We start from the raw sequence: 108,228 nt of genomic DNA, 5'->3' as shown, positions 1-108,228 counted from the left end.
GCACCAGCGCCTTGCGGTTGCCGAAGCTGAGCATGGCCGCCTTGAGCACGCCGGAGCTGCCGGAGGTGTAGTGCAGCACGGCCAGGTCGTCGTCATGCGGATCGCAATGCACCGGCGCTTCGCTGCCCTGCGCCAGCACGGCGGAGTAATGGCTGTCGCCGGCCTCGTCGTCGAGAGAGATGATATGGCGCAGGCGCGGCACCTCGCCGCGCCTTGCGGCCAGCGCCGCGGCGAAGCGGCCATCGGCGATCACCGCCTGACTGTGCGAGTCGCTCAGCACCTGGATGATTTCTTCCAGGGACAGGCGCGCGTTGATCGGCACCTTGACCATGGCGGACTTGTAGAAGGCGATCTCCGCTTCCACCAGTTCGACGCGGTTGAGGGCGAGGATCGCCACGTGGGCGCCCGTTGCCAGACCAAGGGCCTGCAGGCCAGAGGCCAGGCGGTTGGTGCGCCGCTCGAGTTGAGCGAAGGTAATGCGTTGCCGGGCGTCGACCAGGGCCTCATTTTCGGGCCAGTACAGAGCACTGCGGCTGATGATCTTTCCTAGGTTCACCTTATTGTTCTCATCGGCAGGACAAGTGCGCCGATGCTATCCGCGGCCATTCGGGCGGAACTAATACAACAGTACGATGCGGGCCATGCCGATATGGAATAGGGGCGATCGGCAGCCGTCTCGATTTGATCCAGGTCAGTAGTGTGTGAGCGCAGGCTCTCTAGAATCGCGGCCGCGTTCTTTCTACGAGGTCTCCATGCGCCGCGAGCCAATCGTGCTGTTCGATAACGGCACCCATCAATGCCTGATGTTCGATGACCTGGTCAGCGGCGAGGGTGTGCAGTCCAACCAGTTCCTGATCACCGACCACGAGCAGTACCTGCTGCTCGATCCGGGCGGCGACCTGACCTACACCCCGCTGTCGCTGGAGCTGTCCAAGCACATCCCGGTGCAGGCGCTGACCTACATCTTCGCCTCGCATCAGGACCCGGACATCATCGCCTCCCTGGACAAGTGGCTGCTGCACACCCGTGCGCGGGTGATCTGCTCCAAGCTATGGGCGCGCTTCCTGCCGCACCTGACCGCCAACTACCTGGCCCTGAGCCACGGCATCTGCACCTACGACCGCATCATCGCCCTGCCGGACCGCGGCCAGGCGATTCCGCTGGGCCAGTGCAACCTCAAGGCGGTGCCCGCGCACTTCCTGCATTCGGTGGGCAACTTCCAGCTGTACGACCCGGTGAGCAAGATCCTCTTCTCCGGCGACATGGGCGCCTCCATGGTCGACGACGCCAGCCCGGTGCACGACTTCGCCGCGCACATCCCCCACATGGCCGGCTTCCACCGTCGCTATATGGCCAGCAACAAGGCCTGCCGCTTCTGGGCGCAGATGGTGCGCGAGATGGATGTGGCGATGATCGTGCCGCAGCACGGCCGGCCCTTCGTCGGGGCGCAGATGATCGGCGCCTTCCTCGACTGGATCGAACATCTGGAGTGCGGCCTCGACCTGATGACCCAGCAGGACTATCGCCTGCCGGACTGATCCGTCCCGTGCTCTGGTGCGATTGGCGCTGTTTTCCTTCACCTTCGCCGTGCTAGCGTCGGCTCCTCCCAAATTTGCGAGCGAGCCCGATGCCCCTTGCCCTGTTGCGTCGCACCGCCCTGGCCGGCTGCCTGCTGGTCGCCGGCCCCCTGGCGGCGGAAACCTGGCCGGCCGATGACTGGAGCAGCCAGCCGGCTGCCGCCACACCGGCCATCCAGGCCCTCAACGACTATGCCTTCCCCAGCCGCGATGAAGCCGCCCGCACGGGTGTGCGCAGCGATGCGCTGCTGGTGATCAAGGACGGCGTGATCGTCTACGAACGCTACGCCGCGCCGACCAGCGCGCAGACTCCGCACCTGACCTGGTCGATCAGCAAGAGCCTGTTCGCCAGCGTGCTCGGCACCGCCTACGGCGAGGGGCGCTTCAAGCTCGACGATGCGGTGGCCAAGCACTACCCGCCGTTCACCGCGCACCCCGACGTGAAGATGGGCCACCTGCTCAACTGGGCCTCCGGTCTGGCCTGGCAGGAGGACTACGAGTACGCGCCGCTGAAGTCCTCGGTGGTGGCCATGCTCTACACCCGCGGCCGCGGCGACATGGCCGCGTTCACCGCCGCGCACGGCCTGGGCGCCGTGCCGGGCACGCGCTTCCGCTACTCCAGCGGCGACAGCAACGTGCTGGGCGCCAGCCTCAAGTCGATGGTCGGCGAGCAGGCCTACGCCGACTATCCCTGGACCGCGCTGTTCGAGCCGCTGGGCATCCGCTCGGCCGTGTGGGAGCGCGATGCCAGTGGCACCTTCGTCGCCTCGTCCTATGCCTACATGACCGCCCGCGACCTGGCCCGCGTCGGCCTGCTGATGCAGCGCGACGGCCGCTGGGGCGAGCGCCAGCTGCTGCCGCAGAGCTGGGTGGCGTTCAACCGCACGCCCTTCGCCAACTACCAGCCCAACCCGGAGAAACCGCGCGACGCGGTGCCCGGTGGCCAGTGGTGGCTGAACGTGGCGCTGGAGGGCAAGGCCAAGCCCTGGCCGGACGTGCCGGAAGCCACCTTCGCCGCCCTCGGCCACTGGGGCCAGGGGCTCTACGTGCTGCCGGCGCAGAAGCTGGTGGTGGTGCGCTACGCCGACGACCGTGACGGCAGCTACAGCCATAACGAACTGCTCAAGCGGGTGCAGGCCGCCTTCGGAGAACAGCCATGATCCGCCGCCGTCCCTTCCTCTCCGTATTCCTCCTGCTGCTGGTCGGCCTGGGCCTGCTGGCCTGGGTCAACCGCGTGCACCTGGCGTCCTTCCCCGGCATAGTCGGTGCCTACTCGGCCAAGGAGTACTGCTCCTGCCGCTACGTCAGCGGCAACCCGGCCGATTACTGCGTCAGCTACGTCAAGCTGTACATGCCCCTGAGCGAGCTGCGCGACGACGCCGAGCGCAAGCGGGTGACCGCTCGCGGCCTGGGCAGCACGCAGACCGCCGCCTGGCTGGATCAGCGCCAGGGCTGCCAGCTGCAGGTCGAGGCCGATCCGCTCTGAGCACGCCGGCCGCTGTCGGCTGCTCGGCGCTCTGCCACAGCTTGCAACGGCCCGGCGTTTGGCAAGGCCGCCCCGGGCCGCTATCGTTGCGCTCAAACCGCAACACAAGTGAGCCCATGGCCAAGCCCCTTCGCATTCTGACCGGCGCTGTTCTCGCCACTTGCCTGGCCCTGCCGGCGCAGGCCGCCTGGTACCTGGACAACGAGTCCTCGCGCCTGTCGTTCATCTCCACCAAGGCCGGCAACCTCTCCGAGGTGCATCGCTTCCTCACCCTGCACGGCAAGATCGACAACAAGGGCGCGGCCCGTCTGCGCGTCGAGATGGATTCGGTGAGCACCGGCATCCCGGTCCGCGACGAGCGCCTGCGCAGCCTGCTGTTCGCCACCGAGGAATTCCCCGATGCGCACATCATGGCCCAGCTCAACCTGGCGCCGATCACCGACCTGGCCTCCGGCGCCCAGCTTGAGCTGAGCCTGCCGGTGCAGGTGGAAATCCGCGGGCGCAAGCACGCCTACATGGCCGAGCTGCTGGCCACGCGCCTGGACGACCAGCGCTTCCAGGTGGTGACCCTGGCGCCGCTGGTGCTGCATGCCGAGCACTTCGGCCTGGAGGAGGGCGTCGAGGCCCTGGCCAAGGTGGCCCGGTTGTCCAACATCAGCCTGTCGGTACCGGTCGGCGCGGTGATGATTTTCACCTCGCGATGACAGGCGCCATTTTCCCCTGGAAATCCGGCAACCGCTTCGAGCTGATGATCGACGGACCAGCCTTCATGCCGGCCATGCTCGCCGACATCGCCTCGGCCCGGGAGCTGGTGCTGCTGGAGCTCTATCTGGTGGAAGACGGCCACTGCAGCGCGGCGCTGGTGGAGGCGCTGTGCGCCGCCGCCGGGCGTGGCGCGCGGGTGTACTGCCTGTTCGACGGCTTCGGCTGCCTGGGCTTCGGCCAGGCCTCGCGCGAGCGCCTCACCAGTGCCGGCATCCAACTGCGCCAGTACAACCCGCTGCGCTGGCGCCGCGGCCTGCGCAACCTGTACCGCGACCACCGCAAGATGCTGGTGGTGGACGAGCGCTGCGTCTACGTCGGCGGTACCGGCGCCACCGACGAGTTCTGGAGCACCCAGGCCCAGGACGACTACTGGCACGAGGTCATGGTGCGCATCGAGGGGCCGCTGGTGGCGCACTGGCGGTCGCTGTTCGAGTACCAGTGGCTGGCATGCGAGGGCCGCAGTCCCTGGCGCCCGGGCCAGGCGCCGGGGCTGGCGCACCTGCCACCCTGTCCACCGGCCGGGCGCGGCATGGGCCGGGTGGCCTACGCCGACTCCAACCAGCACCTGGATATCGTCCAGTCGCTGCTGCGCAGCATCGGCCATGCCAAGCGCCGGGTATGGCTGGCCACGCCGTATTTCCTGCCCAGCCGCAAGGTACGCCGCTTCCTGATGCGCGCCGCCGACCGCGGGGTGGACGTGCGCCTGCTGCTGACCAGCCGCAACACCGACCATCCGCCGGTGCGCTTCGCCGGCCAGCGCTACTACCCGCGGCTGCTCAAGGCCGGCGTGCGTATCTTCGAGTACCAGCCGCGCTTCCTGCACCTGAAGCTGGTGCTGGTGGACGATTGGGTCAGCGTCGGCTCGTGCAACTTCGACCACTGGAACCTGCGCTTCAACCTGGAGGCCAACCTGGAGGCCCTCGATCCGCAGCTGACCGCGGCGGCCGCCAACAGCTTCCTTAGCGACTTCGAGCACAGTCGCGAGATCACCCTGGAAGACTGGCATCGCCGCCCGCTGCTCAAGCGCATTCAGCAGCGCCTGTGGGGCTGGCTGGATCGGCTGGCGGTCAACCTGCTGGACCGTCGCCGCTAGCCAGCGGCCATACCCCGCCATCACCGACCGCATACAGCCGCCGCCCCGGCTGCGGGTCGACCAGCATGCCGCCGGTAAAGGCGCCAAAGGCCGGCAGCAGGCACACGCCGTCATCCAGGCTGAAGCAGGGCAAACGCAGGCGCTGCCGAGCGCGGCCGCGCAACACGCACACCGGATGCACGTGGCCGGCCAGCACCTGGTGGCTGGGGTGCGGATCGGGTTCGTGCTGCAGGGCGAACGGGCCGAGCAGATAAGGCTCGGCGACCACCCGGATATCCAGCGTCGCCGGCGGGTCGCCGGCGCTGCGGTCGTGGTTGCCGCGGATCAGCAGGATCGCCAGTTCACTGTTGCGCTCACGCCAGGCATGCAGCGCCGCCAGGGTGGCCGGTGCGTGGGATCCGCGCGCGTGCAGGAAGTCCCCGAGGAAGATCAGCTGGCGGCACGGGTGCTGCGCCAGCAGCGCATCCAGGCGCTGCAGGTTGTTGCTCGTGGTGCCCTGCGGCACCGGCTGGCCGAGGGCGCGGTAGGCCGCGGCCTTGCCGAAGTGGATATCGGCGATCAGCAGGGCCTCGCCGGCCGGCCAGTACAGCGCCTTGTCGGCCAGCAGCCAGACTTCCTCGCCGGCGAGCTGCACTGCCAGGGCAGGCGTGGGCGTGTGGGTCGGGTCGATAGTGGCGCTCCTCGTTTTCGCTCAGCCGGTGCGCTTCTTCACCCGCGGCAGCCCGTTCTTGCTCTGCCGCGGTGTGCGCGCCCGCGGTCGTTCGCGTTCCACCTCGGGCGCGCGCTCGGCCTGGTAGGCGCCGGGACCTGCGGCCTTCTCCAGGTCGGCGAGCAGGCGGGCGATGCGGTCGGCGAGCTTCTCCGAGCTGAGGCTCTCGCGAAAGCGTTCCACCAGCAAGGGGAAGGCCAGCGGCGGCGGGCGCTGTACTTCGCGCAGGTCCAGGCGCAACCCGCGCAGGCGTTGCAGGGTGTGCTGCAGGTGCTGCACGTCCAGCTCCTGGCGCAGCACTTCCTCCTGGGCCTGGGTCAGCAGCAGGTTGCCCGGGTCGTATTGCTGAAACACGTCGAAGAACAGCCCGCTGGACGCCTGCAACTGGCGCGCGCTTTTCGCCGCCCCGGGATAGCCGCCGAACACCAGCCCGGCGATGCGCGCGATCTCGCGAAAGCGCCGCCGGGCCAGCTCGCCGGCATTCAGGCTGGCGAGCACGTCATGCAGCAGGTCGTCGCTGCGCAGCAGTGCGTTGTTCAGCCAGCGCGGCCAATCCACCGGGCTGGCGCAGAGCAGCTCCAGGCCATAGTCGTTGACGGCGATGGAGAAGGTCGCCGGCTGCAACTGACCGAGGCGCCAGGCCAGCAGGCTGGCCAGCCCCAGGTGCACGCTGCGCCCGGCGAAGGGGTAGAGAAACAGGTGCCAGCCCTCGCGCGAATGCAGGGTTTCCGCCAGCAGCGACTGGGAGGTGGGCAGCGCCGACCAGGCCTGCTGCACCTCCAGCAGCGGCCGCAGCAGCTGCATCTCCGGGCCGCGAAACTGGCCCTGCGCCGCTTCGCCGAAACGCGCCACCACGGCGTCGGCCAGCTCGCTGGAGAGCGGCATGCGCCCGCCATTCCAGCGCGGCACCGCGGCCTTGCGCGACGTGGCGCGGTTGACGTAGGCGGTCATGTTTTCCACCCGCACCAGTTCCAGCAGGCGCCCGGCGAAGAGAAAGCAGTCGCCGGGGCGCAGACGGGCGATGAAGCCTTCCTCGACGCTGCCCAGCGAGCGGCCGCTGCCGCCCTTGGCCCAGAACTTCACGGCGATGCTGGCATCGCTGACGATGGTGCCCACGCTCATGCGGTGGCGCCTGGCGAGTGCCGCATTGGGCACGCGCCAGATGCCCTGTTCGTCTGGCTCCACGCGCTGGTAGTCGGGATAGGCGGTCAGCGAGTTGCCGCCGTGGCGGACGAAGGCCAGCGCCCATTGCCACTCCTCGTCGCTCAGCTTGCGATAGGCCCAGGCGCTGCGCACTTCCTCGCGCAGCTCGTCGGGGCGAAAGCCGCCACCGAGGGCCATGCTGACCAGGTGCTGGACCAGCACGTCGAGGGGCTTCTGCGGCGATTGCCGCGCCTCGATGCGCCCGGCGGCGACGGCGTCCTGCACAGCGGCGGCTTCGATCAGTTCCAGCGCGTGGGTCGGTACCAGGCTGATCCGCGAGGCGCGCCCCGGTGCGTGGCCGGAGCGCCCGGCCCGTTGCAGCAGGCGCGCCACGCCCTTGGCCGAACCGATCTGCAGCACCCGTTCCACCGGCAGGAAGTCCACGCCCAGATCCAGGCTTGAGGTGCACACCACGGCCTTCAGCCGGCCTTCCTTGAGGCCCAGCTCGACCCAGTCGCGCACCTCGCGCGACAGCGAGCCGTGGTGCAGGGCGATCAGCCCGGCCCAGTCCGGCCGGGCGTCGAGCAGCGCCTGGTACCAGATCTCCGCCTGCGAGCGGGTGTTGGTGAACAGCAGGCTGGTGCCGCTGGCTTCGACCTCCTCGACCACCTGCGGCAGCATGCGCAGGCCCAGGTGGCCGGCCCAGGGAAAACGCTCGATGCCCGGCGGCAGCAGGGTATCGATGCGCAGGCTCTTGTCCTGCTTGCCCTGCACCAGGCGCCCCGGCGTGTCGCCGAGCAGCACCTGCAGTGCATGTTTCTGGTTGCCCAGGGTCGCCGACAGGCCCCAGACGATCAGTCCCGGATTCCACCGGCGCAGCCGCGCCAGGGCCAGTTGCAGCTGCACGCCGCGCTTGTTGCCGAGCAGCTCGTGCCACTCGTCCACCACCAGCATGCGCAGGCCGGCGAACTGCGCCTCGGCATCGCTGCGGGTCAGCAGCAGGGTCAGGCTCTCCGGGGTGGTGATCAGCGCGCTGGGCAGCTTGCGGCCCTGGCGCGCGCGCTCGCTGCTGCCGGTGTCGCCGGTGCGCAGACCGACGCTCCAGGCGATGTTCAGGTCGTCCAGCGGTGCCTGCAGGGCGCGCTGGGTATCGGCGGCCAGGGCGCGCATCGGGGTGATCCACAGCACGCTGAGCGGCGCGGCGGCGGGCTGGCGCTTGCGTGGCTGGCCGCTGGCGGTAGTGGCCGGAATGGCCTTGGCGAAGCGGTTCAGCGCGGCCAGCCACACCGCATAGGTCTTGCCCGAGCCGGTGGTGGCGTACAGCATGCCGGACTCGCCCTTGGCCACGGCCTGCCAGACTTCCCTCTGGAACGGGAAGGCCTTCCACCCGCGCTGGACGAACCAGGCGCCGGCCAGGCTCATTGCAGCAGGTCCTGGAGGATGGCCAGCGTGTCAGCGTCCTCCACGCGCTTGTCCTGGCGCCAGCGCAGCATGCGCGGGAAGCGCACGGCGATGCCGCTCTTGTGGCGCTTGGACAGGGCGATGCCCTCGAAGCCCAGCTCGAAGACCAGGGTCGGGGTGACGCTGCGCACCGGGCCGAACTTTTCCACGGTGGTCTTGCGCACGATGGCGTCGACCTTGCGCATCTCCTCGTCGGTCAGCCCGGAATAGGCCTTGGCGAATGGCACCAGGCTGCGCTCGCTGGCCCCCGGCGGGCCGTCCCACACGGCGAAGGTGTAGTCGCTGTAGAGACTGGCGCGGCGGCCGTGGCCACGCTGGGCGTAGATCAGCACGGCGTCGACGCTGAACGGGTCGACCTTCCACTTCCACCACACGCCCATGTCTTTGGTCCGGCCCACGCCGTACAGGGCGTCGCGGGCCTTGAGCATCATCCCCTCGACGCCGAGGCGGCGCGACGCTTCGCGCTGCTCGGCCAGCGCCTGCCAGCTGTCGCCGTGCAGCAATGGCGAGGGCATCAGCCTGGGGCTGGCGCAGGCGGCGATCACCCGCTCCAGCTGCGCGCGCCGCTCGTGTTGCGGGCGGCTGCGCCAGTCGAGGCCCTGCCATTCCAGCAGGTCGTAGCCGAGCACGGCCACCGGCACCTCTTCGAGGATCTTCTTGCCCAGGGTCTTGCGGCCGATGCGCTGCTGCAGCAGGGCGAAGGGCTGGATGCCGTAGCGCTCGACTGCATCCTCCACGTCCACTTCCAGCGTGGCGCTGTCTACGTCCATCAGACTGGCCTGTTCGGCGTTGGCCGGCGGATGGCGCCAGACCACCAGCTCGCCGTCGATCACCGTGCCGTCGGGCAGGCGCGCCGTAAGTTCGTCCAGCTCGGGAAAGCGTTCGCTGATCAGCTCCTCGCCGCGCGACCACAGCCATAGGCGGCCGTCGCGCTTGACCAGCTGGGCGCGGATACCGTCCCACTTCCACTCCACCTGCCAGGCGTCCACCGGGCCGAGGTTCTCCTCGAATTTCTCCACCGGCAGTTGCAGGGCGTGGGCGAGGAAGAACGGGTAGGGCTGGCCGCCGCGCTGGGCGTGCTCGTCGTCCGATTCGGCGGCGATCAGCCGGCGGTAGCTCTCCGCGCTGGGCCGGTGCGACAGGTCGGTGTAGCCCACCAGGCGCTGGGCCACGCGCTTGGCATCGAGGTCGGCGAGGCTGGCCAGGGCGCGGGTCACCAGCAGCTTGGACACGCCGACGCGGAAGGCGCCGGTGATCAGCTTGATACACACCATCAGCGCCTGGCGGTCGAGCTGCGCCCAGAACGGCGGCAGGCGCGCGGCCAGTTCTTCCGGGGGCAGGCCGCGCAGGGGCAGGAGTTTGTCCTCGACCCACAGGGCCAGGCCGTCGGCCGATTCGTGGCTGGATTCGGGCAGCAGCAGGGCGATGGTCTCGGCCAGGTCGCCGACCGCCGAATAGCTTTCCTCGAACAGCCACTCCGGCAGATTGGCGGCCTGCATCGCCAGCTCGCGCAGCTGCCTGGCCGGCACCAGCTGGCGCGGGCGGCCGCCGGCGAGGAAGTACACCGCCCAGGCGGCATCCTCGGCGCTGGCCGTGCGGAAGTAATCCTGCAGGGCGGCGAGCTTGGCGTTGCTCGAGGTGGTGGCGTCGAGGCGCCCGTAGAGATCGGAGAAGGCCTTCATGAGCTCGGCTCCGCTTCCGCCGTGGGCGCCGCTTCGTCCTCGTCGCCGTACTCGGTATCGAAGCCCTGGGCGTCCAGGCCCTGTTCGCGCAGGTAGCGCACCAGCACGCTGACCGAGCCGTGGGTGACGAACACCCGCTCGGCGCCGGTCTGCTCGATGGCCCACAGCAGGCCCGGCCAGTCGGCATGATCGGAGAGCACGAAACCGCGGTCGACGCCGCGGCGCCGGCGCGTGCCGCGCAGCATCATCCAGCCGCTGGCGAAGGCGTCGCTGTAATCGCCGAAGCGGCGCATCCAGGTGCTGCCGCCGGCCGAGGGCGGGGCGAGGATCAGCGCCTGGCGCAGCAGCGGGTCGCTCTTCTTGAAGTCGCCGGCATACAGGGTGGGCGGCAGGTGCACGCCGGCGTCGCGGTAGACCTGGTTGAGCGGCTCCATCGAGCCGTGGCCGAGGATCGGCCCGATGCTCGCGTCGATGCCGTGGAGGATGCGCTGCGCCTTGCCGAAGGCGTAGCAGAACAGCACGCTGGCGCGGCCGGCGGCCTGGTTCTGCCGCCACCAGGCGTCGATGCCGGCGAAGATCTGCGCCTGCGGCTGCCAGCGGTAGATCGGCAGGCCGAAGGTCGATTCGGTGATGAAGGTGTGGCAGCGCACCGGCTCGAACGGCGTGCAGGTGCCGTCCGGTTCGACCTTGTAGTCGCCGGACGCGACCCACACCTCGCCGCGATGTTCCAGGCGCACCTGGGCCGAGCCGAGCACATGGCCGGCGGGGTGCAGGCTCAGGGTCACGCCGTGATGATCGAGGCGCTCGCCGTAGTCCAGGGTCTGCAGGTTGATGTCGCCGCCCAGGCGCGTGCGCAGGATGCCGGCGCCGGGCGCGGCGGCCAGGTAGTGGCGACTGCCGCCGCGGGCATGGTCGCCGTGGCCGTGGGTGATCACGGCGCGCTCGACCGGGCGCCAGGGGTCGATATAGAAGTCGCCGGGCGGGCAGTAGAGCCCCTCGGGGCGGGCGATGACCAGGTCCATGAGTGTCGATAGTCCTGCTGCGGGCGCGAGTCGCGTTGTCGGTTAAGACCGATGGGCAGGATAAAAGGTTAGGGTGGAATACGCCGCTGCGCAGGGCGCGCTGAAGCGCCGCGCCCTCCATGGCCCGGATGGCCAGGGAGGGCCGCAGCCAGGGTCAGAAGTGGCCGCTCAGGCGATTGGCCGATGCGGGATCGACGGCATAGCTGCCGCCGGGAATCTGCTCGGTATCGAAGGCCTCGGCGGGGCGCGTGGGGCTGCGCAGACCGGTGCCGCTGTGCTCGGCGGAGGCGTGGGCGAGGGTCGCGCTGAGCTGGCGTATGCGTGCGCGGAGGTGGCGGATCTCGGCTTGCGGGTCTTCCAGCAGGCCCTTGAGATTGCAGTGCCCGGTGCCGCCGCGGGCCAGCAGCAGGCCGCCGATGGTGAGCCCGGCCAGGCCGAGGATGCCGCCGCGATGCAGGCCTGCGCCGGTGAGGACGATGCCGGCGGCGGTAGACAATGCCCGCTCCCGGTGGGAGATGTTGTGCCGCTGATAGGTGTGCTGAGCCGCGTGGCGCGACTGGGGATCGAATGCAACCATGGCGTTTCTCCAGGGACAGTGTTCAGTAACCGACTGGGGGCACGCGGTGGTGTTCAGTTGCGACGATGAGTGGCGCTCAGATCACATAGCGCAGGATGGCGATGAAGTGCAGCAGGCTGCCGGCCATGACGAACAGGTGCCAGATGCCGTGCCAGTGGCGAAAGCGGCTGTCGTAGGCGAAAAACAGGATGCCCACCGTGTACAGCACGCCGCCGGCGGCCAGCCAGGTGAAGCCGGCGCGACCCAGGGCGGCGAGCAGCGGCTCGATGGCGATCAGCACGATCCAGCCCATCACCGCGTAGATGACCAGCGACAGCACGCGGGCTTCGGAGCGCGGCTTGATCTCCTGCAGCATGCCGATGATGCCCAGGGTCCAGACGATGCCGAACAGCGTCCAGCCCCAGGCGCCCTCGAGCGTAACCAGGCAGAACGGCGTGTAGCTGCCGGCGATCAGCAGGTAGATCGACAGGTGATCGAGCTTGCGCATGATCCGCTTCGCCCGCCCGCGCAGGCTGTGGTAGAGCGTGGAGATGCTGTACAGCACGACCAGGGCGACGCCGTAGACGGCCACGCTGACGATCTTCAGCGGCTCGCCCGTGAGGCTGGCCAGGACCAGCAGCCAGATCGCGCCGATGCAGGCCAGCACCGCGCCGATCAGGTGGGTCCAGGCGTTGAATTTTTCCCCGTGGTACATGCGTAGCGTCTCGTGGTGGCGACGGGCGCCACTATACCCGGCCGGGTGTGGGCGGGCCGAGATGCGCGGCGGCTGCGCCTCTCTTCAGACCATGAAAAAGGCCCGCGATGGCGGGCCTTTCGGGGCGGCAAGCGGGCGTCCGTCTACTTGCAGAGCACGATCATGCTGCGGCTGGAAAAGCCGGCGGGGTTGATGCCGAACACGAAGTCGGCCGGATCGTCTTCGCTACCCTGGTCGGCGCCGGCCTTGGCCACCACCTTGTAACCCTTGGGGCCGCAGGCGCGGGTCGCTTTCTGTTCGCATTGCTCCCAGCTGGAAGTGAGCCCGGAGCAATTGATGTTGAGGCCTTTGCGGCCCTTCTTTTCATATGTCTTGGCGGTTGCGGAGCAGCCGGCGACCAGCGCCAGCGTGACAAGCAGCAGTACAAGCCTTCTCATTTCTTTCCCCAGCGGGCTTGTCTGTATCTGGCGGCACAGCCGCCACCCTTGCAATGGCCCCGGCGGCGACGCAGCTCTTGGTGTCGAGTTGCTGCTTGCGCCCTGTCTGGCAGTGAAGCCGGAGCGGGTCGAGAAATAGCACAAAGAATGGGTCGCAGGCGAGACAAAAAAGTTGCAGTTTCGCTGCAGGTTTTTCACTTCTCGTACGTCTTAATGATTAGGAGCTGTTCATCTCGACAGTTTTTCCCCCAGACTAACAAGACGTGGATCACACACGCACAGGGAGAGTGCCATGACCGCCAACGATGAACGTCAGCAATTGAAGGCGATGCTGCAGGGAGCCGGACTGAAGGTCAGTCTGGTTCGGCTGAAAATCCTCGAAGTGTTGCAACGCAACGACAAGGGCCTGCGCTCGCGGGAGCTGCATGGCTTCCTCCTGCTGGCCGACGAGCAGATTTCCGTGCTCAGCGTGCGCCAGGTGCTCAGCCGCCTCTGCGCCTGTGGCCTGGTGGAGCGTGACGAGCAGGGCCTGTATCGCCTGCTGCTGGTCCGCCCGCAGACCGGCTCGGTGGCGCTGGCCGGCTGAGCCCGCTGCATTTAAATAGCTCGAACCCTCAAGCCCTGCTCGCCTCCAATCGGCATGGGCCAGCCCCTGCCTGGCCGAGGAGACGAGCATGTCCATCGATCCGTACCACCCCACCGAGGATCAGAATCCTCATTCGCCCCTGCCGGGGAAGCCCGACCCGCTCAGCCCGGGACAGGTGGACCTGAACCCGGAAAACCAGCCCGCCCCAAGTAACGACCAGCGGCGCCCGCCCGAGCGCGAGCATCGGGGAGCCGAGCGCGCCGTCGGCACTGCCGAGCATGCGGAGCGCAGCGCCCAGCCCAGCCAGCGCGGCGGCTGATCGGTTACCGGTTGTCGATTCTTGCGGAACATTGGGGCTTTCTGGCGTCAAAAAGCCGAGACCAATGTTCACGCCAGGAGAAGAACTCTATGGACCACGCCCGCATCACCCGGGAAGAGAGCCGGTTGGCCCGGCTGTCTGCCGAGGCCCACCAGGCGCTGATCCAATTCATGAACGAGACGGCGCTGCCCTACACCGCAGAGCAGAAGGCCGAGTGCGAATACCTGAGTCGCTGCGCCGCCAATGCCCGCGCGGCCTATCTCAAGCTGCGCCGGGCATCGTCCAGCAGTGCCTCGCGGGCCATCCGCAATATCTGTTCGGCCTAGGTCAGCGGCTGTTGAGCAACGAACGATCGAAGCCGGAGACCATGGTGTCCGCCCCCAGGGGCGGTTCGATCGCCGGGTCCTGCGGGCCCAGCCGGGCCAGGGCCTCGCGCAGGCGCAGCAGTTCACCCTTGAGGTAGTGGATCTCATGATGCGGATCCTGCAGATAGCCTTTCATCACGCAGTGGCCGGTCAGGCCGCGTAGCAGGCCGAGACCGCCCGCGGTGGCCAGGCCGATGCCACCTATGCCGCCGCGATGCAGACCGCAGGCGAGGCCGGCCAGACCGAAACCGATGGACAGTGCGCGTTCGTAACCTTGGACGTTGTGCATGACGTTTCTCCTGATGGGTTAGTGTGCGACCGACCCTGCTCCGGCCCGTTCCATCGCCGTGATGAGTGGCGCAGGCTTCCGGGCTTGGCCAGAATGGCGACTCTTGGTCTGGGAGTGCCCGACATGCTTGCTGCGATAGTTCAAGCCCTGCGCGACAGTCGCCACCTGCTGGTGTTCACCGGCGCCGGGGTGTCGGCGGAGAGCGGCATTCCCACCTTTCGCGATGCCCTGACCGGCCTGTGGGCACGCTTCGATCCGGCGCGGCTGGCCACGCCCGAGGCCTTCGCGGCTGACCCGGAACTGGTCTGGGGCTGGTACGAGTGGCGCCGCCAGCGGGTGCTGCGCGCCATGCCCAATCCGGCGCACCGGGCCATCGCCGAACTGGCGGGCCGGGTGCCGCGCCTGACCCTGGTGACGCAGAACGTCGACGACCTGCACGAGCGTGCCGGCAGCCGGGAGGTGATCCATCTGCACGGCAGCCTGCAGGCGCCGCGCTGTTTCGATTGCGCCGCGCCCTACAGCGGTCTTGCCCGCGAGCTGGACGAGCCGGAGGAGGGCAGGCGTCTGCCGCCGCCACGCTGCGAGCGTTGTGGCGGGCCGGTGCGCCCGGGGGTGGTGTGGTTCGGCGAATCGATGCCGGAGGCCGCTCTGCAGCAGGCCTTCGCGGCGGCCGCCGAGTGCGACCTGCTGCTGTCGATCGGCACCTCGGGGCTGGTCTATCCGGCGGCTCAGGTGCCGCAGATCGCCGCGCGCCATGGCGCCTGCGTGGTGCACATCAACCCGCAGCCGGTGGCTCCTGGCGGGCCGCGTGAATACGGCCTGCCGGGCGCCGCCGGGGTGGTGCTGCCGCAGCTGCTGCAGGCGGCCTTCGCCGACTGATCAGGTCTCGATCATGTCCTGTTGCGGCTGTTGTTCGGCCTCTTGCTCCGGTGTGTCCTGCTCGGCTTTCGGCTGCGCCTGGTCCAGCCATTCGCGGGTGCCTTCCTGGGCCTGATCGACCTTGTCGTTGAGCTGCTCCACCTGCTCATCGAGGCCCTTGAGGGTTTCGCCCAGGCTCTCTTTCACCTGATCGACGGCGGCCTGTTCGACCTTCTCGGCGAAGCTTTCGGCGGCCTGCTCGGCGGTGTCGCAGCCGGCCAGGGCGATCAGGCCCAGGCCGAGCAGCAGCGGTTTGATGGGGGACATGATGAAACTCCTCTGCAATTAGGATTCGAGCTTGTGGGCGGGCTGGTTACGAGTCTTGTACAGCGAAAGCAGCACGCCGCCGGCCAGCAGGCCCACGGTCACGCTGAGCGAGATCACCGCCGGTACCTTGCCGATGATGCCGTGCAGGAAGATCTTGCCGCCGATGAACACCAGCACCAGGGCCAGGGCGTATTTCAGGTAGGCGAAGCGGTGGATCATCGCGGCCAGGGCGAAGTACAGGGCGCGCAGGCCGAGGATGGCGAAGATGTTCGAGGTGTAGACGATGAACGGATCCTGGGTGATGGCGAAGATCGCCGGCACGCTGTCCACGGCGAACACCAGGTCGGCCAGCTCGATCAGGATCAGGGCCAGGAACAGCGGGGTGATCCACAGCTTGAGCTTGCCGCTGGCGTCCTCCTGGCGCACGAAGAATTTCTGCTCGTGCAGGCGGTCGGTCACCGGCAGGTGATTGCGCAGCCAGTTGACGAAGCGGTTCTTCGACAGGTCCGGCTCGTCGTCGACTCTGGAGAACAGCATCTTCACGCCGGTCAGCAGCAGGAAGGCGCCGAACACGTAGAGGATCCAGTCGAACTCGCTGATCAGCGCGGCGCCCAGGCCGATCATGATGGCGCGCAGCACGATCACGCCCATGATCCCCCAGAACAGCACCTTGTGCTGGTACTGCCGCGGGATGGCCAGGAAGCTGAAGATCAGCGCCATGACGAACACGTTGTCCATCGACAACGACTTCTCGATGAGGAAGCCGGTGAGGTAATCCATGCTGGCGTCGCCGCCCTTCTGGAAGAACACCCAGACGGCGAACAACAGGCCCATGGAGATGTAGCCGGCGGACAGCAGCAGGCTTTCCTTGACGCCGATGTCGCGGTTGTCGCGATGCAGGATGCCGAGGTCGAAGGCCAGCAGGGCGGCTACCAGAGCGAAGAAGGTCAGCCACAGCCAGGTGGCGGTGCCGAGCAGGTCGGCGAAGAGAAACGAATCTAGGGCAGTCATGAGCCCCTCCTTTAAGTCGTAGTTGTACCAACTATGACTCCGACATGGCGGCGGCTAGCCGTCAGAGGGGCCCGGTGTCACGGCTGCGGAGGATAAGGAAATTCCGCTGAGCCTCAAGCGCCGGGTGTTTGCAAAGTGTGTACGGCCCCTAGGGATCGACCGGTTCCAGGCTCGCCTGGTAGCGGCTGCGCTCGACCTGCCACCAGCTGGGCAGCAGCTGGCGCACTTCGCCACGGGTGAAACGGTCGTCCAGCAGGTAGACCACGCCATGGTCTTCGGTGGTGCGGATCACCCGACCGGCGGCCTGCACCACCTTCTGCAGACCGGGGTAGAGATAGGCGTAGTCATAGCCGTTGCCGAACATCTGCTGCATGCGCGCCTTCACTTCCTCGTTGACCGGATTGACCTGCGGCAGGCCGAGGGTGGCGATAAACGCGCCGATCAGGCGCTTGCCGGGCAGGTCGATGCCTTCGCCGAAGGCGCCGCCGAGCACGGCGAAGCCGATGCCTCGGGAGCCTTCACTGAAGCGCTCGAGAAAGGCCTGGCGTTCCGCCTCGTTCATGCTGCGCGACTGCGCCCACACCGGAATGTCCGGGTGCGCGCGGCGGAAGTTCTCCAGGGCCTGTTCCAGGTAGGCGTAGCTGCTGAAGAACGCCAGGTAGTTGCCCGGCTGTTCGCGGAACTGGCGGGCCACCAGGTCGGTGATGGGCGCCAGGCTGGTCTCGCGATGCTGGTAGCGGGTCGACAGGTTGGCTAGCGCCTGGACCCTGAGCTGCTCGGCGCTGAACGGCGACTGCACCTCCAGCCACTGCCAGTCGCGCGGCAGGCCGAGCAGGTCGGCGTGATAGTGGCCGGGGCTGAGGGTGGCGGAAAACAGCGTGGCGCTGTGGGCGTTGGCGAAGCGCTCGGCGAGGAAGCGCGCCGGCACTATGTTGCGCAGGCACAGGGTCGACAGGCTGCGGCTGCTGCGGGAGTCGTGGCGGGTGATGTCGAACAGCGAGTGCGGGCCGAAGGCCTCGGCCAGGCGGCAGAACAGCATGGCGTCGAGGTAGAAGCGCAGCAGCGCGGCCTGGTTGCCCTCGGGCTGGTCGGTGAGATGGTCGGTGATGGCGCTCACCGCCTTGTGCAGGGCGACGATGAACAGGTCGGAGATGGCCGGGTAGATCTGGTAGGGCACTTCCTGGTCGCGATGCAGCTGGTTCCAGTGTCGGCCGACGCGCTCCAGCACGCCCTTGAGGCCGGCCGGGGCGACCTTGTGCAGGGCGTTGAACTCGGCCTGGTCCAGCTCGGCGCTGTACATGCCGCGGGCGCGGTCGATCAGGTTGTGCGCCTCGTCCACCAGCAGGGTGACCTTCCAGCCATTGAGCACGGTCAGACCGTGGAGCAGGGCGGTCATGTCGAAGTAGTAGTTGTAGTCGCCGACCACCACGTCGCTCCAGCGACATAGCTCCTGGGACAGGTAGTAGGGGCAGACCTGGTGCGCCAGGGCGATCTCGCGCACGGCCTCCTGGGTCAGCCAGCGGCGCTCGAGGGCGGCGGCGCGGGCGGCCGGCAGGCGGTCGTAGAAGCCCTTGGCCAGCGGGCAGGAGTCGCCGTGGCAGGCCTTGTCCGGGTGTTCGCAGGCCTTGTCACGGGCCACGTGCTCCAGCACCCGCAGCGGCATGTTTTCCTCCTGCTCACGCAGGCTGGCCAGGGCGTCCAGGGCCAGGCGCCGGCCCGGGGTCTTGGCGGTGAGGAAGAACAGGCGGTCCAGCTCCTGGCCGGGAAACGCCTTGAGCTGCGGGAACAGGGTGGCCAGGGTCTTGCCGATGCCGGTGGTGGCCTGGGCCAGCAGGAAGTCGCCATCGCGGGCGGCGCGGTACACGGATTCGGCGAGCTGGCGCTGGCCGCGGCGGAAGCTCGGGTAGGGGAAACGCAGCATCTCCAGGCTGGCGTCGCGCGCCTCGCGGTGAGCCGTTTCCTGCTCGGCCCAGGCGACGAAGCGCGCGCACTGCAGCTCGAAGAAGGTTCTCAGATCGGCGGCGTCGAAGCGCTCGCGAAACACCGTTTCCTTCTGCGACAGCACGTTGAAATACACCACCGCCAGGTCGATGTGCGGCAGCTCCAGCGCGTCGCACAGCAGCCAGCCGTAGACCTTGACCTGGGCCCAGTGCAGCACCCGGTGGTTGTCCGGGATGCGCGCCACGTCGCCGCGGTGGGTCTTGATCTCCTCCAGCAGGTTCTGCGCCGGGTCGTAGCCGTCGGCGCGACCGCTGACCCGCAGGCCCGGGTACTCGCCGGCCAGCGGCAGTTCGGCGAGGTAGCCGGCGCCGCGCCGACCGACCACCGTGCTGTGCCCGGCCATGCCCTCGGCGGCGGTGGGCGCGGGAGTGAAGCGCAGGTCGAGGTCGCCCTGCTTGGCGGTGAACTCGCACAGCGCGCGCACGGCCACGGCATAGCTCACGCTGGCGCGCTCCAGCGCACGTAGCAGACGTCCACAGGCATGCCATGCTGGGCGCAAAAGGCCAGCCAGCGCTTCTGGTTGTCCTGCAGGCGGTCGCCGGGGCCCTTCACCTCGATCATCCGGTAGCGCCGTTCGGCCGGCCAGAACTGGATCAGGTCCGGCATGCCGGCGCGGTTGGCGCGGATATCGCCGAGCAGGCGCTCGAACCAGGCGCGCAGGTGCGCCGGCGGCAGGCAGTGCAGGGCGGTCTCCAGCAGCTCGGGCGTAAGCACTGCCCAGTGCACGAAGGGCGAGACGATGCCGTGCTTGGCCGCGTAGGTGGCACGAATCGCCTCGGCATGGCTGCCGTCGCCCAGCCTTGCCAGGCAGCGTTCGAACAGCCCATGGCGGCGGCTGCGGAAGTCGCCGTCGTGCAGGTCCACCGGCCCGGCGTGGAAGGGGTGGAAGAAGGCACCGGGCAGCGGGGCGAAGATCGCCTCCCAGCACAGCAGGCCGAACAGGCTGCAGACCAGGGTGTTTTCCACGTAGAAGGCCGGCGCCTGCTCGTCGTGCAGGTGCTGCTGCACCGCCCATTCCACGCTCAGTTCCAGCGGCTGCGGCAGCTCCAGTTCGAGCAGCCCGGCCTCGGCTGGGGGCCTGCGTGGCCGCTTGGGCAGGCCGAGCTGGCGCTGCAGGCGTGGCAGGGCGCGCTCCAGCGCCTGGGTTTCGGCATCGTTGTGCGGGGCGAGCAGGGCGGTGCTGGCCAGGTCGTGGGCCTGCTGGAATTCGCCGAGCTTTTCCAGCACGCGCACCCGGCGCTGGCGCGCCTCGCCATGGCTGCTGGCGGCGTACAGGGCGGCGGCCTCGGCCAGCTCGCCCTCGCGCTCCAGCTGCTGGCCGAGGTGGAACAGCAGCTTGGCGTGGCGCCGCGCCAGGTGGGGGTTGTCACTGGCGAAGTCGCCCAGTTCGAGCAGAACCTCGGCAACCGGCAGGCCCGCCTCGAACAGCTCGCGGCAGCGCTGCAGGTGCAGGTAGCGGTCGACATCGAGCCGGCTGCGGAAGCCGCGCGAGTCGTTGCCGATGGGCACGCTCTCGTAGCGGTAGACGCCCAGCTCGGCCAGTACGAACTCGGACCAGTCCTGCGCCAGGTTGCCGAAGAACAGCAGGCGCAGGCGATCGCACAGCGGGCCGACGGTCAGGCTGTAGAGCAGGTCCAGCCCGCCACTCCACTGGGCGAAGGTGCGCGCCGTCGGATGCGATTCACACAGCGCCTCCAGCAGCTCGCTCTTTTTCAGGCTACGCAGCGCCCGGGCCTCGGCGAAGGTAACCAGCAGCTCGTCCTTGCGCAGCAGGGCGAACAGCGTGTCCAGCTCCAGCTCGGCATCCTCGATCAGCCAGCCCAGGCTCAGCAGCGGGGCGGCCGCCGCAGCGATATCGCCGATCTCCGCATAGGCCAGCTTGCTCGCGCGGAAATGCGGGCCCTTGCGCATGACCAGGCGCACCAGTAGCGCCTGGGAGGCCTCCGGCAGCGCGCGGAAATGCACCAGAAAGGCCTGCTCGTCCGCGTCCAGCAGGTCGGCATAACGCTGCTCGATCCAGGCCAGCGCCGTGCGGAAGTTGCTGAGGTAGTAGAGGGGGAAATCGAGCGGCGCGAGCATGGTGCTGTACTGGCTTTATATACAGGTAAGAGTGCGCGACGCGCTCTGTTCATGCAACCCCGGCCCGACCGTCTGCACTGCCGCTTGGCTTATTAGCTGAACCCTTGTTCCCGCTGGCCACTCGAATTCTGTACGCAAGCGTCTGGCCCGGCGGTCAGGCACTCATCACGCAGGAGATCACCATGGCGCAATGGACCATCACTTACAGCAAGGACAACAACACCAATACGCTGGACATGCAGGCCGATCACAAGCCGGAGATGGAGGACGCCGTGGAGCATCTGCTGGCCTGGGCCAGAGAGAACCTGGAGAAGGGCGAGTTCGGCGATGGCCAGGACAAACAAAGCAGCGAACCGGCGGTGCTGCTGCTGCGTCACTACGGCATCACCATCACCGGCATCGCCGCCAGCTGAAGCGCAGCGGGGCACGCGGCCATTCGTCCGCAGCGGCCGAAAAAACATGAAACCGCGCGGCGGCCTGCCCACTCAGTCACTCTGAGGCGCCATCGAAACCGTATGAAAGATGTGTGTCTCACATCCAACGACTGAAGAGATGGAGGTCATCATGACCGGAGACAAGAGCAGATCGGGCTCTGGCAACAACCAGCAGTCCCGCCAGGAAAGTGGCCGCCAAGGTGGTCAGAGTGGCGGAGGCAACTTCGCCAACGATCGCCAGAAGGCGTCCGAAGCCGGCCGCAAAGGCGGCCAAAACAGCGGCGGAGGCGGTCGCGACCGCTGATGCAAACGAGCGGAAGCTTCGGCTTCCGCTCATCGTTTGTCTTGGAGAGCGGGCATGCGCAGCCATGTGATTCATTTCACCGCACCGATCAACTCGACCACCTGCGGCCAACTGATCGACAAGTGTTCACAGGCCATCCAGCAGGGCGCCGACGAGCTGGTCATCAAGATCGCGACCATGGGCGGCGAGTGCAGCTACGGCTTCTCCCTTTACAACTTCCTAATTTCCCTGCCGGTGCCGGTGAAGACCCACAACCTCGGCACGGTCGAGTCCATGGGCAACATCATCTTCCTGGCTGGCGAGCAGCGCACGGCCTGCCATCACAGCAAGTTCCTCTTTCATCCCTTTCACTGGACGCTGAATGGCGCGGTCGACCATGCGCGCATGTCGGAATATGCGATGAGTCTGGATTATGACCTGCAGCTGTATGCCAGCATCGTCGAGGAGCGTACCCGGGGTGCCCAGGTACCGCTGGATGTGCTGGATTGCCTGACGGCGGCACCGCGCATCATCAACTCGCAGGATGCCTTGGCCTCAGGCCTGATCCACGCGGTGGATTGCCTGGGCATGCCACCCGAGTCGGTAAGCTGGTGCGTGCATTCCTGACTGGCGTCAGGCGGCTGCCGAGTTACCGATCAACATGCCGTGCTGCACGCGGAACAGGTGTCCGCTGATGCGCAGGGTGAAAGGTACACGGCTGACGATCTGCGCTCCGTCCTGGAGCAGGCTTTCGATATGAGCACGCAACGCGAGGTACTTCCGTTGTTCCTTCATCGGAAAACTCCTGTGTGGGGTTCGCCGAGAGCCTACCAAGCTTTGTGACGTTGTCGACATTTCGCGGCAGGTGAAATTGTGCTGCGTATCACATTTTGTGATGGCTCAATGCCTGCGCACCCGGAAAGGGCGGAATAACGGATAATGCCGGCCACATATCGTTTGGCTCGCTAGTCTGGTAATCCCGCATGGAAATCAAGGTCAACTTTCTCGATAACCTCCGTCTCGAAGCCAAATTCGATGACTTCACGGTGATCGCCGACCAGCCCATTCGCTACAAGGGCGACGGCTCGGCGCCGGGACCGTTCGACTACTTCCTGGCGTCCTCGGCGCTGTGCGCGGCCTACTTCGTCAAGCTGTACTGCCAGACGCGCAACATCCCCACGGAAAATATTCGCCTGTCGCAGAACAACATCGTCGACCCGGAAGACCGCTACAAGCAGATCTTCAAGATCCAGGTCGAGCTGCCGGCGGACATCTCCGAGAAGGATCGCGTCGGCATCCTGCGCTCCATCGACCGCTGCACGGTGAAGAAGGTGGTGCAGACCGGCCCCGACTTCATCATCGAGGAAGTCGACAACCTCGACGCCGACGCCCAGGCCCTGCTGATCCCGGCGCTGACCGAGGGCGAGGGCACGCGCATCCTCGGCAAGGACCTGCCGCTGGAGCAGACCATCGCCAATATGTCGGCCATCCTCGCGGGCCTGGGCATGAAGATCGAGATCGCCTCCTGGCGCAACATCGTGCCCAACGTCTGGTCGCTGCATATCCGCGACGCGCAATCGCCGCTGTGCTTCACCAACGGCAAGGGCGCCACCAAGGAAAGCGCGCTGGCCTCGGCGCTGGGCGAGTTCATCGAGCGGCTGAACTGCAACTTCTTCTACAACGACCAGTTCTGGGGCGAGGAGATCGCCAACGCGCCCTTCGTCCACTACCCGAACGAGCAGTGGTTCAAGCCCGGTCCGAAAGATGCGCTGCCGGAAGAGATCCTCGACGAGTACTGCCTGGAGATCTACAACCCCGACGGCGAGCTGCGCGGCTCGCACCTGTACGACACCAACTCCGGCAACAAGGCGCGCGGCATCTGCTCGCTGCCCTTCGTGCGCCAGTCGGACGGTGAGGTGGTTTATTTCCCCAGCAACCTGATCGAAAACCTCTACCTCAGCAACGGCATGAGCGCCGGCAACACCCTGGCCGAGGCGCAGGTGCAGTGCCTGTCGGAAATCTTCGAGCGTGCGGTCAAGCGCGAAATCCTCGAAGACGAACTGGCCCTGCCGGACGTGCCGCAGGAGGTGCTGGCCAGGTACCCGGGCATAGTCGCCGGCATCAAGTGCCTGGAGGAGCAGGGCTTCCCGGTACTGGTCAAGGATGCCTCGCTGGGCGGCGAATTCCCGGTGATGTGCGTGACCCTGATGAATCCGCGCACCGGCGGCGTGTTCGCCTCCTTCGGCGCCCACCCGAGCTTCGAGGTGGCGCTGGAGCGCAGCCTCACCGAACTGCTCCAGGGCCGCAGCTTCGAAGGCCTCAACGACCTGCCGCAGCCGACTTTCGAGAGCCAGGCGCTGACCGAGCCGAACAACTTCGTCGAGCACTTCATCGACTCCAGCGGCGTGGTGTCCTGGCGCTTCTTCAGCGCCAAGGCCGACTACGAGTTCGTCGAGTGGGACTTCTCTGGCGAAGGCGAGGACTCGAATGCCCAGGAAGCCGCGACTCTGTTCGGCATCCTCGAGGACCTGGGCAAGGAGGTGTACATGGCCGTGTACGACGACCTCGGCGCCAACGCCTGCCGCATCCTGGTGCCGGGCTACTCGGAAATCTATCCGGTGGAAGACCTGATCTGGGACAACACCAACAAGGCGCTGATCTTCCGCTCCGACATCCTCAACCTGCACAGCCTCAGCGACCTGCGTCTCAAGTCCCTGCTCAAGAGCCTGGAGAACTGCGAGGTCGACGACTACACCGACATCAGCACGCTGATCGGCATCGAGTTCGACGACAACACCGTGTGGGGCCAGCTGACCATCCTCGAGCTGAAGCTGCTGATCTACGTGGCGCTGAAGAAGTTCGAGCAGGCCAAGGGGCTGGTCGAGGCCTTCCTGCAGTACAACGACAACACTGTCGAGCGCGGCCTGTTCTACCAGGCGCTGAACGTGGTGCTGGAAGTGCAGCTGGACGACGACCTGGACATGGCCGACTACGAAGCCAACTTCCGCCGCATGTTCGGCAACGAACGCATGAATGCGGCGCTGGGCTCGGTGGACGGCAGCGTGCGCTTCTACGGCCTGACGCCGACCAGCCTGCAGCTGGAGGGCCTCGACAAGCACCTGCGCCTGGTCGAGAGCTACAAGAAACTGCACGCGGCGCGGGCCAGGGCGGCGGGTTTACCCAGCTGACTGGGCCAACAAGAAAGCACCTTCGGGTGCTTTTTTTCTTTCTAGCGGCGGAGCCTCTACTTCACGCGATTCGGTTGGGGCGATGGTCGTTCAATCAGCGAGCATGATTACATTCGCCCCACTACAGAAACGATGGTGCTGCCTAGGGCGGAATCGTTGGTAATGAGCCAAGCCTTCTTTTGCCAGGTTAATCGTTCGGTCGAAGCCTGTTGCAGTAGATCAAACTCCTCTCTGGTTGCGCAGTAATCCCTGCGTACCGGGCTGCGTACGCTGACAACAAACTTGCACGAAGGGAAGAAAGCCAATCGCCCCCTTGCGTTGCCGGACATATGACGAGTTACCAGAGCCTCTGTTTTTGTGGGTCGAGCCACTAGCTCGTGACCACCGCGAGTAATGATGTAAGCGGAAAAGGTGAAGTAGAAGAAAAAGCAGAGAATAGCTATTGCAGCTGTTTGCTTGCCCCGGCGGTCGTGTGTGGATGCCTTTACCTTGACATCCAACCTGTAGAGCAAGACCGCCACCGGCAGGGAGCCCAGAGCTCCCCAAATACTGAGATCAAAATCTCCGTTGAAGAGCAGGTGGAGGCCGTAGCAGCCGCCAAACAATACGGCGAACAGTAGATACCTTATGGTTTGGATCAATCTGTATCTGTTCACCATGCCCGAGCCTTCCTTAGCCGGTTCAACACTTCTTCGACGCGAATATGAAAAAGCCCTGCAGAGCAGGGCTTCAACGTAGAGATTCTGGAGCGGGCGAAGGGAATCGAACCCTCGTCATGAGCTTGGGAAGCTCAGGTAATGCCATTATACGACGCCCGCTTGGGCGGCTGACTTTGTACCAGAATCGCCCGTCTAGGTGAAGCTTGGGCGCAGGGGCGGCGCCCGTTTTGCTCGCAATCACCCTCAAACGGCCAGGGCATGCTTCTCCGCCGTCTGGCTGCGGGCGCGGCTGGTGGTTGGCGGCAGCAGGAAGGCCAGCAGCGCGTCGCGGGTCTGCATCCAGGCGGCCTTGTGTTCCATGTCGAGGAAGTGCCCGGCCTGGGGAATGGTGCGGAATTCGCCATGGCGCACGTACTGGGTGAACAGGCGTGCGTCTTCCGGCGTGGTGTATTCGTCCCATTCGCCGTTGACGAACAGCAGCGGTATGTCGATCTGGCCGGCGAAGCTGACGCAGGAGCGGCCGCCGTTGTTCAGCACGGTTTCCACGTGGAAGCTCATCTGCTCGTATTCGTAGCGTTCAAGGCCGGTGACGTGGCGATGGTTGTAGCGCTTGAACAGCGAAGGCAGGTGCTTACCGATGGTGCCGTTGAGCACCATGCCGATGCTCTCGCGGTCGCAGTCGCGCATCACCGCCAGGCCGGCGCGCAGGTAGCCGAGCATGGCGCTGTTGACCACCGGCGAGAAGGAGTTGATCACCGCGCGCTCTATCCTCGGCGGTTTGCGGGCCAGGGCCTGGAGGGTGGCGATGCCGCCCCAGGAGAAGGACAGCACGGTGTCGCAGGCGAAGTGCTCGACCAACGCCAGGAGGATGTCGGCCTCGTCCTCGCGGGTGAGGAACTGGTCGTGACTGTTGTATTCGCGCGAGTGTCCTGCGTAGGGCAGGTCGAACAGCACCACGTTGAAGTGGGGGTGGAGGTAACGGACCGTCTGCGCGAAGGAGGCGGTGGTCGACAGCGAGCCGTTGACCAGGATGATGGTCTGCTCGGCGCCGTCGGCGCGGTAGAACTCCGTGTAAACCCGGTATTGCCCCTGGATATCCAGCACAGCGGTTTCTGCTTTCATGGTCATGCCCCTGACGCACGGTGCTACGGACGCGCAGCGAAAACCGGCTGCGCGAGCTTCAGGACAGGTAGGCATGTGCCTGGGAAACGGGGCCTGATCGGCTCGAAAGGCTGGCCGACGATTGTTGTTAGTGGCGGGTACTTTCCGGAACGGGCATCGGCCTTGCGGCGCGACGAGGGCAGACCCGTTGGTGGTGCCTGAGGCACTCGACCGGAAGAATTTTCTTAGAGTGTTGTTGCGACTAATTGGTCACGTTCGGACCACGGTTCTGATTCAAGCAGGCTTGTGTTGCAGGTGCAAGTCACTTGAGTGACCTGGGTCGCAGCTTCTGCCCGACGGTCATTCACACCAGGGCGATCTCGGCGGGGCTCAGCGCGCGGTACTGCCCCGGTGCCAGCTGCGGGTCCAGTTGCAGCGGACCCATGCGCTCGCGGTGCAGGCCGATGACCTTGTTCTGGAAGTGGCCGAACATGCGCTTGACCTGGTGGTAGCGGCCCTCGTGCAGGGTCAGCAGGGCTTCGTGGCTGCCGAGTATCTGCAGCTCGGCGGGCAGGGTGGTGAGGTTCTCGTAGGCGAAGTACAGGCCCTGGGCGAACACCTCGATGTATTCGGCGGTGATCGGCTGTTCGGTGCGCACCCGGTAGACCTTGCCCAGACGGCTGCGTGGCTCGGTGAGGCGGCGCGACCAGAGGCCGTCGTTGGTGACGATCAGCAGGCCGGTGGTGGTCAGGTCCAGGCGCCCGCCGATGTGCAGCTCGTGCTTGTCCGCTTCGTCGAGCAGGTCGAGCACGGTGCGGTGTTCGGCATGTTCGGTGGCGCTGACCACGCCGGCCGGCTTGTTGAGCATGAAGTAGCGCGCCGGCTTGCCGGCCTGCAGCAACTCGTCGTCCAGCTCGATGCGGCTGAACTCGCGGACCTCATAGCGAGCGTCGCGCACGACCACCCCATCCACGCGCAGACGCCCGGCGGCCAGCAGCAGGCGGGCGTCGGCGCGATTGAAGCGCGGCAGGTTGCTGAGGAAACGGTCCAGGCGCATGGCTATTCGGCGCTGGGTTCGCTACTGAGGACGCGGGCGCAGTTGGGGCAGAGGCAGGTCTTGTCGAGGTGTTCGGCGGGCAGCTCGTCGATCAGGCTGCGCTCGATCGGGGTGTGGAAACACCAGCAGTCTTCCACCGCCTGCGTCTGCCCGGCCTGGGCGCACCGGTTGGGTTGGCCGCAGCGTGGGCAGCGCTCGGCGTCGTTCACTGCTGCAGGCCGCTGACGTCTTCGCACACGCGGTTGCGCCCGGACTGCTTGGCCCGGTACAGGGCGCGGTCGGCGCGGGCGATCAGGCGGTCCAGGCTGTCGTCGCCGTGCAGCTCGGTGATGCCGATGCTGGTGGTGACGCGCAGGTTGACGCCATTGAAGGGGAACACCTGCTCCTCGGTCTGCTGGCGGATCTTCTCGCCCAGTTGGCGCGCCGTGCTGCTGCCGGTGTCCTTGAGCAGCAGGATGAACTCCTCGCCGCCCCAGCGGCAGATGATGTCGGACTGGCGCAGGTTGCTCTGCAGGCTCTGGGCGAAGCCACGCAGCACATGGTCGCCGGCCAGGTGGCCGTGGGTGTCGTTGAGCTGCTTGAAGTGATCCAGGTCGAGCAGCATGGCGCTCAACGGGCTCTTGTCGCGAATGGCCTCCTGCAGCGCCTGGGCGGCCAGCAGGTCGAAACCGCGGCGGTTGGGCAGGCCGGTGAGCACGTCGGTGGTGGCCAGGGCGGCGATGCGTTGCTGGTAGCGGCGGGTGGCCAGGTAGACCAGGAACAGCACCACGGCGCTGATCAGCACGCAGATCAGCAGGTTGAGGTAGAGCGTGTGGCGCACACCGGCGAGGGCGCCTTCCTCGTGCTTGTCGACGAACAGGTACCAGTCCAGCTCGGGGATGTAGCGCACGTTGAGGAAGTGGCCGCGGCCCTGTTCCTGATAGCCGAAGTTACCGCTCTTGGGTTGCGGCAGCTTGGCCAGCAGCGGCTCCATGCCCGGAATCTGGTTCAGCGCCTGGCCGCGTTTGGCACCCAGGGGGCCGCCCTCGGCACCGGTGAGTACCAAGTGGCCGTCGCGATCGGTGAAGTAGATGCTGCGGTCGTAGCGCTGCTGGTAGTCGTCCACCAGCTTGACTACGGCGTCCACGGTCAGGCCCACGCCGGCCACGCCGATGAAGTTGTTCTGGTAGTCGAACACCTTGAAGTTGATGAAGAAGGTCAGCCGGTCGCTGTTGGCCATGTCCGGGTCGACGCTGATCTCGTAGGGCTCGGCCATGTTGCGTACGCGGAAGTACCAGATGTCGCGCGGCTCGTTCTGGTCGATCTTCTTCAGCACGCCCTTGGCCTGGTAGTAGACGCGGCTCTTCTCGGAGATGAAGAAGCTGGTGAAGGTGCCGTAGTGCTCCTGCACCTCGCGCAGGTAGCGGGTCATCGGCAGAGCGTCGCGCTCGCCGGCGATCACCCAGTCGCGCAGGAAGGTGTCGCGCGACATCATCGAGGCGATCTGGGTGGGGCGGATCAGGTCCTTCTGGATCTCCGAATAGATGTTGTCGGAGGTCAGCGGCAGCTCGGTGTTGACGATGTTGTGGCGGATGCTGTCGCGCGAGCTGTAGTAGCTGACCAGGCTGGTGGCGAGGAAGCCACCCAGCAGCAGAATGGTCAGAAGCAGCAGAAGAGAAACCTGGGCCTTGCGGGACGTGCTGAGCGGCATGGGGCTGAGCCTTGAAGAAGTGGCGCCAATGCTAGCGCGGTGCGCCGTTTTCGTCATCGCGCTTGCCGGTTTGCGTGATCTGCACGGCGCTGAGCCAGGGCTCGAAGCGCTGGCCGATGCTAATTTCGGCGGTGAATGGCTGGCTGGCGTTGCCATAGTACTCCGGCAGATGTTCGGTCAGCAGCTGGCGCCAGGCGTGAGGTACGTTGATGCGATCATTGCTGGGGTCGAAGGCGCCGCTGAGAGTGCTAGCGCTCTCGCTGTAGCAGCTTTGCCAGACCCGCACGGTGCCGCGTAGCAGCGCATAACGGCTGCGGTCCGGGTAGCGCTGGCGCAGCGTCTCGGGATCCAGGCCAACATCGACCAGGAACAGACGACTCTCCTTGTTGCGCTCGTTGGTCAGGGCCTCGCGTGCGGCCTTTTCCTGGGCCTGCAGCTCCTTGTCGTCTGGTAGCTGTTGCAAGCGCTCGGTGGTCTTCTGCAGGTGGCGCTCGGCCAGTTGCAGCGACTGCTGATAAGCGGGGCCATCCAGCTCCAGCATGGCCCAGGCAAGGAGGGTGTTGCGGCGCGGCTCCGGGACGTTGCTGGGCAGGCCGAGCGCCTGTAGCTGGGCCTCGCTCAGGCCGTGGCCGCTGTAGCAGGTGTCCGCATCGGGGGCATCGTGGCGCGGCATGCGCCAGTCCAAACGCATGACCAGGCCGCTATTCTCCTGGCTCGGGCCATCCCAGTCGCGGTGCAGTTCGCGCTGGGACAGTAGCAGGCGACTCTCCGGCTCACCCTGGCGGTTGTACCAGACACCGGCGAGAGCCACGGCGTTGCTCAGCAGAATCAGCGCCAGACCGGCCAGCTGGCCGTGGCGGGGCTTGAGAGTGATCATGCGCGCTCACCTCCCTTGTGGCCGCGACGCAGCCGGCCGAGCACCAGCAGGGCGAGGATTGCGGTTAGGCCGAGGATCAGGAAGAACAGGTACTTGGGAAGCACGTCCCACCACCAGTCGACCATCTTGATGAACAGGAACAGCAGGAACGACAGCTGGCCGAGCAGGGTGACTTCCGCCCAGTCGCGACGGATGCCGAGCCAGATGAACAGGGCCGAGGCGGCGAAGCCGAGCAGCTGGTAGACCTTCTCGATGCCGGCGTACTCGAACGGCAGGTAGCTGCCGCGGCCCCAGTTGGCCAGCACCAGCATCGGCAGCAGCAGGGCCAGCATGCCGACGATGCGGTAGGTGGCGGCAAAACCGCTGAAGCGCGCCTGGGACAGCAGTGCCGGCAGCACGAATACCAGAAGACCGCCGGGCAGGAAGTGCTCCGGTCGCTCGGCGGCCTCCAGCCACAGCCAGCCGCACCATTCGCTGATGCGCATGCCGCTGTAGGCCAGCAGGCAGGCGAGGCCGGCGGCTAGCAGCAGGCGTGCGTTGCAGGTGTAGGCCAGCAGCAGGGCGTAGGCGGCCCACGGCAGCAGGGCCTTGTCGGTGGGTGTGATGTTGAAGATCTGCCCGAGCATGTGGATGTTCAGCATGAAGCAGGCCAGCGCCAGCACGGCCGATAGCTTGGCGAAGTAGCCGGAGGCGTCGCGCTGCTGCAGGACGAAGGTCAGCAGCAGACTGCCGAGCGAGAAGCCGACCAAAATGCCGACCTGCAGCGCTTCGCCGAACAGGCCCCAGAACTGGTAGAAGAAGAACAGCAGGCTGGCCGCCAGGGCCAGGGCGCCGAGCAGTGAGACCACGCGCATGCTCAGGGACAGGCGCTTGGTCTGCTGGTCGTGGTCGATGTCGAAGCTGCTGCGGTACTGAGCCAGCAGCTGATCGTGGTGACTGGCGATGCGGGCGAGCGGTTCGTCGCCCAGGGCCAGGGCGTCCTCGGCGCGCAGGCGCTGGGTCTCGCGGCGGAACGCCTGGATATCGTCGGCCCGTTGCTGGGCCTGGTCGCGGGTCAGCGGCATGGTTCTTCCCTGTGAATGCGCTGCCCGCGACTGTATCCCTTATGCCTCCTCCAGCACCACCACCCGTTGCCCGGCGCGCACCGGCGAGCCGGGTTGCACGCGGACTTCACGGACCACGCCGTCACGCGGGGCGGTGAGGGGGATCTCCATCTTCATCGACTCGAGGATCACCAGCACATCACCGGCCTTCACCGAGTGGCCTGCTTCGACTTGCACCTGCCAGAGGTTGCCGGCGATATGGCTGTCGATGCTGTGCTGGCCGGCTGAAAGTGGCGCGTCGTCGCCCAGTTCGACCACCGCTTCGTCCACCTCGAAATGCGCCTGGCCGGAGGCGATCCAGCGTTGGCGTTCGGCGTCGAAGGCGGCGCGTTGCTGGCTGCGGAAGGCGTCGATGCCCTCGGCTTCCTCGGCAAGGAAGTCCTGGTAGTCGGCCAGGGCCAGTTCGCTGTCCTCGATGCGTAGCTCATAGCGGCCGAGCGGGAAGTCGCGGCGGATCTGCAGCAGTTCCTCGGCACCCACCGGGTAGAAGCGGATCTGGTCGAAGAAGCGCAGCAGCCAGGGCTTGCCGTGGAAGGCGGCGACTTCGCGGTAGCGGTTCCACATCTGCAGGGTGCGGCCGACGAACTGGTAGCCGCCGGGGCCTTCCATGCCGTACACGCACATGTAGGCGCCGCCGATGCCCACCGAGTTCTCGGCGGTCCAGGTGCGCGCCGGGTTGTACTTGGTGGTCACCAGACGATGCCGCGGGTCCAGCGGCGTGGCCACCGGCGCGCCGAGGTAGACGTCACCCAGGCCCATCACCAAGTAGCTGGCATCGAAAACCGTGCGGTACACCTCGTCGAGGTTTTCCAGATCATTTATCCGGCGGATAAATTCCAGGTTGCTCGGGCACCAGGGCGCGTCCTTGCGCACCGTGGTCATGTACTTGTCGATGGCCAGCTGGCAGGCCGGGTCGTCCCAGGACAGCGGCAGATGGACGATGCGCGACGGCACCTTGAGGTCCTGGGCGTTACACACCGCGTCCCACTCGCCGATCACTACCGCCAGCAGGTTGGCCAGCGACAGGGTTTCCGGCTGGTAGTGCACCTGCAGCGAGCGGATGCCCGGCGTCAGGTCGATCACGCCGTTGAGGTTCTTGGCTTCCAGCGCCTGCATCAGAGCATGGCCGCGGAAGCGCAGCACCAGGTCCAGCTCGGCCTGGCCGATTTCCAGCAACAGGTGGGTGTCGCCGGAGAGGCGGGCGACCAGGCGCTTGTCCTGGCTGCCGATGTCGAGGATCACCGGCGGCTCCAGCGGGATCGACTGCCAGTTCACTGCTACCGCTTCCAGTCCGGCGACTTCGGCCTTGCGCGCCTTGGCCAGCTGGCGCGCGGTGTCGATGTTGACCGGCACGAAGCGCAGCTTGTCGCCGGCCTTGAGCTGGCCGAGCTGCCACAGGTCGGCCTCGATGATGGTCACCGGGCAGACGAAACCGCCCAGGCTCGGGCCGTCCGGACCGAGGATCACCGGCATATCGCCGGTGAAGTCCACCGCGCCGATGGCGTAGGGGTTGTCGTGGATATTCGACGGGTGCAGGCCGGCTTCGCCGCCACTGTCGCGCATCCACTCGGGTTTCGGGCCGATCAGGCGCACGCCGGTGCGGCTGGAGTTGAAGTGCACTTCCCAGTCGGTGGCGAGGAAGGTGTCGATATAGGCCGGGGTGAAGTATTCCGGCGCGCCGTGCGGGCCATAGATGACGCGGATTTCGCGCACGGCGGGCAGGACGGTGCACAGCGCGGCAGGCAGTTGCGCGCCGTTGTCCGCATCGCTCAATGCCGGGATATGCAGCACATCGCCGGCGCGCAGGGCGCGGCCGCCGTGGCCGCCGAACTGGCCGAGGGTGAAGGTGCTTTTGCTGCCCAGGTACTCGGGCACCTGCAGGCCGCCGCGCAGGCACAGGTACGAGCGCGCGCCGGAGCCGGCGATGGTTCCGAGGCTCAGGGTGCTGCCGGCCTTGATCAGCAGGGCGGTGTTCATCGGCTGTTCGTTGCCATCCACGTTCAGCGGAATCGCCGCTCCGGTCACCGCCACCACCGCGTCGGTGTTGAAGCGCAGCAGCGGGCCGCTCATGGTGATTTCCAGGCCGGCGGCGCCTTCGTCATTTCCCAGCAGACGGTTGCCCAGGCGCAGGGCGCGGTCGTCCATCGGCCCGGACGGCGGCACGCCGACGGCCCAGTAGCCGAGGCGGCCGGGGAAGTCCTGCACGGTGGTCTGGGTGCCGGCGGAGAGCACCTCGAAGCTATGCGCCTGGTAGCTCAGGCCTTCCAGGCAGCGGGTCCAGGGCGAGCCGCTGGCGAACGGCGCATCGACCAGGATCTGCCGCAGGTACTGGCTATTGGTTTCCACGCCGTACAGCAGGGTATCGGCCAGGGCCTGGTTCAGTGCGGCGCTGGCTTCCTCGCGTGTCGGCTGCCAGGTGATGACCTTGGCGATCATCGGGTCGAAGTAGGGCGGAATCTCGCAGCCGGCTTCGACCCAGGTATCGATGCGCAGGGCTTTGCCATCGGCTTCTGGGAAGCTGACGGCGGTAAGCAGACCGGGGCTGGGCTGGAAGTCGCGGCCCGGGTCTTCGGCGTACAGGCGCGCCTGGATGGCGTGGCCGCTGGGCTTCAGGTGCTTCGCCAGTTCACTCAGCGGTGCCAGATCACCGGCCGCCAGCTCGATCATCCAGCGCACCAGGTCGACGCCCCACACCTGTTCGGTGACGCCGTGTTCGACCTGCAGGCGGGTGTTCACTTCGAGGAAGTAGAAACGCTCGGCCTCGCTGTCGTAGACGAACTCGACTGTGCCGGCGCTGCGGTAGCTGACCGCCTTGGCCAGCTTGATAGCTGCCGCGCACAGTTCGTCGGCCATGCCGGCCGGCAGGTTGGGTGCCGGGGTTTCTTCCAGCACTTTCTGGTTACGCCGCTGCACCGAGCAGTCGCGCACGCCGAGGGCGAGCACTTCACCTTTACCGTCGCCGAACACCTGCACTTCCAGATGGCGGGCGCGCTGGATGTACTTCTCGATGAAGACGCCGCTGTCGCTGAAGTTGTTCTGCCCCAGGCGCTTGACCGCCTCGAAGGCGTCGGAGAGTTCTTCTGCGCTGCGGCATACGCGCATGCCGATGCCGCCACCGCCGGCGGTGCTTTTCAGCATCACCGGGTAGCCGACTTCTTCACCGGCCTTGAGTGCGGCGTCGAGGTTTTCCAGCAGTTCGGTGCCTTCCAGCATCGGCACGCCGTGCTGTTTGGCGAGTGCCCGGGCGGTGTGTTTGAGACCGAATACGCGCAGCTGCTCCGGCGTCGGGCCGACAAAGGCGATACCGGCGGCCTCGCAGGCTTCGGCGAAGGCGGCGTTCTCGGAGAGGAAGCCGTAGCCGGGGTGGATGGCTTTGGCGCCAGTCTGCTTGGCGACTGCGAGGATTTTGTCGACCACCAGATAGGTATTGGAGGCCGGGCCTTCACCCAGGCTGAAGGCCTCATCGGCCTGCTGGATATGCAGGCTGGCGGCGTCGGCCTCGGAGTACACGGCCACGCCCTTGACGTCGAGCTGGCGCAGGGTGCGCAGGATGCGGCAGGCGATGGCGCCGCGGTTGGCGATCAGGAGTTTTTCGAACATTGCAGAACCCTCGAAAGGGATGACGGGCCGTCCCGCCTTATTCGTCTGCACCACGGTCGTCCGTGGCTGAAATTCAGTGATTCGTCGTGTTTGCTGGGCTGTGTGCCTTGTGCTCCAGGCATTGCCCGGATCGGCTCTGGCATAGCCAGAAAAGCCAGCGGCGCAGGTGGGCTGACATCAGTCCCATACCAGCACCTCGGCCGGGGTCGGGTTCCAGCCGTTGCAGGGGTTGTTCAGCTGAGGGCAGTTGGAGATCAGTACGATCACGTCCATATGTGCGACCAGCTCGACGTACTTGCCCGGTGCGGAGATGCCGTCCTCGAAGGTCAGGCCGCCCTCTGGGGTGACGGGCACGTTCATGAAGAAGTTGATGTTGGCGCCGATGTCGCGCTTCTCCAGGCGGCCGTCGTGCAGGCTGGCGCGCAGGAAATTGTCGCGGCAGCTGTGCATATAGCGCTTGTCCAGCGCGTAGCGGACCGTGTTGCTCTCTTGGGCGCAGGCACCGCCGAGGGTGTCGTGGCGGCCGCAGGTGTCGGCGCTGATGGTCAGCAGCGGGTTGCCCAGGTTGGAGTAGAGGACGGTGCCGGTGGTCAGGTACACGCTGTTCTGCTTGCGCAGGGTGCGTTGCGGGTCGTAGCGCTCGCGCGGGTTCCTGGCGCTGAAGAACAGCGTGTCGACCGCCTGGTTGCCTTCGAGGTCGAGCAGGCGCACGGTCTGCCCGGCTTTGACTTCGCAGAGGAACGGCTCGCCGGCCGGGATCTCGTGGCGGTAGGCGGCGGTGGCGGCATGCTTGTCGCTGGCGGTAAGGCTCATGTCGGCGTCCTCAGATGTACAGGCGTTCGGTGTTGTGGAAGCCGCGGCCGTTTTCCGGGCGCGAGGTGCGGCAGAGCACGCTGATGCCGTCGCTCTCGACCTTGCTCCAGCTCAGTTGCACCGGCTTGGGCGCGTACTGCGGGTTGGGGTCCATGGGGTGCTGCAGGGCGGTGAGTACCACCAGGGTATCCATCGGCGCGTACAGCTCGAGGTAGTCGCCGGCCTTGGAGTTGCCCGGCTCGAAATGGAAGCGGCCGTCGCCATCGACGGTCACCTTGCTGAACAGGTTGAGCGCCATCAGCAGGTCCTGCAGGTTCAGGTTCCACTTGCCCATTTCCACCAGCAGGTTGTCCACGCCGTTGCGGAAGTAGCCGTTGCGCAGTTCCTGATAGCGCCCGGTGCCGTACTTCTCGGTGACTTCCTCGGCGTTGAGCACGCCGCCGAAGCTGTCGTGCCAGCCGCAGGTGTCGGCGGTGATGGCGGCGAGCACGCGACCCATGTCTGAGTACAGGCAGTGGCCTGCGGTGAGCTTGGCGGTGTGCTGGCACTTGAGGGTATCGGGCAGGTTCAGGCGCTCGCTTTTCTCCGCGGCGGAGAGCAGTAGCAGGCTGACGTTGGCGTCGCCTTCGAGATCGGTGATGCGCAGCACCTGGCCGCGCTTGAGGACGAAGGAAGTGTGGCCGCCGCCGGGTACGAACTCTTCGTACAGGGTCGGGCGCAGGGCGAGAGAGGCAGTCATGCTCAGGCTCCTTGGATGGCGGGTTGCAGGCTCACGGCGAGATGCGCCGGCAGAGTCGCGCGGCGTTCGCTGTTCAGCGGAATGTCGTAGGTGATGCGCGCGCCGAAGGCGTTCGGCGCGTGGGGGTCGATGCGAGTCTTGTCGAACACCAGCAGGCGGGTGCCGAGGCTGAAGCCCTCGGAGAGGTCATGGGTGACCATGAACACGGTCAGCTTGGTCTCGTGCCACAGCTCCAGCAGCAGGGCGTGCATGTCCTTGCGGATGCCCGGGTCGAGGGCGCCGAAGGGTTCGTCGAGCAGCAGCACGCGCGGTTTCATGATCAGCGCCTGGGCGATGGCCAGGCGTTGCTGCATGCCGCCGGAGAGCTGGCTCGGGTACTTGTCGAGGGCGTGGCCGAGGCCGACCTTCTTCAGGATCACTTCGGCCTGGGCGCGGGCGTCGCGCTTGGCGGCGCCGAACAGGCGGCCGAGCAGCGGCGAGCGCGGCAGTTCCAGGCCGATGGCGACGTTGTCCAGCACCGACAGATGCGGGAACACCGAGTAGCGCTGGAACACCACGCCGCGGCTGCTATCCGGCTCGGCGGCCAGCGGCTGGCCGGCCAGCAGGATCTCGCCCTTGCTCGGTCGCTCCTGGCCCAGCAGCAGGCGCAGGAAAGTCGACTTGCCGCAGCCGGAGGCGCCGACCAGCGTGCAGAACTCGCCCTCGCGGATGATCAGGTTGAGACGTTCCAACACGACCTGGTCGCCGTACTGCTGCCACACATTGTTGACCTGAATGAAACTCATGCCTTGGCTCCTTCATACCAGGGGAAGCACAGGCGGGTGAGCTGGCGCAGGCCCAGGTCCATCAGCCAGGCGAGCAGGGTGATCCACACCACGTACGGCAGGATCACGTCCATCGCCATATAGCGACGCACGAGGAAGATGCGGTAGCCGAGGCCGTCGGTGCTGGCGATGGCTTCGGCGGCGATCAGGAACAGCCAGGCCGAACCCAGCACCAGGCGCAGGGCGATCAGCAGACGTGGCAGCAGTTGCGGCAGCACCACGCGCAGGATCAGGGTCCAGGTGCTGGCACCCAGGGTCTGCGCCTTGATCAGGATCTCAGTGGGAATCTCGCGGGCACGCTGCTCCAGATCGCGGGCCAGCACTGGGGTGATGCCGATCACGATCAGCATCACCTTGGACAACTCGCCGAGGCCGAAGACGATGAACAGGATCGGCAGGATCGCCAGCGGCGGCACCATCGACAGCACCGTCAGCAGCGGCGACAGCGGTGCGCGGAACAGCGGCAGAATGCCCGCCGCGATGCCCAGGCACAGGCCGAGCAGGGCGGCGATGCCGATGCCCATGCCGAGGCGCTTGAGGCTGGCCGCGCTGTCCTGCCAGAACAGGTAGTTGCCGCTGCGCTTGTCCTCGGTGAAGGCCAGGCGGTCGATCGCGCTGACCATCTGGCCGGCGCTGGGCAACAGCTTGTCGTTGGGGTTCTCCGTCAGCCGCGCCGCCGAGCCGGTGAGATAGGCGAACAGCAGCAGGGCGAACGGCAGCAGGATCAGCAGCAGGCGGCCGCCGCGGTCCGGGTGTCGATTGATCAGGCGCATGGTGTTCCTCGGACGTTCACATTCCCCTCTCCCTCCGGGAGAGGGGCCAGGGGTGAGGGTTTTCCGAGCGGCTCGGAGTTTCCCTCACCCCAACCCTCTCCCAGAGGGAGAGGGGGCTAAGAGCAGAGACTTACAGCTTGCCGTCGGCCGCCATCTGCATGAACGAAGGGTCGAAGCGCAGCTTGACGTTGCCTTTGTCGCCGGTGACCACGTCGCGGGCGAAGCTCATGCCGATGGCGTCTGCGCTTTGCGCACCCTCGCCGAGCAGGCCGTGGCTAAAGGAAAACTCGGCCACCTTGGTCATGGTCGCCGGCAGTTTCGGGCTGTTGGCGAAGGCCACGGCGTCCTTGGCGTTGTAGAACATCTTGGTGGCGGCGAGCTGGGCTTCGTAGCCGGCCAGATCGGTGCCGGAGGCCTTGGCCATATGCTCGCGGGCAGCCTTGCCGGCGGCCGAATCGGCGCTCATGGTCGCCATGATTTCGTACCAGGCGCCGGTCAGAGCCTTGCCCAGGGCCGGGTTGTCTTTCAGGGTTTCGCTGTTGACTACCATCAGGTCGATGATCTCGCCGGGGATCTGGCTGGAGTCGAATACCTTGGTCACCGCCGGGGTGGCTTCGATCTCGGCCAGCAGCGGGTTCCAGGTGGCCACGGCCTTGACGTCGTCGGTGGCGAAGGCGGCGACCAGGTCGGCGTCGGAGGTGTTCACCACTTTCAGGTCCTTCTCGCTCAAGTCGGCCTTCTCCAGGCCGCGGGCGAGCAGATAGTGGGAGACGGAGAGCTCGACCAGGTTGACGTCCAGGCCCTTGAGGTCGCCCAGGGTCTTCTTCTCGCCCTTGAGCACGATGCCGTCGTTGCCGTTGGAGAAGTCGCCGATCACCAGCGCGGTGCTGTCCACGCCACCGGCAGCGGGGATGGTCAGGGCGTCCATATTGGTCATGGTGCAGCCGTCGAACTGGCCGGCGGTGTACTGGTTGATCGACTCGACGTAGTCGTTGAGCTGGGTCACTTCGATGGCGATGTCGTACTTCTTCGCCCACTTGTCGACGATGCCCTGCGCGGCGCCGTATTCCCATGGCATCCAGCCGGCGTAGATGGTCCAGCAGACGTTGAATTGGTCTTTCTTCTCGGCGTGAGCGGGGATGCTCAGGGTGGCAGCGAGGCCGGCGGCGATCAGCGAGGACAGCAGGGACTTGCGCATGGGTAGACCTCCAGTTCTAGGGAATGCGGGCAGGAGCGGCGCGGCACTGGCCTGACGGATCAGGTGGCGCGTTCTCCCGGGCTTTTGTCCCGCCGTGTAACCCCTGTCGAGGTCGCCAACTCTCGGACCAGTCACCCGTCGTGGTGGACGGGCCGGAACCCTAGTCGGCCATTGCAAGTTGTAGTGCCGCGCCCCTTGCGGAGTGCTTCTGCATATCTGGGCTCAAGCGAACATCGTGCCAGTTGCGCCCTGTTGCGGATTTGCTGGTGCGCCGGCTGGCTTTGGTGCGATGGCGGCGAACATCGCGCACGAAAGCGGTGCGCGATGTTCGCTGTTGGTGCTTACAGCTGGTTGTCGGCGGCCAGCTGCATATAGGTCGGGTTGAAGCGCAGCATGATTTGCGCCTTGTTGCCCAGCACGCGGTCGTCGCCGAAGGAGATACCCAGGCGTTGCAGGCCCTTGCCCTCGCCGAGCAGTTGCTGGGCGTCGGCGAAGTTGGCCACGCGCTGCATCATGTCGGGCATCTTCTCGCCGCGAGCGAAGGCGGCTGCCGAGCGCGGTGCATAGAAGGAGCGAATGGTCTTCAGTTGCTCGTCGAAGTCTGCCGGAGTGGCGTCTGCCGCGCCGGCCATCTGCGCGCGTGCCGCCGCGCCGGCGGGGGTTGGCAGGCCCATCAGGCGCATGCCCTCGAACCAGGCCCCGGTCAGGGCGCGGCCCAGTTCCGGGTGTTGGGCCAGGGTCTGGCTGTTGATCACCAGCAGGTCGAGGATCTCGCCGGGCACGTGGCGCGAGCTGAACACCTGCACGCTGTCGCCGTCCTGGCGTAGGTCGGAGAGAATCGGGTTCCAGGTCACCACCGCGTCGCCTCGGCCGCTGCGCCAGGCCTGGGCCAGCTCCGTGTCCGAAACGTTCTCGATGGTCACGTCGGAGGGCTGCAGGTGCGCCCATTCCAGGGCGCGGCTGAGCAGGTAGTGGGACACCGAGTTTTCCACCAGCAGGATGGTCTTGCCCTTGAGGTCCTTCAGGTCCTTGCTGCCGCCGCGCAACAGGATGCCGTCGGCACCGGCGGAGAAGTCGCCGACGATCAGCGCGGTGCTGTCCAGCCCGGCCGCGGCGGGAATGGTCAGGGCATCCATGTTGGTCATGGCGCAGGCGTCGAACTGGTTGGCGGTGTACTGCTCGATGGAGGCGACGTAGTCCGGCACCTGCTGGACCTGGATCTCGATGCCGTACTTGTCCGCCCACTTGTCGATGATGCCCTGCTCGGCCATGTAGCCCCACAGCATCCAGCCGGCGTAGATCGACCAGCAGACCTTGAACGGGCGTTTCTCGGGGGCGGCGTGGGCGGGCTGCAGGAGCAGCAGGACGAGCAGCGAACAGGACAGCAGGCGAGTCAGCATGACAACCTCGGGACAATGGACGAAGACAGGATGGCGGCGGCCGCGTCGCGCGTTTCTCCCGGGCTTTTATCCCTCCGTGTGACCTCGAACGAGGTTGCCCACTCTCGGACCAGCCACTCACCTTTGGCGAGTCGGAACCCTAGTCGGCCATTACGTTGTCCAACTGCAGGCCCAAGCGGGCCGGCACATCCTGCACCCAGATTAATAGCGAATGGCGTGCCAGATCGCTCTATTTAGAGCGTTTCGTGATGAATATCGCAGGCTGACCGGACGCTGTTGTCGTTTGCGCGCCATGCTGGTGCGCCTGTGTTTCGGCGTGGTGCGAAATGCGCGGATACAACTTTCGGCAACAGCCGTCGCTGCACTTCGTACAGGCGCCGTGATCAAAGCCAGTGGGAGCAGTCCCGGGTGCCGGCAATCGCCGGCCCCTTCCCAGCGGTCGAAGGAGGCCGCCATGTCACGTCTAGCCCTTGTCCTTGCAGTGCTCGCTATAAGTCTCAGTGGTTGTGCCGTGTACGGCGACGATTACTACCGTCCCGGCTACAACGTGCAGTACTACGAAAGCTACCCGTCCCACCGCGTCTATTACTACGACGATGACCGCAACAACTACCGCTGGCATCGCGACCGCTACCAGGATCGCCGCCACTCGCACTACGCACCGGGATACGACGGCCGTTACCAGTGGCACGACGACCGTCGCCGCCACGACCGGCATGACGGCCACCGCGACCGGGATCGCCAGCGGGTGCATGGCTACCAGCCGCCGCGCAATGGCTGGGACCAACGCTACCGCGATCATGATCGGCGCGACCAGTCAGCCTGGCAGCGCCATGGCGGGCAGCGCTATGACGGCTACCCGCGCGACCGCGGCCAGGATCGTGACCGGCGCCATGAGCGTGATCGAGGGCGTGACCATGACCGCGATCGCAACCGCACTCGCCATTCCCAGCGTGGCGAAGGGACGAGCGGCTGGGGCCTTTCCAACTGAAAAACAGCGGCGGGCCTCAGGGCCCGCCGCTGTTCTATAACGGCCTCAGGATCTACTCGACGAACAGCTTCTGCACCGCCGAGAAGTCCAGCTTGCCGTCGCCCTGCTTGAGCAGCAGGCGGTACAGCTGCAGCGCCAGCGAGCCCATCGGCGTGCTGCTGCCGGTGGCCTGTGCTGCCTCCTGGGCCAGGCCCAGATCCTTGGTCATCAGCTCGGCCATGAAGCCGCCGCTATAGCCCTTGGACGCCGGCACGTTGTCCATCACACCGGGCCAGGGGTTGTACTTCTCCAGGCTCCAGTTGCCGCCCGAGCTCTGCCGCATGATCTCGGCCAGTACGGCCGGGTCCAGGCCGCTGGCTACACCCAAGGCCATGGCCTCGGCGGTGCCGATCATGTGCACGGCGAGCAGCTGATTGTTGCACACCTTGGCCACCTGGCCGGCGCCATCGGGGCCTGCGTGGAAGATGTTCTTGCCCATGGCGGCGAGGATCGGCCGGGCCTTCTCCAGGTCTTCGGCTTTGCCGCCGACCATAAAGGTCAGGCTACCGGCCGCGGCGCCGGCGGTGCCGCCGGAGACCGGTGCATCGAGCAGGGCGATGCCCTTGGCCGTTGCCGCGGCGTGAACCTTGCGCGCCGAGTCCGGGGCGATGGTCGAGCATTCCAGCACCAGGGCGCCGGGGGCGATCTTTTCCAGCAGGCCATCGGCGCCCAGGTACAGGCCTTCCACATGGCGGCTGGCGGGCAGCATGCTGACCACCACGGTGGCGCCCTTGACCGCGTCGGCGGCGCTGGTCGCCGGTTGCGCGCCTTCCTGCACCAGGGTGGCGACCGACTCCTGGACCAGGTCGAAGGCGCACACGGCGAAGCCGTTCATCAGCAGGTTGCGGGCCATGGGCAGGCCCATGTGGCCGAGGCCGATAAAGGCGATCTGGGTCATTGTTGTTGTTCTCCTTGGTGGCCAGTGATTTCCCTCTCCTGCGGGAGAGGGGCAAGGGGTGAGGGGTTGACGGGCCACTTGCGGTCCGCTCCCTCACCACGGCCCTCTCCCAGGAGGAGAGGCAGAGTTACAGTGCCTAGCCCGGATGCAATCCGGAGCGCGTTTCGGATTTCTCCCGGATTTCATCCGGACTACAGCTCGTTGTTACAGATCCGCCAGCGGATGCGCGCCTTCCCAGACCGGCTCGAAGTGCGCGGCGATCACCGCCGGCGGGATGGTGGCCGGGTCGGGCCAATGCCATTTCGGCGTCTGGTCCTTGTCGATCAGACGGGCACGCACGCCTTCCGGGAATTCCGGGTGGCGGCAGCAGTTCAGGCTCATGGCGTATTCCATGCGGAACACTTCGGCCAGCGACAGGTGGCGGGCGCGGCGGATCTGCTCCCAGACCAGGTGCGCGGTCAGCGGGCAGCCGGCGGCCAGGGTCTTGGCGGCGCGGGCCAGTGGCAGGTCGTCATCGCCATGTAGGGCGGTGATGGCGTGCCAGGCGGCGGGCAGGTCGGCCAGGTCGAGCAGGGCGTCGATGCGCGCGCGGCGTGGCAGCCACTGGGCCTCCGGCAGTTGCGAGCGGGACTCCTGCTCCAGGGCACGGAGCAGGCTGTTGAGCTGCTCGGCGGACTGCTCGCGCCAGTTCATCTGCACCAGGCCCTCGATCAGCACGTCCTGCTGGTCGTCACGCAGGAAGCGGTCGGCCAGGTCCAGGTCCAGGGCGTCGCGGGCGTTGATGCTGGCGGCGGTGAGGCCGAGGAACAGGCCGAGCTTGCCCGGCAGACGGGCGAGGAACCAGCTGCCGCCGACGTCGGGATACAGGCCGATATTGATCTCCGGCATGCCCAGGCGGCTGCTCGGGGTGACGATGCGGATGGCCGCGCCCTGCATCAGGCCCATGCCACCGCCCAGCACATGGCCGTGGGCCCAGCAGATCAGCGGCTTCGGGTAGGTGTGGATGCGGTGGTCGAGGCGGTATTCGTCGGCGAAGAAGCGCCGAGCCAGCGGGGGAACCTCGCCGGGGTGCTCGCGGCACTGCTGCACCAGCTGTACCACGTCGCCACCGGCGCAGAAGGCCTTGGGCCCGTTGCCGCGCAGCAGCACGCAGGCGATGCCGTCATCCTCGGCCCACTGCTTCAGCTTGGCATCCAGCGCCTCGATCATCGGCAGGGTCAGGGCATTGAGGCTCTTCTCCGCGTCCAGGCTGGCGATGCCGATGCGGTAGCCGTGCAGGGCGGGGCGTTCTTCGAAGGTCATGTTCATCGTTGCTGTCCGTTCGCGTAGGGCGGTTGCAGTTCGCGGCTCTGGTCGGTAGCCAATACGCGGGCTGCAGCTGTCCTACGGCAGTTCGTCACTTGTTGCGCCAGTGGGCGTCGCGTTTTTCCAGGAAGGCGTTGACGCCTTCGCGGGTGTCGTCGGCATCGAACAGGTCGACGAAGCGCTCGCGCTCCTCGCTCAGCCAGGTGTTCGGGCCGCGTTCGCGGGCACCCTGGATCAGCGGCTTGATGGTGCGCACCGCCACCGGGCTCTGCCGCGCCACCTTCGCCGCCAGCAGCAGGGCGGTGCCGCGGGCCTCGCCGCTGTCCACCACCTGCTCGACCAGGCCGATGCGCAGGGCGGTCTCGGCGTCGATGCGCTCGCCGCAGAGGATCATGCGCTTGGCCCAGCCTTCGCCCACCAGCCAGGGCAGGTTCTGCGTGCCGCCGGCGCAGGGCAGCAGGCCGACGGTGGCCTCAGGCAGGGCCAGCTGGGATTGGCGCTCGGCGATGCGGATGTCGCAGGCCAGGGCGCATTCCAGGCCGCCGCCCATGGCGTAGCCGTTGATCGCGGCGATGGACACGCCACGGAAGTCGCGCAGGGTCTCGAAGGCCTCGCCGAAGCGTCGTGCCATCTCGCGGGCGCGGGCCTTGTCGCCGTCGGCGAACAGGTTGAGGTCGGCGCCGGCGCTGAAGAACTTGCTGCCCTGGCCTGTCACCACCAGGGCGTAGATATCGTCGTCGCGATTGAGGTGCTCGACCACCTGCTTGAGGCCGATCAGCGAGTCGCGGTCCCAGGTGTTGGCCGGCGGATGGTTGATGGTGATCAGCGCGGTGTGGCCGTGCTTCTCCACCGTCAGCTTGTGGGTCAGGTCGAACATGCCGGGGTTGTAGGGTTCGATGGCAGTGGTCATAACGGTCCTCGTCGGATTACTCCCCTCTTTATGGAGGGGCGGTGAGGGTGCACAAGGCGACTCCGCGTCACCCGCCAGCCCCTCACCCTAACCCTCTCCCGGCGGGAGAGGGGACTAAAAGCTACAGCAGGCGATCGAGCATGCCGCCCTGGTCCAGCAGGCGGCGGGCGATGATTACCCGCATGATCTCGTTGGTGCCTTCCAGTATCTGGTGTACCCGGCTGTCGCGCACCCAGCGCTCCAGCGGATAGTCGTTGAGATAACCGTAGCCCCCATGGAGTTGCAGGGCATCGTTGCACAGGGTGAAGCAGTGGTCGGTGGCGAAGCGCTTGGCCATGGCGCAGTACAGCGCGGCCTCGGCGTGGCCGTGGTCGAGCTTGTGCGCGGCCAGGCGCACCATCTGCCGGCTGGCGGTCAGGTCGGTGAGCATATCGGCCAGCTTGAACTGCAGGGCCTGGAACTCGGCCAGCGCCTTGCCGAACTGCTTGCGTTCCTCCACGTAGCGCAGGCTCTGCTCCAGCGCCGCCTGGGCCGCGCCCAGCGAGCAGCTGGCGATGTTCAGGCGGCCACCGTCCAGGCCCTTCATGGCGTAGACGAAGCCCTGGCCCTCGGGGCCGATGCGGTTGCCGGCGGGGATGCGCACGCCCTCGAAGGTGATGGTGCGGGTCGGCTGGGCCTTCCAGCCCATCTTGTCCTCGTTGCGCCCGTACTTCACGCCCTCGGCATTGGCCGGCACCAGGAAGCAGGAGATGCCCTTGGCGCCGTCCTCGCCGGTGCGCGCCATAACGATTAAGACATCCGTACTTCCAGCGCCGGAGATAAAGCACTTGCTGCCGTCCAGCACGTAGTCGTCGCCATCGCGGCGGGCGCGGCTGCGCAGGTGGGCGGCGTCGGAGCCGGCGTCCGGTTCGGTCAGGCAGTAGGAGGCCAGCAGGCGGCCCTCGGCCAGCCCCGGCAGCCAGGCATCCTTCAGCGCCTGGTCGGCGAAGCTGGCGAGCATCCAAGTGGCCATGTTGTGGATGGTGATGTAGGCCGTGGTGGCCACGCAGCCGGCGGCCAGCTGCTCGAAGATCAGCGAGCTGGTCAGGCGCGACAGGCCGAGGCCGCCGTCTTCTTCCTTCAGGTACAGGGCCAGGTAGCCCTGCTCGGCGGCGCGGCGGATCACTTCCACCGGGAAGTGGTGCTCACGGTCCCAGTCGGCGGCGTGCGGTGCCAGCTCCTTTGCCGCGAAGGCGCGGGCGCTGTCGACCAACAGGCGTTGTTCGTCGTCGAGTTCGAAATCCACTGCGGTTCCTCGCGCTGTTGTGCAAGCGATGCGGGGGAGACTGGCTCCCCCGTTCGCGCGTCACTTCAGGGTGATGGTGGTGTTGACCTGGCCGACTTCGTCCTCGTCCAGCCAGCGCTGGGTGACGGTCTTGGTCTGGGTGTAGAACAGCACCACCTGCTTGCCGTAGGGGCCCAGGTCGCCGAGCTTGGAGCCGCGCGAGCCGCTGAAGGAGAACAGCGGCACCGGCACCGGGATCGGTACGTTGATGCCGACCTGGCCGACGTCGATCTCTTCCTGGAAGTGCCGGGCGGCGGCGCCGGAGCGGGTGAAGATGGCGGTGCCGTTGCCGTTCGGGTTGGCGTTGATGATTTCGATGGCCTCGTCCAGGGTCGCGGCGTGCATTACGCACAGAGCCGGGCCGAAGATTTCCTCCTGGTACACGCTCATCGCCGCGGTCACGCCGGAGAAAATGGTCGGGCCGACGAAGTTGCCGTTCTCGTACCCTGGCACCTGCGGATTGCGGCCGTCCAGTTCGAGCCTGGCGCCTTCGCCGACGCCCTTGGCGATCAGCCCGCCGACGCGGTCGAGGGCGGCGCAGGACACCACCGGGCCGACGTCGGTGCCCGGCTCGGCGCCGGCGCCGATCTTCAGGGTCTTGGCCTTTTCCACCAGCTCGGGCAGCCACTGTTGCGCCTCGCCGACCAGGATCACCACCGACAGGGCCATGCAGCGCTGGCCGGCGGCACCGAAGGCGGCGCCGACCAGGTTGTTGAGGGTCTGCTGGCGCGGTGCGTCGGGCATGACGATGGCGTGGTTCTTCGCCCCCATCATGCACTGGGCGCGTTTGCCGTTGGCGGTGGCGCGGTTGTAGACGTGGGTGCCGACCTTGGTCGAACCGACGAAGGACACGGCCTTGATATCCGGGTGATCGCAGAGCAGGTTCACCGCCTCGGCGCCGCCGTGGATCACGTTGAGCACGCCGGCCGGAATGCCGGCCTCGATGGCCAGCTCGACCAGGCGCATGGTCACCATCGGGTCCTGCTCGGATGGCTTGAGGACGAAGGTGTTGCCGCAGGCGATGGCCATGGGGAACATCCACAGCGGGATCATCGCCGGGAAGTTGAACGGGGTGATGCCGGCGCACACGCCCAGCGGTTGCTGCAGGGTGTAGGTATCGACGCCGGCGGCCACGTTGTTGGCCAGCTCGCCCATCTGCAGGTTGCCGATATTGGCGGCGTGCTCGACCACTTCCAGGCCGCGGAACACGTCGCCCTCGGCGTCGGCCAGGGTCTTGCCCTGCTCGGCGGTGAGGATGGCGGCCAGCTCCTTGATGTTGTCGCGGATCAGCTGCTGGTACTTGAGGAAGATGCGAGCGCGGGCGCCGATCGGCGTCTTGCGCCAGGTCTTGAAGGCGCCCTTGGCGGCGGCGATCGCGGCGTTCATCTCCTCGGGCGTGGCGAAGGGCACGCGGGCCAGCACTTGCTGGGTGGCCGGGTTGACCACGTCGCGCCACTGGCTGGTCTTGGATTCGACGAATTCGCCGCCGATCAGCAGTTTGATCGTGGGGACTGCGCTTGCTTGGGTTGTCATCGTGCGTTCCTGCCAAGTGCGGAAGGGCTCGGCGAGCCTGTTGCAGTCGATGCTAGCAGTGCATTTTTGCCAGTGGCAACGGGGTTATTTGCAAGTGTATTCTGCGTTTTTGCACAGTGGGGCATCGCTTTGGACTGGGACAACCTGCGTTATTTCCTCGAACTGTCCCGCGGCGGCAAGCTCACCGTCGCCGCCCGCCGCCTGGGTGTCGACCACACCACGGTGGCGCGGCGCATCCAGGCGCTGGAGAAGAGCCTGGAAACCCAGCTGTTCCTGCGCAGCGCCACCGGCTACAGCCTGACCGAGGCCGGGCGCAACCTGCTGCCCCAGGCGGAAACCATGGAAAGTGCCTTCAGCGGCATCGAGCGGGCGCGGCAGACACCCAAGGAGGGCCTGTCCGGCCTGGTGCGCATCGGTGTCACCGAGGGTTATGGCGCGATGATGCTGGCGCCACAGCTGGCCGAGCTGATCCACCGCCATCCCAACCTGGGTATCGACCTGCTGGCGGCGCCGCGCATGCTGCAGCTGTCGCGCCGCGAGGCGGACATCGTCATCACCCTGGACCGGCCCGAGCGCGGCCCGTTCATCATCACCAAGCTGACCGATTACTGCCTGCGCCTGTACGCCTCGCCGGACTACCTGGCCCGGCATGCGCCGATCCACAGTCGCGAAGACCTGCGCGAGCACGGCTTCGTCAGCTATATCGATGATCTGCTGTACAGCAAGGAGCTGCTCTACCTGGACGAGCTCGGCAAGCCCAACCACGTGCCGCTGCGCAGCACCAGCATCCTCATCCAGCAACAGGCGGCTGCCGCCGGTGCCGGCATCGCCATCCTGCCGTCCTTCGCCGCCGACGCCGATCCACGCCTGCAGCGGGTCTTGGGTGAGGAGGTGAAGTTCACCCGCACCTTCTGGATGCTGATGCCAACCGAACTCAAGGGCATCGCGCGGATGCAGGCCACCTGGAACTTCCTGCGTGAGATGGCGCAGACCAGCAGGGCGGTGATGATGGGGGAGGAAGTCCTGCGCACATGAAGCTGCGGCGCCAATGGCGCCGCAGCATGTTCAGATCGAGCAGACCATCCCGGCCAGTTCGACCCGGCCAAAACTGGCGCCGGGGTCGAGCGGGGTGATGGCCAGCAGTTGGTCGAGACGCACCTCCTGCTTGCCTTCTTCGGTCTGCAGCACGAGGAATTCTTCCTTGCTTGGGGCCGTGCGCGTATCCAGCGCCCTGGCCACGAAGCTAGGACCCTCGACCAGCTCGACCTGCAGGCGGTAGCCGTGCATGCAAGCGATCTCCAGAAAGTCGTGCAGATCGCAGTTCAGGGGCTGATACGTGTTCATGACCTTAGTCTCCTTAGCAACCCTGCAACGGGATGATGAAGTAGCCCTGCTGGGCGATGGCCGCGGCCACCTCGGGGTGGGCCGGTTCGCTGTGGCAGAACTGGCAGCGGCTCTGCGACACGTCCGCATCCTCCACGCCGCGGCTGGCGAGCCATTCGCGAGCGTAGCGGGTGGCCAGGTCCTGGTCGTTGCCTTCGATGAGCACGTCGAAGTGTAGGTAGCCGCCGTCGACCGTGCGCACGTGGGTGTCGAACACTTTCACGTTCATCTTATTTCTCCTCTTTCCAGGTGGCCGGCAGCGACAGATCGCCGGAAGCCACGTCCCATACGCTTGAGACGCACAGCAGCGGGTTGTGCAGGTCGGCGTTGACCTGCAGGGCGGCGGTCACGCCGTCGTAGTTGAAGCTCTGCGGGAAGCCGACGGCGGCCAGCGGTACGCGGATGCGCGCGGCATCGTCCTGCACGCTCAGGTCATAGCCGGGCGAGTCGATGTAGATCGGTGCGCCGGGCCAGGTGGCTGGCAACTTGGGTTTGGCCCCCTCGGGGATGTCGCGCACCTTGAGGCCGGAGGGGCCGCAGCTGGCGTCCTTGGTCAGTACCACCCAGTGGGAGTGCCAGAGGCCGCCGTCGTTGTCCTGCTTGCCGTCGCCGTTCTCGTCGAGCTGCGGGGTGTCGTCGAAGTCCGGGTGCGAGGTCAGCGCCAGGGCGAGGATGCCCGAGCCCTGTTCGAAACCGACGCTGCCGGCGTCCAGGCTGGTCGGCCAAACGTAGCTGTACACCTCGGCGGCGGCGAAGCTGCCCTTGGCGGCAGGCACGCGGCTACCGGCCTTGCCGTCGACCAGTTGTTCGAACACCAGGTCACTGCCGTCCTTGAAAACGCGGGTGTGGACCAGGTCGAAGGCGGCGTCGACCTTGGCGGTCTTTTCGCTGTGGATACCGCCCGGACCATGGGCCCAGGCCTGGCTGGCGAGGAGCGCGGTGAGCGCGAGAGCGAAGGGGGCTTTCATGGTCGGCTCCTTATTTGAGGTCGTCGAGGGAGGCGCCGAAGTTCAGGTGCAGTACCTGGCCATCGACCAGCAGCGCGGGCACCGACTTGACGCCGGCCTGTTCGGCTTCGGCGACGCGCTGCTTTTGGTCGCCGAGATGGACGACCTCGACCTTCACTTGCGGGTCCAGCAGGTTGAGCAGGGTCTGTTCGGCCGAGACGCAAACGGGGCAGCCGGCGTGGTAGAAGCGTGCGTGGGTCATGTCGAGTCTCCTTCTGGGCGAATGGTATCGATTCGATACTTATGCGAAGGCTACTCCCGTTCCGCTCTTTGTCAATATGGTTTTTAGTCGATACTATGTTCGACAGGAGTGATATATGACCGGCACAACTCTCTTCGATCTGCTCGAACGGCTGACCAGCCTGATGCGCATGTGGAATCGCCAGCACCCGCTGCTGGCGGAGCTGCAGCCGATCCAGGTCAGTGCGTTGATCTATCTGGCGCGCTGCAACCGCTACTCGAACACGCCGCTGGCGGTGACCGAGTATCTGGGGCTGACCAAGGGCACGGTGTCGCAGTCGCTCAAGGCGCTGGAGGCCAAGGGACTGATCGAGAAGGTGCAGGACCCGCATGATCGGCGCAGCGTGCACCTGCAGCTGACCGCACCGGCCCGTGAGCTGCTGGCTGCCGTCGCGCCGCCGCAGTTCCTGGTGGCGGCGCTGGAGCAGATGGGCGAGCGTGCACAGGCGCTGGAGGAGTTGTTCGGCGATCTGCTACGGCAGATCCAGCGCAGCGAGGACGTGGCGGGTTTCGGCCTGTGCCGCACCTGTCGCTTCCACCAGCAGCGCGACGGTGTGCCGTTCTGCGGCCTGACCCAGGAGCCGCTGACGGCGCCCGAGGTCGAGCTGATCTGCCGCGAGCACCAGCCGCTGGCCGCCTAGGCGCCTTTGCCGCCGAGCAGCTTGAACCAGAAACGCACGGGCTCGCCGATGTTGTCGCGCAGCTGCGCCGGGCTCAGTGCATCGGCGCCCTGGCCGACCAGCTGTTGCCAGGCCGGCAGCTGGACCATCAGTTCGTCATCGCCGGAGGCCAGGCAGCGCGCGACCTGCACCACGTCGATCAGGTCGGCCGGGCGCGGGTGGTTGCGGTCCCACTGCGCGCGCAGGCGGGCGCATTCGATGAGCGGCTGCGGCAGCTTCCAGCTGGTCAGCACGATTACCCCGACGTCGGCCGACAGTTCGTCGCACAGCGCCAGCAGCTCCGCCTCCGCCGGCACCCTGCCGCACCAGCTCTGCACCCCGTTGATCACCGGCAGGCTGCCGATGTCCTGCACCAGCCCGGCGAGCATGGCGTCCTCCAGCGGCAGGCGCGTCAGCTCCTGCGACAGGCAAGCGCTGTAAGCCGCGCACCGCAGCGAGGCGTTCCAGCGCGCGCGGAACACCTTGAGCAGCACCGGGTCGTCCTGAGTGAACAGGTTGTGGATGGTGAACGTCAGCACCAGGTTGTTCAGGCGCTGCAGGCCCAGGCGCGAAATCACTTCCTGCAGGCTGATGCCCGGTCGGCTACCGCGCAGCAGGGGACTCTCGGCGAACTGCAGCAGGTAGGCGGCCAATGGCGGGTTGCTGTGCAGCAGGCGTGTCACCTGCTCCAGCGAGGCGCGCTCGGAGGCCAGCAGCTCGCGCAGGCGCAGCGAGGTCTCGGGCATCTGCGGGACCTTGGCGTTGCCTTTGAGGAAGTTGAAGAAGAGCGAGAATTTCAGGCCATCTGGATGCTCGTCCATGGGGCGGTCTCCGTCCGTTGTTTCACCCTCAAGCCTAGTGGGCATCTGCACCAGGCCAAGGGTGATCGGACGGACTGCGTGCTCAGACCCGGGCGATGGTCGCCAGGCCGGTGGCGATCAGTTTCTCAGCACCATCCTTCACGGCGAACACGTCGGCGCGGCACACCGCCTGGCGCTGGCCGGCCTTTAGCACTTCGCTGCGGCACACCAGACGCTCGCCGATGGCCGGGGCCAGCAGGTTGAGCTTGTACTCGCTGGTGACCACGTCGCCGACCATCGAGGCCGCGGCCCAGGCGCAGCCGCTGTCGACCATGAAGCCGACCACCGCACCGTGCATGTAGCCGTGGTGCTGGCATAGGTCCGGGCGGCTGGGCACCTGCAGGCTGACCCTGCCCGGCGCGAAGTCGAGCAATTCGGCGCCCAGCAGCTGGGCGAAGGTGGAATGCTGCAGCGCCTGCTCCAGGCGTTCGCGGCTGATGCCTGTTGCGGTCTCGGTTACGGTCTCGGTGGTGCTCATGGTCCGTGCTCCTCGGCAGTGGGAGCTTGCAGTCTTGGTCGGCTTGCGCGCGCTGGCCAAGTGCATCCACAGGCGTGATGGATGGATATCAGCAGGGCGGGTGAAACCCGCGAATCACTGCCGCGGGTTCCACCCGCCCTGCGTCGCGCTTCGGTTGAAGAGGCCCTCTGGCTTGACTTGCCCCGGTGCGTTCCCTAGCGTGCCGTTTTCGTTTTTCAGCAGGAAAGCCGCATGAGCGCCGACGACCGCATCAAACTCGAACCGGGCTGGAAGGAAGCCCTGCGCGAGGAGTTCGACAAGCCCTACATGCGCGAGCTGAGCGAGTTCCTGCGCGCCGAGAAGGCTGCCGGCAAGGTGATCTACCCGCCGGGGCCGATGATCTTCAATGCGCTGAATTCCACGCCGCTGGACCAGGTCAAGGTGGTGATCATCGGCCAGGACCCGTACCACGGACCGGGCCAGGCCCATGGCCTGTGCTTCTCGGTTCAGCCGGGCGTGCCGGCGCCGCCCTCGCTGGTGAACATCTTCAAGGAATTGAAGCGCGACCTGAATATCGACATCCCCGACCACGGCTATCTGCAGAGCTGGGCCGAGCAGGGTGTGCTGCTGCTCAACACCTCGCTGACCGTGCAGCAGGCCAGCGCCGGCTCGCACGCCGACAAGGGCTGGCAGCCGTTCACCGACAAGGTGATCGAGGTGGTCAATGCGCGGCCGGGCAACCTGGTGTTCCTGTTGTGGGGCGCGCACGCGCAGAGCAAGCAGAAGCTGATCGACAGCACTCGCCACCTGGTGCTGAAGTCGGCGCACCCGTCACCGCTGTCGGCCTATCGCGGCTTCCTCGGCAACGGCCACTTCAGCCGCACCAATAAGTACCTGGAGCAGTGCGGCCTCACTCCGATCGACTGGCGACTGCCTCCCCTGCAGGCGTAGCGCATTCCAGCCCGGCGATATCCTCGCGCAGGGCGCCCAGGCGCTCGCCGAGTTGCTGGCGCTGGGCCGGGCTGGCGCTGGCGATCAACTGGTCGAGCAGCTGCGCCAGGCTGCGCTCGCTATCGGCGAACGAGCGCCGGTAGTCCTCGCTCCAGTAGCTCTGGCGGTCACGCAGCAGCGCCTCGATGCGCTGCGGAAAATCGGCGCTGCGGCGGCCTTCCAGTTCCTGCAGCAGCGCGGCCTGCCAGCGCTCGCGGCTATCCAGCCACAGACGGTTCTGCTCGCCGCGTTGCTCGGCCCAGCTCTGCACCAGGGCCTTTTGCTGCTGGTTCAGCTCGCCGAGCCAGGGCTCCAGGCGTTCCTCGGTGGTCTCGCGGCGCTTGGCGACCTGCTTGGCCAGTGGCGGCTCGACGAACTCGCGGCGCAGCTTTTCGTTCTCCTTGGCCATCGACTGGCGCAACTGCTGCACCTGCTGCGGGCTGAGCTGTTGCAGCAGGCCGGCGGCGGTCGGGCTGATCTCGCTGGACACCGTGCCGAGGGAGTCGCGGAGGTCGCCGAAGCGGGCCATCAGGTGGGCGGCGTCCAGCTTGCCGGCGGCCAGGTCGGCACGGTCCTGGTCCAGCCAGCTGGCCAGCTGCGGCAACTGGGTGCTGCAGTGCCAGGCCAGGTGCTGGTCTAGGCGCGGCTTGAGCCAGGCCTTCTGTTCGGCGTTGAGGTCTAGATAGCTGTCGATACGCCAGGTCAGCAACCAGTCGAGGTTGCGGTAGGCCAGGTCGAGGCGGCTGCAGGCGGTCAGCAGGGTGATGCCGGCCAGCAGCACGAGCAGGGGCAGGGCAGAGAGTCTTCGTCGCATGGCAGGCCTCGTCTTGATTAGCCTGGGCCGAGCATAGTGCGTGCGGATGGCCGCAACATGACGACGACACATCCGCTAAAAAACTTGGGCCTCAGTCCAGGCGTTTGTGGATGCGCGATACCGCCAGGCCCAGCAGAGCCGCGCAGAACACTATTAGGATCAGCATCTCCAGCCACAGTTCAAGCAACCCAGCCTCGCGCAGCATGATGCCGCGCGACAGGCGCAGGTAGTGGGTCAGCGGCATCAGCTCGGCGATCCACTGCGCCACCTTGGGCATGCCGGCGAAGGGGAACATGAAGCCGGACAGCAGGATCTGCGGCAGGAAGGTGAAGAAGGCCAGCTGCATGGCCTGGAACTGGGTGCTGGCCAGAGTGGATAGCCACACGCCGAGGGCCAGGCTGGCGATGATGAACAGCAGCGAGGCGCCGTACAGATCGAGCAGCGAGCCGCGCACCGGCACGGCGAACATCCAGTGGCTGACCACCAGGATCACCGAGACCTGGATCAGGCCGATGCCGACGAAGGGCAGGACCTTGCCGATGGTCAGCTCCCAGGGCGACACCGGCGTGGCGATCAGCAGCTCCAGGTTGCCGTGCTCGCGCTCCCGGACCAGGGCCACGGCGGTGAACATCACCATGGTCATGGTCAGGATTACCCCGAGTAGGCCGGGTACGGTGTTCAGCGGCGCCAGGCGTTCGGGGTTGTAGAAGTTGACTACCTCCACGCCCGGTACGCCGCTCCAGCCGGCGAGAGGAAAGGCCGCCAGCTGCCGGGCCGAGGCCTGTACGCTCTGGTCGGAGCCGTCCACCACCAGTTGCAGGGGCGCGCGGCTGGGGTCGTGGCGCTGCAGGCGCGCGTCGAAGTCGCGGGGTACCACCAGGGCGGCGCTGATCCGGCCCTGGCGCATCAGTTGGTCGATCTGCTGCGGGTTGTCCAGCCGGTACTTCACCTCGATCACCTGGCTGGAGGCGATCTCCGCCACCGCCTCGCGCGACTGCGCGGTGTTGGCCTGGTCCAGCACGGCGGCCTCGATGCCGCGCACGTCCATGTTGATGGCGTAGCCGAACAGCACCAGCTGCAGCAGCGGCACGCCGGCGATCATGACGAAGGTCAGCTTGTCGCGGCGCAGCTGGCGCAGCTCCTTGAGGACGACGGCGCCCATGCGACGCAGGTTCATGGCGTGGCCTCCAGCGGCTTGCGGGTGACGGCGACGAACACGTCTTCCAGGTTGGCCTCGCCGTCGCGCAGCTCGGCTTCGACGCCGGCGCGGCGCAGGGTGGCGGCGATGTCGTCGCGGGCGTTTTCGCTGGCGCAGAGCACGCGCAGGGTGGCGCCGATCTGCGCGCTGGCCAGCACTTCGCGGTGGCCGTGCAGGGCGCGCTGGGCCGCGCGCGGCTGGGCGCATTCGATCAGCAGCGGGTGGCCGGGCAGGGCGTCCATCAGCTCGCGCGGGCTGCCGTCGGCGACCAGGCGGCCGGCGTCCAGAATCCCCAGGCGGGTGCAGCGCTCGGCTTCGTCCATGTAGTGGGTGGACACCAGCAGGGTGGTGCCTTCCTCGGCCAGTTCGAACAGCGAGTCCCAGAATTCCCGGCGCGACTGTGGGTCGACTGCGCTGGTCGGTTCGTCGAGCAGCAGCAGGTCGGGCTTGTGCAGCACCGCGCCGGCCAGGGCCAGGCGCTGCTTCTGCCCGCCGCTCATGGTGCCGGCCAGCTGCTTGCGGCGGTCGGTGAGCCAGTAGCGTTCCAGCAGCTCGTCGATGCGCTGGCGGGTTTCGCGGCGGCCGATGCCTTGCACGGAGGCGAGGAATTCCAGGTTCTCCTGCACCGTCAGGTCTTCGTAGAGGGAGAACTTCTGGGTCATGTAGCCTATGCGCCGCTTCAGTTCCTCGGCGTCGCGGGGGATCTGGCAGCCGAGTACTTCCACCTCGCCCTCGCTGGGCTGGAGCAGGCCGCAGAGCATGCGGATGGTGGTGGACTTGCCGCAGCCGTTGGGGCCGAGGAAGCCGAACACCTCGGCGCGCGGTACGGAGAGGTCGAGGTGGTCGACCGCGGTGAGCTTGCCGAAGCGCTTGCTCAGGCCGCGGGCGCGGATCACCAGGTCACTGTCGTTCATCGCGCTCACCCGCAATGCGTTGCGCCTGCAGCGGCAGGCCGGCCGGCAGCTGGCGTGCGGCCTCGCCTTCGAACACGAGCTCTGCGCGGTACATCAGGCGGCTGGCGTCGTCGCCGGTGAGGGCGTAGTAGGGGGTGAAGCTGGCCTCGCTGCGGATGCTGCGCACCTTGGCGGAGAAGGGCTGCTCGATACCCTCGACATGGATGCGCATGGCATCGCCGACCTGCACCTGGGCGCGAATGCTGGCGGGGATAAATACCCGTGCATAGGGCGCCTCGCCGACCAGCAGGCTGACCAGTTCGGCACCGGCCGGCGGCTGGTCGCCGACCTTGAACGGCAGGGCGTCGATCACGCCGGCGCGGGGCGCGCGCAGGCTCAGGTGCTCGCGGCCGACTTCCAGCTGGGCCAGGTTGCCGCGAGCGGCATCCAGGGCGGCGCCGGCCTGTTCCAGCTGTTCCGGACGGGTGCCGTTGGTCAGCTCGCGCAACTGCGCCTCGGCGCTGCGGGTGGCGCCGCTGGCCTGGTCGCGGGCCGCGCGCGAGCGATCCAGCTCGGCGATCGCTACCTGCTTGCGCTGGTACAGCGCGGCGATGCGCTGGAAGTTGCGCTCGGCGTCGGTCAGCTCGGCGCGGTTGCGCGCCAGGGTGGCGCGGGCCGCGTCGATGGTCTCGCTGCGCGCGCCGTTGCTCAGTTCGGCCAGGCGCGCGGCGGCCTGGTCCACTTCGCCGCGGGCCTGGGCGATGCGCGCGTCCTGGCGGCGCGGGTCCAATTCCAGCAGGAGCTGGCCGGCCTCGACCCGATCACCCTCGGCGACCTTCCAGGCGAGGATGGTTTCCGAGGCTTCGGCGGGCACGCCCACGCGGTCCCATTCCAGGGTACCCAGCAACTGTTCGCCGGAGGAGTCGCAACCGGTGAGGCTGGTGACGAGCAGGCCGGTCAGCAGCAGGCCAGATAGCGGCAGACGGTACATCTCAGGGCTCCATGCCGCCCTTGAGCAGGGCGAGCGTGTGGGCGATCAGCGCGTCGTCGCCGATCTGCGGGTTGGCGAACACGCCACGCCAGATCGGCGCGGCCGCGTAGGGGAGAAGGGTGAGGCCGATCAGCGAGACCACCAGCAGGCGCGGATCGAGCTCGGGGTTGAGCGCGCCGCGGGCCTGGGCGGCGGCAAATTTCTGCGCCAGCAGCAGCGGCACCAGCGGGGCGACGCGGTCCATCAGGCGTTCGCGCAATACGCCGCCCTCGCAGAGGATCTCGCGCACCCACAGCTGGGAAATCCACGGGTGCTGGGCGACGTTGCGGCTCATGTCGCGGAGGAAGGCTTCCACCAGGGCCAGCGGGTCATCGCCGGCCTGCTGCAGGCCCTGGGCGGCGGTCATTACCAGCGGCAGGAAGCGTTCCTCGACCATGGCGTCGACCAGTCTGTCCTTGTTGCCGAAGTAGTAGTTGAGCAGGGCCGGAGTCACCCCGGCGTGCTCGGCGATGGCGCGCAGGCTGGTGGCCTGGATGCCCTGGTGGGAGAACAGGTCGGTGGCGACGTTCAGCAGCAGCTCGCGCTGCACCGTGGCATCGGCGGCGGGGCGCCCGGGGGCGCGTGGGGTTCTGGTCTGTTTGCTCATGGTGCTAATAATTAAATATCCGATTAATTAATTGCAAGCGCCGTTCGTCCATCGGGGGAGGTGGACGAATACTGATAGCTGGCTAATAATTAGATCTGGTTGTTTCGTCAGCTTCGTCGCAGCCATCTACCTTCTTCCCAAGTGCCTTATCCGGTAGTCCTCGTGCGCGATTCCCTCTCGGCCTTGCTTGCTCCTGATCTCGCCGCCCTGCAGTTCGCCTGCAAGACGCTGCTGAGTGGCGGTCTGGCGCTGTGGTGTGCCTTTCGCTTCGATCTCGACCAGCCGCAATGGGCGCTGATGACCGCGTTCATCGTCGCTCAGCCACTGGCCGGCATGGTGGTGCAGAAGGGCCTGGCGCGGCTGCTCGGCACCCTGATCGGCACGGCGCTGTCGGTGTTCTTCATGGGGCTGTTCGCCCAGGCGCCCTGGCTCTTCCTGCTGGTGATGGCCCTGTGGCTGGGCCTGTGCACGGCGGCCTCGACCCTGCTGCGCAGTGCCTGGGCCTATGCCTTCGTGCTGGCCGGCTACACGGTGGCGATCATCTGCCTGCCGATCACCGGCAAACCGCTACTGGTGTTCGACGAGGCGGTGGCGCGCTGCACCGAGATCTGCCTCGGCATCCTCTGCTCCATGGCGGTCAGCGCCGTGCTGTGGCCGCAGCGCGTGGAGCGCGTGGTGGTGCAACAGGCGCGCGCGGCCTGGCAGGGCGGGGCGCAGGCGGCGGCCGCCGCGCTGCAGGGCCGGGCCGCGGGGCGCCAGGGCTTGCTGGAGACGCTCGGGCGCATCGTCGCGGTGGATGCCCAGCGCGAGCACGCCTGGTTCGAGGGGCGGCTGGGTCGCCAGCGGGCCCGCGGCCTGCGCGCCCTGACTCGCGAGCTGCTCGGCCTGTTGCGTCTGGCCCGCGGCGTGGCGCGCCAGTGGCAGCAGCTGGACGAAACCGACGCCCACGCGCTGACACCGCTGCTGAACGAGGTCCAGACCCTGCTCGCCGAACCGGACATGGCGCGCCAGGAGGCGCTCTACCAGCGCCTGCTGGAGCAGTCCCGCGAAGCGTCCCAGCCTCTGGCGCGGCAGTACTGTCTCGGTCGCATGGCGGTGCTGGTGCGACAGCTGTCGCGGGCCCAGGCGACGCTGGAGGCGGTGGTGCGTGGCGAGGCTCCACAGGGCGCGCCGCCGCCCCTGTCCTGGCACCGCGATGTGCAGACGGCCGCCGTCTACGGCCTGCGCAGCTGCCTAACGCTGCTGGTGCTGTCGGCCTTCTGGCTGGCCACCGGCTGGCCGGCCGCCAGCGGTGCGCTGCTGCTGGCCGCGGTGGTATGCAGCCTGTTCGCCAGCCGCGAGAACGCTGACCTGATCGGCATGGCCTTCCTGCGCGGGATCTTCTACGCGCTGCCGGTGGCCTTCTTCGTCGGCCAGATCCTGTTGCCGCAGTGGAACGGTTTTCCGCTGCTCTGCCTGGCTCTCGGCGTGCCGCTGTTCTTCGGTCTGCTGGCCATGTCGCGTCCGGCGCTGGCCGGCGCCGCGACGTCCTTCTGCCTGCACTTCATCGTGCTCTGCGCGCCGCGCAACGACATGGCCTACAACGTCGCCCTCTTCCTCAACGAGGCGCTGGCGATGCTGATCGGCGTCGGCTGCGCCGTGCTGGCGCTGCGCCTGATCGTGCTGCGCAATCCGGCGTGGCACGGTCGGCGTTTGCTCAAGGCGACGCTGGATGACCTGGCGCGGCTCTGCTCGCGCACCCTGGAGGGCGCCGAGAACTGGTTCGGCGGGCGCATGGCGGATCGCCTGCTGCAGCTGGCGCGCTTCTATCCGCAGCTGCCGGAAGGGGGGCGCAGCCGCTGGGACGACGGCATCGACAGCCTCGACCTGGGCGATGAGCTGCTGCACCTGCGCGCCTGCCTGGCCGCGGCAGCCGCTGCGCCGCGCCAGGCCGAGCGGCGCTTCTTCGACGAGGTGCAGGCACTGCTGCGGCGCGGCCCGGCACAGGCGCACGGCGGCGACCTGCAGGCGCCGGCAGATGCCCTGGCGCGAGCCCTGCACGACCAGTCGCCGGCCATCGAGTTGCGCCTGGCCGAGGCCGCACTGCTGCAACTGACCCACAGCTGGCGCCACTGGTGCGACCGGCAAGGAGAGTCCCATGGCGTTGAGTGAATTGACCCTGGGCGGCGTGCTGCTCAGCCCCATGCTGCTGTACGCGCTGCTGGCGCTGCTGCTGACCGGCGCACTGCGCCTGGGCCTGCAGCGCGCCGGCCTGGCGCGCTGGATCTGGCACGAGGCGCTGTTCGACTGCGCCCTCTATGTTTGTGTGCTGGCGGGGCTGATGGCCGTGCTGGCGACCTGGTAAGCAGGTTCTAAGGAGTTGGTGATGAATGCACTTCCCCGTGTGGCGGTGACCCTGGTGACGGTCCTATTGGCCCTGCTGGCCGGCTGGTGGCTGTGGCACTTCTACATGATCTCGCCCTGGACCCGCGACGCGCGGGTGCGCGCCGATGTGGTCACCATCGCGCCGGACGTGTCCGGGTGGGTGGTCGAGCTGAAGGTCCGGGACAACCAGGCGGTCAAGGCCGGTGACCTGCTGATGAGCATCGATCGCGAGCGCTACCAAGCGGCGCTGGACAAGGCCCGCGCCCTGGCCGAGACCCGTCGCCAGCAGCTCAACCTGCGTCAGCACGAGGCCTCGCGCCGCGCCCATCTGGGGCCCCAGGCGATCAGCGCAGAGCTACGCGAGAACGCCCAGATCAACGCCGAGATTGCCCGCGCCGAACTGCAGCAGGCCGAAGCCGAGGTCAAGCTGGCCGAGCTGAACCTCAGGCGCAGCGAGGTGCGCGCGCCGCGCGCCGGCCAGGTCACCAACCTGCACCTGGCCCAGGGCAACTACGTGCAGAGCGGCCAGGCGGTGATGGCGCTGGTGGCGGACGATTCCTTCTACGTGCAGGCCTACTTCGAGGAGACCAAGCTGCCGGGCATTCGTGTCGGCGCGCCGGCCGAAGTGGTCCTGATGAGCGGCGGCGAACCGCTGCAGGGCAAGGTACAGAGCATCAGTCGCGGCATCACCGACCGCAACGCCGCGCCGGACGCGCAACTGCTGGCCAATGTCGAGCCGACCTTCAACTGGGTACGCCTGGCCCAGCGCATCCCGGTGCGCATCGAGCTGGAGGAAGTGCCGAACGAGTTGCCGCTAAGTGCGGGGATGACGGCGAGCGTGCGGGTTATGGCGCAGGAGTAGGAGCGTCGTTCGCGTTGTCGGCTGAAGCTGGGGCGAGGAGTTCCAGCTTCTTCTTGCGATGGATCAGGCAGGCGGCAAAGTAGGCGAGGAAGATGCCAATAAAGCCCTGAATGGCCATGTTGAGATAGCCCATCTTGAGCAGTCGCTGGTACTCGGCACTCTTGATCAGCTCCAACATTGCCTGCTGTGTTTCTTCAGTCAGCTCTGGTGCTTTGGGTTTAAGCCCTTGGCGCTTTTCAAGGAGTTCTGCGTAAGGCTCGAGCAGTTTCCCCTTGAAGAACTCGTTGAGCATGCCCGAAGAGCAGGAGTGAATAACGGCCGCCACGACAAGAATCGTGGTGGTTGCCAGCTTACGAACACTCGGTTTCCAGAATTCCATTTCCAGCGATCTCTACAGTTCCATGTATGAAAAAAGCCAGCCGGGCTGGGGGCCCGCCTGGCTTTCAGGTCGAGCCTTAGCCAATCGTGACTTTCGGCATCTCCGGCATGGTCAGGGTCTGCTCGGCGCGTGGGGCCAGCACTTCGGCTTCGCCGTCCACCACCTGCTCCTGGTTCTGGTTGAACACGCGGGTGGCCAGGCGCACGCGGCCCTTGGGCAGTTTTTCCAGCACTTCCAGCTGCACGGTCAGGGTGTCGCCGAGTTTCACCGGGCGGGTGAACTTGAGCTGCTGGCCCAGGTAGATGGTGCCCGGGCCGGGCAACCGGCAGGCGATGGCGGCGCTGATCAGCGCGCCGCTGAACATGCCGTGGGCGATACGCTCCTTGAACATGGTTTCGGCGGCGAAGGCGGCGTCCAGGTGCACCGGGTTGTTGTCGCCGGAGACGGCGGCGAACAGCTGCACGTCGCGCTCTTCAACGGATTTCACCAGGCTGGCCTGCTGGCCGACTTCGAGGGCGTCGTAGGGGATGTTGGTGACCTGAGTCATACGGTTTCCTTGCTGGGAGTGGGGCACTGGCGGCTGCGGGCCAGGGTCCGCTCCAGCCAGCCGTGCAGGTAGTCGGTGACCTCGTCGCGGTTGCTCTCGTTGAGCAGCTCGTGGCGGGCCTCGGGGTAGATCTTCAGTTCCACATTGCTGAGGCCGGCGGTGCGCAGGGCGCCGGCCAGATCGCCGAGGCGCTTGCCTTCGCTGACCGGGTCGCGGTCGCCGCCGATCACCAGCAGCGGCAGGTCGCTGTCGATCTGCGCCAGGTTGCGTACCGGGGTGATCTGCTGGAAGCCGTCCATCAGATCGCACCACAGCTGGGTGGTACAGACGAAGCCGCACAGCGGGTCGGTCACGTACTTGTCGACCTCCGCCGGGTCGCGGCTGAGCCAGTCGAAGCCGGTGCGGTTGGGCTTGAAGGCCTTGTTGAACGAGCCGAAGGAGAGGAAGTCGATCAGCTTGCTGCGGCCCCGGGGTCCGAGGCGCCAGCGCTCGAAGCGGGCGATCAGGCTGGCGGCCTTGTACAGCGGCAGCGGCTGGTAGTTGGAGCCGGACAGGATGGCGCCCTGCAGGCTGCAGCTGTGCTGCATCAGGTAGGCCATGCCGATATAGCTGCCCATGCTGTGGCCGAGCAGCAGGATCGGCGCCTGCGGGTGCTGCTGGCGGATATGGTGGTTGAGGCTGGCGAGGTCGCCGACCACCTTGCTCCAGCCGTCCTGCTCGGCGTACAGGCCTAGCACGCCCTTCTCGGCGGTTACGCCGTGGCCGCGCTGGTCGAGGGCGTACACCTCGTAACCGTCGGCCACCAGGCGCTCGGCCAGGCGGGCGTAGCGCAGGGAGTGTTCGGCCATGCCGTGGGCGATCATCAGCACCGCCTTGGGCGGGGCATCGGCGTGCCAGTGGAGTACGTGCAGGGGGGTGCCGTCGCTGGCGCCGATCCAGAATGCTTGCTGGTGCATGGCGGTCCTTGTGCCCAGGGGAATCGCGGCATTGTGCATGGCTTGTTCGGCCAGGCAAAGGGCCGCTAGCGCCAGCTGTTGTGGCGCTTGAGGATGCGCATGTACTCGCCGCTGGCATGCAGTTCGCGCAGGCCGCGCTCGAAGATGGCGGCCCAGTCCGGCTGGCCGGCGCGCGGGGCCGCGAAGCCGACCACCAGCGGGATGCGTTCCAGCGCCGGTTCCTGCCACACCAGGCGGCCGCGCAGTTCGTCGTCGCCGTCCACCAGATACTCGCCGACGATGCGCTCCAGCAGCACCAGGTCGAAGCGCTTGGCCGCCAGCTTGCGCAGGTTGCTGATGTCGTCCACCGCCTCCTCGGCGACCAGGCCGGACTCGAACAGGCGCGGCGGGTAACCATAGCCACGCACGATGCCGACCCGGCGCCCGCGCAGGTCGGCCAACTCGCCGAACGGCTGGGGCTCGCTACGCCGTACGAACAGGCCGAGCTGGCTGTAGAACAGCGGCCGCGAGGCGGTGAGGTTCTCTTCCTTGATCTCCTGTGGCCACAGCGCCAGGGCACCCTGGTAGCTGCCCTGACGCAGCTCGGCGCGCACCCGCGCCCAGGGCAGGAAGTCGATCTGCGGGGTATAGCCCTGGGTGGCGAAGGCGCGGCGGGTCAGCTCGACGATGCTGCCGCCGTCCGCCAGTTGCTGGCTGCTGTAGGGCGGGTATTCCAGGGTGGCCAGGCGCGGCTGGGCCGCCAGCGGCAGGCAGAGCAGGGCGAGTACGACGAGGTAGAGGTTGCGCGGCATGGATGGCGGCATTCGTGAGCTGATTAGTAGCTATAGCCCAGCCAGGGATGAATCGCCGAAAAGCATGGTAAAGATTCACAGGGTCTATGGAGACCCTCGGCTATTTGCCTGTTGTCCCCGAGCTGCTAAGTTCCGGACCAGTCCGGTCGCATCTCAGGCGTCCGGTTTGCACATTCAGGTCTAGGGGAATAACAACAATGCAACCTGACTTCTGGGACGACAAACGCCCGGCCGGCGTGGCCAACCAGCTCGACTTCAATCTCTACCGCTCAGTGGTTGAAGTCTTCGAGCGCTCCTGCAAGAAATTCGCGGATCGCCCGGCATTCACCAACCTCGGCAGGACGCTGACCTACGCCGAGCTGGAGCGCTATTCCGCAGCCTTCGCCTCCTGGTTGCAGAAGAACACCGATCTCAAGCCCGGCGACCGCATCGCCGTGCAGATGCCCAATATCTTGCAGTACCCGATCGCCGTGTTCGGTGCCATGCGCGCCGGCCTGATCGTGGTCAACACCAACCCGCTGTACACCGTGCGCGAGATGCGCCACCAGTTCAACGACGCCGGCGTGCGCGCCCTGGTGTACCTCAACACCTTCGGCAAGTCGGTGCAGGAAGTGCTGCCCGACACCCAGGTCGAGTACCTGATCGAGGCGCGCCTGGGCGACATGCTGCCGCCGCTCAAGGGCATGCTGGTCAACGCCTCGGTCAAGCACCTGAAGAAGATGGTGCCGGACTACCAGCTGCCCCAGGCAATCGCCTTCAAGGACGTGCTGCGCGCCGGCAAGGGCCACTCCTTCCAGCCGGCCAAGCTGAGCCTGGACGATATCGCCGTGCTGCAGTACACCGGCGGCACCACCGGCGTGGCCAAGGGCGCGATGCTCACCCACGGCAACCTGGTGGCCAACATGCAGCAGGTCTACAACTGCCTGCAGCAGCTCGGCGACGACGGTCTGCCGCTGATGAAGGAGGGCGGCGAGATCATGATCGCGCCGCTGCCGCTCTACCATATCTATGCTTTCACCGCGAACTGCATGTGCATGATGGTCAGCGGCAACCACAACGTGCTGATCACCAACCCGCGCGACATCCCCGGCTTCGTCAAGGAACTGAGCAAGTGGAAGTTCTCCGCGCTGCTCGGCCTCAATACCCTGTTCGTCGCGCTGATGGATCACCCGGACTTCAAGAGCCTCGACTTCTCGCGCCTGAAGGTCACCAACTCCGGCGGCACGGCGCTGGTCAAGGCCACCGCCGAGCGCTGGCAGCAGATGACCGGCTGCAGCATCGTCGAAGGCTACGGCCTGACCGAGACTTCCCCGGTGGCCACCACCAACTGCTACGGCAAGCTGGCGCGCCTGGGCTCGGTGGGCATTCCGGTGGTAGGCACCACCCTCAAGGTGATCGATGACAACGGCGTCGAGCAGCCGCTGGGCGAGCGCGGCGAGCTGTGCATCAAGGGCCCGCAGGTGATGAAGGGCTACTGGCAGCGCGAAGAGGCCACCGCCGAGGTGCTGGACGCCGAAGGCTGGTTCAAGACCGGCGACATCGCGGTGATCGACCCGGACGGCCATGTGCGCGTGGTCGACCGCAAGAAGGACATGATCATCGTCTCCGGCTTCAACGTGTACCCCAACGAGATCGAGGACGTGGTCATGGCCCACCCGAAGGTGGCCAGCTGCGCCGTGATCGGTGTGCCGGACGAGAAATCCGGCGAGGCGGTCAAGCTGTTCGTGGTACCGCGCGAAGGTGGCGTCTCCATCGACGAGATCAAGGCCTATTGCCGGGAAAACTTCACCGGCTACAAGGTGCCCAAGCACATCGTGCTGAGGGACTCCCTGCCGATGACTCCAGTCGGCAAAATCCTCCGCCGCGAGCTGCGCGATATCGCCTGAAGCCCAGCTGCCTAGGGCTTTTCACCCGCTCCATCAGGAAATGACCGATCAGTGATGATCGGTCATTTTTCTGACCGCTGGGGCTGCCTTTGGTGCTAGGCGCTCCCTGGCAAAGCTGCTACTCTCGGCACGCTTTGCGCCAGTCCCCACCTCGCGTCAAGGTCAACACATCACAACAAATGACCGCCATTGCGCGCGGTGTAGACAAGCTGTTGCTCAGGAGTAGGCTTCCATGATCGATAACTTCTGGAAGGACAAATACCCTGTCGGAATCGCTGCCGAGATCGATGCCGACCAGTACCCCAACATCCAGGCCGTACTGAAAGAGTCCTGCCAACGCTTTGCCGATAAGCCTGCTTTCAGCAACATGGGCAAGACCCTGACCTACGGCGAGCTGTACGAACTCTCCGGCGTCTTTGCCGCCTATCTGCAGAACCACACCGACCTCAAGGCCGGCGATCGCATCGCCGTGCAGTTGCCCAACGTCCTGCAATACCCCGTCGTGGTATTTGGCGCCATGCGTGCCGGCATGATCGTGGTCAACACCAACCCGCTGTACACCGCGCGGGAAATGGAACACCAGTTCAACGACTCTGGCGCCAAGGCCCTGGTCTGCCTGGCCAACATGGCCCACCTGGCCGAGGAAGTGCTGCCGAAGACCGGCGTCAAGCACGTCATCGTCACCGAGGTGGGTGACCTGCTGCCGCCGCTCAAGCGCCTGCTGGTAAACACCGTGGTCAAGCACGTGAAGAAGATGGTCCCGGCGTTCAACCTGCCGCAGGCCGTCAAGCTGAACAAGGCCCTGGCCATGGGTCGCGGCAAGCCGGTCAGCGAAGCCAGTCCGCACAACGGCGACGTCGCCGTGCTGCAGTACACCGGCGGCACCACCGGCGTAGCCAAGGGCGCCATGCTGACCCACCGCAACCTGGTGGCCAACATGCTGCAATCCAAGGCGCTGATGGGCTCCAACCTCGGCGAAGGCTGCGAGATCGTCATCTGCCCGCTGCCGCTGTACCACATCTACGCCTTCACCTTCCATTGCATGGCGATGATGCTGACCGGCAACCACAACATCCTCATCACCAACCCGCGCGACCTGCCGGGCACCGTGAAAGAGCTGGGCAAGTGGAAGTTCACCACCTTCGTCGGCCTCAACACCCTGTTCGTGGCCCTGTGCAACAACGAGGACTTCCGCCGTCTCGACCTGTCCGCCCTGAAGCTGACCCTGTCCGGCGGCATGGCCCTGCAACTGGCCACCGCCGAGCGCTGGAAGGAAGTCACCGGCTGCCCGATCTGCGAAGGCTACGGCATGACCGAGACCAGCCCGGTCGCCACCGTCAACCCATACCAGAACATCCAGGTCGGCACCATCGGCATCCCGGTGCCGTCGACCCTGTGCAAGGTCATCGACGACGCCGGCAATGACCTGCCGCTGGGCGAGCGTGGCGAGCTGTGCGTCAAGGGCCCGCAGGTGATGAAGGGCTACTGGCAGCGCCAGGAAGCCACCGACGAGATGCTCTCGGCCGACGGCTGGCTGAAGACCGGTGACATCGCCGTGATCCAGGATGACGGCTACCTGCGCATCGTCGACCGCAAGAAGGACATGATTCTGGTGTCCGGCTTCAACGTGTACCCGAACGAGCTGGAAGACGTGCTCGCCACCCTGCCGGGCGTGCTGCAGTGCGCCGCCATCGGCGTGCCGGACGAGAAGTCGGGCGAGGCGATCAAGGTCTTCATCGTGGTACGTCCGGGCGAGAGCCTGAGCAAGGAGCAGGTGATGGAGCACATGCGCGCCAACCTCACCGGCTACAAGGTGCCGCGCTTCGTCGAGTTCCGCGACAGCCTGCCGACCACCAACGTCGGCAAGATCCTGCGTCGCGAACTGCGTGACGAGGAGCTGAAGAAACTGGCCGCCACCGCCTGATCTTTAGCAGCATGAAAAAGCCCCGCTTCGGCGGGGCTTTTTCGTTTCTGCGACTCGCTCAGTCGGGCTGCAGGGCCTGGCGCAGGGCCTCGGGCAGGGCGATTGGCTGCTTGCTGTCGGGGTCGATGCACACCTGGGTCATCGACGCGCGGAAGGCCACTTCGCCCGAGGCCTGGCGCCCTTCCACGGCGAAGCCGAACGAAGTGGTGCCGGGCGCCTCGCTGCGCACCTCGATGTCGATCACCTCGTCCCAAGTCATGGGCGAGAGAAACTCGACCGTCAGAGCCCGCGCCGGCGGCAGGATGCCCATGGCGAACAGCTTGCGCAGGCCCTCGCCACCGAGCCGATGGGAGAGGAATTCGTGGATCGCCTCGATCACGAAGTAGGCGATGCGCGGCGTATAGACGATCCCGGCGGGGTCGCAATCGCCAAACAGAACGGTGCGGGTGGTGATGAAGGGCATGACTGCTCCGTGTCGGGTTGAGCCTTTGGTAGTGTGGCGATCATAACGGCTAGCCCGCGCCAGGGCTCGGACGTTGCTCCTGACACGAGCAGAACAGGACAAGAGTCGTTGTGGCTGTCGCAATACACCGGCCGCCCATGCGGGCAATGCCACGTATGCCCGCTATGCTGTGCGCCACCACCTTCGTCAAGGATGACGATCCATGTCGCAATACCGCCGCGTATGGTGCCCGGGCGGCACCTATTTCTTCACCCATGCACTGCGCCAACGCCACCACAGCGATCTGCTGGTGCGCTATATCGATCAGCTGCGCGCGGCCGTACGCACCGTGCGCGCTGAGCATCCGTTTCGTATCCACGGCTGGGTGGTGCTGCCGGACCATCTGCACTGCGTGATCGAGCTGCCGGACGGCGACGCGGACTTCGATCTGCGCTGGCGCCTGATCAAGCTGATCTTCTCCCGCGACCTGCCGCTGCAAGAGAAACGCTTCGCCCTCAACCACACCCGGCGCGAGCGAGGCGTCTGGCAGCGCCGCTACTGGGAACACCTGATTCGCGACGAGGCGGACCTGCGCGCGCATCTCGACTACCTGCATTTCAACCCGGTGAAACATGGGCTGGTCGAGCGGGTGGTGGATTGGCCCTATTCGACTTTTCACCGGGAGGTGTGCAAAGGCGTTTATCCGGCGGATTGGGGCGGTGGGTCGAACCCGGCGGCTGTGGTGTACGACGATTGAGTCGCCTGGCGCCGCGCGCAGGGTGTCAGCTTTTGCAGGGGCCGCTCTTGTAGGGTGTTACTCGCCGAAGGCAGTACACCAACGGGCGCGGCACGGAGTCCACCCGTTGGCAATTGAGTTGCCTGCTCGGTGGGCTGTCGCTTTGCTCCGAGCGGCCGCCGCGCGGACCACCCTACGAGAAGCCACCTCACCGCAGGCAATACACTCCACCTCTACAACTTCAACCGCCGAATCGCCCTGCCCAGCTCATCGGCCAGGCTCACCAGCTCGGCGCTGGTGCTGGCCGAGGCCAGGGTCTGTTGCACGGTCTGTTCGGTGACGTCGCGGATGCCCACCACCGAGCGGGTCATTTCCTCGGCCACCTGGCTCTGCTGTTCGGCGGCCACGGCGATCTGCGTGTTGCTCTCGCGCATCAATGCCACCGCCTGGGCGATATGGCCGAGGGCCTCGCCGGCGGCGCCGGCTTCTTGCACGCACTGGTCGGCCTTGAGCGAGCTTTCCTGCATGAACTCCACGGCGTCGCGGCTGGCGGACTGCAGGTTGCCGATCATGCGGGTGATCTCGTCGGTGGAGTCCTGCACGCGCTTGGCCAGGTTGCGCACCTCGTCGGCGACCACGGCGAAGCCACGGCCCATATCGCCGGCGCGGGCCGCCTCGATGGCCGCGTTGAGCGCGAGAAGGTTGGTCTGCTCGGCGATGCCGTGGATGGTCTCGACCATGCTGCCGATGGTGCGGCTGTCCTCGGCCAGCTGCTGGATCATCTCCGCCGTCTGCTGCACACCCTGGGACAGCCCGGCGATGGCCTGGCTGGCGCGGCCCACCACCTGCTGGCCGACACCGCTGAGGCGATCCGCCTCGGTGGACTGGTCGCGAGTGTCTGCGGCGTGCTGGGCGATGTGGTGCACGGTGGTGGACATCTCGTTGATCGCGGTGGCGGCCTGGTCGGTCTCGCTCTGCTGGCCGAGCATGCCGCCGCGCACCTGCTCCATGCTCGCGGCCAGGCGTCGCGCACCTTCGTCGAGGCTGGCGGCGGCCTGGGCCACGGTGCCCACCACGCGCTGGTAGCCAGCCTGCATGGCGTTGAAGGCGTTGGCCATCTGGCCCACTTCGTCGCGGCTGTCCAGCTCGGCACGGGCGGCCAGGTCGCCGCTGCGCTCCACGTGCAGCATCACGTCCTTGAGCCGGTTGAGGTGGCTGAGGATAAAACGGATCAGCAGCTGCGAGGCGCCGAGCAGGAGCAGCATCAGAGCGAACACGCACAGCGCATAGGCGCCGGCACGGGCCTCGAACACCTGCCACAGGCTCGGTGCGCTAGCCGTTACCGCCAGGCGCTGGCCGTCGCCGGCATCCTGCAGCCAGGCGCCGATCACTGGTGAGTCACCCCACAGGCCGTCGTGTTCCAGCTCGACCCAGCCGCGCTCCTTGCCGGTCACACCGGGTAGGGCCGGCTTGCCGCCGCTGGCGAAGCTCAGCACCTGGGCATCGCGTGGCAGCGCGGCACCGGCTGGCCAGGCGGCCAGCAACGCGGCCTTGGCCTGCGCCGCTTCGCGGGCGGTCTCGTGGCGGCCGGCCTGTTCCTGCTGCATGGCGAACAGCACCAGCATCAGGGTGGTGGCGAAGGCCACCAGGTTGACGGCCCAGAACTTGTATTTGAGGGAGAGATCGAGAATCCACTTTTTCATATAGGTATGTCTGCACGCGGCTGGTCTGGCACTTGGCCATATCCTGCCCGTGGGCAGTGCGGCCGGAATTGATCCCGATCAACCCGACAGTTTCTGGCGCCAGCCGCTCGTCGCGGCGTGTCCAGGCGCCGGCAATCTGCGACAATCGCCGCCTAGCCGAAGTAGCCGCCCGTTGCGATGACCGATACCCACGAATCCCTGCTGAAGAACCTCGACCAGACCCTGCTGGCCGACCGTCACCGCCTGCGTCGCCAGCTGCACGAACTGCAGAAGCAGACGCCGCCGGACGAAGCCAAGCTGGCCCAATGGCTGGAGCGCTTCCAGGCCTCCATCGCCAAGGTCGAGGCGCGCAAGCGCAGCATCCCGACCATCCGCTACGACGACGCCCTGCCGATCGCGGCCAAGCGCGACGAGATCAAGGCCGCGCTGGCCAAGCACCAGGTGCTGGTGATCGCCGGCGAAACCGGTTCGGGCAAGACCACCCAGCTGCCGAAGATTTGCCTGGAGATCGGTCGCGGCGTGCACGGTCTGATCGGCCACACCCAGCCGCGCCGTCTGGCTGCGCGCAGCGTCGCCACCCGCGTGGCCGAGGAGATCGCCACGCCGCTCGGCGAGCTGGTCGGCTACCAGGTGCGCTTCGAGGACCAGAGCAAGGACAGCACGCTGATCAAGCTGATGACCGACGGCATCCTGCTCGCCGAGACCCAGCACGACCGCTTCCTGGAAAAGTACGACACCATCATCGTCGACGAGGCTCACGAGCGTTCGCTGAACATCGACTTCCTGCTCGGCTACCTGAAGACCCTGCTGCCGCGTCGCCCCGACCTGAAGCTGATCATCACTTCGGCGACCATCGACCTGGAGCGCTTCAGTAAGCACTTCAATGGCGCGCCGATCATCGAGGTCTCCGGCCGCACCTACCCGGTGGAGACCTGGTACCGCCCGCTGGCCGCCGAGGTGGACGAGGAGGGCGAGCGCCTGCTCGACGACCTCAGCGTTGACCAGGGCATTCTCGCCGCGCTGGACGAGATCGCTGCCCACGAACGGGCCGAAGGCAAGCGCCCTGGCGACGTGCTGGTGTTTCTCCCCGGTGAGCGCGAGATCCGCGAGGCCGCCGAGGTGCTGCGCAAGGCCAACCTGCGCCTGACCGAGGTGCTGCCGCTCTATGCGCGGCTGACCCCGGCCGAGCAGCAGAAGATCTTCGCACCGATGGGGGCGCGCAAGATCGTGCTGGCCACCAACGTGGCCGAGACCTCGCTGACCGTGCCGGGCATCCGCTACGTGATCGACTCCGGCACCGCGCGCATCAGCCGCTACAGCTACCGCGCCAAGGTGCAGCGCCTGCCCATCGAGGCCATTTCCCAGGCCAGCGCCAACCAGCGCAAGGGCCGCTGCGGCCGGGTCGAGCCGGGCATCTGCATTCGCCTGTACAGCGAGGAGGACTTCCTCGCCCGCCCCGAGTTCACCGATCCGGAAATCCTGCGCACCAACCTGGCCGCGGTGATCCTGCAGATGCTGCATCTGCGCCTGGGCAGCATCGAGGACTTCCCCTTTATCGAGCCGCCGGATGGCAAGGCCATCAGCGACGGTTTCACCCTGTTGCAGGAGCTCTCGGCGGTCAACCGCGAGAGCCAGCTCACTCCACTCGGCCGCCAACTGGCGCGCCTGCCGATTGATCCCCGGTTAGGCCGTATGGTGCTGGAGGCGGCCAAGCTCGGCAGCCTGGACGAGATTCTGATCGTTGCCTCGGCGCTGTCCGTGCAAGACCCGCGCGAGCGGCCGATGGATCGTCAGCAGGCTGCCGACCAGGCCCATGCGCAGTGGAAGGACGTCGACTCCGACTTCGCTGCACTGATCAACCTGTGGCGCGGCTTCGAGGAGAAGCGCCAGGAGCTGGGCAGCAACCCGCTGCGCAACTGGTGCAAGAAGAACTTCCTGAATTACCTGCGCCTGCGCGAGTGGCGCGATGCCCACCGCCAACTGGTGCTGATCGCCCGCGAGCTGCTGCTATCCGCGAGTAAGTCGGCGGACGGTAGGGTGGACCGCTCGCCCGCAGGGCAGCCCACCGACAAAGCCCCGCAGAAAGGCCAATCTGCACAAGGCCCGCAGCCGACCAAAGACACCAAGGTCAACGTCATCGTCCGCGAGCAGGCCGAGGCCGGCGAGGCCGCGCAGCGCGCCAAGAGCTACGCCGCGGTGCACAAGGCGATCCTCTCCGGCCTGCTTAGCCAGATCGGCCAGAAGACCGAGGAGGGCGACTACCTCGGCGCGCGCCAGCGGCGCTTCTGGATTCACCCGTCCTCGGTGATCGGGCGCAAGAAGCCGACCTGGGTGATGACCGCCGAGCTGGTGGAAACCACCAAGCTGTTCGCCCGTATGGTCGCCAAGATCGAGCCGGACTGGATCGAGCCGCTGGCCGGCCACCTGATCAAGAAGAACCACTTCGAGCCGCACTGGGAGAAGCGTCGCGGCCAGGTGGTGGCCTTCGAGCAGGTCACTTTGTATGGCCTGATCGTGGTCGGCCGCCGCCCGGTGCATTTCGGCCCGGTCGACCCGGTGGCCTCGCGCGAACTGTTTATCCGCGACGGCCTGGTGCGTGGCGAGATCAACAGCCGCGCCAAGTGCCTGGCGGCCAACCGCGAGCTGCTGGATCGCCTCGACGAGCTGGAGGCTAAGGCCCGCCGCCGCGACATTCTCGCCGACGAGGAAACCCTGTACGCCTTCTACGAGGCGCGCATCCCGGCGGAGATCCACCAGGCCGCCACCTTCGAGCACTGGTACAAGAGCGAGAGCGCGAAGAACCCGCAGCTGCTGATCATGCGCGAGGAGGACGTGCTGGCCCGTGACGCTAAGGAAGTCACTGCCGCCCAGTACCCGGACATCCTCCAGCTCGGCGAGCTGCAACTGCCGCTGACCTACCACTTCGAGCCCAATCACCCGCGCGACGGTGTGACCCTGCGCGTGCCGGCGCCGCTGCTGCCGCAATTGCCGGCGGACCGCCTGGAATGGTTGGTGCCCGGCCTGATCGAGGCCAAGGCCATCGCCCTGGTGCGCAACTTGCCCAAGGCCCTGCGCAAGAACTTCGTGCCGGTGCCGGACTTCGTCGGCGCGGCCCTGTCGAAGATCGCCTTCGGCCAGGGCTCGCTGCCTGAATCCCTCGGCCGCGAGCTGACCCGCATGACCGGCGCCCGCGTCTCCGACGAGGCCTGGGAGGAAGCGGCGCAGCAGCTGGAGTCGCATCTCAAGATGAACCTGGAAGTGGTCGACGCTCGTGGCAAGTTCCTCGGCGAAGGCCGCGACCTGGCCGAGCTGACCGCGCGCTTCGCCGAGGCCAGCCAGGCCGCCCTGGCCATTCCGCAGCAGAAGCAGGAACAGAAGCCGGTGGAGGCCAAGGCCTTCGCCCAGGTCGCCGAAAAGACCCAGCAGAAGATTGCCGGCATCTCCATGACCGTGTTCCCGGCGCTGGTGGAAGAGGGCGGGGTGGTCAAAGAAGGGCGCTTCCCGACCCAGGCCGAGGCCGACTTCCAGCACCGCCGCGCCCTGCAGAAACTGCTGCTGCAACAGCTGGCCGAATCCGCCAAGTTCCTGCGCGGCAAGCTGCCGGGCCTCACCGAGCTGGGCCTGCTGTATCGCGAGATGGGCCGCCCCGAGGCACTGGTCGAGGACATCCTGCTGGCCAGCCTGGACGCCTGTGTGCTCGAAGGCGAAGCCACGCTGCCGCGCGATGGCGCCGCCCTGGCCGCCCTGGCCGAGAAGAAGCGCGGCGACTGGACTGCGCATGCCGAGCGCATTGCCAAGCTGGTGCTGGAAATTCTCAAGCTCGCCCACGGCCTGCAGAAGCGCTTCAAGGGCAAGATCGACCTGGCCCAGGCCATGGCGCTCAACGACATCAAGCAGCAGTTGGCCAACCTGGTCTATCCCGGCTTCGTCCGCGAGACGCCGGGCGAGTGGCTGAAGGAGATTCCGCGCTATCTCAAGGCTATCGAGCAACGTCTGGACAAGGTTGGCAGCCAGGTGCAGCGCGACCGCGTATGGACCGGCGAGCTCACCGCCGCCTGGGAGCAGTACCAGGCCCGCGCCGCCAAGCATGCCCAGGAAGGCAAGCGCGACCCCGAGCTGGTGCTGTATCGCTGGATGCTGGAGGAATACCGCGTGTCGCTGTTCGCCCAGCAGCTGGGCACGAAAATGGCGGTGTCCGACAAGCGGCTGAGCAAGCAGTGGAGTCAGGTGGAGGCCTGATATTCGCTAGAGCCCTCGCTGCAGGTGTGAGGGCTTCACCTCAGGTGTTGTAAGCCCCGATGGTCACGAACACCTCCTCGGAATCGTCGTCTACGATGACTCGCGCCAACGCCTGCTCGACTCCGAACTGGTTGGTAAGTGTCAGGTTCCAACTCTCCGCAATACGCTCTGCCAGCGGGTAGGCCTGATCGACCGTAAGGTTGTCAAACAGCCCGGTAATCTCCAACAGGTTCGACCAGTACTGCGCCTGGTCTGGTCGCTGGCCGTTCCCCAGAAGCCCCTGATAGCGCGCCTCGTCGAAGAGCTCTGCAACGAAGGCCATTCCGCCCAGAAGCTTGAAGTCGGGTTTGAACAATTTGCTAAACCACAGAACGAAATCGGCCGGCAGATCCTGAGACGTGTAGATAGCATGTAGATAGTCGATACCAGAGACATTCCGGTCTTTGTTGGCAGCGCGAAATGAAGCGAAGTCGAAAGGTTTGTTTTCTCGCATGTTATTTCCTTGGTATCTCCTCGGCGCATGGTGGGCGCTTATGTCCCTTGTCGATAATCTCACGCAGTGGCGCCAGATCTAGGCATGATGGCATTCTGAGCTCATGTCGGCGCCGCTTCGGCCGACATAGGTGGGCCGCCCGTCCTGGGCGACCATGGCACAGGAGCTGGCGGTGAGGGTGATCGAAAGGCTGACGCGGTCGCTGAACCCGTTGCACGGCTTGCCCGAGGCGACGCGCCGGGAGTTCGCCCAGTGGTACCAGCAGGCCAAGCTGCCGCAGATCCGCTACGTCGCGTTCCTCACCATGGGGCTGTACCTGATCTACGCCGCCATCGAGCAGAACGTGGCCAGCGATCACCTCGGCCTGCGCCTGCTGGCGCACGGTGTGGTGGTTCCCCTGGCGCTGCTGGCCGTGGGCCTGATGAGCTACCACGAGGCCGCACAGCGCTGGATGCTGGTGCTGCTGTTCGTGGCGCCGGTCGGCGCGGTGGTCGCCAATCTGGCCTTCAACTACGGCAAGCCTGATTTCGCCTACTTCGTGCCGGAGATCTACCTCAATCTGATGTGGACCTTCACCGTCTCCGGCCTCACCCTGCGCCAGGCCTTGCAGACGGCCGGCGCCTCGGTGGTGCTGCTGCTCGCCGTCACCCTGGGCGACGCCCTGCAGCCGGGCGTGCAGCGCCTGCACCTGATCTGGGTGCTGGCGTCCTTCTCCTTCGGCGTGCTCTGCGCCTTCGTGCTGGAGAAGGCACACAAGACCATGTTCCTGCACCAGGGCCGGCTGGCCCTCAGCGCCACCGTCGACGGCCTCACCGGGCTGTGGAACCGCTCGCGCATCGACCAGCTGTTCGCCGAGGAAATCGCCCGCGCCCAGCGCTACGGCACGCCGTTCTCGGTGATCCTGCTGGACATCGACCACTTCAAGCACGTCAACGACCACCACGGCCACGCGGTGGGCGACAGCGTGCTGCGCCAGTTCGCCACCCTGCTGCGCGACAACGTGCGCAGCGTCGACAAGGTCGGCCGCCTGGGCGGCGAGGAGTTCCTCGTCATCCTGCCGGAGATCGACGCCCTGCAGGCGCAGACCGCCGCGCTCACCCTGCAGGCGCGCATCCGCCAGTTCGACTTCGACACCGTGCTGCGCAAGACCGCCAGCTTCGGCATCACCCACTACCTCGGCGACGAGAACCCGCAGAGCATGCTCGACCGCGCCGACCGTGCGTTGTACCGGGCCAAGGCCAATGGCCGGGACCGCATAGAAGTGCTCTGAAAGGCCGACAAGGCTTGTCATCATCCAGGGGCTCGACGGCACGCAAGGGATCGGGCATGTTGGCGCCCCCTCGCATCCACCCGGATCAGCCATGTTCGAACTCCAGCCCATGAGCCCCGAGCTCTACCGCCAGCAGACCCGCCGCAGCACCTTCGTGGTGATCGCCATCTTCCTGGTGCTGGCCATGCTCTGCGCCACCGCCAGCACCCAGCTGTTCGGCGGCCCGCCCGGCGACAACTTCAAATGGAACCTGCTCGGCGTGCTCACCGGCATGGCGCTGACCGTGGCCGTGGTGCGCCAGCAGCTGTGGCATAGGCCGTTCATGGCGGCGGCCGCCTACGGCTGGGGGCTCAAGCGCAGCCTGATGCGCGTCACCAACGTCATGCACCACGTCAAGGCCGGCGTGGCCGCGGGCGACGCCAACGCCATGCAGCTGCTGCGCTTCTACCACCTGGGCGTGACCCAGATGCACCAGCTGGACGGCAACAGCGCCGACCTCAGCCACATGGTCCGCGAGATCGACGCGCACCGTGAGGCCATGCAGGCTCAGGGCCTGGACCCCGAGCAGAGCCGCCTGCAAGGCGAATGGCTGGAGGCGGTGAAGCGCTTCGTCTGAAGCTGCACGGAGCCAAGGAGCAGGCTCCGTACAGAAGGCTCCTCGTTACTGCTTAGGAGGCGGGTTTTTCAGCTGGGCAATTACAGCTGCTGTTACGTCCAGCACCCGTTGGTTCTGGTTGTAGACAATGCTGGACTCGTTGGAGATGACCAGACTGAAGCCGTTGGCCGTGGCATAAGTGGCAATTGCCGCAGTGATCTGCTCGTCCAGTAGTTTGCGTACTGCCACGTCGTGTTCGCGGCGCCGCTGTTGTAGCTCCTGGAAGGCTTTTGTCTGGGCTCGTAGATCGCGAATCAGTTGATCGTTCTCGATGTTCTGCAGGCAGCTCTGCAGTTCCGCGGTTGAGCCCGCCTGGCGAATTACATACTCGCGTTGCAACGGTTGTGGTGGGTTTGGATAGCGGGGCGGGGTGTCCGCCGCCGCAGGCGCAGGCTTCATACTGAGACAGCGCTGAGTGGCATTGCTTTTCAGATCGGAGATTTGCTGGCTGAGGCGCTCTTGCTCTGCTACTCGCGCTGAGTAGTCGTTATCCAGTTCCGCGGGATAGGGATGCTCGTCCTCGAAGCTGTCCGCTATCGCCGAGTGGATTTCCTGCTTGTTGACCAGGGCCCAATCGGGATATTGCTGGCCGCCCAGCATGCCATCGCACCCTGACAGGTAAAGGGGGAGTAGTAGCGCGTGCAGATAACGAATGTGCATGCAAATTTCCTTCTCGCATGGCTGATGAGTGCCTGTAGCCTATCAGTACGGATGACCTTGTTATAGAGCGCTTTGCCTCTCTCTTCGTTGGCAACAGCGCCGACCTCAGCCACATGGTCCGCGAGATCGACGCACACCGCGAACTGATGGAGCAGCGCGGCCTGGACCTGGAGCAGAAGCGCCTCGATCCGGCCTGGCTGGAAGCGGTAAAGACCTTCAAGCCCTAAACCAGCAACGCCAGCCAGGTCGAGGCGAACAGCAACAGCGCCAACATCTGGTTGAAGCGCTTCATCCGCTGCGGCGACTGCAGCAGGCGGGCGCTGCCGGCGCCGAGCAGGGCCCAGGCGGTCATGCTCGGCACGGCCAGCAGCAGGAAGATCAGCGACAGCTGCAGCACGCGCAGGGCCTTGTCCGCGCTGCCGGCGGCGAACACGCTGACCACCGCGACCGCCATCATCCACACCTTCGGATTCACCAGTTGCAGGGCCGCCGCGCCCAGCGGGCCGAGTTCGCGCGCGTCCGTGGCGTTCAGCGGCGCGGCCGCGCTGCGCCACAGCTGCCAGGCCAGCCAGCTCAGCCACAGCGCGCCGAGCCAGCTCATCGCCAGCTGCACGCGCGGGTAGCGCAGCAGCGCCTCGCCCAGGCCCAAACCCACCAGCAGCACGATCAGCGCTGCCGCCAGGCAGGCGCCGAGCACCAGCGGCAGGGTGGCGCGCACGCCGAAGCGCGCGCCGTGGCTGAGCGCCAGGATATTGGTCGGCCCCGGCGTGATGGTGGAAGCGAAGGCGAACAGCAGGAAGGGCAGCAGGGACTGCATGGCTCAGTCCCTCCCGCTGTCGCGCGGAGCGAGGAAATAACGCATGGCATGGGCTCTCCTTGGTGATGGAGGCTCATGCTGCGGCGTGGCGGCCGATCAGTCTGGAAGCTTTGTGCAGCGGCGCCGGTAGTCGGCGGGAGTGAGCCGGTAGGCACGGCGGAACCAGCGGCCCAGATGGCTCTGGTCGGCGAAACCCAGAGCGCTGGCCACATCGGCCGGCGTGTCGCCACGGGCCAGCCGCTGGCGCGCCTTGGCCAGGCGCAACTGGATCAGGTAGGCGTGCGGGGCGATGCCGAAGGCGCTCTTGAAGGCGCGGCTGAGGCGGAAGCGATCCACCCCGCAGGCCGCCGCCGTGTCGTCCAGGCCGATGTCCCGGTCGAAGTTGGCGTGCAGGTAGTCGCGGGCGCGCTGCGCCACCAGGGGCAGGCGCGGGTCGGGGTTCTCCCGTTTGCGCCACTGCAGGCGGCTGGTCATGCTGCCCAGCAGGTCGTCGATGGTGGTCTGCCGCACGATGCGCAGGTCGCCCTCGTGCAGCGTGTGGAAGGCGCGGAAGATGGCGCCGGCCATCGGGGCGTCGTTGTTGAGGATATTGGCGAAGCTCGGCGTGCTGTCCGCCGGCGCATGCTCGAACAGCGCGTGCAGCTCGCGCTCCAGCCACTGCGGGTCAATGTACAGCATCGAATAGGTGAAGCCTTCCGCGGTCGGCGCGTGACCGTCGTGGATCTCGCCCGGCTCCAGCAGGATCACCTTGCCCGGCGTGCTCAGGTGCTTCTCGCGGCGGCAGTTGAACTGCTGCACGCCCTGCTCGGTAACGCCCACCAGGTAGCTGTCGTGCCAGTGCGGGTCGTAGGCGTGGCCCTCGAAATGGGCACGGATCGACTCGATGCCGGTGTCGGCATCCTGAGCGAGGTCGATCCAGTTGCGTGTGTCCACGGGGCTCTCCGAAAAGCGGCGCTCGGCCTGTCGTGACCTTAGCGCGTCCGCCTGCCGAGGTTTAGAAGATTTGTGCAGGCGGCCGGGCCGCTTATCCGATGGCCATCACTCGGGCCGATCCGCGCCCAAGCGGCGCCGTGCTTTACCGGTGCCGGGGCATTCTCTAGAGTCAAGGCTACCGGTTCCGAGCTGTCCCGCGAGCGCCTGATGCCTTTCTCCCTCCTTGCCATGCTGCACTGCCGCCGGCTCCTGCTGGCTGCGGCCCTGTTCGTGCCGAGCCTGGCGAGCGCCGCCTGCCAGGTGACCCTGCGCTGGGACGACGACCCGCCCTTCAGCATGCAGCTAGCGGATGGCGAGGTGGTCGGCGCCACCGTCGACGGCGTGCGCTCCGTGTTGCACGGCATGGGCTGCGAGGCGCGTCTGGTGCGTCTGCCCTGGGCCAGGGCCCTGCGCGAGCTGGAGCAGGGCCGCCTCGACATACTGCCCGGCGCCTTCCGCAAGCCCGAGCGCGAGGTGTATGCGCACTTCTCCGGCGTGGTCGAGGAGGCCTCGCGCAACATCCTGTTCATGCGCCGCGATGCCGCCGCCCGCTGGCCGGTGAGCGAGCTGCTGCAACTGCGCGACACCACCTTCCGCCTGGGCGCGCAGATGGAGGTGTCCTACGGGCCGAGCTACCTGGAGCTGTTGCAGACACCGGCCTTCCACGAGCGCATGAAGTTCAGCTCCAACCGCCTCAACCTGTGGCGCATGGCCGCCAAGGGGCGCATCGACGGAGTGATCGCCGACGAACTCTCCGGCCAGCAGGAGATCGAGGAACTGGGCCTGAGCGAGCTGATCCGGCCCACGCCGGTGGTGGTGTCCAGCGAAGGCGTGGAAGTGGCCTTCAGCAAGAAGAGCGTGCAGCCCGAGTTCGTGCAGATGTATGCCGAGGTGCTGCGCAAGCAACTCGCCGATGGCACCCAGGCGCGCATCAAGCAGCGCTATCTGCAGCCCTGACTGCTGCCCGCCTTGTCCGGCGCTGGCGCCGTCCGCGCTAGCCCGCGTCGGCAAACCGGGCGAAGCGCCGCAGGGCGACGGGACGGCTTCACTCCAGCCGCGCGCCGCCCAGGGTGCGTTCGAGAAAGTCGCGCATCAGCGCCGCCACTTCCTCTAGGTGCGTTTCCAGCAGCCAGTGGCCGCCGTCCTCGAACAGGTGCAGCTCGGCGTCCGGCAGGTCACGCAGGTAGGCGCGCGCCGCGCCCGCTGGCATGAAGCCGTCGCGCGGGCCCCAGAGGATTAGCGTCGGTGGCTGGTGCTGGCGCAGGTACACCTGGTAGTGCGGGAACCAGGCCAGGTTCTCCCTCAGCCCGGTGATCAGCCGCAGGGCGATCTGCTGGCGGCGCGGCGTCATCAGCGCCCAGTGCAGCTGCCACAGGTCCGGCGGGATGCGCGCCGCCACATGCGGCTCCACGTCGTTGAGGAACTCGTCGCGAAAGCCCTCCAGGCTCACCGACTCGGCCAGCGCGCGCTGCGTCTCGTCGCTGGGGTTGCTGAAGAACTGCTTGAGCGCGGCGTACTTCGGCCCCAGCTGGTCCTCGTAGATATCGCCGTTCTGCACGATCAGCGCGGTGATGCGCTGCGGCCGGCTGATCGCCAGGCGCAGGCCGATCTGCGAGCCGAAGTCGTGCAGGTACAGGGCGAAGCGCTCGATGCCCAGGCGGTTGGCGAAGCGCGCGAGGAAGTCGGCGTAGCCGTCGAAGTCGTAGCTGAACTCGAAGGGCGTGCCCGAATAGCCGCAGCCGGGAAAGTCCGGGGCCACCAGCCGCCAGCGGTCGGCCAGCAGCGGCAGCAGGTTGCGGAACTCGTAGGAGGAGCAGGGATAGCCGTGGGGCAGGAGCAGCACCGGCGCATCCTGCGGGCCGGCTTCGCGGTAGAACACCTCGATGCCGTCCAGGTCCAGGCGCTGGTGGCGAACATGAGCGGGCGGTGGCATGGGACCTCCCCGAAGGGTTGCTGGTCCCGTTGTGACAGCGCCTCGCGGCCGCTGCTTCGGTTGCCCGCCGGATGGTCGCCGTGGCGCGGCTCAGCGCTTGTCGGCGATGTCCTTGATATACAGCGCTTCGACCTTCTCCCGCGCCCAGGGCGTTTTGCGCAGGAACTTGAGGCTGGAGTCGACGCTGGGGTCGTGGGTGAAGCAGCGGATGGCGATGAGCTGGCCGAGGCGCTCCCAGCCGTGTTTGTCGACCAGGGCTTGGACGATGGCTTTCAGGGGGAGGCCGTGGAGGGGGTCGTTGCTCATCGTTCTTGCTCAGGGCTGTGCGGAGTTGGGCGGCACTGTAACTCCCCTCTACCGTTTACGGGAGAGGGTTAGGGAGAGGGGCTTTTAGCTTCTCATTTATGACTCAGCGCTTTCCTCGGCTGAAACTACAGGTTTCGCCTCTCACGGCGAGTCCCTTTTGGCAGTCGCCCCAAAAGGAACCAAAAGGTCTTGCCCCCGCCATACGGGTCTCGCTGCGCTCGACTTCCCTCACTCCATCATTGCTCCAGGGGCCCGCCGCGAAGGGCCATCCCTGGCCCATCGCGGCTCTCGCGGCATCCATGCCGCTCAACCCCTTACACAACGATTCCGTTCGGCCTCCTGAAGGGGGCGGTGCGCTGTCTGCAAGCCAAGTGCGGGAATTACAGCATTGCCATATATCTGTCGCACTCATCAATCACATATTGAGGGACGAGTTGGTAAGAGTTTGGGTTGAGTTGATAAATGTAATTGTTTTCGATGTGAAATGCCTCGTTGATGAATTTTCTAATGACGTCGGACTCAATGTTGTCATTCTTATCGTCGAAGGCGATTCGGTAAATATGCAGCTTTTCGTAGTTATTTAATGAGCGATTATATATGTCTTTTATTTTGTTGTTATCTTTTGTTTCGTTGAGCAGAGTTTGGTAGTCGAAAGTGGGTATGTTTCTTTTTATGCTTTCTATGCCTGCTTGTATTTCTTCTGTGGTCATATTTATTGTTTGTTGATTCTCAACTCTTGTGAGGACTTCCCGTTTGTGAAAGAGGTTGGATATGACGTCAAATGTAAAGTCTTTTTGATTTGTTATTTCATGGTGTCGGCGAAGGTAGACCAGTCTATTGATTTCATGGGTGTGGAGATTTAGGTTCTCTGTGTTTATTTCAAGGAAGGTTTTAATGTCTTCCCTAGTGATTTCTTTTTCAACGAGTGCGCCTTGGTTGTTTTCCAAAAAGGTGGCATATGGTTTTTCGAAACGATCACTATGATGGAGGACCATGTCGACGATAGGGTCGAAGTCGTGGGTTAGTAGTAATACAGTTTTTCCTCTAAAAGAATTTGCGCGTCTAAAAAGCATCTCGATTATTGCGTACTTCTTGTTCTTGTCGAATGATGAGATAGGGTCGTCGAGAATGATTAGGCTAGGTTTGCTTTTTAATGCGTCGTACATGAATAGGACCAGAGAAAAGGCATTTCGCTCTCCATAGCTCAGATGTGTCCTAACGTTTTGAATTTCTCCCTGGTTGTCGTTGTGGATTAATTTTAATTTTAGGTCGGATCTTTCATCTTCGATAAGATCTACGCTGTATTGGTATCCTGCGTTTTTCAAAAATGAATTTATTTCAATTTTGTGCTGCTTTACTAGCCGCTCTATAAGTATTTTCTGCTTTCTTATGCTGCCTTGAAGTTCGCCTGCTTTATTGATGAGCTGGTCAATTGCGTTGTTTACAATTTCAGCTTTGTTATTGGTTTCGCTGGAGTTCAGGTGTGTGAAAAGAGATAGGTCAATTCTGTAATTTTTTAATTCTTCAAGTACTTTGTCTACGTCCTTTAAAGATATAAATCCTAGTTTCTGAGCTTGCATGAACTTTGTGTTCAGCCTTTCTATTTGTTCCTTTACCTCCCTTAGGTAATTTGCCTGATCGTCGGTGTAGCCCGAGATGTTTTTTAGGAACTTCTCTATCTGCTCTTTTGTTTGATCTGAAAAATATTTGTTTAGTCTCTGAAATGTTGCGACGATTTTGTTCAGGTTCTCGATAGATTTAGGCTCATATATTTCGCTGACTTTTAGGATTTTTTCTTTCTTGGTTTCTATGTCGTGAGTGCAAAATGGGCAGTCGGAAGATATTTCTATGTACTCAGTTCCGTTTTGCTGCCATTTCAGCCATTTATAGTTTTGTTCGTGCTGAATGTAGGTGCTGTATTCCTTAAGCTCGTTTGGGATGGTTTCAACTTTGTTTCCAGATTTAAGAGCTTTGGCAACGTTGCTGGAGCCATGAAATCCCTGCTTTGTCGTTTTTCCGAAACTGTTACTTATCTCATTAAAGTCTGCAATTAGGCTTTCCAGGTCCTTATCTTGGGCGAGTATTTCATGCATCGTCTTAGTTAGCTCTTCAATGTCTTGCATCCCTTTTTCGTAATCTTCACCTCTGATTAAAATATCGAAGCTTCCCTTAAGTAGCTCGTCAGCTTGGAATACGAAGTCATTAATGTATCTTTCGTCAAAGATCTTTATCTTTTCTATCGGTTCGCTTTGATTTATTTCTGATTTAATGTCGCTATTAAGGGCATGTTTAAATGGTTTTAGTTCTGAGATGTTGTGAGTGCTTTCTTCTGTGGCGGAAATTAGTGCTTTGGCTATCGTGCTCTTTCCTGTTCCATTGATTCCGTGTTTTATGTTGAGCGTGTTAGATTTTATTTCAATTATTCCATGGTCAATATTGTTGCAGTTCTTAATAGTAATCTTCATTTTTTATTCCATGTTGGCAGAGAAATTTTTGGCGAATAAACGCCATCACCTGATTCGATGTTGGTTATGGGGAAGGGGGAATATCGAAAGGTTGTTGTAAGCAAGGCGCATAGCAACACTCCTTATTGCATTGAGCGGCTTGGTCACTTCAAGCCAACATCCTTGTTCGGTGATGCAATGGCGCATCGCCATTAGTCATTCTCGAAGCTAGTCGCGTGATCCACGTCACGCAAGTTGTCCTTTCGGTCAGTGCGTGAATTTCTTTCTCGGGCAGCTTCTCGTCGCTGCCGCTTCGCTGTCATTTCGACCTTCGCTCATGTCCTATCGACAGCGTCTCGCTGTTGTCGCAGTGACTTCTTAATTTCTCAACTATCTGAAATAAAAGAGAAAAATATCTGGCACGAAAGCTGAGTAGCTCCAGGCGCAACGCCTACATAACGGAGAACTCAGATGACTCGCTTTGCCTTGCTTGCTTTCAGTGTCGGCCTGCTGGCCGTGCAATCCGTTCAGGCCGCCGAGGTGGTGGCGGAACAGGAAGAGAATTCGGTCGGCACCGGTTTCGGTGGGCTGACCGGGTTGATGGTGGGGGCTGCGGCCGGTGGTCCGGTCGGAGCCGTGGTCGGTGCGGCGGTGGGTGGCTGGGGTGGGGCGCAGGTGCAGCGTGCCAGCGGCCAGAGCGGTACCGCCTACATCGTGCGTGACGAGGCGGGCGAGGAGCGCTGGATTCGCTCGCCGCATCAGCGCTTCGAGCGTGGCCAGCGCGTGGACCTGCGCCAGGGCCGGCTCTATCCCCATTGATCCCTGTGTTGCCGCTCCGGGCCTGGTCCGGGGCGCGCTCTTTCTTTTCCTGTTTCGAGGTCGTCATGAACAATCAATTCGAGCAACGCCTGGCGGTGGTGACCGGCGCCAGTTCCGGTATCGGCCTGGCCGTGTGTGAGCAGTTGCTGCAACGCGGCGCGCGGGTGCTGGCGATGTCGCGCAGCCTGGGTGGGCTGGCGCCATTGCAGGCGCAGTATCCCGAGCGGCTGTTCTGGTGCGAGGGTGACGTGACCCGCGAGGCGTCGCTAAAGGCCCTGGCCGAGCGGGCTGCCGAGCTGGGTACGGTGGATTACCTGGTGCCCAACGCGGGCATCGCCAAGCTAGCGCCGGGCAGTGATCTGCAGGCGTTCGACGAGCAGTGGCGGGTCAACGGTGCCGGCGCGGTGAATACCTTCTATGCGCTGAAGGCGCAGCTGGCCCGGCCGGCGTCGGTGGTGTTCATCAGCACCTTCCTGCGCCACCTGGGCTTTGTCGGTTTGGGTGCGTACATCGCCAGCAAGGCGGCGCTGTCCGCCCTGGTGCGCAGCCTGGCGCTGGAGCATGCGGGCGAGGGCCTGCGCCTGAACCTGGTGTCGCCGGGGCCGACCGCCACGCCGATCTGGAACAGCCTGGGCCTGCCGGACGAGGCGCTGGCCGGCGTGGCCAGCGAGGTGAACGCGCGGCTGGTGGACGGCGAGTTCCTCAGTTCCGAGGCGGTGGCCGAGGTGGTGCTGTTCCAGCTGTCCCACGGGGCGCGTGGCGTGTATGGCCAGGACTGGGTGGTGGACAAGGGCTACACCCTGCGCTGAGGAGCGGGGCGGCTGCACGGCGCGTTGGCGCTCCTGCCGGCATGGGCGCAGGAGCGTCGGGCGCCTGTTCGGCGCGGTGGCAGCTCGTCCGAACCGACCGGGGGTTGGCGAACTCGGGTGGACTCACGCGGTCTGTCACCCGTCGGTCCGTTTGCGCCTTTGCGGGTGGTCGACGTGGTCGTGCCCGCTTGCGGGCTCCGTTCCCCTGTCTGGTGAAGATTGCCCATGCTCTTGTCCCGTCTGCGTTCCCTGATTGCCTCTTTCTTCCAACCCCGCGTGCTCGGCAGCTGTTTGCTGGGCACATTGTACGCCGCCGGCGCGCAGGCCGAGGAGGGCGCACAGAATTCGCGCTGGGTCAGCGACAGCCTGAGCACCTACGTGCGCAGCGGCCCCACCGATGGCTACCGCATCGTCGGCTCGCTCGTCTCCGGGCAGAAGGTCGAACTGCTGCGCAGCCAGGGCGACTACAGCCAGGTGCGCAGCGATAACGGCGACAGCGTGTGGATTCCCACCCGCGACCTGCAGAGCGTGCCCGGCCAGGCCGAGCGCCTGCCGCAGCTGGAGCAGAAGGTGGCCGACCTGAGCGCCGAGCTGAAGGGCATCGACGACACCTGGAAAACCCGCGTGCAGGGCATGCAGGAGACGCTGGATTCGCGCAAGGCGCTGATCGATGAACTGCAGGCCACCCGCAGCGACCTGGACAGCCAGTTGAACCAGGCCCAGGCGGAACTGCGCGAGGCCCAGGCGCAGCTGGGTGGCGAGAACAAGCAGGTGCTGATGCGCTACATGGTCTATGGCGGCAGCATCGCCGGCGCCGGCCTGCTGGCCGGGCTGCTGCTGCCGACCGTGCTGCGTGTGCGGCGCAAGCGCAATGACGGCTGGGTGTAAGGCGCTAGCCCCTCACTGGCTGCAGAGTGCCGCAAGGATGCGGCCGCGCAAGGTCAGCGCTGCATGACCAGAGTGCGTGGCTGGCCGGAGGTCTCGTCGTGGACCTCGATATCCATTAGGCCCTCACGGAAGCTCACCGCGATGATGCGGGCCTTGCGGTATTCCCCTGCGGCGTAGTCGTAGAACCTGATGGTCTCGCCGCTCTTGATCATCGCCCCGCGGTCGATGTCGACGTTGGTCTTGCTCTGCTGATCATGACCGTCCCAGGCCATGGCTGGAGCGCTCAGCAACAGGACGAATAGCAGGACTGCACGCATGGCATCACTCTCGCTCGGGTAGTGGTTGCCCATAAAAAAAGCCCCGCATGGGCGGGGCTCTTTCGAAGGCAAGCCTTAGATGGCTTGGACCTGTTCGGCTTGTGGGCCTTTCTGGCCTTTGGCTGCGACGAAGGAAACTTGCTGGCCTTCATCGAGCGACTTGAAGCCGTTGCCTTCGATCTGGCGGTAGTGGACGAAGAGGTCCGCGCCGGATTCGGGGGTGATGAAGCCAAAGCCTTTTTCGGCGTTGAACCATTTGACGATGCCGGTTTCACGGTTTGCCATGATGTAAATCTCCAAGGGTAAGGGATCAACCAGAAGAGGGTTCTGGTCGACTGAATGCAAAGTGAAGAGGGTGAGCCGAGGAGATGGGAATCAGAGACAGAACATCAAGACGGTGCCGCTAAACAGGACAGGCAGTGAACGCAGCATACAGGCTTTGGACTGATTGACCAGTTCTATCTGGAATCGGAAGGTAATTAGGGACAGCCGGTCGCTTTAGGCCGGCAAGGCGGTAGAAGTTTGTATAGTGGGTGCTCATCCGCGCAAGGAGCTCCGCCATGAACGACCCCGTCAACGATCATCTGCGGGCTGCACTCGATGCACAGGTCGAGGCATTCCTGACCACGGGTGGCGAGATCACCCAGGTTGCCATCGGCACCACGGGCATCCCGCTCGATCACAAGAAGGCCCACTGGTCGTCGAGGGCCGGTGCCAAGAAGCCGCCCACCAAGGGCTAGCTTGCGCCAGCGGACTCAGTCAGCGGCGCCGGCGCGCTTGAGCAGTTGCTTGCAGCGCTCGGACAGGTGCACCACGCGCAGGTGCTTGCCGGCCTTGGTGTAGCGCTCGCGCAGAGTTTTCAGCGCGGCGATGGCGGAGTAGTCGACGAAGCTCAGGTGGCGGCAGTCCAGCGTCACCTGGTCCGGGTCCTGCGCCACGTCGAACAGGTTGAGGAAGGGCGTGGTGCTGGCGAAGAACAGCGTGCCGTGGGCGCGGTAGAGCTTGCTGCCGTCGGGCTGCGCGTCGCTGTCCACATACAGTTCGCGGGCGTGGTGCCAGGCGAAGTTCAGCGCGGCGATGACGATGCCGCAGAGCACGGCGGTGGCCAGGTCGGTGAACACGGTGATCACGGTCACGGCGCCGATCACCAGCACGTCGTTCAGCGGCACCTTGCCGAGCACGCGCAGCGAGCCCCAAGCGAAGGTCTGCTGCGACACCACGAACATCACCCCGACCAGCGCGGCCAGCGGGATCAGCTCGATCAGCGGCGAGAGGAACAGGATAAACAGCAGGATCATCACTCCGCTGACCACGCCGGACAGCCGGCCTCGGCCGCCGGAGCTGAGGTTGATCACGGTCTGGCCGATCATCGCGCAACCGCCCATGCCGCCGAACGCACCGGAAACGATGTTGGCCGCGCCCAGGGCCACGCACTCGCGGTTGGTGTGGCCGCGGCTCTGGGTGATCTCGTCGGTGAGGTTGAGCGTGAGCAGGGTTTCCAGCAGGCCGACCAGGGACATCAGGATCGCGTAGGGCGCGATGATGCGCAGGGTCTCCAGGTTCCAGGGGATGTCCGGCAGGGCGAACTGTGGCAGGCCGCCGGCGATGTGCGCCATGTCGCCGAGGGTGCGCGTGGGCAGGCCGAGCAGATAAACCAGCAGGCCGACACCGAGGATGGCGACCAGCGCCGGCGGCACCGCGCGGGTCAGCTTGGGCAGCAGGTAGACGATGGCCATGGTCAGCGCGACCAGGCCGAGCATCCAGTACAGCGCCGCGCCCTTGAGCCAGCCTTCGCCCTCATGGAAGTGCTCCAGTTGCGACAGGGCGATGACGATGGCCAGGCCGTTGACGAAGCCGAGCATCACCGGGTACGGCACCATGCGCACCAGCTTGCCCATGCGCAGCACGCCGAACAGGATCATCAGCAGGCCGCCGAGCAGCACGGTGGCCAGCAGGTACTGCACGCCGTGCTGCACCACCAGGGCGACTATCACCACCGCCATCGAGCCGGCCGCGCCGGAAATCATCCCCGGCCGGCCGCCGAACAGGGCGGTGATGGTGCAGATGATGAAGGCGCCGTACAGGCCCATCAGCGGGTTGAGCTGGGCCACCAGGGCGAAGGCGATGCACTCGGGCACCAGGGCGAAGGACGAGGTGAGGCCGGCCAGGATGTCGGCGCGCAAGCGGGCGATTTTCATGAGCTTCCAGGGCGATGGCGGCCGGGTTGCCCGGCCGTGATCAATGCGAGGGCGACATGGTACGCAACCGCCCCCGGCGGGCCAACCTCAGGCTCCACCAGGGCGCCCGGGTAGCCTCAGAAGGTCTTGCTCACACCCGCAACCACCGTAGCCGAACAGACATCTTCGAAGCCGTAGTAACCGGCGCATTCGGCCTCGGAAAGGTCGGTGTCCACGTAGCTCAGTGACCAGTCCAGCCCCAGCAGCGATCGGCTCAGCTTGGACTCCCATTCCTGGTAACTGTCGCGGTCGTCGCCGCTGGCGGAGAGGAACACCGGGTCCTTGTAGTCCGCCTGGCCGTAGCGCAGCTCCAGGCCCAGTTCCCAAGGCAGCGTGGCGCGGTAGCCGAGGTAGCTGTACAGGTAGCTCTGGTCGCCGGCCATGTCGTTGGAATACTTGCCGCCGAGGAAGGCGCCGTAGGCGCTGAGTTCGACCTGGTACTCGCCGTAGTTGAACTCGCTCTGCCGTGGGTAGACGTACTCGATGTAGGACAGGTCGAGGGCGATGTCGTCGTCGATCTGCCAGTAATAGCCGGCGTAGTAGTCCTGCTCCTGGCGGGTGCTGCTGCCGTGGCCGAAGTCGACGTTGGAGCCCCACACCCCGGCATACAGGCCGCTGCCGTGCAGCAGGGTGGCGGAGCCCTGCAGGGCCGGGTCGTTCTGCGTCTGCGAGATGCCGCGGGTGCGGTAGTCGCTGTAGATCCCGGCGTTGAGTTCCAGACCGAGGTCCCGGGTGAGTTCGATGGCCTGTACGGCGGGAGCCAGCAGAGCGGCGGCCAGGGCGAGGCTGAGGTGACGCTTCATGGTGGGTTTCTCTTGTTGTTGTGATGAGGGCCCGCCGCGCCGCAGCGCAGCGGGAAAGGCGCGGCGCCTCAGGGCTGCGGGCAGGGCGTGGCGGCCCAGCGCGGGGCGTCGATCTCGGCCAGATCGAGGTGCGCGGTCTCGCGCAGCAGCCAGGAACAGAGGGCGACGATGGCCAGGGCCGCGGCGCCGTACAGCGCTACGCCGAAGGGGTTGTTGTCGCCGGCGATGAGGATGGCGGTGGCCGCGCTGGAGGCGGTGCCGCCGCCCAGGGCCGCGCCTATCTGGTAGGCGGCGGACATGCCTGAGTAGCGCATGGAGCGGGGGAACTGCTCGGCCAGGAAGGCCGGGATCGGTCCCTGGGTGGCACCCATGAAGGCGCCGACCATGATGTAGGCGGCGAACGAGGCGAACAGGCTGTGCAGGCCGACCATCGGGAAGAACAGGAAGAAGCCCAGGGCCATGATGGCGGCGCCGAGGATCATCACGGTGCGCCGGCCTATCTGGTCGGAGAGGGCGGCGAACAGCGGCGCGCTGACGATGATGGCCGCCGACAGGCTGATGTCGAACAGCAGCGCCTCGGTGCTGCCATAGCCGATCTGGGTGGCGTAGGCGAGGAAGAAGGTGCTGCCGATGTAGGCGATGGTCACGTAGCCGAAGGCGATGCCGGAGCACAGCAGCATCTCTCGCGGACGCGAGCGCAGGGCGGCGAGGATCGGCACGCGCACCTGTTCGCGCGGTTGCAGCGGCTGCTGGGTGGACTTCTGCAGGCGCACGTAGAGGCCGATCAGCACCAGCACGCCGCCGAGCCAGAAGGGAATGCGCCAGGCGAAGTCGGCCAGGTTGTCGTCGTAGGCCAGGCTGACCATGGCGAACACCAGCGAGCCGAGGATGCCGCCGATGCCGATGCCCATGCTGGTGAAGCTACCCCACAGGCCGCGCTTGCCGGGTGGCGCCGACTCGATACCGAACAGCGCGGCGCCGCCCCACTCACCGCCGGCGGCGAAGCCTTGCACCAGGCGCAGCAGCACCAGCAGCACGGGCGCGGCCACGCCGATGCTGGCGTGGGTCGGCAGGCAGCCGATCAGCAGGGTGCTCAGGCCCATCAGCAGCAGGGTGACCACCAGCGCCTTCTGCCGGCCGACCTTGTCACCGATGTGGCCGAACACCACGCCGCCCAGCGGGCGGGCGAAGAAGCCGGCGCCGAAGGCAGCGAAGGCCACCAGGGTGGCGGTGAGCTTGTCCAGCTCGGGGAAGAACACCTGGGGGAACACCAGGGCCGCGGCGACGCCATAGATGACGAAGTCGTAGAACTCCAGCGCGGTGCCCATGCCGGAGACGAAGAAGGTGCGCAGGGCGGACTGCCGGCCCGCTGTGTGGCTATTCATGTGACGTACCCATCTTGTTGTTGGAGTGAAGGGGTGCCGGCCGCGGCGGCCGGCGCTGTCGGGTCAGAAGCGCAGATGGCCCTGCTCGGCCAGCTGCATGGGGTTGCCGGCGCGGTACAGCAGATCGCCGGCGAGGGTGTCGATGCCGATGGTCAGCAGGGTTTCCCAGCGCTCTTTGGGTGCCAGGGACAGATCCGGGTGGAAGCAGATCGGCGCCTGCTCGCCTGCTGCGCCGCACATGGCGCGGGCCCGCTCGTTCAGGTCGCCGGCGCTCATGGCGCTGCGCTGGGCGTTGACGTGGTCCAGGCGCAGGTAGGTGGTGGACACGTCCGCCGTGCGCTCACCGGGTATCAGCTCGGGGGCCAGGAAGTGGTTGGTGTGGGTGATCCAGCCTTCGGCGTTGGGCAGCACCACGGCGGTGGCCTGTGGTGACATCTCGATGCTGGCGGCGCGCGGGTTTTTGTCGTCGCGGTGGAACACGGTGAGCACGGTGGAGGCGCTGACCCGTGCCGAGCGGGCCAGCTCGATGGCCTCGTCGACGCTGCGGGCCTCCTCGATCAGGCGCCGGGCGATGGCATGCACCGGCACGCCGGCACTGGCGTTGTCGCTGGCGTGATGGAGGATGTTGAAGTGCACGCCGAGGCCGGCGCTGTTCACGCCGATCTTGCCGAGCATGCCGAACTCGGTGAACAGCTTGGCGGTAAGGCCGGTGCTGCCGGTCAGCTGCAGAAGCATGCCTTGCGGTACCAGGCTGTCGTGCCAGTCCCAGGTCTGCACGGTGCGCGGCGCCTCGGCACCGGCGGGGGCGAACACGCAGGTCGAGCACTCGCCTTCGGCATCGGCCGGCATGGTGGCGAGGATCTCGGTGCGGGCGTTGAGCGCCGCCAGCTGCCACAGCGGCAGACCGGCGCCTTCGGCGGTAGCCACCAGCTCCTGGGCGAGATGAGGGCTCCAGGTCTGCAGCGAGTCCAGGCTGGCCTCGCCGATGGTGCGCACCCGTTGCGGGTCGATGTCGACCTGGTCGAAGAAGTCGAGATAGAGCGCGCAGGTCTGCTGGATCTGCGGCGCCCAGCGTTCACCGATCTGGCGGCCGCGCTGTTGCGGATTCTGGGTGTCGGTGACGAAGGTATGAAGTTTCACGAGCGATTTCCTACGGCGTACTGCGGGCATGGCTTCGCCGTGGCGCGTGTTGAGCGCATCGGGCGAGGCGGGTGGGTTAGTGGGAGAAGACTTCGCGGCCGGCGAAGTAGGTGGCCAGCACCTGGGTATCGCGCAGGGCCTCGGGGGCGACCTGGAACACGTCGCGGTCCAGCACGATCAGGTCAGCCTGCTTGCCGGGCTTGAGCGAGCCGATCTGCTGGTCCAGCAGCAGGGCGCGGGCGGCGTTGAGTGTGTAGGCCTGGAACATGGTCTCGCGGTCGATGGCCTCGGCCTGGTTGAGAACGCCCTTCGGCCCCTGGCGGCTGACCGCCTGGTAGATGGCCTTCCACGGATCAGCGGTGGTGATCGGCCAGTCGCTGGCGCCGGCGATGGTGGCGCCGTTCTTCAGTAGCGAGCGCGCCGGGTACATGAACTGGTAAGCCATGGCGCTGACATAGGGCTGGACCAGGTCGACGCTCATCTCGTCGGCGGCGGCCCAATACAGCTGCATGGAGGCGATCGCGTCGAGCGGCTTGAAGCGAGCGAACTCGCGTGGGTTGACCAGCTGCAGGTGGGTGATCGAATGGGGGATGCCGCTGCTGCGCTGCTGGCGGGCGAACTCGATGGCATTGAGCGACTCGCGCACCGCACGGTCACCGATGGCATGCACGTGCACCAGCCAGCCGCGGGCGTCGGCGGCGTCGACCAGCTTGGCGAAGCCCTGCGGGTCGAACAGCAGCTCGCCGGTCTTGCCCGAGTTCTGGTAGGGATCGAGCAGCGCGGCGCTCTGTGCCGGGTGCTCGGCCACGCCGTCGGCGAATACCTTGATGCCCGGCAGACTCAGGTTGTCGATGCCGCGGAACTGCTGGCGCACCTGGTCCAGCTGGTCGAGGTCGGCCGGGCTGGCCTTGGAGTCCGCCATCAGCAGGGCGGCGACGTGGGCGTTCAGGCCGCCCTGGGCGGCCAGCGCCTTGTAGGCCGGCAGCACGCCGAGCGAGTCGTTGTGGATGTCGCCGCCGGGGTTCTCGTTGACCAGCGGTTCCATCCAGGCGGTGATGCCCAGGCCGTGGTAGTGGCGCTGGGCGCTCTCCAGCGCGGCCAGCAGCTCGGCGTCGCTGGCCAGCGGCAGCAGGGCCTGCACCGGGTAGAGCCCGGCATCGACCAGAAAACCGTTGGGCTCGCCGTTGTCGTGGTGACCGATGGTGGCCCGTTCCTCGCCCTTCAGCGATTTGACCTTGGCCGCGTCGACGCCGGCCTTGGCCAGCAGGGCGCGGTTGGCCCAGCCGGTGTGGTAGTCGCCGCCGGCCAGGAGGATCGGCGTGTCGGCCCATTCACCGGCGTTGAAGCGCTGCTCCAGCTCGGCGATGCGGTCCCAGTAGGCGGTAGGCACGCCGCCCACCGCAAGGAACTCGCCACGCCTCGCGCTGCCGTCGTCGCGCCACTGGCGCAGCCGGCGCTCCAGTTGGTCCAGCGGCAGGTCCTCGCCGTTCAGGTTGGCCTGGCGCATCTGCAGGCCGCCCTTCACCACATGGGCGTGGGAGTCGATGAAGCCAGGCATCAGCACCTTTCCGCCGAGGTCGATCACCTTGGTGGCGGCTTGCTTGAGGGCAAGCACCTTTGCGTTGGAGCCTACCGCGAGCACCTTGCCGTTCTCCACGGCGATGGCCTGCTGCAGCGCCTGGCCCGGTTCGGCGGTGTAGATCTTGGCGTTGTGCAGGATAAGATCGGCGGCGGCCATAGTTTCCATTGAGGCACAGGCGGCTGCGCTAGCCAGCAGCAGGGAAAGCAAGGGTTTCATCGGGATGCCCTGTTTTTTGTTAGTCTTCACGCAGACTAACCAGTGCGGGTCTCCAGAAAAATCCCATCCCCAGCACAACTTCTGTGCCTGTCAGGAATAGATAAATGGACAAGCTGAGTGCGCTCACCATGTTCGTCGCGACCGCCGAGCACGGTAACTTCAGCCGCGCCGCCGATCAGTTGGGCAAGACTCCCTCGGCCCTGACCAAGGCGGTGGCGCAGCTGGAGGCCGAACTGGGCACTCGCCTGTTCGAGCGCACCACCCGGCGCATGGCGCTGACCGAGGCCGGGCACATCTACCTGGACGGCGCACGCCAGGCGCTGATGCAGCTGCAGCTGGCGGGCGAGGGCGTGGAGCAGCTGCAGCACGAGCTGCGCGGCAGCCTGCGCATCACCGCGCCGCCGTCCTTCGGCCCGGCCTTTCTGTCCAAGGTGTGCTGCCGTTTTCTCGCCGACCACCCGCAGGTGCACCTGGAGGTGGAGCTGAGCGACACCTATACCGACCTGGTGGATGGCGGCTACGACCTGGCCCTGCGCGACGGCCCCACCGACCTGCCCGGGGTGATCGCCCAGCCTCTGGTGGAGAATCATCTGCTGCTGTGTGCCAGCCCGGCGTACATGGCGCGCCGCGGGGCCGACGTGACCCTGGACAACTACCTGGAGCACGACTGGCTGATCTTCCGCCACACGCTGCTCAACCGGCATTTCTGGTGGGTGCAGCAGGGCGAGCAGCGTATCCGTCTGGCCCAGCCGGTGCCGCGCCTGGCCAGCGACAACTATGACTTCCTGCTGGCCTGCCTGCTCGACGGCCAGGGCCTGCAGTTCATTCCTCAGTGGAGTGCTGCGCCCTACCTGGCGCGCGGTGAGTTGGTCGAGGTGATGCCCGAGTACTGGCGCGAGCCGAGTGCTTTTGGCCCCTGGATCCACCTGTTGTACCTGCCGCACCGGCGCAACACACGCAAGGTCAAGGTATTCACCGAATACCTGCGGGCGCACTGGGACGCCGGGGCGGGTATCAGTTCAACCGGTAGCGTTTCAGGTCGTCGGCGCTGAGTACCCTCATGCGCTGCGGCTCGATGGCCTGCATGTCGGCGGCCAGGCTGGGCGCCACACCCATGTCGCGCAGGTAGCCGGCCGGGTTGGCGGGCATGCCGCCGAGGCGCGCCTGGGCGGATTCGCCGGCGGGGAAGTGCGGGCGATGGATGCCGACGTAACCGCGCACGGTCTTCTTGCGGCCGGCGGCCAGCAGGTAGACGCAGCTGCCCTGGCACACGCCCTTGGCCGGCACCAGGGTGTCGAAACCGGTCTCGCGCAGCAGGCGGCCCATGCGCATGGCCTCGGCGGCGCTGCCGCCGATGTTGTCGAGCAGGAGGATCTTGCGGGCGAACTTGCCGGGGTGGGCCTGCAGGCCCTTGAACAGCGCCTCGTAGTCGCCCGGGGCGATGTCCTCGGAGATCTTGGCGATCAGGATGCGGCCGATGTTCTTCTGTTCGGCGGCTTCGATCTCGACCTTGGCGAGGACGGGGCTGGCGCACAGTACGGCGGCGCAGAGGAGGGCGATGCGAATCATGGATCGGGCGTTCTGACTGCGATTACTCGGCCGCAGAAGATACCCGGAGCGACGCCCGCGCGCACCTGCCGCGCGCCGACCGGGTTCAGCGCTCGACGGTCAGGGCCACGTCCGGGCAGCGCGCCTCGTCGGTGATCAGCTGGCGCTTGCCCCAGTTCTCGGCGCGGGTGTACCAGGGCTCGGCGCTGTCATCGAGCTGGGCGATGGCGTCCGCTTCACCGTTGGCGGCGGCCTTCTCCAGCCACAGGCGGCGCTGGTCCTGGTCCAGCGGTGCGCCGCCGCTGCCGAAGCTGTAGGCCTCGGCGAGGGCGGCCTGGGCGCGCGGCAGGCCACCCTGGGCGGCCTTGCACAGCCAGACCGCGGCCTTGGTGTCGTCATGGGCGTAGTGCAGGGCGGTCTCGTCACCGCTGGCCATGTCCATGGGTTCCTCGGCCATATCGCTGCGGTACTGTTCGCTGAGCAGGTACTGGGCCTGCAGGTTGCCCTGCTTGGCGGCGGTTTCGAACCAGAACATGGCACCGATGCGGTCCTGGCCATCTTCCTTCCAGGCCAGCAGGTACTTGCCCAGCTCCAGCTGCGCCTCGACCATGCCGCGCTCGGCGGCGGCCACCAGCCACTCCTCGTAGATCGCCTGCTGCACGATGTTCTCCGAGGTGGTGCGGTACAGCTCGAGCAGGCGCTGGTCGGAACTCAGGTCGCCCTGCTTGGCCGCCAGCAGGTAGTAGTAACGCGAGTTCATGTACTGCTGCTGGCTATCGGAGAAGCGCGCCACCGTAAGGCTGGCGCACACATCGCCCTCAGCGGCCTTCTCCTGCAGGGCGTGGATGTCGACTATGTCGACATCGGGTGCCGGCACGCAGGCGTCGGTCGACGCGGCCTGGGCGTGCAGGCAGGGGAGCAGGGCGAGGGCGAGGGCGAGGGCGAGGGCGGGGCGCATGCTGATTCCTTCCGTGGAAATGGGGGGCCGGACGCGCGGCCTGCGGGCGACCTTAGCCAACGGCCGGCCACCCGACAAGCCGTGGCCAGTGGCCTTCAGCCGCGCCGTGGAATGCTCAGGCCGCGCACCACCGCCGGGCGGGCGAGGAAGGCGTCGAGCACGCGGCGCACGTTGGCGAAGCGCTCGAACTGCACCAGCTCGCCGGCCTCGTAGAAGCCGATCAGGTTGCGCACCCAGGGGAAGGTGGCGATGTCGGCGATGCTGTAGGCGTCGCCCATGATCCAGTCGCGGCCCTGCAGGTGCTGGTCGAGCACACCGAGCAGGCGCGCCGATTCGGCCACGTAGCGGTCACGCGGGCGCTTGTCCTCGTAGTCCTTGCCGGCGAATTTGTGGAAGAAGCCGAGCTGGCCGAACATCGGGCCGATGCCGCCCATCTGGAACATCAGCCACTGCAGGCACTGGTAGCGCGCGGCGGCGTCCTGCGGCATGAGCTGGCCGGTCTTGTCCGCCAGGTAGACGAGGATGGCGCCGGACTCGAACAGGGCCAGCGGCTCGCCGTTCGGCCCGTTGGGATCGAGGATGGCGGGGATTTTGTTGTTCGGGTTGAGCGAGAGGAATTCGGGGCTGAGCTGGTCGTTGGTTTCGAAGCTGACCAGGTGCGGCTCGTAGGCCAGGCCGGTCTCCTCCAGCATGATCGAGACCTTGACGCCGTTGGGCGTGGGCAGCGAATACAGCTGCAAGACGTCGGGCCGGGTGGCGGGCCATTTGCGGGTGATAGGGAAGGCGGAAAGATCTGGCATGAGTACTCCGGAGAACTGGCGACGTGGTCAGGATAGCCGGCCACCGACAGCGGCGACATCCTTACCTGACTCGCCGGAAGCCGGTATGGTTCGCCTTTGCTTTTTGTCGACCACGGAGAACCCCATGAGCCTGCACGGAACCTATGACGAGCAGAACATCTTCGCCAAGATCATTCGCGGCGAGGCGCCTTGCTACAAGCTGTACGAGGACGAGGACGTGCTGGCCTTCCTCGACCTGTTCCCGCAGTCCTACGGCCATTGCCTGGTGATCCCCAAGCACGCCCCGGCGCGCAACATCCTGGAGATCGACGACGCCAACCTGGCCAAGGTGATGAGCGTGGTGCGCAAGCTGACCCAGGCGGTGGTGGACGAGCTGGAGCCGGCCGGCGTGCAGGTGGCGCAGTTCAACGGCGCTCCGGCCGGGCAGACGGTGTTCCACATCCACGTGCACATCGTGCCGCGCTACGAGGGCGACAAGCTCGGCATCCATGCCACCAACCAGGGTGATGCTGAGGAACTCAAGGCGCTGCAGGCGCGACTGGTGAAGCGCATCAACGGCTGATCGGTAGGGCGGGTGTAACCCGCGAGCAGGTCACGCGGGTTTCACCCGCCCTACGCACAAAAGCCCGGCCTAGGCCGGGCTTTTTATTTGCCTGGGTTTTCAGCGATTGGCGATGGCGCGCTGGTTGGACAGGTAGATGTTGTCCGGCTGCGGCACTTCGCCGGTGGCCAGGGCGTTGAGCCATTCATCGGTGCTGAGCACGGCGGCGAAGCCGGTGTGCATGACCACGGTGAACACCCGGTGGATCTCCTCGGCGGTGGCCGAGCCCATGGCGTTGCTGTAGGGCGGGGAGCCGGCGGCGTCGTGCAGCAGCTCGACGTTCCAGCCTTCGTGATGGGCCTGGCGCACGGTGGAGTCGTCGCAGTTGTGGGTCATGTAGCCGATCACGCTGAGGGTGTTGATCTGGTGCTGCTTGAGGTAGGCGGCCAGGTCGGTGCCGGCGAAGGAGCTGGCCATCTGCTTCTGGATGAAGTGGTCACGCGGGCGGTCCGCCACCAGCGGGTGCAGCTCGGCGTTGTAGCTGCCGGTGGCGAAGATCGGCGCGCCTTCCGGGGTCAGGTGCTGGATGACGATCACCGGGATGCCGGCGGCGGTGGCGGCGTCCATGGCGCGGCCGATATTGGCCATCGACTGCTCGATGGGCGGGTACTCGATGCGCAGGTTGCCGGTGACATATTCGTTCTGTACGTCGATGACGATCAGGGCGCGTTTCGGTTGCTGGCTCATGGCGGGTTCCTCTGGTTTGGCGTTGTGGTTGTCGATGGGCAGATTGTTCGCCCGTCGCGCCTGTCGCCGTGAGTGGCCTTAAAGCCAGCTTGCGCTAAGATCGGGCCAAACCTTCGGATCGGGACAACGCCATGTCTGCCCACCGCATCGCCGTGGTCGCCTTCGACCACATCACGCCGTTCCACCTGTCCGTGCCCTGCCTGGTGTTCGGCGACCTGGGCCCGGGCGCCGAGCTGTACGAGCTGCGCGTGTGCGCCAGCACACCGGGTGCGCTGCCGACCACCGCCGGCTTCGCCCTGCAGGTCGAGCACGGGCTGGAAGCGTTGCAGTGGGCGCAGACGGTCATCTTGCCGAGCTGGCACGACCCCGACGAGCGCCCGCCGCAGGCGTTGCTGGACGCCCTGGTGACGGCCCATGCGCGCGGCACGCGGCTGGTCGGCCTGTGCCTGGGCGCCTATGTGCTGGCCGAGGCGGGGCTGCTCGATGGCCTGCGTGCCACCACCCACTGGGCCTGGGCCAACGACTTTGCCGCGCGCTATCCGCGGGTGACGGTGAACGCCGATGTGCTGTACCTGGACGACGGCGGCCTGCTGACTTCGGCCGGCACCGCCGCCGGCATCGACTGCTGCCTGCACCTGCTGCGCCAGCAGCACGGCGCCGAGCTGGCCAACCGGGTCGCAAGGCGCCTGGTGGTGCCGCCGCATCGCCAGGGCGGCCAGGCGCAGTTCATCGAGCAGCCGCTGCCGGCCACCTCCCGCGATGATCGCCTGGCCGGTCTGCTCGATTGGGTGCGCGCCCATCTCGACTTACCGCACAGCCTGGACAGCCTGGCCGAGCGCGCGCTGATGAGCCGACGCACCTTCACCCGGCACTTCCGCCAGCTCACCGGCATGACGGTGGGCGACTGGCTGCTGGCCGAGCGCCTGGCCCTGACCCAGCGCCTGCTGGAGAGCAGCGAGCAGGGCGTGGAAGCCATCGCCGCGCTGGCCGGCTTCGGCTCGCCGGTGTCGCTGCGGCATCACTTCGGCCGCGCCTTCGGCGTGTCGCCCAGCGCCTGGCGGCAGACCTTCCAGGGGCACTGATCGGGCTGGACGCGGAGCGCGGCGCTGGGCAAGGATGACGGCTTTTGCCGGAACCGGATCGCCATGCGTCGCCTGCCATCGCTCACCGCCCTGCGCACCTTCGAGGCCGCTGCGCGCCACGCCCACTTCGGCCGCGCCGCCGCCGAGCTGTGCGTCACCGACAGCGCGGTCAGCCACCAGATCCGCCAGCTCGAGGAGCAGCTCGGCACGCCACTGTTCCAGCGCGACGGTCGCCAGGTGCGGCCCACGCCCCAGGCGCGGCGCCTGCTGCGCAGCCTGCAGCAGGCCTTCGAGCTGATCGGCGAGGCTTGCGACGAGTTGCGCGACCCCGGCTCGCAGGCGCAGCTGCGTGTCGCGGTGACCGTGGAGCTGGCGCAGAAGTGGCTGGTCGGGCGCCTGGCGGACTTCTCCGAGCGCCACCCGCAGATCACCCTGCACCTGCACGAGCAACCGCTGGAGGCGCCGTTGCCCGGCGCCGAAATCGACCTGGCGATCACCTACGGCACCGGCCCGGAGGACGCCAGTGCCTACTTCGTGCGGCCGCTGCCGACCCTGCAGTTCTTCCCGGTATGCAGCCCCGGCCTGTTCAACCAGCTGCCGCTCAAGCACCCGCGCGATCTGGCTCGTCACTGCCTGCTGCACGACGACCAGGACGGCAAGACCTGGACCGCCTGGCTGACCACCCACGCCGGCGATATCCAGCCGGCGCGCCACCTCTACCTGGGTCATGCCGGGCTGACCATGGAGGCCGCGGCAAGAGGGCAGGGCGTGGCCATCGGCGACAACCTGACCAGCGCCGAGGACCTGGCCAGTGGCCGCCTGGTGCGCCCGTTCGCCGCCCAGGTGGCGTCGCTCGGGCAGTACGCGCTGGTGTGCGAACGTCTGCGGCTGGACAAGCCGGCAGTGGCGCAGTTCGTCGAGTGGCTAACCGATCAGCTAGCCGACCTGTGAATTGAATTCAGCTATCCCGCGATAATGGTCATTGGTCGCGGCCGCTCTGCCACGGGTACTGTCGAGCCATCCAACAGCCACCGACGAGTACCTAGTAATGGCCCGTTCCCTGACCTCCCTGCCCAAAGCCGACGGCTTCCGCCTGCCCGGTGAATTCGAACCCAAGGCCCGCTGCTGGCTCGGCTGGCCGGAGCGCACTGATGTGTGGCGCAACGGCGCCAAGCCGGCACAGAAAGTCTGGGTCGAGATCGTTTCGGCCATCGCCAGCAGCGAGCCGGTCACCGTGTGCGCCTCGGCCAGCCAGTACGCCAACGCCCGTCGCCAGTTGCCGGCCCATGTGCGGGTGGTGGAGATGACCTGCAACGACACCTGGTTCCGCGACAGCGGCCCGGCCTTCCTGATCAATGACGAGTCCGGCGAAGTGCGCGGCGTAGACTTCGAGTTCAACGCCTACGGTGGCCTCGACGGCGGCCTCTACTACCCGTGGGACAAGGACGACCAGATCGCCCAGAAGATCCTCGAGATCGAAGGCTACGACCGCTACCGCGCGCCCTTCATCGCCGAGATGGGCGGCATCCAGACCGATGGCCAGCGCACCCTGCTGACCACCGAGCAGTGCCTGCTCAACCGCAACCGCAACGCCCACCTGGGCAAGGACGAGATGACCCGCCGCCTGCATGACTACCTGGGCGCCGAACAGGTGATCTGGCTGCCGCGCGGCTGCAAGTTTGACGAAACCGACGGCCATATCGACGATCTGGCCTGCTTCGTCCGCCCCGGTGTGGTGGTGATGCAGTGGACCGATGACCGCAGCGACCCGCAGTGGGAAATCTACCAGGAGGCCTACGACATCCTGCGCAGCACCCGCGATGCCCAGGGCCGCGAGCTGCAGATCCACAAGCTGCCGCAGCCGCGCGTGCTGGAGTGGACGGCGGAAGAGGCCGAGGGTCTCGATCAGGACGATGCCACTCACACCCGCCAGGCCGGCACGCAGATCTGCGCGTCCTACATCAACTACTACGCCGGGAACTCGGCCATCGTCCTGCCGCTGTTCAACGACCCTTGCGACCGCATCGCCCAGGCCACCCTGGCCGAGCTGTTCCCCAAGCACCGCATCCTCGGCATTGAGAACTCGCGGGAAATCCTGCTCGGCGGCGGCAACGTCGCCTGCATCACCATGCCGCAGTACGCGGCGCCCAAGCGCTAGGAGGCCAGCATGAAGCTGCATGCCATCGCGGCTCTGGCCCTGGCTGTCTGCGCTCAGGCGCAGGCGGCGGAGCCGGCCAGGCAGGTCAATCTGTACATCTGGAACGAGTACCTGGCGCCGGACACCCTGTCGTCCTTCGAACAGAAGACCGGGATCAAGGTGGTGGTCGATCACTTCGACTCGCTGGAAACCGTGGAGACCAAGCTGCTCACCGGACGCAGCGGCTATGACCTGGTGCTGACCGCCGGCCAGCACCTGCAGCGGGCGATCAGCAGCGATGCCCTGCAGCCGTTGGACAAGGCCGCGCTGCCGCACTTCGCCGGGCTGGCGCCGGAGTTCACCACGCACATGGCGGCCTTCGATCCGGGCAACCGCTACGCCGGCCTGTACGTGTGGGGCACTACCGGCTTCGGCTATCAGCAGGAGGCCATCGCCAAGCGCCTGGCCAATGCGCCGACCGACAGCTGGGCGATGCTGCTCGACCCGGCCGTGGTGGCCAAGTTCGCCGACTGCGGGGTGAGCTTCCTCAACGACCCCAACGAGGTGTTCGCCGCGACCTTCCGCTACCTGGGCCTGGACATCAACCAGCAGAACCTCGACGACCTCAAGCGCGCCGAGGCGCACCTGGCCAAGGTGCGGCCGTACATTCGCTACTTCGATAACGACCGCAACATTGCCGACCTGGCCAACGGTGATACCTGCCTGGCGATGTCGTGGAACGGCAACGTGTCGATCGCCGCTGGCCAGGCGCAACAGGCCGGCAAACCTTACAGCCTGCACTACAGCATTCCGCGTGAAGGCACGCTGATCTGGTTCGACGCCATGGTGGTGCCGAAGGATGCGCCGCATCCCCAGGAGGCGCTGGCGCTGATGGACCACCTGATGACTCCCGAGGTGATCGGCGCCATCAGCAACACCATCTACTACGCCAACGCGGTGCCAGCGGCCAATGCCACGGTCGACCCGGCGATCCTCGCCGATCCGGGCACCTATCCGCCGGCCGAGGTGCGCGCGCAGTTGTACACCAAGAACGACAACACGCCAGCATTCAACCGCGCGCTGACGCGGGCCTTCAGCCGGCTGAAGTCGGGGCTGTAGTCGGCGGCGGGCAAAAAGAAGCCAGGCCCAGGGGAGGGGGGCCTGGCGTGAGTGCAACCAGTTCTCAGGAGGCGCCGGCTGGCGTGCAGGTCAGCTTGCCGTCGCTGGTGGCGCCGGCGGCGCGGGCGTCCACGCGCAAGGTGGCGCTCTCACCCGGCTTCAGGCTGACCCGTTGCACCTGAGGATCGGCGGCGGTGGGGCCGGGGTCGACCTCGCATTCCACCGCCTGGGTTTCATGGTTGGTCAGCTTGAGCACCAGGGTGGCGTTGCCGGTGACCGGGCCCGCACCGGTGTTGTCCTGCGCGGTCAGCGGGCTGGTGGCGGTTTCCACCTGCAGGCCATTGAGGTTTTCCGTCAGCTCTCCGTCGGCCATGGCCAGCAGCGGCAGGCAGGTGGCGAGGCCGCCAATCAGCAATCGGTTCATGTCGTTCTCCTCTCGGGGGTACTGAGGTGTAGAGGGTGGCGCTGTGCACGAGGTTCAGGATTTTCTCCGACAGGCACATGGCCTCTTGAGCCGCGGCGCCTAAGCGCCAATACTGGCCCGATCCCACGACGCCCAAGGAGGGCTTCCATGCGCCAGTTCTTCGCCGTTCTACCCCTGGTTCTGCTGGCCGGTTGTTCGTCGTTCCGCCCCGATCCCGAGAACATCACCCCGGTGCCGAGCGACCGCCTGCTGGCCTTCCAGGAGGAGCACCAGAACGGTGGCCGCCTGATCGTCAATCGCGACATGGGCCTGATGGGCGGCGGCTGCTACGTGGCCATCGAGGTGGACCGCAAGGTGGCGGCGCGCATCGGCATGGCCGAGGTGGCCAGCTTCAACGTGCCGGCTGGCACCCGCGTGCTGGGCCTGACCATCGACAAGATGGACGACACCCTGTGCGGCATGGGCCGCCTGCACAAGGAGCTGGCGGTGAAGGTCACCCCGGGCAGCACCCAGTACTTCCAGGTGGTCAGCGAGAACCGTGGCGGTTTCGACATCCGCCCGGATGCCAATCCGCCAGTGCCGCAGTGATGCGCGACCGGCCGCGCCTGACGCGGCCGCTCTTTTCCGCCTAGCGAGGGAATTACCATGGATCGCTTCCAGCGAATTGCTCTCGCCACGCTGCTGCTGGCCAGCCTGCCGGCGCTGGCCAAGGACTGGCCGCCCGGAGTGCGCGACACCTTCCAGCGGAGCTGCGAGAACAGCGCCGGCCAACCCCTGGGCAAGCAGCGCGCGCAGCAGTATTGCAACTGCACGGTGTCGAGCATTGATCGCGACTTCTCCGCCAGCGAGATCGCCACGCTGGAAAAGGCCGAACTGCCGGAACCGCTGATCAAGCGCCTGCAGCAGGTGTCCCAGCAGTGCCTGGGCGAGCTGGGCGGGCAGGGCTAGCCATAGCGCGAGGCTAGCGGCACGGCTTAGCCACAGACACCGCGGCCTAGGCGCACAGGCTAGGGGCGCCAGAGCGGATGATTGCCCATCTGCTCGGCGGCCCAGTCGACGAAGGCGCGCACCCGCGCCGACAGATGCCGCGAGTAGGGGTAGACCAGGCTCATGGGCATGCTCTCCAGCTGCCAGTCCGGCAACAGCTCCACCAGCCGACCTTCGGCCAGCGGCTGCTCGGCCTCGGCGGTGGGCACGGTGACGAAACCGAGGCCGGCCTCGGCGGCGGCCACGTAGGCGCCGCCGCTGTTGAAGCGCATGGCCGGCTCCTGTTCGATGGTGAAGCGCTCGTCGCCACGCTGCAGCACGTTGACCTTCTGCCGCCCGCTGGCCGGGTAGACGAAGGCCAGGTAGCGCAGCGCGGCAAGGTCGCGCGGGTGGCTCAGCGGCGCCTTGTCGGCCATGTAACTGGCCGAGGCGCAAACGGTGAAACGCATCCTACCGATGGGTTTGCACACCAGATCCGGGTCGTGCACCGGGCCGCCGCGGATGGCGCAGTCGACGCCTTCCTGAACCAGGTCGACGACCCGTTCGCTACAGCCGACGTCCAGACGGATCTGTGGGTAGCGCGCGACGAAGTCGGGCAGGGCGGGGATGACCAGGAAGCGCCCGACCGGGGTGGGCATCTCCACCCGCACCCGGCCGCGGGCCAGGCCGCGGTTCTGCGATACGGTGGTTTCCAGTTCGTCGAGGTCGTCGAGCACGGCGCGGGCGCGCTCGTAGTAGGCGCTGCCGTCGGTGGTGGGCGATACCCGGCGGGTGGTGCGGTGCAGCAGCTTGACGCCGAGCTGGGTCTCCAGCGCCACCACCTGGCCGGACACCGTGGTCTTGGCCAGGCCCAGCGCATCGGCGGCGCGGGTGAAGCTGCCGAGTTCGACTATGCGGCAGAAGGCGCGCATCGCTTCCAGGCGGTCGAAGGCCATTGTCCGTTTCTCCGCACAATGTTTACGTTGCCGGCCAATTTATCCCGTTATGGCCGAGCAATACAGTGGCGACCATTCCCGGTACGACATCGGGTCTCTTTCGGAGAAGCCGCCATGATGACCAGCAAACGCAACAACTATCACCAGACCGCCCCCCACGTGTTCAAGGCCATCTACGCCCTGGAGCAGACCCAGGCCGCCTTCTCCCTGGAAGGCTCGCTGCGCGAGCTGATCAAGGTGCGCGCCTCGCAGCTCAACGGCTGCGCCCTGTGCTTGGACATGCACAGCGCCGATGCGCTGAAGCAGGGCGAATCGGCCCGCCGCCTGCTGGCCCTGGGCGCCTGGCAAGACGCGCCGTTCTTCAACGAACGCGAGCGTGCCGCCCTGCTGTGGACCGACGCCATGACCCAGCTGACCGAGGGCCATCCCTCGGACGCGGTGTACGCCGAGGTAGCGGCGCAGTTCGACGAGGTCGAGATCGCCGAGCTGACCCTGGCCATCGCCACCATCAATGCGTGGAACCGCTTCGGTGTCGGTTTCGCCATGCAGCCGGCGAAGTGAACGCCATGCGTAGGTCGATGCTGATGTTCGTCCTGTCCGCCCTGGCCAGCGCCGCCGCGCTGGGCCATGGCGGCGCGGGTGACGAGACGGTAACTCCGGTGGCGGCGGCCGAGCTGCCGGCAGCACTTGGCAGCCACGCCCAGGCGCTGCGGGTGGAGTTCGCCCCTGGCGCCACGTCGCGGCCGCACACCCACCCGGGCGCGGTGTTCTTGGTGGTGGTTAGCGGCGAGGTGGAGTCGGCCCTGGATGGCCAGCCGTCGCAGCGCTTCAAGGCCGGCGAGGCCTGGTACGAGGCGCCGGGCCAGCTGCACCGCGTCACCCGCAACCCCAGCAGCACGCAGCCGGCGACGCTGGTGGCCTGGCTGCTGTCCGACGGCAAGGCCGCGCTGGTCCGGCCGGTTGCCCACTGAATCACACGAGCGGGGCGTTCCCCGCAGGAGACCGCCATGTTTCGCGCCGTGCTGATCGAAACCCTGTCGCTGGACGAAACCACCCTGCAGCAGCGCATCGCGGCCTTGGCCGGGACGCGCGACTGGCGCCTGGAGGCGCAGGGCGAACGCTGGCTGCTGTGGCTGGACGACTCCAGGGACAGCGCGCGCCTGTGTGGCGCGCTGCTGGCCTGCACCTGGCTGCGGCGGCTGGACTTCGTTGCTTAACGGGTGAGCGGCAGGGCCAGGCCCATGGCGGCGAACAGCCCGCCGCAGCAACGGTTGAAGCCGCGCCCGGCGCGCTCCAGCCAGGGCCGGGTGCGTTGCGCGGTGCGTGCCAGCAGGTATTCCACGATGCCCTCGACGATGGCGAAGGTGGCCGCCATCACGGCGAACTGCAGCCACAGGCTGCGCGCCGGGTCGAGGAACTGCGGCAGGAAGGCGCCGAAGAACAGGATCACCTTGGGATTGGACAGGGCCGACAGCAGGCCCTGGCGGAACAACTGCAGGCCGGGGCGCGGCGCAGCCGATTGCAACGGCGTGAGGTGTAGCGGCGGCGCCCGCCAGAGCTGGATGCCGAGCCAGATCAGGTAGGCGGCGCCCAGCCACTTGAGTACCAGCAGGGCATGCACCGAGGCCTTGAGCAGGGCGGCCAGGCCGAACATCGACAGTGCCATCAGCAGCACGAAGCCGAGCATGCCGCCGGTGACCGTCCACAGGGCGCGGCGGTGGCCGTAGAGCGCGCCGTGGGTGAGGGCGAGCAGGCCGTTGGGGCCGGGCGTCAGCGACAGGCCGAAGACGGCGGTGAGGTAGATCAGCCAGGTATGCAGGGCCATGGTGGTCGCCGGAGCTGGTGGGGACGCTCCAGACGCTAACCGATCAGTGATGCCGGTCACAAGCCGAGCAATTCACGACATGGCCTAGCCCCCACCCCAGAGCCCTCGCTGCGGTGTGGCGCGCAGGGTCGGGCGATACGGCGTGGCGGGTGTTCATGTGCGGTTAACAATCACTGCTTAACTTCAAGCGCGCCCCGTTCAGGGGTAGCGCCATAACAATAACGAACCATAAGGAAATGTAGCGATGCGAGCTCTTGCAGCCCTCACCCTGCTGGCCCTGAGTGCCCAGGTCAGCGCCCAGTGCCCGGACTTCCAAAGCCCGGCCAACCCACCGAGTTTGACCAAGCCGGCGAAGAAGAACTTCCGCAACTTTGGCAGCCAGGTACTGGCCGGCCTGTACAAGCCCTGGCACATGGTCCACGACCAGATGGTGCGCAGCGACCAGGCCGCCACCGTCACCGCCAAGTTCGACTACGACGCCGTGCTGCACAAGGACCTGGAAGGCGAGTACGTGCATGCCTACCTGTACGGCACCGGCATGAGTGGCTGGAGTTACCTGGGCCGCTACACCACCGACAGCGACGGCAAGATCAACGTGGCGGTCGGCAGCCGGCCGGTCGGCGAGTACCGCCTGCGCTTCGTGGTCGAGGGTGACCTCAGCCAGGTCGACGGCTACCTCAGCGTGGTCGATCCGAATCGCCCGGCCGTGCTGTTCGATATCGACGGCACCCTGACCATCAACGACTTCGAGGCCTATGCCGACTATGTCGGTCTGAAGACCGCGCAGGCCTACTACTACGCACCGCAGACGGTGAAGGCCTATCGCGACAAGGGCTACCAGCTGGTATTCCTCACCGCCCGGCCGTACTGGGTGACCAAGGATGCGCGCCAGTGGTTCGACTACCAGGGCATCCCGCAGTGGCACTACCGCTCCAACCCCTATGGCGACGGCCCGATCCCGCCGGACACCCAGGCGCACAAGACCAACTACGTGAAGTACCTGCGCGAGCAGGTCGGCCTGAACATCGTGCGCGCCTACGGCAACGCCACCACCGACATTGCCGCCTATGCCGACGGCGGCATTCCCAAGGCGGAGACTTGGATCATCGGCCAGTACGCCGGGACCAACGGCACCCAGTCGGTTGGCGGCGACTACAGCTACCACTACAGCACCGTGGTGGCGGCGACACCG

At 66.2% G+C, this 108,228-nt stretch carries 113 protein-coding genes, 1 tRNA gene, 2 pseudogenes and 2 riboswitches (2 of these 118 running past the window's edge); of the genes and pseudogenes, 43 read left to right on the top strand and 73 right to left on the bottom strand.

Features of this window, described 5'->3' with window-relative positions; translation table 11 throughout:
• Positions 1-556 carry the start of an AMP-binding protein gene (locus OH686_RS05990; RefSeq protein ID WP_289536826.1) on the bottom strand. 992 nt of this gene lie to the left of the window's left edge, so 556 of the gene's 1,548 nt are visible here — the first part of the coding sequence; the start codon lies at positions 554-556; the stop codon falls past the left edge of the window.
• 196 nt (positions 557-752) lie between these two features.
• Here OH686_RS05990 and OH686_RS05985 point away from each other — a divergent pair, with 196 nt between their 5' ends.
• The 5 genes from OH686_RS05985 to OH686_RS05965 all read left to right on the top strand — a co-directional run bounded on the left by OH686_RS05985 (position 753) and on the right by OH686_RS05965 (position 4,921).
• On the top strand, positions 753-1,538 hold the full coding sequence (locus OH686_RS05985) for an oxygen-binding di-iron domain-containing protein (RefSeq protein WP_289536825.1): 786 nt from the start codon (positions 753-755) through the stop codon (positions 1,536-1,538).
• Positions 1,539-1,627: 89 nt separating this feature from the next.
• The gene (locus tag OH686_RS05980) at positions 1,628-2,737 is read left to right on the top strand and encodes a serine hydrolase domain-containing protein (RefSeq protein ID WP_289536823.1); all 1,110 of its coding nucleotides are present in this window, start codon (positions 1,628-1,630) and stop codon (positions 2,735-2,737) included.
• Complete coding sequence (locus OH686_RS05975; protein WP_289536821.1) at positions 2,734-3,063, top strand: amidase; 330 nt, start codon at positions 2,734-2,736, stop codon at positions 3,061-3,063. The genes OH686_RS05980 and OH686_RS05975 overlap by 4 nt, the downstream gene beginning before the upstream one ends.
• 116 nt (positions 3,064-3,179) lie before the next feature.
• Positions 3,180-3,767 (top strand): YceI family protein, encoded by a 588-nt coding sequence (locus OH686_RS05970; RefSeq protein ID WP_289536820.1) that lies wholly within the window; start codon positions 3,180-3,182, stop codon positions 3,765-3,767.
• Complete coding sequence (locus OH686_RS05965; protein WP_289536818.1) at positions 3,764-4,921, top strand: phospholipase D-like domain-containing protein; 1,158 nt, start codon at positions 3,764-3,766, stop codon at positions 4,919-4,921. Before OH686_RS05970 ends, OH686_RS05965 begins: the two co-directional genes overlap by 4 nt.
• On the opposite strand, the gene pdeM is transcribed toward OH686_RS05965, so the two are convergent.
• The 7 genes from pdeM to OH686_RS05930 form a co-directional block, all read right to left on the bottom strand.
• Positions 4,896-5,561: a ligase-associated DNA damage response endonuclease PdeM gene (gene pdeM, locus OH686_RS05960; protein WP_289538841.1), complete on the bottom strand. Its 666-nt coding sequence runs from the start codon at positions 5,559-5,561 to the stop codon at positions 4,896-4,898. The genes OH686_RS05965 and pdeM overlap by 26 nt on opposite strands.
• A 51-nt stretch (positions 5,562-5,612) precedes the next feature.
• The gene (locus OH686_RS05955; protein ID WP_289536817.1) at positions 5,613-8,195 is read right to left on the bottom strand and encodes a ligase-associated DNA damage response DEXH box helicase; all 2,583 of its coding nucleotides are present in this window, start codon (positions 8,193-8,195) and stop codon (positions 5,613-5,615) included.
• Complete coding sequence (locus OH686_RS05950; RefSeq protein ID WP_289536816.1) at positions 8,192-9,916, bottom strand: ATP-dependent DNA ligase; 1,725 nt, start codon at positions 9,914-9,916, stop codon at positions 8,192-8,194. The genes OH686_RS05955 and OH686_RS05950 overlap by 4 nt, the downstream gene beginning before the upstream one ends.
• The gene (locus OH686_RS05945; RefSeq protein ID WP_289536815.1) at positions 9,913-10,938 is read right to left on the bottom strand and encodes a ligase-associated DNA damage response exonuclease; all 1,026 of its coding nucleotides are present in this window, start codon (positions 10,936-10,938) and stop codon (positions 9,913-9,915) included. Before OH686_RS05945 ends, OH686_RS05950 begins: the two co-directional genes overlap by 4 nt.
• 154 nt (positions 10,939-11,092) lie before the next feature.
• Positions 11,093-11,515, bottom strand: a complete 423-nt coding sequence (locus tag OH686_RS05940; RefSeq protein ID WP_289536813.1) for a YgaP-like transmembrane domain — start codon at positions 11,513-11,515, stop codon at positions 11,093-11,095.
• A gap of 76 nt (positions 11,516-11,591) precedes the next feature.
• Positions 11,592-12,209, bottom strand: a complete 618-nt coding sequence (trhA, locus tag OH686_RS05935; protein WP_289536812.1) for a PAQR family membrane homeostasis protein TrhA — start codon at positions 12,207-12,209, stop codon at positions 11,592-11,594.
• A 143-nt stretch (positions 12,210-12,352) separates the two neighbouring features.
• Positions 12,353-12,646 carry a lipoprotein gene (locus OH686_RS05930; protein WP_289538839.1) on the bottom strand — a complete coding sequence of 98 codons (294 nt, stop codon included), beginning with the start codon at positions 12,644-12,646 and terminating at the stop codon, positions 12,353-12,355.
• Positions 12,647-12,938: 292 nt separating this feature from the next.
• Here OH686_RS05930 and OH686_RS05925 point away from each other — a divergent pair, with 292 nt between their 5' ends.
• The 3 genes from OH686_RS05925 to OH686_RS05915 all read left to right on the top strand — a co-directional run bounded on the left by OH686_RS05925 (position 12,939) and on the right by OH686_RS05915 (position 13,877).
• Positions 12,939-13,232, top strand: coding sequence for a transcriptional repressor (locus OH686_RS05925; protein ID WP_289536811.1), 294 nt, complete (start codon positions 12,939-12,941; stop codon positions 13,230-13,232).
• Between the two features lie 88 nt (positions 13,233-13,320).
• Positions 13,321-13,551: a hypothetical protein gene (locus OH686_RS05920; RefSeq protein WP_289536810.1), complete on the top strand. Its 231-nt coding sequence runs from the start codon at positions 13,321-13,323 to the stop codon at positions 13,549-13,551.
• 89 nt (positions 13,552-13,640) lie between these two features.
• The gene (locus OH686_RS05915) at positions 13,641-13,877 is read left to right on the top strand and encodes a hypothetical protein (RefSeq protein WP_289536809.1); all 237 of its coding nucleotides are present in this window, start codon (positions 13,641-13,643) and stop codon (positions 13,875-13,877) included.
• A 1-nt stretch (position 13,878) separates the two neighbouring features.
• On the opposite strand, the gene OH686_RS05910 is transcribed toward OH686_RS05915, so the two are convergent.
• Positions 13,879-14,205: a YgaP-like transmembrane domain gene (locus tag OH686_RS05910; RefSeq protein WP_137974418.1), complete on the bottom strand. Its 327-nt coding sequence runs from the start codon at positions 14,203-14,205 to the stop codon at positions 13,879-13,881.
• 123 nt (positions 14,206-14,328) lie between these two features.
• Here OH686_RS05910 and OH686_RS05905 point away from each other — a divergent pair, with 123 nt between their 5' ends.
• Positions 14,329-15,084 carry an SIR2 family NAD-dependent protein deacylase gene (locus tag OH686_RS05905; protein WP_289536807.1) on the top strand — a complete coding sequence of 252 codons (756 nt, stop codon included), beginning with the start codon at positions 14,329-14,331 and terminating at the stop codon, positions 15,082-15,084.
• Here OH686_RS05905 and OH686_RS05900 read toward each other — a convergent pair whose 3' ends face one another.
• The 4 genes from OH686_RS05900 to OH686_RS05885 form a co-directional block, all read right to left on the bottom strand.
• Positions 15,085-15,390 (bottom strand): hypothetical protein, encoded by a 306-nt coding sequence (locus tag OH686_RS05900; RefSeq protein WP_289536805.1) that lies wholly within the window; start codon positions 15,388-15,390, stop codon positions 15,085-15,087. It lies immediately after the preceding gene.
• 18 nt (positions 15,391-15,408) lie between these two features.
• The gene (locus OH686_RS05895) at positions 15,409-16,401 is read right to left on the bottom strand and encodes a TerC family protein (protein WP_289536803.1); all 993 of its coding nucleotides are present in this window, start codon (positions 16,399-16,401) and stop codon (positions 15,409-15,411) included.
• A gap of 148 nt (positions 16,402-16,549) precedes the next feature.
• On the bottom strand, positions 16,550-18,844 hold the full coding sequence (locus OH686_RS05890) for an ATP-dependent DNA helicase (RefSeq protein WP_289536801.1): 2,295 nt from the start codon (positions 18,842-18,844) through the stop codon (positions 16,550-16,552).
• On the bottom strand, positions 18,841-20,481 hold the full coding sequence (locus tag OH686_RS05885) for a VRR-NUC domain-containing protein (protein ID WP_289536800.1): 1,641 nt from the start codon (positions 20,479-20,481) through the stop codon (positions 18,841-18,843). Before OH686_RS05885 ends, OH686_RS05890 begins: the two co-directional genes overlap by 4 nt.
• A gap of 182 nt (positions 20,482-20,663) precedes the next feature.
• Between OH686_RS05885 and OH686_RS05880 the strand changes: the two genes are divergently transcribed.
• The 3 genes and pseudogenes from OH686_RS05880 to OH686_RS05870 all read left to right on the top strand — a co-directional run bounded on the left by OH686_RS05880 (position 20,664) and on the right by OH686_RS05870 (position 21,825).
• Complete coding sequence (locus tag OH686_RS05880; RefSeq protein WP_289536799.1) at positions 20,664-20,894, top strand: hypothetical protein; 231 nt, start codon at positions 20,664-20,666, stop codon at positions 20,892-20,894.
• Between the two features lie 205 nt (positions 20,895-21,099).
• A pseudogene (locus OH686_RS05875) lies at positions 21,100-21,219 on the top strand (KGG domain-containing protein); the annotation flags it as partial.
• A 54-nt stretch (positions 21,220-21,273) separates the two neighbouring features.
• Positions 21,274-21,825, top strand: a complete 552-nt coding sequence (locus tag OH686_RS05870; protein WP_289536795.1) for an ATP-dependent Clp protease proteolytic subunit — start codon at positions 21,274-21,276, stop codon at positions 21,823-21,825.
• Between the two features lie 6 nt (positions 21,826-21,831).
• On the opposite strand, the gene OH686_RS05865 is transcribed toward OH686_RS05870, so the two are convergent.
• Positions 21,832-21,993 (bottom strand): hypothetical protein, encoded by a 162-nt coding sequence (locus OH686_RS05865; protein ID WP_171016370.1) that lies wholly within the window; start codon positions 21,991-21,993, stop codon positions 21,832-21,834.
• Between the two features lie 188 nt (positions 21,994-22,181).
• On the opposite strand from OH686_RS05865, the gene OH686_RS05860 reads away from it, so the two are divergent.
• On the top strand, positions 22,182-24,386 hold the full coding sequence (locus OH686_RS05860) for an OsmC domain/YcaO domain-containing protein (protein ID WP_289536793.1): 2,205 nt from the start codon (positions 22,182-22,184) through the stop codon (positions 24,384-24,386).
• A 107-nt stretch (positions 24,387-24,493) separates the two neighbouring features.
• On the opposite strand, the gene OH686_RS05855 is transcribed toward OH686_RS05860, so the two are convergent.
• The 15 genes from OH686_RS05855 to OH686_RS05785 all read right to left on the bottom strand — a co-directional run bounded on the left by OH686_RS05855 (position 24,494) and on the right by OH686_RS05785 (position 40,220).
• Positions 24,494-25,045 carry a hypothetical protein gene (locus OH686_RS05855; protein WP_289536791.1) on the bottom strand — a complete coding sequence of 184 codons (552 nt, stop codon included), beginning with the start codon at positions 25,043-25,045 and terminating at the stop codon, positions 24,494-24,496.
• Positions 25,046-25,130: 85 nt separating this feature from the next.
• Positions 25,131-25,204: transfer RNA gene (locus OH686_RS05850), tRNA-Gly, on the bottom strand.
• A gap of 84 nt (positions 25,205-25,288) precedes the next feature.
• Positions 25,289-26,167 carry an alpha/beta fold hydrolase gene (locus OH686_RS05845; protein ID WP_289536789.1) on the bottom strand — a complete coding sequence of 293 codons (879 nt, stop codon included), beginning with the start codon at positions 26,165-26,167 and terminating at the stop codon, positions 25,289-25,291.
• Between the two features lie 343 nt (positions 26,168-26,510).
• Complete coding sequence (locus OH686_RS05840; RefSeq protein ID WP_289536787.1) at positions 26,511-27,203, bottom strand: pseudouridine synthase; 693 nt, start codon at positions 27,201-27,203, stop codon at positions 26,511-26,513.
• A gap of 2 nt (positions 27,204-27,205) precedes the next feature.
• Positions 27,206-27,412 carry a cysteine-rich CWC family protein gene (locus OH686_RS05835; RefSeq protein ID WP_289536785.1) on the bottom strand — a complete coding sequence of 69 codons (207 nt, stop codon included), beginning with the start codon at positions 27,410-27,412 and terminating at the stop codon, positions 27,206-27,208.
• Positions 27,409-28,893 (bottom strand): sensor domain-containing diguanylate cyclase, encoded by a 1,485-nt coding sequence (locus tag OH686_RS05830; protein ID WP_289536783.1) that lies wholly within the window; start codon positions 28,891-28,893, stop codon positions 27,409-27,411. Before OH686_RS05830 ends, OH686_RS05835 begins: the two co-directional genes overlap by 4 nt.
• Positions 28,894-28,924: 31 nt before the next feature.
• Entirely contained in the window at positions 28,925-29,770 is an 846-nt protein-coding gene (locus OH686_RS05825) for a DUF4824 family protein (RefSeq protein ID WP_289536782.1), read from the bottom strand.
• Positions 29,767-30,834: a DUF2157 domain-containing protein gene (locus OH686_RS05820; protein WP_289536780.1), complete on the bottom strand. Its 1,068-nt coding sequence runs from the start codon at positions 30,832-30,834 to the stop codon at positions 29,767-29,769. Before OH686_RS05820 ends, OH686_RS05825 begins: the two co-directional genes overlap by 4 nt.
• 39 nt (positions 30,835-30,873) lie before the next feature.
• On the bottom strand, positions 30,874-34,473 hold the full coding sequence (uca, locus tag OH686_RS05815) for an urea carboxylase (protein WP_289536779.1): 3,600 nt from the start codon (positions 34,471-34,473) through the stop codon (positions 30,874-30,876).
• Positions 34,474-34,650: 177 nt separating this feature from the next.
• A complete protein-coding gene (locus OH686_RS05810; RefSeq protein ID WP_289536778.1) occupies positions 34,651-35,286 on the bottom strand; it encodes an urea amidolyase associated protein UAAP2 in 636 nt (211 codons plus the stop codon).
• A 10-nt stretch (positions 35,287-35,296) separates the two neighbouring features.
• A complete protein-coding gene (locus tag OH686_RS05805; RefSeq protein ID WP_289536776.1) occupies positions 35,297-36,025 on the bottom strand; it encodes an urea amidolyase associated protein UAAP1 in 729 nt (242 codons plus the stop codon).
• Positions 36,026-36,027: 2 nt separating this feature from the next.
• Positions 36,028-36,810: an ABC transporter ATP-binding protein gene (locus OH686_RS05800; protein WP_137974439.1), complete on the bottom strand. Its 783-nt coding sequence runs from the start codon at positions 36,808-36,810 to the stop codon at positions 36,028-36,030.
• Positions 36,807-37,622, bottom strand: a complete 816-nt coding sequence (locus OH686_RS05795) for an ABC transporter permease (RefSeq protein WP_289536775.1) — start codon at positions 37,620-37,622, stop codon at positions 36,807-36,809. The genes OH686_RS05800 and OH686_RS05795 overlap by 4 nt, the downstream gene beginning before the upstream one ends.
• Before the next feature lie 130 nt (positions 37,623-37,752).
• Positions 37,753-38,820, bottom strand: a complete 1,068-nt coding sequence (locus OH686_RS05790) for a putative urea ABC transporter substrate-binding protein (protein ID WP_289536774.1) — start codon at positions 38,818-38,820, stop codon at positions 37,753-37,755.
• A 71-nt stretch (positions 38,821-38,891) separates the two neighbouring features.
• Positions 38,892-38,995: riboswitch (guanidine-I (ykkC/yxkD leader) on the bottom strand.
• A gap of 166 nt (positions 38,996-39,161) precedes the next feature.
• Positions 39,162-40,220 carry a putative urea ABC transporter substrate-binding protein gene (locus OH686_RS05785; protein ID WP_289536772.1) on the bottom strand — a complete coding sequence of 353 codons (1,059 nt, stop codon included), beginning with the start codon at positions 40,218-40,220 and terminating at the stop codon, positions 39,162-39,164.
• 53 nt (positions 40,221-40,273) lie between these two features.
• A riboswitch (guanidine-I (ykkC/yxkD leader) is annotated at positions 40,274-40,374 on the bottom strand.
• Between the two features lie 300 nt (positions 40,375-40,674).
• On the opposite strand from OH686_RS05785, the gene OH686_RS05780 reads away from it, so the two are divergent.
• Positions 40,675-41,211, top strand: coding sequence for a hypothetical protein (locus OH686_RS05780; RefSeq protein ID WP_289536771.1), 537 nt, complete (start codon positions 40,675-40,677; stop codon positions 41,209-41,211).
• 52 nt (positions 41,212-41,263) lie between these two features.
• On the opposite strand, the gene mmsB is transcribed toward OH686_RS05780, so the two are convergent.
• The 5 genes from mmsB to OH686_RS05755 all read right to left on the bottom strand — a co-directional run bounded on the left by mmsB (position 41,264) and on the right by OH686_RS05755 (position 47,220).
• On the bottom strand, positions 41,264-42,148 hold the full coding sequence (mmsB, locus tag OH686_RS05775) for a 3-hydroxyisobutyrate dehydrogenase (protein ID WP_289536770.1): 885 nt from the start codon (positions 42,146-42,148) through the stop codon (positions 41,264-41,266).
• Positions 42,149-42,352: 204 nt separating this feature from the next.
• Complete coding sequence (gene dspII / locus OH686_RS05770) at positions 42,353-43,456, bottom strand: enoyl-CoA hydratase/isomerase DspII (RefSeq protein ID WP_289536769.1); 1,104 nt, start codon at positions 43,454-43,456, stop codon at positions 42,353-42,355.
• Positions 43,457-43,544: 88 nt separating this feature from the next.
• Positions 43,545-44,363, bottom strand: a complete 819-nt coding sequence (locus tag OH686_RS05765; protein WP_289536767.1) for an enoyl-CoA hydratase — start codon at positions 44,361-44,363, stop codon at positions 43,545-43,547.
• Between the two features lie 121 nt (positions 44,364-44,484).
• Positions 44,485-45,648 carry an isobutyryl-CoA dehydrogenase gene (locus OH686_RS05760; protein ID WP_289536765.1) on the bottom strand — a complete coding sequence of 388 codons (1,164 nt, stop codon included), beginning with the start codon at positions 45,646-45,648 and terminating at the stop codon, positions 44,485-44,487.
• Positions 45,649-45,708: 60 nt separating this feature from the next.
• The gene (locus OH686_RS05755; RefSeq protein WP_289536763.1) at positions 45,709-47,220 is read right to left on the bottom strand and encodes a CoA-acylating methylmalonate-semialdehyde dehydrogenase; all 1,512 of its coding nucleotides are present in this window, start codon (positions 47,218-47,220) and stop codon (positions 45,709-45,711) included.
• 129 nt (positions 47,221-47,349) lie between these two features.
• On the opposite strand from OH686_RS05755, the gene OH686_RS05750 reads away from it, so the two are divergent.
• Positions 47,350-48,255 (top strand): LysR family transcriptional regulator, encoded by a 906-nt coding sequence (locus OH686_RS05750; RefSeq protein WP_289536762.1) that lies wholly within the window; start codon positions 47,350-47,352, stop codon positions 48,253-48,255.
• A gap of 30 nt (positions 48,256-48,285) precedes the next feature.
• On the opposite strand, the gene OH686_RS05745 is transcribed toward OH686_RS05750, so the two are convergent.
• From OH686_RS05745 to OH686_RS05730, 4 genes are read right to left on the bottom strand one after another with little or no spacing between them, the layout of a single operon-like run.
• Positions 48,286-48,564: a Rho-binding antiterminator gene (locus OH686_RS05745; protein ID WP_289536760.1), complete on the bottom strand. Its 279-nt coding sequence runs from the start codon at positions 48,562-48,564 to the stop codon at positions 48,286-48,288.
• Between the two features lie 13 nt (positions 48,565-48,577).
• Positions 48,578-48,832 carry a DUF2024 family protein gene (locus OH686_RS05740; protein WP_289536759.1) on the bottom strand — a complete coding sequence of 85 codons (255 nt, stop codon included), beginning with the start codon at positions 48,830-48,832 and terminating at the stop codon, positions 48,578-48,580.
• A 1-nt stretch (position 48,833) separates the two neighbouring features.
• Complete coding sequence (locus OH686_RS05735; protein WP_289536757.1) at positions 48,834-49,571, bottom strand: hypothetical protein; 738 nt, start codon at positions 49,569-49,571, stop codon at positions 48,834-48,836.
• 10 nt (positions 49,572-49,581) lie between these two features.
• A complete protein-coding gene (locus OH686_RS05730) occupies positions 49,582-49,812 on the bottom strand; it encodes a thioredoxin domain-containing protein (protein WP_289536756.1) in 231 nt (76 codons plus the stop codon).
• 115 nt (positions 49,813-49,927) lie between these two features.
• Between OH686_RS05730 and OH686_RS05725 the strand changes: the two genes are divergently transcribed.
• Positions 49,928-50,491, top strand: a complete 564-nt coding sequence (locus OH686_RS05725; protein ID WP_289536755.1) for a MarR family winged helix-turn-helix transcriptional regulator — start codon at positions 49,928-49,930, stop codon at positions 50,489-50,491.
• Here the strand turns inward: OH686_RS05725 and OH686_RS05720 are convergent.
• Entirely contained in the window at positions 50,488-51,330 is an 843-nt protein-coding gene (locus OH686_RS05720) for an HDOD domain-containing protein (RefSeq protein WP_289536754.1), read from the bottom strand. The two genes, OH686_RS05725 and OH686_RS05720, sit on opposite strands and share 4 nt — an antisense overlap.
• An 82-nt stretch (positions 51,331-51,412) precedes the next feature.
• Entirely contained in the window at positions 51,413-51,847 is a 435-nt protein-coding gene (locus OH686_RS05715) for a PaaI family thioesterase (protein WP_289536753.1), read from the bottom strand.
• 231 nt (positions 51,848-52,078) lie between these two features.
• Between OH686_RS05715 and ung the strand changes: the two genes are divergently transcribed.
• Positions 52,079-52,777: a uracil-DNA glycosylase gene (ung, locus tag OH686_RS05710; protein ID WP_289536752.1), complete on the top strand. Its 699-nt coding sequence runs from the start codon at positions 52,079-52,081 to the stop codon at positions 52,775-52,777.
• Here the strand turns inward: ung and OH686_RS05705 are convergent.
• The 5 genes from OH686_RS05705 to OH686_RS05685 form a co-directional block, all read right to left on the bottom strand.
• Complete coding sequence (locus OH686_RS05705; protein ID WP_289536751.1) at positions 52,737-53,630, bottom strand: DUF6279 family lipoprotein; 894 nt, start codon at positions 53,628-53,630, stop codon at positions 52,737-52,739. The two genes, ung and OH686_RS05705, sit on opposite strands and share 41 nt — an antisense overlap.
• Before the next feature lie 91 nt (positions 53,631-53,721).
• Entirely contained in the window at positions 53,722-54,807 is a 1,086-nt protein-coding gene (locus OH686_RS05700) for an ABC transporter permease (RefSeq protein ID WP_137974458.1), read from the bottom strand.
• The gene (locus tag OH686_RS05695; RefSeq protein ID WP_289536748.1) at positions 54,804-55,742 is read right to left on the bottom strand and encodes an ABC transporter ATP-binding protein; all 939 of its coding nucleotides are present in this window, start codon (positions 55,740-55,742) and stop codon (positions 54,804-54,806) included. Before OH686_RS05695 ends, OH686_RS05700 begins: the two co-directional genes overlap by 4 nt.
• Positions 55,729-56,712 (bottom strand): HlyD family secretion protein, encoded by a 984-nt coding sequence (locus OH686_RS05690; RefSeq protein ID WP_289536747.1) that lies wholly within the window; start codon positions 56,710-56,712, stop codon positions 55,729-55,731. The genes OH686_RS05695 and OH686_RS05690 overlap by 14 nt, the downstream gene beginning before the upstream one ends.
• A gap of 1 nt (position 56,713) precedes the next feature.
• Positions 56,714-57,358 (bottom strand): TetR/AcrR family transcriptional regulator, encoded by a 645-nt coding sequence (locus tag OH686_RS05685; protein WP_289536745.1) that lies wholly within the window; start codon positions 57,356-57,358, stop codon positions 56,714-56,716.
• A gap of 162 nt (positions 57,359-57,520) precedes the next feature.
• Between OH686_RS05685 and OH686_RS05680 the strand changes: the two genes are divergently transcribed.
• From OH686_RS05680 to OH686_RS05670, 3 genes are read left to right on the top strand one after another with little or no spacing between them, the layout of a single operon-like run.
• Positions 57,521-59,509, top strand: a complete 1,989-nt coding sequence (locus OH686_RS05680; RefSeq protein WP_289536744.1) for an FUSC family protein — start codon at positions 57,521-57,523, stop codon at positions 59,507-59,509.
• Positions 59,496-59,702: a DUF1656 domain-containing protein gene (locus OH686_RS05675; protein WP_289536743.1), complete on the top strand. Its 207-nt coding sequence runs from the start codon at positions 59,496-59,498 to the stop codon at positions 59,700-59,702. The genes OH686_RS05680 and OH686_RS05675 overlap by 14 nt, the downstream gene beginning before the upstream one ends.
• A gap of 21 nt (positions 59,703-59,723) precedes the next feature.
• Positions 59,724-60,584 (top strand): efflux RND transporter periplasmic adaptor subunit, encoded by an 861-nt coding sequence (locus OH686_RS05670; RefSeq protein ID WP_289536742.1) that lies wholly within the window; start codon positions 59,724-59,726, stop codon positions 60,582-60,584.
• Here OH686_RS05670 and OH686_RS05665 read toward each other — a convergent pair.
• The 4 genes from OH686_RS05665 to OH686_RS05650 all read right to left on the bottom strand — a co-directional run bounded on the left by OH686_RS05665 (position 60,568) and on the right by OH686_RS05650 (position 63,257).
• Positions 60,568-60,963, bottom strand: a complete 396-nt coding sequence (locus OH686_RS05665) for a hypothetical protein (RefSeq protein WP_289536740.1) — start codon at positions 60,961-60,963, stop codon at positions 60,568-60,570. The genes OH686_RS05670 and OH686_RS05665 overlap by 17 nt on opposite strands.
• A 76-nt stretch (positions 60,964-61,039) precedes the next feature.
• Entirely contained in the window at positions 61,040-61,510 is a 471-nt protein-coding gene (locus tag OH686_RS05660; RefSeq protein WP_289536738.1) for a MaoC family dehydratase, read from the bottom strand.
• A complete protein-coding gene (locus tag OH686_RS05655) occupies positions 61,507-62,466 on the bottom strand; it encodes an alpha/beta hydrolase (protein ID WP_289536737.1) in 960 nt (319 codons plus the stop codon). Before OH686_RS05655 ends, OH686_RS05660 begins: the two co-directional genes overlap by 4 nt.
• A gap of 65 nt (positions 62,467-62,531) precedes the next feature.
• Complete coding sequence (locus OH686_RS05650; RefSeq protein WP_289536736.1) at positions 62,532-63,257, bottom strand: substrate-binding periplasmic protein; 726 nt, start codon at positions 63,255-63,257, stop codon at positions 62,532-62,534.
• 197 nt (positions 63,258-63,454) lie between these two features.
• Here OH686_RS05650 and fadD2 point away from each other — a divergent pair, with 197 nt between their 5' ends.
• Both fadD2 and fadD1 read left to right on the top strand, forming a co-directional pair.
• Entirely contained in the window at positions 63,455-65,143 is a 1,689-nt protein-coding gene (gene fadD2 / locus OH686_RS05645; RefSeq protein ID WP_289536734.1) for a long-chain-fatty-acid--CoA ligase FadD2, read from the top strand.
• Positions 65,144-65,375: 232 nt separating this feature from the next.
• On the top strand, positions 65,376-67,067 hold the full coding sequence (fadD1, locus tag OH686_RS05640) for a long-chain-fatty-acid--CoA ligase FadD1 (protein ID WP_289536733.1): 1,692 nt from the start codon (positions 65,376-65,378) through the stop codon (positions 67,065-67,067).
• Between the two features lie 58 nt (positions 67,068-67,125).
• On the opposite strand, the gene OH686_RS05635 is transcribed toward fadD1, so the two are convergent.
• Entirely contained in the window at positions 67,126-67,530 is a 405-nt protein-coding gene (locus tag OH686_RS05635) for an acyl-CoA thioesterase (protein ID WP_289536732.1), read from the bottom strand.
• Between the two features lie 202 nt (positions 67,531-67,732).
• On the opposite strand from OH686_RS05635, the gene OH686_RS05630 reads away from it, so the two are divergent.
• The gene (locus tag OH686_RS05630; protein WP_289536731.1) at positions 67,733-68,266 is read left to right on the top strand and encodes an REP-associated tyrosine transposase; all 534 of its coding nucleotides are present in this window, start codon (positions 67,733-67,735) and stop codon (positions 68,264-68,266) included.
• A 212-nt stretch (positions 68,267-68,478) separates the two neighbouring features.
• On the opposite strand, the gene OH686_RS23325 is transcribed toward OH686_RS05630, so the two are convergent.
• Both OH686_RS23325 and OH686_RS23320 read right to left on the bottom strand, forming a co-directional pair.
• Positions 68,479-69,234 (bottom strand): methyl-accepting chemotaxis protein, encoded by a 756-nt coding sequence (locus OH686_RS23325; protein WP_502942800.1) that lies wholly within the window; start codon positions 69,232-69,234, stop codon positions 68,479-68,481.
• A 114-nt stretch (positions 69,235-69,348) separates the two neighbouring features.
• A pseudogene (locus OH686_RS23320) lies at positions 69,349-69,510 on the bottom strand (HAMP domain-containing protein); the annotation flags it as partial.
• Positions 69,511-70,125: 615 nt separating this feature from the next.
• Here OH686_RS23320 and hrpA point away from each other — a divergent pair.
• Positions 70,126-74,187: an ATP-dependent RNA helicase HrpA gene (hrpA, locus tag OH686_RS05620; RefSeq protein WP_289536728.1), complete on the top strand. Its 4,062-nt coding sequence runs from the start codon at positions 70,126-70,128 to the stop codon at positions 74,185-74,187.
• 40 nt (positions 74,188-74,227) lie between these two features.
• Here the strand turns inward: hrpA and OH686_RS05615 are convergent, their stop codons facing one another.
• Positions 74,228-74,680 carry a hypothetical protein gene (locus tag OH686_RS05615; protein ID WP_289536726.1) on the bottom strand — a complete coding sequence of 151 codons (453 nt, stop codon included), beginning with the start codon at positions 74,678-74,680 and terminating at the stop codon, positions 74,228-74,230.
• Between the two features lie 172 nt (positions 74,681-74,852).
• Between OH686_RS05615 and OH686_RS05610 the strand changes: the two genes are divergently transcribed.
• Both OH686_RS05610 and OH686_RS05605 read left to right on the top strand, forming a co-directional pair.
• The gene (locus tag OH686_RS05610; protein ID WP_289536724.1) at positions 74,853-75,950 is read left to right on the top strand and encodes a GGDEF domain-containing protein; all 1,098 of its coding nucleotides are present in this window, start codon (positions 74,853-74,855) and stop codon (positions 75,948-75,950) included.
• A 91-nt stretch (positions 75,951-76,041) separates the two neighbouring features.
• The gene (locus tag OH686_RS05605) at positions 76,042-76,566 is read left to right on the top strand and encodes a DUF3087 domain-containing protein (protein ID WP_289536722.1); all 525 of its coding nucleotides are present in this window, start codon (positions 76,042-76,044) and stop codon (positions 76,564-76,566) included.
• 45 nt (positions 76,567-76,611) lie between these two features.
• On the opposite strand, the gene OH686_RS05600 is transcribed toward OH686_RS05605, so the two are convergent.
• From OH686_RS05600 to OH686_RS05585, 3 genes are all read right to left on the bottom strand, one after another.
• A complete protein-coding gene (locus OH686_RS05600) occupies positions 76,612-77,265 on the bottom strand; it encodes an OmpH family outer membrane protein (protein WP_289536720.1) in 654 nt (217 codons plus the stop codon).
• 223 nt (positions 77,266-77,488) lie between these two features.
• A complete protein-coding gene (locus OH686_RS05590) occupies positions 77,489-78,082 on the bottom strand; it encodes a LysE family translocator (RefSeq protein WP_289536718.1) in 594 nt (197 codons plus the stop codon).
• A 96-nt stretch (positions 78,083-78,178) separates the two neighbouring features.
• Entirely contained in the window at positions 78,179-79,015 is an 837-nt protein-coding gene (locus OH686_RS05585; protein WP_289536717.1) for an AraC family transcriptional regulator, read from the bottom strand.
• Between the two features lie 207 nt (positions 79,016-79,222).
• Here OH686_RS05585 and OH686_RS05580 point away from each other — a divergent pair, with 207 nt between their 5' ends.
• A complete protein-coding gene (locus OH686_RS05580) occupies positions 79,223-80,011 on the top strand; it encodes a substrate-binding periplasmic protein (RefSeq protein WP_256662306.1) in 789 nt (262 codons plus the stop codon).
• 88 nt (positions 80,012-80,099) lie between these two features.
• Here the strand turns inward: OH686_RS05580 and OH686_RS05575 are convergent, their stop codons facing one another.
• The 3 genes from OH686_RS05575 to OH686_RS05565 form a co-directional block, all read right to left on the bottom strand.
• A complete protein-coding gene (locus OH686_RS05575; RefSeq protein WP_289536715.1) occupies positions 80,100-80,987 on the bottom strand; it encodes an alpha/beta fold hydrolase in 888 nt (295 codons plus the stop codon).
• A gap of 90 nt (positions 80,988-81,077) precedes the next feature.
• Positions 81,078-81,293, bottom strand: a complete 216-nt coding sequence (locus tag OH686_RS05570) for a VF530 family protein (protein WP_289536713.1) — start codon at positions 81,291-81,293, stop codon at positions 81,078-81,080.
• 380 nt (positions 81,294-81,673) lie between these two features.
• Positions 81,674-83,758 carry an AAA family ATPase gene (locus OH686_RS05565; protein ID WP_289536712.1) on the bottom strand — a complete coding sequence of 695 codons (2,085 nt, stop codon included), beginning with the start codon at positions 83,756-83,758 and terminating at the stop codon, positions 81,674-81,676.
• A gap of 450 nt (positions 83,759-84,208) precedes the next feature.
• On the opposite strand from OH686_RS05565, the gene OH686_RS05560 reads away from it, so the two are divergent.
• The 3 genes from OH686_RS05560 to OH686_RS05550 all read left to right on the top strand — a co-directional run bounded on the left by OH686_RS05560 (position 84,209) and on the right by OH686_RS05550 (position 86,253).
• Positions 84,209-84,556, top strand: a complete 348-nt coding sequence (locus OH686_RS05560) for a hypothetical protein (protein WP_289536711.1) — start codon at positions 84,209-84,211, stop codon at positions 84,554-84,556.
• 65 nt (positions 84,557-84,621) lie between these two features.
• A complete protein-coding gene (locus OH686_RS05555; protein ID WP_289536710.1) occupies positions 84,622-85,365 on the top strand; it encodes an SDR family NAD(P)-dependent oxidoreductase in 744 nt (247 codons plus the stop codon).
• Positions 85,366-85,590: 225 nt separating this feature from the next.
• On the top strand, positions 85,591-86,253 hold the full coding sequence (locus OH686_RS05550; protein ID WP_289536709.1) for a TIGR04211 family SH3 domain-containing protein: 663 nt from the start codon (positions 85,591-85,593) through the stop codon (positions 86,251-86,253).
• Between the two features lie 53 nt (positions 86,254-86,306).
• Here OH686_RS05550 and OH686_RS05545 read toward each other — a convergent pair whose 3' ends face one another.
• Together OH686_RS05545 and OH686_RS05540 are read right to left on the bottom strand one after the other, a co-directional pair.
• Positions 86,307-86,570: a DUF5334 family protein gene (locus OH686_RS05545; RefSeq protein ID WP_289536708.1), complete on the bottom strand. Its 264-nt coding sequence runs from the start codon at positions 86,568-86,570 to the stop codon at positions 86,307-86,309.
• A 75-nt stretch (positions 86,571-86,645) separates the two neighbouring features.
• On the bottom strand, positions 86,646-86,855 hold the full coding sequence (locus OH686_RS05540; RefSeq protein WP_137972271.1) for a cold-shock protein: 210 nt from the start codon (positions 86,853-86,855) through the stop codon (positions 86,646-86,648).
• A 275-nt stretch (positions 86,856-87,130) separates the two neighbouring features.
• Here OH686_RS05540 and OH686_RS05535 point away from each other — a divergent pair, with 275 nt between their 5' ends.
• Positions 87,131-87,310 (top strand): hypothetical protein, encoded by a 180-nt coding sequence (locus OH686_RS05535; protein WP_289536705.1) that lies wholly within the window; start codon positions 87,131-87,133, stop codon positions 87,308-87,310.
• 15 nt (positions 87,311-87,325) lie between these two features.
• On the opposite strand, the gene OH686_RS05530 is transcribed toward OH686_RS05535, so the two are convergent.
• The 5 genes from OH686_RS05530 to OH686_RS05510 form a co-directional block, all read right to left on the bottom strand.
• Positions 87,326-88,768 (bottom strand): SulP family inorganic anion transporter, encoded by a 1,443-nt coding sequence (locus OH686_RS05530; protein WP_289536704.1) that lies wholly within the window; start codon positions 88,766-88,768, stop codon positions 87,326-87,328.
• Between the two features lie 116 nt (positions 88,769-88,884).
• The gene (locus OH686_RS05525) at positions 88,885-89,610 is read right to left on the bottom strand and encodes a TorF family putative porin (protein WP_289536702.1); all 726 of its coding nucleotides are present in this window, start codon (positions 89,608-89,610) and stop codon (positions 88,885-88,887) included.
• 68 nt (positions 89,611-89,678) lie between these two features.
• Positions 89,679-90,995, bottom strand: a complete 1,317-nt coding sequence (locus OH686_RS05520) for an MFS transporter (protein WP_289536700.1) — start codon at positions 90,993-90,995, stop codon at positions 89,679-89,681.
• A 63-nt stretch (positions 90,996-91,058) separates the two neighbouring features.
• Positions 91,059-92,135, bottom strand: coding sequence for a C45 family autoproteolytic acyltransferase/hydrolase (locus tag OH686_RS05515; RefSeq protein WP_289536698.1), 1,077 nt, complete (start codon positions 92,133-92,135; stop codon positions 91,059-91,061).
• Between the two features lie 76 nt (positions 92,136-92,211).
• Positions 92,212-93,933, bottom strand: coding sequence for an amidohydrolase (locus OH686_RS05510; RefSeq protein ID WP_289538837.1), 1,722 nt, complete (start codon positions 93,931-93,933; stop codon positions 92,212-92,214).
• 104 nt (positions 93,934-94,037) lie between these two features.
• On the opposite strand from OH686_RS05510, the gene OH686_RS05505 reads away from it, so the two are divergent.
• Positions 94,038-94,985 carry a LysR family transcriptional regulator gene (locus tag OH686_RS05505; RefSeq protein WP_289536696.1) on the top strand — a complete coding sequence of 316 codons (948 nt, stop codon included), beginning with the start codon at positions 94,038-94,040 and terminating at the stop codon, positions 94,983-94,985.
• Here OH686_RS05505 and OH686_RS05500 read toward each other — a convergent pair.
• The 3 genes from OH686_RS05500 to OH686_RS05490 all read right to left on the bottom strand — a co-directional run bounded on the left by OH686_RS05500 (position 94,948) and on the right by OH686_RS05490 (position 97,239).
• Positions 94,948-95,502: a COG3904 family protein gene (locus OH686_RS05500; protein ID WP_289536694.1), complete on the bottom strand. Its 555-nt coding sequence runs from the start codon at positions 95,500-95,502 to the stop codon at positions 94,948-94,950. The genes OH686_RS05505 and OH686_RS05500 overlap by 38 nt on opposite strands.
• An 85-nt stretch (positions 95,503-95,587) precedes the next feature.
• Positions 95,588-96,439, bottom strand: coding sequence for a tetratricopeptide repeat protein (locus OH686_RS05495; RefSeq protein ID WP_289536692.1), 852 nt, complete (start codon positions 96,437-96,439; stop codon positions 95,588-95,590).
• A gap of 95 nt (positions 96,440-96,534) precedes the next feature.
• Entirely contained in the window at positions 96,535-97,239 is a 705-nt protein-coding gene (locus OH686_RS05490) for a glutathione S-transferase N-terminal domain-containing protein (protein ID WP_289536690.1), read from the bottom strand.
• A gap of 124 nt (positions 97,240-97,363) precedes the next feature.
• Between OH686_RS05490 and OH686_RS05485 the strand changes: the two genes are divergently transcribed.
• Complete coding sequence (locus OH686_RS05485) at positions 97,364-97,801, top strand: HIT family protein (protein WP_289536688.1); 438 nt, start codon at positions 97,364-97,366, stop codon at positions 97,799-97,801.
• A 99-nt stretch (positions 97,802-97,900) separates the two neighbouring features.
• Here OH686_RS05485 and OH686_RS05480 read toward each other — a convergent pair whose 3' ends face one another.
• Positions 97,901-98,527, bottom strand: a complete 627-nt coding sequence (locus OH686_RS05480) for a cysteine hydrolase family protein (RefSeq protein ID WP_289536686.1) — start codon at positions 98,525-98,527, stop codon at positions 97,901-97,903.
• A gap of 131 nt (positions 98,528-98,658) precedes the next feature.
• Between OH686_RS05480 and OH686_RS05475 the strand changes: the two genes are divergently transcribed.
• The 4 genes from OH686_RS05475 (at position 98,659) to OH686_RS05460 (ending at position 102,865) form a co-directional block, all read left to right on the top strand.
• Positions 98,659-99,609, top strand: a complete 951-nt coding sequence (locus tag OH686_RS05475) for a GlxA family transcriptional regulator (RefSeq protein WP_289536685.1) — start codon at positions 98,659-98,661, stop codon at positions 99,607-99,609.
• A gap of 63 nt (positions 99,610-99,672) precedes the next feature.
• Positions 99,673-100,560 carry a LysR substrate-binding domain-containing protein gene (locus OH686_RS05470; RefSeq protein WP_289536683.1) on the top strand — a complete coding sequence of 296 codons (888 nt, stop codon included), beginning with the start codon at positions 99,673-99,675 and terminating at the stop codon, positions 100,558-100,560.
• Positions 100,561-100,657: 97 nt separating this feature from the next.
• A complete protein-coding gene (aguA, locus tag OH686_RS05465; protein WP_289536681.1) occupies positions 100,658-101,767 on the top strand; it encodes an agmatine deiminase in 1,110 nt (369 codons plus the stop codon).
• A gap of 9 nt (positions 101,768-101,776) precedes the next feature.
• Positions 101,777-102,865, top strand: coding sequence for an extracellular solute-binding protein (locus tag OH686_RS05460; RefSeq protein WP_289536679.1), 1,089 nt, complete (start codon positions 101,777-101,779; stop codon positions 102,863-102,865).
• A 64-nt stretch (positions 102,866-102,929) separates the two neighbouring features.
• Here OH686_RS05460 and OH686_RS05455 read toward each other — a convergent pair whose 3' ends face one another.
• Entirely contained in the window at positions 102,930-103,289 is a 360-nt protein-coding gene (locus tag OH686_RS05455; RefSeq protein ID WP_137972284.1) for a hypothetical protein, read from the bottom strand.
• Between the two features lie 147 nt (positions 103,290-103,436).
• Here OH686_RS05455 and OH686_RS05450 point away from each other — a divergent pair, with 147 nt between their 5' ends.
• Both OH686_RS05450 and OH686_RS05445 read left to right on the top strand, forming a co-directional pair.
• Complete coding sequence (locus tag OH686_RS05450) at positions 103,437-103,877, top strand: 3-isopropylmalate dehydratase (RefSeq protein WP_289536677.1); 441 nt, start codon at positions 103,437-103,439, stop codon at positions 103,875-103,877.
• Between the two features lie 57 nt (positions 103,878-103,934).
• Entirely contained in the window at positions 103,935-104,237 is a 303-nt protein-coding gene (locus OH686_RS05445; protein ID WP_289536675.1) for a hypothetical protein, read from the top strand.
• Between the two features lie 59 nt (positions 104,238-104,296).
• On the opposite strand, the gene OH686_RS05440 is transcribed toward OH686_RS05445, so the two are convergent.
• Positions 104,297-105,211: a LysR family transcriptional regulator gene (locus tag OH686_RS05440; protein WP_289536673.1), complete on the bottom strand. Its 915-nt coding sequence runs from the start codon at positions 105,209-105,211 to the stop codon at positions 104,297-104,299.
• 117 nt (positions 105,212-105,328) lie between these two features.
• Between OH686_RS05440 and OH686_RS05435 the strand changes: the two genes are divergently transcribed.
• The 3 genes from OH686_RS05435 to OH686_RS05425 are packed head-to-tail and all read left to right on the top strand — an operon-like array spanning position 105,329 to position 106,428.
• Positions 105,329-105,772: a carboxymuconolactone decarboxylase family protein gene (locus OH686_RS05435; protein WP_289538835.1), complete on the top strand. Its 444-nt coding sequence runs from the start codon at positions 105,329-105,331 to the stop codon at positions 105,770-105,772.
• A 5-nt stretch (positions 105,773-105,777) separates the two neighbouring features.
• Complete coding sequence (locus OH686_RS05430; protein WP_289536671.1) at positions 105,778-106,182, top strand: cupin domain-containing protein; 405 nt, start codon at positions 105,778-105,780, stop codon at positions 106,180-106,182.
• A 36-nt stretch (positions 106,183-106,218) separates the two neighbouring features.
• The gene (locus tag OH686_RS05425) at positions 106,219-106,428 is read left to right on the top strand and encodes a hypothetical protein (RefSeq protein WP_289536669.1); all 210 of its coding nucleotides are present in this window, start codon (positions 106,219-106,221) and stop codon (positions 106,426-106,428) included.
• Here the strand turns inward: OH686_RS05425 and OH686_RS05420 are convergent.
• Complete coding sequence (locus OH686_RS05420; protein ID WP_289536667.1) at positions 106,425-107,036, bottom strand: LysE family translocator; 612 nt, start codon at positions 107,034-107,036, stop codon at positions 106,425-106,427. The genes OH686_RS05425 and OH686_RS05420 overlap by 4 nt on opposite strands.
• 244 nt (positions 107,037-107,280) lie before the next feature.
• On the opposite strand from OH686_RS05420, the gene OH686_RS05415 reads away from it, so the two are divergent.
• A protein-coding gene (locus OH686_RS05415; protein ID WP_289536666.1) for a lipin/Ned1/Smp2 family protein crosses the window boundary here: on the top strand, positions 107,281-108,228 show its 5' portion. 18 nt of this gene lie beyond the right edge of the window; only the first 948 of its 966 coding nucleotides appear in the window; the start codon lies at positions 107,281-107,283; its stop codon lies off the right edge, out of view.

Origin of the sequence: Pseudomonas sp. SO81 (assembly GCF_030374125.1) — a bacterium.
Classification (GTDB): domain Bacteria; phylum Pseudomonadota; class Gammaproteobacteria; order Pseudomonadales; family Pseudomonadaceae; genus Aquipseudomonas.
Note: the sequence above shows the minus strand (reverse complement) of the source record. Positions and strands in the feature narration are given on the sequence as shown.

Bases quoted from the DNA above. Each gene is read 5' to 3' on its own strand.
- OH686_RS05910 (WP_137974418.1), bottom strand. From the start codon at position 14,205: ATGCACAACGTCCAAGGTTACGAACGCGCACTGTCCATCGGTTTCGGT.
- OH686_RS05590 (WP_289536718.1), bottom strand. From the start codon at position 78,082: ATGCAGTCCCTGCTGCCCTTCCTGCTGTTCGCCTTCGCTTCCACCATC.
- OH686_RS05765 (WP_289536767.1), bottom strand. From the start codon at position 44,363: ATGACCACTGCCATCGAACCCTACAACCCCGGCATGTTCGACCTGACC.
- OH686_RS05795 (WP_289536775.1), bottom strand. From the start codon at position 37,622: ATGCGCCTGATCAATCGACACCCGGACCGCGGCGGCCGCCTGCTGCTG.
- OH686_RS05685 (WP_289536745.1), bottom strand. From the start codon at position 57,358: ATGAGCAAACAGACCAGAACCCCACGCGCCCCCGGGCGCCCCGCCGCC.
- OH686_RS05580 (WP_256662306.1), top strand. From the start codon at position 79,223: ATGCCTTTCTCCCTCCTTGCCATGCTGCACTGCCGCCGGCTCCTGCTG.
- OH686_RS05955 (WP_289536817.1), bottom strand. From the start codon at position 8,195: ATGAGCCTGGCCGGCGCCTGGTTCGTCCAGCGCGGGTGGAAGGCCTTC.
- OH686_RS05420 (WP_289536667.1), bottom strand. From the start codon at position 107,036: ATGGCCCTGCATACCTGGCTGATCTACCTCACCGCCGTCTTCGGCCTG.
- OH686_RS05695 (WP_289536748.1), bottom strand. From the start codon at position 55,742: ATGAACGACAGTGACCTGGTGATCCGCGCCCGCGGCCTGAGCAAGCGC.
- OH686_RS05705 (WP_289536751.1), bottom strand. From the start codon at position 53,630: ATGCGACGAAGACTCTCTGCCCTGCCCCTGCTCGTGCTGCTGGCCGGC.
- OH686_RS05720 (WP_289536754.1), bottom strand. From the start codon at position 51,330: ATGGACGAGCATCCAGATGGCCTGAAATTCTCGCTCTTCTTCAACTTC.
- OH686_RS05895 (WP_289536803.1), bottom strand. From the start codon at position 16,401: ATGACTGCCCTAGATTCGTTTCTCTTCGCCGACCTGCTCGGCACCGCC.
- OH686_RS05820 (WP_289536780.1), bottom strand. From the start codon at position 30,834: ATGCCGCTGACCCGCGACCAGGCCCAGCAACGGGCCGACGATATCCAG.
- OH686_RS05970 (WP_289536820.1), top strand. From the start codon at position 3,180: ATGGCCAAGCCCCTTCGCATTCTGACCGGCGCTGTTCTCGCCACTTGC.
- OH686_RS05460 (WP_289536679.1), top strand. From the start codon at position 101,777: ATGAAGCTGCATGCCATCGCGGCTCTGGCCCTGGCTGTCTGCGCTCAG.
- OH686_RS05825 (WP_289536782.1), bottom strand. From the start codon at position 29,770: ATGATCACTCTCAAGCCCCGCCACGGCCAGCTGGCCGGTCTGGCGCTG.
- OH686_RS05950 (WP_289536816.1), bottom strand. From the start codon at position 9,916: ATGAAGGCCTTCTCCGATCTCTACGGGCGCCTCGACGCCACCACCTCG.
- OH686_RS05600 (WP_289536720.1), bottom strand. From the start codon at position 77,265: ATGCACATTCGTTATCTGCACGCGCTACTACTCCCCCTTTACCTGTCA.
- fadD2 (WP_289536734.1), top strand. From the start codon at position 63,455: ATGCAACCTGACTTCTGGGACGACAAACGCCCGGCCGGCGTGGCCAAC.
- OH686_RS05920 (WP_289536810.1), top strand. From the start codon at position 13,321: ATGTCCATCGATCCGTACCACCCCACCGAGGATCAGAATCCTCATTCG.
- OH686_RS05980 (WP_289536823.1), top strand. From the start codon at position 1,628: ATGCCCCTTGCCCTGTTGCGTCGCACCGCCCTGGCCGGCTGCCTGCTG.
- OH686_RS05790 (WP_289536774.1), bottom strand. From the start codon at position 38,820: ATGCGCAAGTCCCTGCTGTCCTCGCTGATCGCCGCCGGCCTCGCTGCC.
- mmsB (WP_289536770.1), bottom strand. From the start codon at position 42,148: ATGACCCAGATCGCCTTTATCGGCCTCGGCCACATGGGCCTGCCCATG.
- OH686_RS05565 (WP_289536712.1), bottom strand. From the start codon at position 83,758: ATGAAGATTACTATTAAGAACTGCAACAATATTGACCATGGAATAATT.
- OH686_RS05490 (WP_289536690.1), bottom strand. From the start codon at position 97,239: ATGCCAGATCTTTCCGCCTTCCCTATCACCCGCAAATGGCCCGCCACC.
- trhA (WP_289536812.1), bottom strand. From the start codon at position 12,209: ATGTACCACGGGGAAAAATTCAACGCCTGGACCCACCTGATCGGCGCG.
- OH686_RS05915 (WP_289536809.1), top strand. From the start codon at position 13,641: ATGGACCACGCCCGCATCACCCGGGAAGAGAGCCGGTTGGCCCGGCTG.
- OH686_RS05615 (WP_289536726.1), bottom strand. From the start codon at position 74,680: ATGCGAGAAAACAAACCTTTCGACTTCGCTTCATTTCGCGCTGCCAAC.
- OH686_RS05605 (WP_289536722.1), top strand. From the start codon at position 76,042: ATGTTCGAACTCCAGCCCATGAGCCCCGAGCTCTACCGCCAGCAGACC.
- OH686_RS05830 (WP_289536783.1), bottom strand. From the start codon at position 28,893: ATGCCGCTCAGCACGTCCCGCAAGGCCCAGGTTTCTCTTCTGCTGCTT.
- OH686_RS05450 (WP_289536677.1), top strand. From the start codon at position 103,437: ATGCGCCAGTTCTTCGCCGTTCTACCCCTGGTTCTGCTGGCCGGTTGT.
- OH686_RS05810 (WP_289536778.1), bottom strand. From the start codon at position 35,286: ATGAGCCTTACCGCCAGCGACAAGCATGCCGCCACCGCCGCCTACCGC.
- OH686_RS05965 (WP_289536818.1), top strand. From the start codon at position 3,764: ATGACAGGCGCCATTTTCCCCTGGAAATCCGGCAACCGCTTCGAGCTG.
- OH686_RS05480 (WP_289536686.1), bottom strand. From the start codon at position 98,527: ATGAGCCAGCAACCGAAACGCGCCCTGATCGTCATCGACGTACAGAAC.
- OH686_RS05985 (WP_289536825.1), top strand. From the start codon at position 753: ATGCGCCGCGAGCCAATCGTGCTGTTCGATAACGGCACCCATCAATGC.
- OH686_RS05650 (WP_289536736.1), bottom strand. From the start codon at position 63,257: ATGCCGCGCAACCTCTACCTCGTCGTACTCGCCCTGCTCTGCCTGCCG.
- OH686_RS05665 (WP_289536740.1), bottom strand. From the start codon at position 60,963: ATGGAATTCTGGAAACCGAGTGTTCGTAAGCTGGCAACCACCACGATT.
- OH686_RS05725 (WP_289536755.1), top strand. From the start codon at position 49,928: ATGACCGGCACAACTCTCTTCGATCTGCTCGAACGGCTGACCAGCCTG.
- OH686_RS05500 (WP_289536694.1), bottom strand. From the start codon at position 95,502: ATGATTCGCATCGCCCTCCTCTGCGCCGCCGTACTGTGCGCCAGCCCC.
- OH686_RS05755 (WP_289536763.1), bottom strand. From the start codon at position 47,220: ATGACAACCCAAGCAAGCGCAGTCCCCACGATCAAACTGCTGATCGGC.
- fadD1 (WP_289536733.1), top strand. From the start codon at position 65,376: ATGATCGATAACTTCTGGAAGGACAAATACCCTGTCGGAATCGCTGCC.
- OH686_RS05485 (WP_289536688.1), top strand. From the start codon at position 97,364: ATGAGCCTGCACGGAACCTATGACGAGCAGAACATCTTCGCCAAGATC.
- OH686_RS05520 (WP_289536700.1), bottom strand. From the start codon at position 90,995: ATGAATAGCCACACAGCGGGCCGGCAGTCCGCCCTGCGCACCTTCTTC.
- OH686_RS05805 (WP_289536776.1), bottom strand. From the start codon at position 36,025: ATGACTGCCTCTCTCGCCCTGCGCCCGACCCTGTACGAAGAGTTCGTA.
- OH686_RS05905 (WP_289536807.1), top strand. From the start codon at position 14,329: ATGCTTGCTGCGATAGTTCAAGCCCTGCGCGACAGTCGCCACCTGCTG.
- OH686_RS05900 (WP_289536805.1), bottom strand. From the start codon at position 15,390: ATGTCCCCCATCAAACCGCTGCTGCTCGGCCTGGGCCTGATCGCCCTG.
- OH686_RS05455 (WP_137972284.1), bottom strand. From the start codon at position 103,289: ATGAACCGATTGCTGATTGGCGGCCTCGCCACCTGCCTGCCGCTGCTG.
- OH686_RS05745 (WP_289536760.1), bottom strand. From the start codon at position 48,564: ATGAACACGTATCAGCCCCTGAACTGCGATCTGCACGACTTTCTGGAG.
- OH686_RS05630 (WP_289536731.1), top strand. From the start codon at position 67,733: ATGTCGCAATACCGCCGCGTATGGTGCCCGGGCGGCACCTATTTCTTC.
- OH686_RS05535 (WP_289536705.1), top strand. From the start codon at position 87,131: ATGAACGACCCCGTCAACGATCATCTGCGGGCTGCACTCGATGCACAG.
- OH686_RS05430 (WP_289536671.1), top strand. From the start codon at position 105,778: ATGCGTAGGTCGATGCTGATGTTCGTCCTGTCCGCCCTGGCCAGCGCC.
- OH686_RS05570 (WP_289536713.1), bottom strand. From the start codon at position 81,293: ATGAGCAACGACCCCCTCCACGGCCTCCCCCTGAAAGCCATCGTCCAA.
- OH686_RS05425 (WP_289536669.1), top strand. From the start codon at position 106,219: ATGTTTCGCGCCGTGCTGATCGAAACCCTGTCGCTGGACGAAACCACC.
- OH686_RS05800 (WP_137974439.1), bottom strand. From the start codon at position 36,810: ATGAGTTTCATTCAGGTCAACAATGTGTGGCAGCAGTACGGCGACCAG.
- OH686_RS05690 (WP_289536747.1), bottom strand. From the start codon at position 56,712: ATGTACCGTCTGCCGCTATCTGGCCTGCTGCTGACCGGCCTGCTCGTC.
- OH686_RS05510 (WP_289538837.1), bottom strand. From the start codon at position 93,933: ATGAAACCCTTGCTTTCCCTGCTGCTGGCTAGCGCAGCCGCCTGTGCC.
- dspII (WP_289536769.1), bottom strand. From the start codon at position 43,456: ATGAACATGACCTTCGAAGAACGCCCCGCCCTGCACGGCTACCGCATC.
- OH686_RS05930 (WP_289538839.1), bottom strand. From the start codon at position 12,646: ATGAGAAGGCTTGTACTGCTGCTTGTCACGCTGGCGCTGGTCGCCGGC.
- OH686_RS05470 (WP_289536683.1), top strand. From the start codon at position 99,673: ATGCGTCGCCTGCCATCGCTCACCGCCCTGCGCACCTTCGAGGCCGCT.
- OH686_RS05730 (WP_289536756.1), bottom strand. From the start codon at position 49,812: ATGACCCACGCACGCTTCTACCACGCCGGCTGCCCCGTTTGCGTCTCG.
- OH686_RS05675 (WP_289536743.1), top strand. From the start codon at position 59,496: ATGGCGTTGAGTGAATTGACCCTGGGCGGCGTGCTGCTCAGCCCCATG.
- aguA (WP_289536681.1), top strand. From the start codon at position 100,658: ATGGCCCGTTCCCTGACCTCCCTGCCCAAAGCCGACGGCTTCCGCCTG.
- OH686_RS23325 (WP_502942800.1), bottom strand. From the start codon at position 69,234: ATGCTCGGCCAGCAGAGCGAGACCGACCAGGCCGCCACCGCGATCAAC.
- OH686_RS05735 (WP_289536757.1), bottom strand. From the start codon at position 49,571: ATGAAAGCCCCCTTCGCTCTCGCGCTCACCGCGCTCCTCGCCAGCCAG.
- OH686_RS05845 (WP_289536789.1), bottom strand. From the start codon at position 26,167: ATGAAAGCAGAAACCGCTGTGCTGGATATCCAGGGGCAATACCGGGTT.
- OH686_RS05435 (WP_289538835.1), top strand. From the start codon at position 105,329: ATGACCAGCAAACGCAACAACTATCACCAGACCGCCCCCCACGTGTTC.
- OH686_RS05785 (WP_289536772.1), bottom strand. From the start codon at position 40,220: ATGCTGACTCGCCTGCTGTCCTGTTCGCTGCTCGTCCTGCTGCTCCTG.
- OH686_RS05940 (WP_289536813.1), bottom strand. From the start codon at position 11,515: ATGGTTGCATTCGATCCCCAGTCGCGCCACGCGGCTCAGCACACCTAT.
- OH686_RS05865 (WP_171016370.1), bottom strand. From the start codon at position 21,993: ATGAAGGAACAACGGAAGTACCTCGCGTTGCGTGCTCATATCGAAAGC.
- OH686_RS05880 (WP_289536799.1), top strand. From the start codon at position 20,664: ATGGCGCAATGGACCATCACTTACAGCAAGGACAACAACACCAATACG.
- OH686_RS05655 (WP_289536737.1), bottom strand. From the start codon at position 62,466: ATGCACCAGCAAGCATTCTGGATCGGCGCCAGCGACGGCACCCCCCTG.
- OH686_RS05440 (WP_289536673.1), bottom strand. From the start codon at position 105,211: ATGGCCTTCGACCGCCTGGAAGCGATGCGCGCCTTCTGCCGCATAGTC.
- OH686_RS05700 (WP_137974458.1), bottom strand. From the start codon at position 54,807: ATGAACCTGCGTCGCATGGGCGCCGTCGTCCTCAAGGAGCTGCGCCAG.
- hrpA (WP_289536728.1), top strand. From the start codon at position 70,126: ATGACCGATACCCACGAATCCCTGCTGAAGAACCTCGACCAGACCCTG.
- OH686_RS05870 (WP_289536795.1), top strand. From the start codon at position 21,274: ATGCGCAGCCATGTGATTCATTTCACCGCACCGATCAACTCGACCACC.
- OH686_RS05525 (WP_289536702.1), bottom strand. From the start codon at position 89,610: ATGAAGCGTCACCTCAGCCTCGCCCTGGCCGCCGCTCTGCTGGCTCCC.
- OH686_RS05550 (WP_289536709.1), top strand. From the start codon at position 85,591: ATGCTCTTGTCCCGTCTGCGTTCCCTGATTGCCTCTTTCTTCCAACCC.
- OH686_RS05575 (WP_289536715.1), bottom strand. From the start codon at position 80,987: ATGCCACCGCCCGCTCATGTTCGCCACCAGCGCCTGGACCTGGACGGC.
- OH686_RS05860 (WP_289536793.1), top strand. From the start codon at position 22,182: ATGGAAATCAAGGTCAACTTTCTCGATAACCTCCGTCTCGAAGCCAAA.
- OH686_RS05545 (WP_289536708.1), bottom strand. From the start codon at position 86,570: ATGCGTGCAGTCCTGCTATTCGTCCTGTTGCTGAGCGCTCCAGCCATG.
- OH686_RS05505 (WP_289536696.1), top strand. From the start codon at position 94,038: ATGGACAAGCTGAGTGCGCTCACCATGTTCGTCGCGACCGCCGAGCAC.
- OH686_RS05885 (WP_289536800.1), bottom strand. From the start codon at position 20,481: ATGCTCGCGCCGCTCGATTTCCCCCTCTACTACCTCAGCAACTTCCGC.
- uca (WP_289536779.1), bottom strand. From the start codon at position 34,473: ATGTTCGAAAAACTCCTGATCGCCAACCGCGGCGCCATCGCCTGCCGC.
- OH686_RS05945 (WP_289536815.1), bottom strand. From the start codon at position 10,938: ATGGACCTGGTCATCGCCCGCCCCGAGGGGCTCTACTGCCCGCCCGGC.
- OH686_RS05560 (WP_289536711.1), top strand. From the start codon at position 84,209: ATGACTCGCTTTGCCTTGCTTGCTTTCAGTGTCGGCCTGCTGGCCGTG.
- OH686_RS05555 (WP_289536710.1), top strand. From the start codon at position 84,622: ATGAACAATCAATTCGAGCAACGCCTGGCGGTGGTGACCGGCGCCAGT.
- OH686_RS05670 (WP_289536742.1), top strand. From the start codon at position 59,724: ATGAATGCACTTCCCCGTGTGGCGGTGACCCTGGTGACGGTCCTATTG.
- OH686_RS05780 (WP_289536771.1), top strand. From the start codon at position 40,675: ATGTCACGTCTAGCCCTTGTCCTTGCAGTGCTCGCTATAAGTCTCAGT.
- OH686_RS05715 (WP_289536753.1), bottom strand. From the start codon at position 51,847: ATGAGCACCACCGAGACCGTAACCGAGACCGCAACAGGCATCAGCCGC.
- OH686_RS05660 (WP_289536738.1), bottom strand. From the start codon at position 61,510: ATGACTCAGGTCACCAACATCCCCTACGACGCCCTCGAAGTCGGCCAG.
- OH686_RS05475 (WP_289536685.1), top strand. From the start codon at position 98,659: ATGTCTGCCCACCGCATCGCCGTGGTCGCCTTCGACCACATCACGCCG.
- OH686_RS05635 (WP_289536732.1), bottom strand. From the start codon at position 67,530: ATGCCCTTCATCACCACCCGCACCGTTCTGTTTGGCGATTGCGACCCC.
- ung (WP_289536752.1), top strand. From the start codon at position 52,079: ATGAGCGCCGACGACCGCATCAAACTCGAACCGGGCTGGAAGGAAGCC.
- OH686_RS05495 (WP_289536692.1), bottom strand. From the start codon at position 96,439: ATGCGCCCCGCCCTCGCCCTCGCCCTCGCCCTCGCCCTGCTCCCCTGC.
- OH686_RS05925 (WP_289536811.1), top strand. From the start codon at position 12,939: ATGACCGCCAACGATGAACGTCAGCAATTGAAGGCGATGCTGCAGGGA.
- OH686_RS05840 (WP_289536787.1), bottom strand. From the start codon at position 27,203: ATGCGCCTGGACCGTTTCCTCAGCAACCTGCCGCGCTTCAATCGCGCC.
- OH686_RS05530 (WP_289536704.1), bottom strand. From the start codon at position 88,768: ATGAAAATCGCCCGCTTGCGCGCCGACATCCTGGCCGGCCTCACCTCG.
- OH686_RS05540 (WP_137972271.1), bottom strand. From the start codon at position 86,855: ATGGCAAACCGTGAAACCGGCATCGTCAAATGGTTCAACGCCGAAAAA.
- OH686_RS05855 (WP_289536791.1), bottom strand. From the start codon at position 25,045: ATGGTGAACAGATACAGATTGATCCAAACCATAAGGTATCTACTGTTC.
- OH686_RS05445 (WP_289536675.1), top strand. From the start codon at position 103,935: ATGGATCGCTTCCAGCGAATTGCTCTCGCCACGCTGCTGCTGGCCAGC.
- OH686_RS05740 (WP_289536759.1), bottom strand. From the start codon at position 48,832: ATGAACGTGAAAGTGTTCGACACCCACGTGCGCACGGTCGACGGCGGC.
- OH686_RS05975 (WP_289536821.1), top strand. From the start codon at position 2,734: ATGATCCGCCGCCGTCCCTTCCTCTCCGTATTCCTCCTGCTGCTGGTC.